The organism is Shewanella sp. SP1S2-4, assembly GCF_031932075.1.
Classification (GTDB): Bacteria; Pseudomonadota; Gammaproteobacteria; order Enterobacterales; family Shewanellaceae; genus Shewanella; species Shewanella baltica.
In genome coordinates this window covers 57,672-153,297 of the sequence record NZ_JAUOET010000009.1, presented here as the reverse complement: position 1 = coordinate 153,297, position 95,626 = coordinate 57,672, and the positions used below count along the sequence as shown (strand labels likewise).

Sequence of the window (95,626 nt, the reverse complement as noted above, 5' to 3'; positions counted from 1 at the left end):
CAAAATGAGCCTTTCACTTAGAAAGGCAAGGTGTAGCCTATTGTCGCAGTACGTCCCATACCTTTGAAATAACGATCATTTGTACCCATTGTTTGTGAGTAATAATTGAAATAATCATTATTAAACAGATTTTGCAGACCTAAGCTCAGGATGCCAGTGTAAAGCGGCATTGAGAAGGAAGCATCGACTGTCGTGTAACCATCAAACTCTGCATACTTATTGCCCGCAGCATTTTTAAAGTCGCGGTCCATGTAGTAGTTGGCTTGAACGCGGGTCGACATGTCATTATCGAAGTTATGGGTCCAGAACAGGTTGATACGGTTGGGCGAAATATTTGCGCCATCGAGATCGGTATCGACTTTGTTATCACCATTTGAATCGTATTCGCCCTGTTGAATGGCGATGTTCATGCCAAGATCATCATTGCTGGTGAGGTAGGCGGTAACATTGGCTTCGATACCCTCGATGACACTTTTTTCCCGCTTCACGTCGTAGAAACCATCGTCATTTAAGGCTAAACGTGAGCCAAAATCAGTGGCCGAACGATAATATGCAAACTTAGCGCTTAAGTATTTACCTTGATAATCGGCGCCGACTTCGACGTTATCTGTGACGATCGGCGTGAGTGCCAATGAGTCATCTATGCTGGGATTGTCGCCTGGGAAGCTCTTACCATCACGTAAAATACGGCCGATATCTGGCATACCAAAACCTTGGTTATAGCTGGTATAAACGCGAATGTCTGGGGTGATTTTGTAGGAGATACCGACGTTGAATAAGGTTTCATCGAAGGTGGCCGAACCGCCTGCAATTTGCTTGTTGCCCGCACCCCATAGGGTTTTGTAGTCATCGACACTTAATTCGGCATGTTCGTAACGAACACCGGTCGATAAGGTTAGATTTTCAATTAAATCATAATCTAACTGCAAGTATGGCGCGACGTTGTCATAGGTGCTTTCCGGAACCCACGAAAAGCCCGTTTGCACTAAATCTTGCTCTGTGGTATCGCGGAAAAGGTCGACACCGTAGGCCGCATCAATCCCTGAACCCGCAATATCTTTAGCAATCAATGAGCTTTTTAAACCCCATTTAACTGAAGCATTACGCGATTGCTCGTAGTACAAGCTTTCGCCTTTACTGCCGACACCGCACTGGATCACTTGGTCGCTACCTTCGAAGGATGGATCGTAGAAACTGTCGAAACAGCCGCCACCATAAACCGCTTTAAAATCTTGATTAAAGAGTTGCAGGTTAAGTTGTTGGCCACCAATGTTGGCGTGGGTGTAAGTCAAACTGGTGGTGGTCACTTGGTTGTTAGCCGCTTCCCATGGCTGGGTTTCTTTTACTGCGCCCGTGGGCACGCCATTGGGTTTGTCGCCTGCAACTGGCATCCAATCGCCATTATTGTCTGCGGTGTAATGGTTAACCATTAACTCAAGGCGCGACTCGTCGAAGTTGTGGCCAAGCTTAATGAAGAAGTCTTTGCTTTGGCTGTCCATCGACTCGCCTTGAGTCGTATCCACACCTACGACGTTATGGTTGGCATCATAATAGACGCCATTATTGCGGTAGCTAACCGAACCTATCATGTCGATAAATTCTGACTCGCCAGAAAACGCATAGCTGGCACCAAAGCTTAAGCCGTTGGATTTCATCGAATCAGGAACTGTCACATCGAAACTTGCAACCTGTTCGCTGTCGCCCGTCGGTTTTTTAGTTATGTAATTGATGATGCCGCCTTGGGCACCAAGACCGTGCATTGCATTGGCACCGTGAATGATTTCGATACGCTCAATCATGGCTGGATCTATGGTTTGACCCGAGCGACCCCCACTGCGAAGTGGGTTTGATTGCGGTACGCCGTCGATCATGATCAGCGGCGGACGACCACGCAGGGTTTCGCCTGTGTTACTCATCTTCTGGCGGCTTGGCGAAAAGCTTGGGGCCAAGTTACCGATAATGGTCGATAAATCTTTAGTGGTGCGGAACTGTTCTTCTAACTGGGCGCGGTCGATGATAGTGACGGTGTTGGGGATTGAGCTGGGGGATTTATCCATCCGACTCGCGGTGACTGTAATTTTTTCTATGTCTTTATTTTTGTTGTTTGAACTGCTGTCGGGGGCATCTTGGGCCGCTGCGGATTGGCTTAGCGCTGCAAATACGGCTAAAGCAACAAACGAGGTTTTGAATGTCATATAACTTCCTGCTAAGGGCGAATGAGTTTGCTACACCGGCTCCTTTGGCATAAGTCCATATTCCATTAAACGGCATTACAAATGATAACGATTTTTATTCTGTCGCGATTTTAGGGGAGGAATAACGGCTTGTCTAGTCGTGTCATACAGGAAATTGCACGATTTGGCGGCAGTATTGATAAATTGCGACACAGCACTCGGTATAGAGATTTAACCCCAAGGGTTACCTAGTGCGAGTTCATGTTGTTAAGGCAGTGCCTTATTTAGCGTTTAGCATGGCTTTCGCGATCTGATGGTTTGATCGCAGGCTTGATGACTTGGCTTGATAGCTTGGGGATTACTAACTGAGCTAGCATTAGTCGCGGGTTGGACGGTCTGACTTAGTGTTTTCGATTGTCTGGCGTGCAGGTGGAAGGCTATAATCGCGCCCCTTTATTCCGTATCTGCATTGGTGCTTTGATGAACCGCAAAAAGAAGATAAACCAAACCTTGAAGAGTAAGGCGAAAAAGGCCAATGCCAAACTGCAATCGAGCAATAAACCTAAATACATTGCGAAGGCGAATAGGGAAGCATTAGCTGCAGAGGCCGATACCGAGTCGCATGCTGCGGCAGTTAATTCTGTGACTCTTGATAGCGAGTCTGCAGAATCATGAGTCTCCGTTCATTTCTTCGTATAATGTGACGGCCATGCTGGCATTCAGTGAGCTTGCCTACATGGCGAGTTGCTGAACCCTAATTTGTAGTTGATATTGTCGCGAAGCCGCTATGTTACTCATCACCTAAGTCTTAGTGTGTTTCTAAGTAGCTGATGGGGTTTTGATAAAAGGCCTTTTTATATCCTTGGGTTGAAGTATCCATCAGCCAAGGTTTAGGCAATAAGCTCACAATGGAATAATGCAAATGTGGCGGTTTACCTTGAGCGTTACCCGTATCGCCGACAGTGCCCAGCGTTTCACCTTGGTAGGCAATTAATCCCGTGGCTGATTCAATTTGTGCTAAATGGGCAAAATAATGAATTTGCCATTTAGGACCTAGACCAACGACCACATTACCTCCTTTAAAGAAGTCGCCTCGATAGAAGATCAGCATCGGTGTTGGCGCAATCACGGCGGTGTTTTTGGCGGCGAAAATATCTATCCCCTTATGTACGCCCGACGGACCCCAAGGTTCATACCAAAAGGTTTGGCTGTTCCAATCTTTACTGCTGGCGCCTTTTACCGGGATCACAGGTGACTCAGGGATCAAGTAACCGCCAAGTAGTAGTAACGCCAGTGCTAATCCAACAGATGTTAACTTCATTTTTTATCCTGCATTAAGCCTTAGTGCTTCTTTCAAACCTTAATGGAAATCACTGAATTGCTGCCAATTTACTGGGTACTGTAAACGCTCAGCTGTTGAGAGTGATAACCAATAGGGTTGCCAAAAATAGTTGCACCAAAAATCGATATTACCTTGAAGACTGCCAAGGGAATCGGGATCGACATCGGGAAAGCTTTCCCAAGGGTGAGGTAAAGTCGATTTGAACGCAATCAGTTGTTCTAATAGTGCTTTGTCGTTGGTGACCAAGCTGACGCAGATCCCCGCAAAATCGGCATATTGATTAAGCTGCAAGCTGGTTGTTTGGCTCCTATGGATTATCAGGCCATTAAAGTTGGCGGCATGTTCGGGCAATATCCCAAAACCTGCATTGCCGATTAACGTATCTAAGGTTTGCTTGCCTTCAAAGGTCAGTAAGCAGTGAACTTGATAGGCGTAGATATCAGTCTGCACAATTGATGTCACTAGCGGATAGGCTTGGTTTGTCGGCAAGTCGATGTCTGGCATTTGCGCGGGATGAAAAATGGCGGTTAAGTTAGCCTGTTGCTCTAGTGGGCTGTTGCCATAAAAAGTGCGATGAAGTTGTTTCTTAAGCCAAGTGAGCACCGACATGAGCGCGACCTTTAGGGAAATGTTAAGTGATCATGGTGTATCCAAAGATTAAAATCACCAGTCTTGTTCCTGTGCCCGCTATTTTAATATGGTCAGTTAGAAGCATTAATACCATTAATTCAGTTGGGTATAAAAAATGACAAGGCAAGCGATCTTATGCCCAAAATCAAGCAGGCGTCTAGAATTTAGTGTTTGCAGGAGGAGGCTTAATACTGAAGTTGTAAGCTTTTGAGCGCCGACGAGTGAGACTCTGTTGAATGGTAATCCGCAGTGGCTCTCCTGTGTTGGAGAGCCAATGATTTAACGTTTTTTAGTGTATTAATAAAGCTCAGATAAGAGTTCTGACTAGAGCTTATCTGAACTCATGCGCGCCGGAATGATTTCAAACTCGGTTCTGTCTTTGGGTAAATAGGCTTTCCACCAAGCGTGATTCAAAGCTGGGCTATGGGCTAATTCACTCAGGTTGATCCCTTGACCAAATTCCGGCGTAAGCAGCGGCACGTCATAGGCCTTGGCGGCTACGGCTATGCGTTCCAATGGCTCGTACCAACTATGTAGCGCGAGATCGAAGCTGCTGTTATGTATCGGAATTAAGTGTCGTCCCCGCAGATCTAAATGCGCCCGCAGTGATTGCTCTGGCTGCATGTGGATATCTGCCCACATCTCATCGTAGGCACCTGTTTCGATTAAGGTTAAATCGAAAGGCCCAAGTCTGTCGCCAATCGTTTTGAAGCCGCTGAAGTAACCAGAATCACCGCTGAAAAACAGTTTGAGCTCAGGGGACTGAATAACCCAAGATGCCCACAGGGTTTGGTTTTTGTCCGAGATACCACGGCCTGAAAAGTGCTGTGCTGGCGTCGCAGTAAAACTCAGACCCGCATGTTGGGTTGCTTGCCACCAATCGAGCGCGACTATCTTGCTGGCAGGCACGCCCCACGCGAGCAAATGTTTATCTACGCCCAGTGGCACGATAAACTTTTGCGTGCGCTCGGCGAGGGCTAAAATGCTGTGTTTATCTAAATGATCATAATGATCGTGGGACAAAATAATTCCTGCAAGCGTTGGAATATTATCGAGTTCGATTGGTAACTCGTGGAATCGTTTTGGCCCAAACATTTGGCTTGGCGAGGCGCGTTTCGAAAAAACAGGATCGGTTAACCAATATTGACCGTTGAGTTGCAACAGCACTGTAGAATGACTGATTTTATACAGCATAGGTGTTGCATCCGCAGTGGGGTTTAGCTGCATTTTTTGGATTGGCAGTGCTTGGTTTGGACTCTTATCAGGAATGCTTTCGGTCATGTAACGCCATAGAATAGAAAGTAAATTACCTTCACCACTGTGGGTATTGGGAGCTTCATTGCTGAATGTGTCACCCTTAACATGGGCCGAAGTCTTAGTATTTGCGTCAGTTTCTGTTTGAGTGGCCATGATAAAGCTCCAGAGTCGTAGTAAGGTCAAGACAATCTTCAATCGCATTTATAATTGCATGTACAATATTAAAAAGTAAACTACACAGTGTAGTTTATATGTGGCGGTGTAAAAGTAAACTGGATAGTGTAAAATGTCGACAAATGATTTTTATGGCGTAGGAAAACATGGCAGACAACCCCATTAAATTGACAAACTCTCAGCAGAAACGTGTGGCGATTCTGCGTGCCTCGCGGGAAGAGTTTATGGTTAATGGTTTTGTGGGGGCCAGTATGGACAGGATCGCCCAGCGGGCTAATGTCTCTAAACGTACTGTGTATAACCATTTTCCGAGCAAGGAAGTGCTGTTTGATACCACAACCACAGAGTTGTGGGCGCGGACGAAAGAGGCGGCGACCTTAGTTTACAATCCTGCGCAGAGTCTTGAAGATCAGTTGCAGCAAATTGCGCATCGATGCTGGGCTTTGTATCAGCAGCCTGAGTTTCTCGATGTGGCGCGGGTGGTGATGGCAGAGTTTATTCGCTCGCCTATCCAAGCGACTGAAGCGATGGAGAAGCTTGCGAAGCAAGAAGGTGGACTCGAAGCTTGGCTTGCGGGAGCGGTAGAACACAAGGCGCTGAATATCGATGATATTGCAATGGCATCGACTCAGTTTTGGGGTATGTTTAAGGCGTTTGCATTCTGGCCTAAGCTGTTCCATATGAAAAATAATGATGATAATCAGCAAGCGATTATCGACGCCAATATCAAGATGTTTTTGACCATGTATCGGGCTTAAACCTAGCGTTTAATCCATTCAAAACAAAGGCCGCATCAGCGGCCTTTGTTATTTGTGAAATACAGCCTAGAGCAAGGCTGTCGCCAGCAGATAACCGACGATCGATGCGGTACCTACACCGATAAAGCCTGGAATAATAAAGCTGTGGTTAATAATGAACTTACCTATTTTAGTTGTGCCTGAACGGTCAAAGCCGATACAGGCCAGATCGCTTGGATAAGTAGGGAGCACAAAATAACCGTAGCTTGCAGGAAGGAAAGCAATCAAGAGTTTTGGATCGACCCCTAAGGCGAGGCCCATAGGCGCAATGGCAGTCAGCGCCGCCGCTTGGCTATTAACAAGCTTAGAGATAAGAAACAGCACTAAGGCATAGGTCCAAGGCTGGCTTTGCACCACGTGGGAGAGGTTTTCCTTAAGCACATCCATATGGCTGATAAAGTACGTATCGCTCATCCAAGCTACGCCAAATACGGAGAAAATCGCCACCATGCCGGCTTTAAAAACTGGACCATTAGCAATCTCAGTCGGTTTGACTTTGCAGGTTATCAGAATAAAAGCCCCCGCAATTAACATCATCATCTGGATGACTAAGTTCATCGATAATAAGGTTGTTTTCCCTTTAACTTCAAATGCAGGGCGCAGTTCACTAAAAGAACCTAGTAGCACCACAGCAGCAATAGCCGCAAAGAAAATCCCCGTTGCCCAGTAAGCTTCCTTAGGAAAACGTTGATTAAGCAGGGTTTCGCTCTTGTCATAGATAAAGGCTTTTTGCACAGGATCTTGAATTCGTTCTTGAAATTCTTCGTCTTTATCTAAATCTTTACCGCGACGTAGACTCCAAAGCGCTGCAGCCATGACACCGCATAGCGATGCCGGTACTGATACCATTAAAATCTCGAGCAGATTATAGGCACGGCTCACACCTTGTTGCGATGCGAGAATCGACACCATGGACACAACCGCGACTGATACAGGCGAAGCACAAATTGCCATTTGTGAGGCGACGGATGCCACCGCCATTGGGCGTTCTGGGCGAATATTTTTCTTCAACGCGATATCGGAAATAATCGGGAACATAGTGTAAACCACATGGCCTGTACCGCACAAAAAGGTGAGTGTCCAAGTGGTTAGCGGCGCTAGAATGGTGATGTATTGTGGATGGCGGCGCAGTAGGCGCTCGGCAAACTGCATCATCACATCTAATCCGCCCGCGGTTTGCAATACGGCCGCACAGCCGATCACCGCAAGAATCGTTAGCATAACTTGTACTGGCGGTTGTCCCGGCGCTAAACCGAAGACAAATATCAGTAAAAATAATCCAATACCACTTATCAGTCCGAGTCCCATACCACCGTAGCGGGTACCCAGCAGCAAGCAGCCGAGTACGACAATAAATTCCATTAAAATCATTTTGATTTACCCCTGCGGAACCTGCCGCGCTATTTGTATTAGGACTATCTGTATTTGGCGTTATTTTGCGAGGCGATTGATTTTGATAACTTGCGCTGGAGCAAGGTGTAAATAAAAAGTGGCATTAGAATTTTCATAAATTTGAGCTAGCGCTAGAAACGCATGGCGATAAGTTGCATTCTGGTTAACGAGTTTTACGGAAAGGGCTAAGAATTAGCGCTCGCTCCGTTTACAAGAACGATAACAATACTCAAGGATAAGCCCGTGAAACCTGCCACCTTTAATACCGAAGCCTTCGATGATTGGATCCGCAGTCGCTTTGTGGAACTCAACTCAGAGCTAGAACAGCTTTATTATCAACAAACGGACCGAGCCAATGTGCTCGATATCGGCGCAGAAGCTAAGTTGGCGCTAGAGAGCGAAGGCCAAGGATTGATTAAGGCCTTGCTCGATGAGGGGAATACCGATGAAGGGTTCGACAGTGCCTTCGATTTACTCGGTAACGTGGGCCTATACATGGCAGCTTGTCGACGCCATGAAATTACTGAGCCCTCACGGGAAACCACCTCACCATTAGCCGAAGCCTCCGCGCTAGCCATGCACATCGGTGCTTCAATAGGTGTCACGCCGCGCTTTGCCACCGCGCATTTAACTACCCATAATCGTGCCCACAATGGCATTTATAAGCGCTTTACCGATCTGAGCGCCGAAAAGCTGTTTGTGGATTACAACACTAAAGGCATTTTGGCCTATAAACGCGCTGCCGATGCGTTATTGAAAATCCAGCCTTTGGGCATTTCCCATCCTATCAGTCACGATTTACTGCGAGTCGCCAAACAGGCATTGCAGGATGTGATTGAGTCGAACACTCAATTATTCAATCGATTAGATACTGACCGTTTCTTTTACTGTGTTCGCCCTTACTACAAACCTTATCGGGTGGGCTCGGTTATTTATCGCGGCGCCAATGCGGGGGATTTCGCTGGGATTAATGTGATCGATTTAACACTAGGTCTTTGTTTCGCTAATGAAGCTTCCTATTCACAAATGCTGGTGGACAAGTTTTTGTACATGATGCCAGAGGATCAACAGATATTGCGTGAATGCATGCGTCGGCCGAATTTGATGGATGACTTCCTGCAGGCAAAAGACTGCTCAACCCAAGATTGGTATCAAGAAAACTTGCGACTCTTTATTGAAGTCTGCGAATTACATGGCGAGACTGCGATTCAGCACCATAATGAGTTAGTGACTAAATATATTGCCGAGCCTTCGACAACGATGGAGCAGCAGCATTTAGCTAAGGTCACCGCCAGTGGTCCGCCACTGCATGTGCTACTCGGTTCATTGGAGCGACTCAGAGATAGGCGTGCCGCCGCTCAGCGCAGCGACATCCGGACGCGTTATGATGAGATTAAGAAACTGAAAGAGAGTTTGAGATAACACTATGTTTGCAGACTATAAAAAGGACTTTTACCTCGCGGGTCCAGGATATCTATTGAACCATTCCGTCGGTCGACCGTTAAAATCGACCGAACAGGTCTTTAAAGAAGCCTTTTTTGCGCCTTGGCAGGAATCGGGGCGCGAGCCTTGGGGTCAGTGGCTGAGTGTGATTGATGATTTTACCTTTGCCTTATCCAAACTGTTTAACGGCCACCAAAAGGACTTTTGCCCTCAGGTAAATCTTTCCTGTGCACTGACTAAAATCGTTATGTCACTCGACCGATTAAATCGCGAACACGCCGTTGTGTTGATGAGTGAGATTGATTTCCCCAGCATGGGTTTCGCCCTTAAAAAAGCGCTGCCAGCTAGCTGCGAAGTGCGTTTTATTCCTAAGGGACTCGATGTCACTGACCCTAATGTGTGGGACGCGCATATCAGTCGCGATGTGGATCTGGTGTTTGTCAGCCATGCTTACTCGAATACGGGGCAGCAGGCGCCATTAGCCAATATTTTCACTATAGCCCGTGAGCGAGGTTGTTTGAGCTTAGTGGATGTAGCGCAATCGGCGGGGATTATTCCGCTGGATCTCGCGCGCCTACAACCTGACTTTTTAATCGGGTCGAGTGTGAAATGGCTCTGCGGCGGCCCTGGTGCCGCCTATCTTTGGGTTAATCCCGCCATATTGGAGAGTTGCCAGCCAAAGGATGTGGGGTGGTTTAGCCACGAGAATCCGTTCGAGTTCGATATCCATGATTTTCGTTACCAGCATTCCGCAATGCGCTTCTGGGGTGGAACGCCTTCAATCGCCCCCTATGCCATTGCCGCCCACAGCATTCATTATCTTGCGGGTTTAGGCATCCCCTTGCTGCGTAAATGTAATCAGCAGTTAATTGATGCCGTGGCGCAAGAGCTCGAACATGAGTTTGTGTCGCCACGGGATGTTGAAAAACGCAGCGGTACGCTGATTTTGCAGTTTGGTGAGCAACAACATCAAATCATGACGGCATTAGCGAACGCGAATATCAGCGTCGATGCCCGCAGCATGGGGATCCGGATTTCTCCGCATATTTATAACAATATGGCCGATATCAAGCTGTTACTGGACGTGATAAAAGCAAATCGCTAACTTAAATGATTTAAATTGGCTTGCTAGGCTAAGTTGTACTACGTAACTGCAACTAACGAGGCATAACTAACAAGACACAACACTCAGGGAGGCAAACCGCGACATGGTCGTTCCCGTATGTCGGCGTTAACTCACCGTCACATAGGCAACTTAAGGTTATTTATTGGGGGCGATCATGCTTAAATCTTATAGTCATAGCGGCAGACCATAGGTCGCGGGGTGTGGAGCTTGGGATCGCTGGGCGTGATCGCTAAATCTACGGGTAGCATAACAGTATCGACGATCAGCGCACTGCTCATATCAACGAGTGTCAGCGGGATGGTAAAGAGCAGCAAGGGTGGGGCTGCCAACGCTGAGATCATCGTACACTCCTCGCCATTATCAACAGCCGTTTGCACACTTGAGAAAGAGTGACCCCAAGTTGAATCTTCTCCTATCCTCGACGTTATCGTTGCACATCCCGTGAGAGAACAGCACACGACCAACCAAGTCAAGCAACGCATAACCACTCCATTGTTTATATGTGAAAAACTGCATTGCTTCGGTATGATCTACTCACTTGATCAACTGAGAGCGTTAGTGATGTGGAACCAGATCAGGTTTCATTTGACGCCAACCTGTTCTGTTTCAACAGCTTGGCATTCTAACTATATGATTATATCTGTCAATTATTCATCAACAGAAACGAGATACAACCAAGCTCAATAACCTAGTTGTTAACGGCGACTCTTGTTTTGGATAAGTATTAAATATTGAGGTTTGTATGCCGTGCTCTTGCAGAACTCAGATAAGTTTTGAACATACTCTTTAAAATCAGTCTCCACTTCCCTCGCTGGCCATCTAGCTACTTTTATTACTTTCCTTAAAACTGTTTCAGTAAATATTCGCTTGAGGGTAGGCCGAGAGCATATTATGTTGCTGATTTAAAATGGATGACTGGATTTACGCTTGGCGATGCCCACGCTACAAGTAGAGTCTACCGAGAGGTAACAGGATGAACAATAAAGCAGCGCCGCAGCAGTCGGCGTCGACAGAGCAAGAGACACAACCGTTGGACGACAGTCGGTATGAAGACCTGCCGCGCAGTGAGTTCCTGCAATTACCCCAAGAGGAGCAAGACCGGCTCAATAAGCTACGTCAGCAGCGGGTGCGTGAGGCGCCCACCCTATATGAGTGGGATATTAAGGTAGCGACCGTGTATGGCATAGGGTGGCTCGTTGTCATTATTCCCTGCGGGATAATGGTGCTGATTGGCTTGGTGGCGCACTGGTATGAGTCTGACCAATGGTATGGTTTTTTTTTCATGGCATTGATTTTTGCGCCATTTATCCGCTACCTCTGGTTGGCCGACAAACAGTACCATTATCGGCTCACCACCGAGGGGTTAGTTACCACCTATCATGATGCTATTCCGGATGCTGCCTACGCGGTAGTGCGGGGGCTGGCTTGGTTTGGGGTGGTGGTTTGTATTGTCGGGGTGGCTTTTTTAGGCCCTGCAGCGCTGGTTGGTGCAGGTGGAATGGCTCTGGGGGCATTTTTCTTTACTGGTTTTAAAAATGTTGAGACTACTTACGAGAGTCCTGTAAAAAATGGGCATCGTCATTTGATTAAGGTAACGCGGAATCGTCCATTTATTGCCTGCCAATCGGATGTACGAACAATGGGCTTACGCGCAAGTATTCGTCTTCATTGCCCATTGGATAAGATGCACACTATCTTGTCATTGCTGATGACGCAGTTACCTGATTCTGAAATCCGTGTATTTAAAAATGAGCGCGTGTTAGATGGCGTACCATTTGCGTCATTTGAGTCAGGCGAACCAGCCCAACTATCAGATTTTTCCCCTGAGAATACCCAGCCCAGTTAACATTTTTTCTCGCGCCGATTATTGGCGCGAGATTCGATGTTCATCAGTGGCTACTTTGCCACCAAGATACTGGCAGGTCTTTCGCGGCGAGGTCGTCAAGGGTGAAAAGACATTAAGTACAAGCCGTGTGGGTAGGTTAACGACGACCATGCAGTACCTTGGGTACAGCAAAGGAATAGTTATATGAATAAGAGAGCAGCGCCGCAGCAGTTGGCGTCGACAGAGCAAGACACACAACCGTTGAACGACAGCCGGTATGAAGATTTGCCACACAGTGAGTTCCTGCAATTACCCCAAGAGGATCAAGACCGGCTCAATAAGCTACGTCAGCAGCGGGTGCGTGAGGCGCCCACCCTCTATGAGTGGGATATTAAGGTAGCGACTGTGTATGGCATGGGGTGGCTCGTTGTCATTATTCCCTGCGGTATAATGGTGCTGATTGGCTTGGTGGCGCACTGGTATGAGTCTGACCAATGGTATGGTTTTATTTTCATGGCATTGATTTTTGTGCCATTTATCCGCTATCTCTGGTTGGCCGACAAACAGTACCATTATCGACTCACCACCGAGGGGTTAGTTATCACCTATCATGACGTTATTCCGGATGCCGCCTACGCGGTAGTGCGGGGGCTGGCTTGGTTTGGGGTAGTGGTTTGCATCGTCGGTGTGGCCTTTTTAGGCCCAGCCGCCTTGGTCGGTGCAGGAAGTTTTGCCGTGATGGCATTTTTCTTTACTGGTTTTAAAAATGTAGAAACCACCTCAATAAGTGCTATCAAGCGTGGACATCCCCACATGATAAAAGTGACCCACAAGAGGCCATATATATCCTGTGATACAGACAGGTTTTATTTCGGATATTATTCAAATCTCGACTGTTATTGTCATCCCGAAGATATGCATAAAGTGTTGTCGCTACTGATGAAGCAATTACCGGGGTCGGAACTCTTTTTATTGAAAAATGAACGAATAGTTGGCCTCTCTAAAGTTGGCACCCGTGATGGCGAACCAGTCCAATTGTCAGATTTTGCCCCTGAGAATCCCCTGCCCAGTTAACGTTTTTCCTCGCGCCTATTATTGGCGCGAGATTCGGTGTCATCAGTGGCAGCTTTGCCACCAAGATGCTAACAGTCCTTAAGCGGCAAGATCGTCAAGGGCGAGAAAACATTAAGTACGAGCTGTGTGGGTAGGTTAACGATGACCGTGCAGTCCGTAGGCACAGCAAAGGAATAGCTATATGAATAAGAGAGCAGCGCCGCAGCAGTTGGCGTCGACAGAGCAAGAGACAGAACTGTTGGACGACAGTCGATATGAAGACCTGCCGCGCAGTGAGTTCCTGCAATTACCCCAAGAGGAGCAAAGCCGGCTCAATAAGCTACGTCAGCAGCGGGTGCGTGAGGCGCCCACGCTTTATGAGTGGGATATTCGGGTGGCGACTGTCTATGGTCTATTTTGGTTAACCTTCCTGATCCCGTGTGGTTGCTTAGCACTTATAGGGTGCTATCTGCTATCTGGCGATACTAGCTTGGGTATCGGGTTAATCATCATGGCTTTAATTATGTGCTTATCTGCTCGTTACCTCTGGTTTGCAGACAAACAGTACCATTATCGGCTCACCACCGAGGGTTTAGTTACTACCTATCATGACGCGATTCCGGATGCAGCCTACGCGGTAGTGCGGGGGCTGGCTTGGTTTGGGGTGGTGGTTTGTATTGTCGGAGTGGCTTTTTTAGGCCCAGCAGCGCTGATTGGTGCAGGCGGAATGGCTCTGGGGGCATTTTTCTTCACCGGTTTTAAAAATGTAGAGACAACTTACGAGAGCCCTATAAAAAATGGGCATCGTCATTTGATTAAGGTAACGCGGAATCGTCCATTTATTGCCTGCCAATCGGATGTACGAACAATGGGCTTACGCGCAAGTATTCGTCTTCATTGCCCATTGGATAAGATGCACACTATCTTGTCATTGCTGATGACGCAGTTACCTGATTCTGAAATCCGTGTATTTAAAAATGAGCGCGTGTTAGATGGCGTACCATTTGCGTCATTTGAGTCAGGCGAACCTGCCCAACTGGCAGATTTTGCCCCTGACAATAACCTGCCTAGTTGAATAAAGCGTGGACACTTAACAATAATGGCGCGGTAGTTAACTTCCGACTATATAGGTGGTTTTTCTGCTGCATCCTCGTTTAGTTTAGATCGGTTTTTAACCATCTATCTCTACTATTGCTGTTGCCGCGGTGTCTGGGTGCCTTCTCTGAATGATAAAAGAGTGGTTGGCGATGATGCCTATTTAGAGAGCAACGCGATGATTGAATCAGAATAAAAGTTGTATATACCTTCAAAATACAAAAAGCCCCGATAGCGTTGCTATCGAGGCTTTTATATTTCTGTATCAATTACATAAAGCGAGCCGGTTGTATAGCGCTAGCCATTACAGGCTGTAGTACATTTCAAACTCAAGTGGGTGAGTTGTACGCGCTACACGCTCAGCTTCAGCTGTTTTCAGTACGATATAAGATTGGATGAAATCTTCACTGAACACGCCGCCTTTTGTCAGGAACTCATGGTCAGCTTGCAGATTTTCAAGGGCGTTTTCTAATGACGTTGCCACTTGTGGGATTTCAGCCGCTTCTTCTGGAGGCAGATCGTACAGATCTTTGTCCATCGCCTCACCTGGGTGGATCTTGTTTTGGATACCGTCAAGACCCGCCATCAGCAGCGCTGCGAAACCTAAGTATGGGTTGGCATGTGGATCAGGGAAACGTGCTTCGATACGACGGCCTTTAGGGCTTGGTACCACTGGAATACGGATTGATGCAGAGCGGTTACGGGCAGAGTAGGCCAACATAACAGGTGCTTCAAAGTGTGGCACTAAACGCTTGTAAGAGTTAGTGCTTGGGTTAGTGAAAGCGTTCAGCGCGCGAGCGTGCTTGATGATACCACCTATGTAGTACAGCGCCGTTTCACTTAAACCTGCGTATTTGTCGCCAGCGAACAAGTTAACACCGTCTTTCGCCAGAGATTGGTGAACGTGCATGCCGCTACCATTGTCACCAACGATAGGTTTAGGCATGAAAGTCGCCGTCTTGCCGTAAGCGTGAGCCATGTTGTGCACTACGTACTTCAGAATTTGGATTTCATCCGCTTTCTTAGTCAAGGTGTTGAAGCGAGTGGCTATTTCGTTTTGACCTGCAGTCGCCACTTCGTGGTGATGCGCTTCAACCACTTGACCCATTTCTTCAAGCACTAAACACATAGCGCTACGTAGATCTTGTGATGAGTCAACCGGTGCAACTGGGAAGTAACCGCCTTTAACAAATGGACGGTGACCTGTGTTGCCGCCTTCGTAGCTAGTGCCTGAGTTCCATGCCGCTTCTTTAGCGTCGATCTTAACGAAACAACCAGACATGTCAGTACCGAAACGGACATCGTCAAATAGGAAGAATTCTGGTTCTGGGCCAATCAAAACAGTATCAGCGATACCAGTAGAGATTAGGTAAGCTTCTGCTTTTTTAGCAATTGAACGTGGGTCACGATCGTACCCTGTCATTGTACCGGGTTCAAGAATGTCACAACGGATCAGCGCTGTGGTTTCTTCGGTGAAAGGATCCAGTACGAATGTCGTTGGATCTGGCATCAGTACCATGTCTGATTCGTTAATGCCCTTCCAACCTGCGATAGAAGAACCGTCAAACATTTTGCCGTCTTCGAAGAAATCAGCATCTACCTGATGAGAAGGAATAGATACGTGCTGTTCTTTACCTTTAGTGTCGGTAAAACGTAAATCAACGAACTTAACTTCTAATTCTTCAAGTTGCTTTAAAACTGATTCAACTGACATTCTCAAGCCTCCGGTAGGGTAAAGGGATGCCCCTTCTATAATCTTTTAACTCAAGTGATTTATCTTGAGCCAAACTTACGAGCTATAAAGCGATATCCATGCCAATAATTTAAACTACTGATTAACATGGTTTAAAATCTTTACTGCACTTAATTGGATTCACGTTTGCACCACTTTGGTGCTATTGACTGAGGCATTTTGGTGCATTCATCCATTTTGGTGCGCACTGAATTGATTCATGCAAAGCTAAGTTTCAAAGCATAAGGCTCAAAGCACTAGTATGCATCGCTTATGTGGCAGTGAGATGGCAATCGCGCCTTGGCTCACAGGGACTACATAAGGATAGCGGCACTGAATCCAGTAACTATTTCAGCACTATTCTGGACTTTTTCTCTGGGCGATTTCACTGCCGCATAGTTGTCATAAAACCACGCTAGTCTGTCCAACTATGCCATGCATTCTCAATTCAATAGTGGTTTATTATCATATTATTAGGAAAGGGTTCGTTCTCATGTACGAAATGTCTTTGCTGTTCACAGGCCAAATGAAATCAGTGATGCGTAATAAAGGTATAGCGTGACAATGAAGTGAGTCTTAAAGACATTCAGTTTTCGCGGTCATAAACGCCAATATGAATGCTCAGTTAAATGTACGCTAGAATTTATTGCTGTTTCTCGGTGAGATGATTTCATCGCGGTGACATCAATTTTAATTGATGTTTAAATCAGCAGAAATGGTTTGCGTCTAGAGTATGAAAAATAGCAAATTCAGCTGCTTAACTCGGATTTTTCCTACGAATATGGCAATTGAACAGTGCTTTAACTGTGGCGGTAGAGGATTTCACTCAATGGAATATTGGCAGGAATTACCCAAGGATTGGCGGATTGTTTTATAAGTGTTCAAAAATAATCCTGTGCGCCAAGGCCGCTCTGGAGTAGAATGGCACGCTTTTTATTGTGGCGGATCGAGCTAGATCGCCATAACGAATTACTGAAATATCCCTATTTTTGTTTGATGGTAAGAGGTTTATCCGTGCTAGAGAATTTACGTAACATCGCCATTATTGCACACGTTGACCATGGCAAAACGACCCTGGTAGACAAGTTGCTGTCACAGTCAGGCACCCTTGCAACCCGAGGAGAAGCCACTGAGCGGGTGATGGACTCCAACGATCTTGAAAAGGAACGTGGGATCACGATTCTGGCAAAGAATACTGCCATCAAGTGGAACGACTACCGTATTAACATCGTTGATACCCCAGGCCACGCCGATTTCGGTGGTGAGGTTGAGCGTGTTCTGTCTATGGTTGACTCAGTATTATTGCTAGTTGATGCCGTTGACGGTCCAATGCCACAAACTCGCTTCGTAACGAAGAAAGCGTTTGCTCAAGGCTTAAAGCCAATCGTTGTTATCAACAAAATTGACCGTCCAGGTGCACGCCCAGATTGGGTTATCGACCAAGTATTCGACCTGTTCGATAACTTAGGCGCTACTGACGAGCAGTTAGATTTCCCAATCGTTTACGCTTCAGCGTTAAACGGTTTTGCAACTTTAGATCCAGATGTTGCAAGTGAAGACATGACGCCGCTGTTCCAAACTATCGTTGAAAAAGTATCATTCCCTGATGCTGACTCAGAAGGTAGTTTCCAGATGCAAATTTCGCAGCTGGATTACAACTCATACGTGGGTGTTATCGGTATCGGCCGTATCAAGCGTGGTAGCATCAAAACTAACCAACAAGTCACTATTGTTGGTGCTGATGGCAAAACCCGTAACGGTAAAATGGGCCAAGTATTAGGTTACATGGGTCTAGAGCGTACTGAAGTTGAAGTTGCTAACGCAGGCGATATCGTTGCTATCACTGGTTTAGGTGAGTTGAAAATTTCTGACACTGTCTGTGCTGCTGGCGCTGTAGAAGCATTACCGCCATTATCAGTTGATGAACCAACTCTGACCATGACGTTCCAAGTCAACACTTCACCTTTTGCGGGTAAAGAAGGTAAGTATGTGACTTCACGTAATATTCTTGAGCGTTTACAACAAGAATTGGTCCACAACGTGGCACTGCGTGTTGAAGAAACTGAAAGTCCAGATCGCTTCCGCGTATCAGGCCGTGGTGAATTGCATTTATCAATCCTGATTGAAAACATGCGTCGTGAAGGTTATGAGTTAGCTGTATCACGTCCAGAAGTTATTCTGAAAACCATCGACGGTGAATTGTGTGAGCCATTCGAAACGTTAACTGTTGACGTTGAAGAAGAAGATCAAGGCACAGTGATCGAGAAGTTAGGTACCCGTAAAGCTGAAATGAAAGACATGCAGCTTGATGGTAAAGGTCGTGTACGTATCGACTTTATTATCCCAAGCCGCGGTTTAATCGGTTTCCAAACTGAATTCTTAACAGCGACTTCTGGTACAGGTCTAATTTACCACTCGTTCGACCATTACGGTCCACACAAAGGTGGCGATATCGGTCAACGCGCTAACGGCGTATTGATTTCTAACGCGACAGGTAAAGCTCTGACATTCGCACTGTTTGGTCTACAAGACCGCGGCCGTCTCTTTATTGGCCACGCTGCTGAAGTGTACGAAGGCCAAGTTGTTGGTATCCATGCTCGCTCAAACGATCTGACAGTTAACTGTCTGAAAGGTAAGCAGCTGACCAACATGCGTGCTTCAGGTACTGACGAAGCGCAAGTGCTGACTACGCCAATCACAATGACACTTGAGCAAGCGCTTGAGTTCATCGATGATGACGAATTGGTTGAAGTAACACCTAAGAGCATCCGTGTTCGTAAGAGACACTTGACTGAAAACGATCGTAAGCGCTTTAACCGCGGTTAATGCCAGCCTGTTGATTCAGGTGGCACACCCTTAAGGTGAGTCAATCGGTTTAAAAAGCCCTGCATAGGAAACTATGCGGGGCTTTTTGTTGGGGCTGATTTGGTCATGGGTATGCCGGCGATTAATTCAAACTGCTGAATCTTGAGATCTTGTATTACTCCTTATCGATTCTCCATACGCAATTGCGGCAAGATTTTGTAAGGAGAGATCTAACATTTAGTATGGTTCCGCTTAGGTCTTGTGCAAATTCATTGTCGAGTGAACAGCAGGCATTTTTCCCTGTCAGTAACTTCCTAGGTAGCAGATAAAGTTCTTACTAAAGCGACGGCTTAGCCTGCCATCACGGGAGGAATAAATTTTAATATATTCGTCAAAAAGTGAACGGATCAGTTGCTGTCGGTCTGGCTGTATAGGGTTAGCTATAAAACCATTTATCTGATATTCGCATAGGAATAGTATCAGCGATATGATTGAGTGATTTACTAACTGTAATCAATATTCTGGTGTATACATTAAAAGACTGCAGATAGTGATATAAACCATTATCTGCAGTGTGCTTCGTTAGATTGGCAGTGCTTTGATGCTATTTAACCCAAGTATTGTTCAAAACTGCTTGCTGTGAGAGTTGAAATTCAAGCTTTAGCTGTTCTGCATACTTAGGTGCCTGATTCTCAATAAAGTCTACACTTTCATTCTCAGATATGATTTTATCTCCAGCGATTAAAAAACTACCTGAGTTGGTAAATGCGCCAAGCAAGTCGCCTTTTACTACAATACTATAGGGTTTTCTTTCCCTATAAAGAGAGCGACCAACTGATGCAAACTCGTTATTAAATCCGAGCAAATCAAAAGCGGTAGGTAAAATATCTAATTGGCTTGCGAGTATTTTATGTCGTTTAGGGGGAATATTTTGCCCAGGACGATAAATCCATAACGGAATATGGAATGCGCTTTCTAAGCCCGGCGTTTTCGTTTTGAACAAAGTGTGATCTGCCAAAATCATAAAGGTTGTATTTTCGTACCAGTCCTGTTTTGATGCTTCCGCAAAAAATGCTTTAAGAGATTCATCTGTATATCTAACAGTATTCAAAAAATCGGTGAATGTATCTTGTCCATATGGATAAACCTGTAAATGCTTCGGTGTTTCTACATATGGCATATGGGTGGTACCTGTAAACGAAAAACTAATAAATGGCTTAGTTTTTTCGTTTGCTAATTCGAGTGTTTTCATCAACATCTCATAATCCCAACCAAACTGTGCGCCATCAGGATCGGGGTAGTCAGTTCGTGTTATTGGGATATCACTACGTCCAAGATATTGCTGAAAACCAGCATAGTTGGCTATCGAATCTAAACGAATCGAGTCACGTTTTGAGCTTTGCAGCATTTGGGTTTGGTAGCCATGAGCTTGAGCAATATTACCAATTTTTGTAAGGCGTGATAATTCCAGTCCTCCTCCGATATAACCAACACTCTCAAGGGGAGGTATGCCAAACAAGCTCGCTTGAACACCTAAGTTACTGCGTTGAGCAACAGCATAGAAATTATCATAAACCTCAGCTTTTTTTGACAGTTCATCTAAAAATGGCGTGACTTTATAGTCTGAACCCGATAATCCATCTATATAAGCATAGCTTAACGCTTCTACCAAAATGATAACTAAATTTCGGCCATTGGGTGTATTCTCTGAGAATTGGCTTACGTATGGATATTTATATGCTTCATCTTCTGTCTTATTTAGCTGTTGTTTAAGCTCTTCGGAATTAAAGAATTTATAATCAGTACGCTTGAAGTTTTGAGTAGTTCCTTTGCCACCTGTATAAATACCATTTAAAATTAAATTAGCTTGCTGCTCACTTTGGTTTTTATATGCATCGATAATGCCAAGTGGCTTTCCATGCAAGTTTAATCCTCGTAGAAATAATATCAAGATAGGGATCGCAATAACAAAAACGCCAATTTGTGATGCTAGAGTCTTATGGTTTTTATTGTGGTAGAAAAATAGTTGGTATTTTTTCACCAGCAAAATAATTATTATGGCTATAGTAGCAACGCTAAATATCGTTAACGCGAAATGATCGTTCATTAAAAATGGTAATACAAAAGATGTTTCAGTCATTAACAATGGTAGATCGCTAAATGTGTGTCTATTTACTACACCAAAATAAATAAAATCTCCAATAAGTGCGAGTGTAGATAGCAATAGCATTATTAAACCAAGCTTCAAACCCATATCTTTTATGAAACAAGTAATGCGGCCACTTCCTGGTACTAATATTAGCAATGTAGGTATGATCATGACATAAGCAGTAGTCATGATATCAAAGCGAAATGATGTAAATATCACCGTGAGTAAATCGAATGTTTCTTTATAATAATCGTGATACACAATGTAATTCGCAATGCGAGAACAATTTAATATGAATAGCATGGAAATATATAGAAACAACACGCTGCGAAATTTACTCTGTTTCATACGATAAATTTTTTCAATGACTGTTTAAGGAGGTGCATAATAACACACCAACTTAGACTAGTTCAAAAGCAAACCTATACTCAGTTAATGCCCCACTCTATCTATTACTTGGATCAGTTCCATGCGGATATTGTCGGGTGTTTGGCTGTGCCAGAAGCCAGCTAAGTAAGCGCCAAGCGGCAGCATAAATAAGGCGATGAGCACTAATGCGAGTAATCCCTTATGGCCGAGTCTGTGGCCAGATTTAAGACCTAGACCAAGGGCGGCTGATTTTGGACAAGCGGCGACGCAGCGCATACAGGCCTGGCATTCATCGCTGCGCACCGTAGTCTTAGTGTGCACTATGATGTTGGCCGGGCAGGCGCGGGTGCACTTATCGCATTTCATCCCTTTTGCCTCGATAAGGCAATGCTGAGTATCACGGCGGATTTTTAATGGGCTCGCAAAGCTTAAGATCCCGAGCATGGCACCATAAGGGCACAAGTAACGGCAGAATCCCTGACGGCGCCATGCGGCTAAGGCAAGGATCAGCGCAAACACAAACAGGGTAATCAGGCTCGGCGTCAGAAAGAACAGTGCCATTTTTAAGTCGGCAATCTTGTGATAATTACCTTCGAGATAATAAGGAATCGACTCACTTGGCATGCCAATCACTATGTAGCAAAGGCCAAGCAGCAATAAATACTTGAGCATTCGCAGTGGCCAATCGAGCCAAGCGGGTGGTGTTAGTTCTGATTTAATAAAGCGTTTTCTAACAGCATACAAATATTCCCCTGCCAAACCTAATGGGCAAGCCCAACCACAAAATGCCCGCTTACAAAGTAATCCTGTGAGCAATACCGCCGCTAACATCACCGCGGCTGCAGGATGGGTTTGATCCCACAAATTTAGACTGACAATGGCCTTCAGTTCAATGCCGCCGGCAATCGGCAGGAAAGCATCGACCACATCGGGGCGCATTAGCCAAGGTGTAATTCCTTGCTTAAGCAATACGGTATTGATTGTGTATTGCACGGCAACCAGTAAAAGCGATAGCGCTAAGACATGTTGAGTGCCTTCCCGCAGAGTATTGTTCTTAATCTCACCTTTGAAGGAGTCAGGTGCAAATTTATGTCCTACTAACGCTAAAGGTAGCGCAATAATCAGTCCGAGTGCTAAAGGCCAGTAAAGGCTGATCGCGACGGCGCTGACACTGAGTAACAGTGTTACGACAGCACCCCATTTCTGGCCGCTCCAATAGCTCAGTGAGGCGAGATACATGAGTGCCAACATCAGAGTAAGTGATTCGATAAAAGTCATAGTGATGAATACAGCAAATGAGTAACGAGTACAGTGTCTGAGTGATGAGCTGATGATAAGTTTTTGAGTACTAAATGAAATTGTGCGGCAGGTCTAAGATTGGTGCTATCAATCCACTAAAGCGCGCCATAGCTCACAAAGCCAAGTGTTTTGGGCTTGCACAAATAAAGTATGGCTTGCAGGGACAGCGGACGAGGTCACACAAAGCATAAAAAGCCCCAGCACTTTATTGTGCTAGGGCTTAGGAGTTAAGTAGCAGCTTTGGTTCAACTTTTTGATTTTTCGAGTGACTCGATAAACTTGTTCGACTCATTAATCGATTTGTTCATCTCTTTAATCAGGCCCGAAATATCGGTTTGCAGACTGGCAAATTCGCCTTTGATCGCACCAATGGCTTGGGCGTTCAAGTTATGCTTGAGATACAGCATATTGTCTTTCATGGCGGTGAGGATAGGCGGCATTTTTGATTCGGCGCGGTGCATGCTTTTGATCAATTGTTCGTAGGCGCGTCGCGTTTCTTTGAGCTTAGCTTCACTGTTACGGCGCAGGCTGGCTTTGCTGATCTCGCCAATTTCATCTTGCCACTCATCGAATAACGCTTCGGCCACATCTTCAACTTTCTTGATGCGGTTGCTGACGTTGTCTGCGGCGCTTTGGGCTGACTCGTATTCATCCTTGGCCTTGTTATAGGCTTTTTCTAGGCTGCCGCCATCGTGATTGAGCAGGGCTTGCATTTCTTCGAGGGCCGAGCTGAACTCTTTTTGGGCGTCCTCTTGGGATTCTTTCGCGTCTTTAACTCTGTCGACCATAATATCGCGTTTATGGTAACCGACCTTTTCCATCGCACCGTAATAGGCACTTTGGCAACCACTGAGCAGGAGGCTTGCGGCAATCAGGCCTGAAGTTATCAGTCTTTTCATTGGGTATTCCGTCACTGAGTGAATTGAAATTAATCGGCCTTAAATCGGGCCGCATCGATAATGCTCCACAGATGAAAGATAGCACCTATTACCGCCGGCACAATTAGCCACCAGAGGGCATAACCCACCACTGTGATAATGAAAAATAACAGTGCGGCCATAATGCGGCCTTGCAATAGTTGGCCTAACCCAGGGAAAAATAGGCTAGCAATAGCGGAAATAACGTTACCCGCAGATCCTTGTTGAGACATCAATTCACTCCTTAGACTTGTAAATTAAGTGTTTATTGTACGAAGATAACGAGTCTATACCAACAGAATCAAGAGAAACCCGTGACTAAGAAGATAGAACTGGCACAAATTCGCGTCTTATTCCTCGGGATCTGGCACTTCCTGCTGCATTTGCAGCGGCGTTTAGTGGAAGATCAGATCAATATCCGCGCCGGACATTTGGCCTATGTCACGCTATTGTCACTTGTGCCTATGGTGGCCGTGACTATGTCTATGCTGTCCGCTTTTCCTGTGTTTAAAGGCATTCGTGGGCAGATAGAAGGCTTTGTTTATCAGAACTTTTTACCCGCCGCCGGCGATACAGTGCAAGTGTATATCAATGAGTTTGTAGCTAATGCCTCTAAGGGCACAGCTGTCGGGATTGCCGCTTTAGTGGTGGTCGCTATTTTGCTGATTTCCGCCATCGACAAATCCCTTAATAACATTTGGCGTACTAAAGAGAAGCGTTCCGTGGTGGTCGCATTTTCTATGTATTGGATGGTCATCACTTTGGGTCCTGTTTTGGTGGGGGCCAGTTTGGTGGCGACTTCCTACGTAGTGTCATTGAAGGTTTTTGACGGTCAGTTGTCGGGTGTGGTGCCCGTGTTTCTTGAGCGTTTGCCCATGCTGTTTTCAGTTGCTGCATTCTTGCTGTTGTATATGGTGGTGCCTAATCAAAAGGTGAAGTTTCTACATGCATTATTAGGGGCGATTGTCGCCGCAATCTTGTTTGAGTTAGGTAAAAAAGCCTTTGCCTTGTATGTGACTCAGTTTCCGAGCTATGAAGCTATTTATGGGGCTTTAGCCGTGATCCCTATTATCTTTGTCTGGGTGTATTTATCGTGGATGATAGTATTACTCGGCGCGGAAATTACCGCGGCTATGCCAGAGTATTTAGATTATGAGTCGAGCTCCGATGAGGATGAAACGGATCTAGATGGTAAGCCTTTACAAGACTGCCAAGATAATCAGCCTGTAACCTTAACTTCGGCAGAAGTAGATGCACTCAAGGCCGTGGCGAAATCGGAATGACATCCCTAAACGGTTATGTAATAGCGATAACACTTAATGCCTGAATCAGTGCTTGAATCCTTTCCCCCTTTTATCCGCCGCGACTGGTTTAGCGTTGGCAATGGTCAGCAATTACATCTGGCGCAATACGGTAATCCTCAAGGTATTCCGCTGTTGTATTTGCACGGTGGTCCGGGAGCGGGTTGTGATATCGGTGATTTAGCCTTATTTAATGGCGAACAATATTGGATTTTGCTGTTAGATCAACGCGGTTCTGGGCAATCTTTGCCCTTTGGTGATTTAGCCCATAATCATCTTAATGGTCTGATCTGCGATATGGAGGCGATTCGCCTCGCGTTAGGTATTGAGCGCTGGTGTTTAGCGGGCGGCTCCTTTGGGGCCACATTAGGCTTAATTTACAGCGGATTGTTCCCAGAGCGGGTGATAGCACAAGTGCTGTGGGCGTTATTTATTCCGTCTAAAGAAGGTATCGATTGGCTCTATGGCGCGGATGGCGCGGCAAAATTGCAACCTGCGGCTTATCGACTCTTCAGTGGTAATGCGCCCGTTGCGCCATCGCTGGCTGAACTGCTGGATTCGTACCATCAAGGTTTGGCATCGGCCGATGAAAACCTGCGGCACCATTTTGCGCGGCGTTGGGTTCAGTGGGAGCTAAAGCTCGCGGGGGCGAGATTGGTGTTGCCAAGAAAGTTACCCGACCCAGTATTAGCGTTAGCGGATATCGAATTGCACTTTGCTCGGCATGATTACTTCAATGCCATGAGTGTGTTGCAGCGCGTGACGCCTAGGGTGAAGGCGCGTAGTGTGTTATTGCAAGGAATGCAGGATGCGATTTGCCCAGCGGCGCTATTGCGCGATTTTTTGGCTGGGTTAGAGCATGCTATTACGATTCAATCTGTTGCCGACGGCGGACATATGCTTAATAGCGAGTCGTTGTTTTTGGCGGTCACAGCAGAAATCCATGCTATGTGGTCGTGGATACATCAAAGGGAAATACAATGAAAACATTGCTCATCAGTGCCAGTTTACTCGGATTAACTGCCTGTGCCGCCACGGCGCCCTCGCAAACCCGCGCGATTGAACCAGTGGTGGCTCAGGAGGTCGTGGCACCCGTCGCGCCCAAAGTCGTTGAACTGGGTGGACTGACCAATGAAGCTGCCGCTGAGCGCTTGTATCAAGCGTTGATTAACGCTAACTACTTGGCCACCAAAGTTGCGCCAACTAAAGTCGCGGTGCAGTTTGGCGATAACCAGTTTTTGCTTGAGCCGAGTATTAATTCTGCGGGCATTGACCGTATTTTAATGAATCGTTTCTATGCCGTGCATCCGCAATTACAGGCTAGCCAAGAGCTGCCTGTGGTGATTGGCACTTTGAATCAGAAGCTTAATTTTGCCAAGTTCGTGTTGCTGGACCAAGGCGCTGTGATCCAAATACAAGGCACAGTCACCTTTGCCGACCGTGTTGAAATCGAAGAGTTACGTCGTTTTATGCTGTGGACCAATGGCGGTTTGGCACAAGTCGCGCAATCCCTGCCAGATGGCATCGATCAATATATTCGTCCTATCCCGCTCATGCAGCAAATGGTTCCCGTTAAGCCTTAATCTAAAAAGGAAAAGTTGTGATTGCGTTAATTCAAAGAGTGAGCCGCGCCAGTGTGGTTGTCGATAATCAAACCATAGGCGCAATCGATAAGGGCCTGTTGGTTCTGCTGGGCGTCGAGCAGGAAGATACCCGCGAGAAGATGGAAAAACTGGCAACTAAAGTGATGAGTTATCGCGTGTTTTCCGATGAGAATGGCAAGATGAATCTCAACCTAGAGCAAGTCGGTGGCTCTTTGTTAGTGGTGTCGCAATTTACCTTGGCTGCCGATACGGGCCGTGGCTTGAGGCCGAGTTTTTCGGGCGCCGGTACGCCGGATCAAGCCTTGGCACTCTATGAAGAGTTTGTCGTATTTTGCCGCGCTAAGGGCGTGACCACAGAAACCGGACAATTCGGCGCCGATATGCAAGTGTCCTTAGTCAATGATGGCCCTGTGACTTTTAATCTGCAGGTGTAGCTTCTTATCGCGCGAGTGATTGAGTTAGCTATTGTGCTAGCTATTACGTTAGCTATTACATTAGTCATCGCGTGGTTTTTCTAGGGGATAGAGTGTTGAACTTATTCGGTGTTAGCTGTGAAGAGGGTTGTATCGAGGTAAATGCACATGGATGAATTACTTACTCAACTACTCATTCAATTACGCCAGACGTGGCACAGTACTATTCCTGTTAGTGAATTTATGCAGATTGCGCCACTCGATTACTGTGAAGGTGAATTTCGAGTCACAGCGCCGATAGCGCCCAATATTAATCTGCATCAGACCATGTTTGCCGGCAGCATTTATACCTTGATGACCTTAACTGGCTGGGGCTCTGTGTGGCTGAACCAGCAGTTAGCTGGCGTTGCCGGTGACATAGTGCTCGCCGATGCCCATATTCGTTATCTCGCGCCAGTGACTTGTGACCCAGTAGTAACAGTGCAATGGCCAACTGTGGATCTCAGCCCGTTGCAAAGGGGGCGCAGAGTTAAAGTGAAGTTAGCTGTGCAATTGTATTGTGATGCTAAGCTTTGTGCGGTATTCGAAGGCCTGTATGTCAGTGCGCCGAAAGCGAGTTAATTTATAGCACGTTGCAACAACCTATAACCTTTCTAAAAAATCGAAGTGAATCTCAAATTTTATCCACTTTATTTCTTTTTTATGGGCGAATACACTAGCGTCATAGAGTTGAGATATTCCATCTGACTCTCAGTCATTTACCTATTTTCGGAGCAGATTATGTCTAAAGTCTTAATTTTAAAATCAAGCATTCTTGGCGGTTATTCACAATCTGCCGTGTTAATTGACCACTTAGCTAGCCACTGGGGAACCCAAGGCGCCGCTATTACAGTACGTGATTTAGGCGGTAAAGACGTGCTGCCTATGGTAGACGGTGAAATCGCTTCTGGTTTACGTGGTGGTGCAGAATTATCGGCACGTCAGCAAGAAATGCTCGCATTATCAGATACCTTAGTTGCTGAATTAAAAGCGAACGACACTATTGTTATCGCCGCGCCTATGTATAACTTCACTATTCCGGCTCAACTTAAAAACTGGATCGATTTCATTGCCCGCGCTGGTGTGACTTTTACTTACACTGAAATAGGTCCAAAAGGATTAGTGGAAGGTAAACGCGCTGTGTTAGTGACGACCCGTGGCGGCGCTCACAAAGATGGCCCAACGGATCACGTTGTACCTTACTTGAAAACGGTTTTAGGCTTTATTGGTATCACTAATGTTGAAGTGGTTTACGCCGAAGCGCTGAATATGGGGCCTGAAGCCCACGACAAAGGCATGAGCGAAGCGAAACACAGTATCGATCAGCTGAAGGCTTAATTGTCCCATTGATTAGCTGAGTCATTTGATTTAGCTGAATAAATAATGCCAGCCTTAATAGGCTGGCATTTTTGTATGTGCATTTTAGCTAGGTTGGCAGCAGACTAAATCTTTAAGCGAACCGCCATTTATCACGCAACTAAAACCATTGGCCTTGAGGATATCGCAGCCTTTTTGCGCTCGAATACCCGCGCCACAGTAGAGCACTAAGGGATGTTGTTTATTGTCGACTTGATGCAACCATTGGTCGAGCGTTGGCAATGGCACATTAATGGCTTGGGGCAAATGACCGGAGGCAAATTCCTCTGGTGAACGCACATCAATCACCCGTGCGCCTTGCTCAATCAATTGCCAACTCTTTTCGCCCGAGTGGCTGCCGGATAACTTAGCCAGTAAAGATTGAAACATAGCATTGCTCCTACTATTAGAAAATTTTCAATAAGTTTATTCTAATGAATTGGTGAGTGCAAGCGTTGCAGATTATCGGTAGCAATGGTTTGGTCTTTGGCTGTGCAGGAACTCAAACTCTGCATTATTGGCGTTAGATAAGCTGCTACAAGCTAGATTCATTGCTTCGTTGATAGTGAATTAAATCGTGGAAGACCACGGCTTGCTCGTTGAGATTTCGATAGCCATGGGGTTTGTCGGCCGCAAATCGTACCGCTTCACCTTGCTTGAGCGTTTGCCACTGTCCATCGACTAACACTTCCATCGTGCCGCTTAATACAATGACATGTTCAGTGACGCCAGCTTCATGGGGTTCAGAAAGCCGCCCATAGTTTGGCAGCAGGGTGAGTTCAAACATCTCAAAACCAAAGCGATCTTCAAAGGGAAACAGTGAGGCGACTAGCATGCCGTCGGTGGCGGGTTGTTGGCGTAATTCGTCGGGCTTACGGAATACAGCGCCTTGGCTCTGGGGCGTGGGTTCGAGAAAGGTCGAAAGAGAGATATTGAATCCACTGGCAATTTTCCACAGCGTCGCAATGGTTGGGCTAGATTCGCCGCGCTCGATTTGTCCTATCATGGCCTTACTCACGCCCGTCTCTTGGGCGGCTTTATCTAAACTCCATCCTTTTTGGTTGCGAAGTGCTTTAAGCGTGGTGGCGAGATAGCTGTTTATCGTCTGCACAATGGCCCCATCATTTTTATGAAAATTTAGTTTGTACGTTATAACGCACAGGTGCTATCTTGTCCATCTCGTACGTTATAGCGCACGAAGGTTGTTTTATTCATTTGATAAGTGATAGCGAACAAAGTCATGGCGGCAGCAATTGCAGAAAAAGGGAGTGGATATGTGGCGAGATGCAGGAAGTTTGTCAAAAATATCAGCGGGTTTTATTGCGGTATTAGTGGGTTATAGCAGCTCGGCTGTGATTATCTTTCAAGCGGCTGAGGCTGTGGGGGCGACACCTGCACAGATTAGTTCGTGGCTGTGGGCTTTAGGTGTGGGCATGGGCGTGACCAGCATAGGGCTATCGCTTTACTACAAGAATCCTATTCTAACGGCTTGGTCGACACCGGGCGCGGCGCTGATGGTGACCAGCCTAGCGGGATTGAGCGTCAACCAAGCCATAGGCGCGTTTCTGGTGAGTTCGATTTTAATCACCCTTTGCGGGGTGGCAGGCTGGATGGATAAACTGATCCGCATCATGCCGCAGTCTGTGGCTTCAGCCATGTTAGCGGGGATCCTGTTGCAGTTTGGCTTAGGGCTTTTTCAGGCGATGCAAACCCAGCTGAGCCTCATATTAATCATGCTGTTGGTGTTTGTCGTCGTTAAGCCTTTTGCGCCGCGCTACATCATCTTGCTGACCTTGCTGGTGGGCATTGGCATGAGCTTTCAATTCGATTTGCTCAAGCTAGATGCCTTAGAGTTGCAACTGGCGATGCCGGTGTGGACCATGCCTGAGTTTTCGCTGGCGAGTGTGATTGGCGTGGCGTTACCGCTGTTTGTGGTGACTATGGCCTCGCAAAATATGCCAGGCGTTGCTGCGCTACATGGTAATGGCTACAGGCCGCCTATTTCGCCTTTGATCACGACTACAGGATTCATCGGGGTTATCCTCGCGCCCTTTGGCGGTTTTGCTTTCAACTTATCCGCCATTACAGCCGCTATTTGCATGGGTAAAGAAGCAGACCCGAATCCCGCGACCCGCTACTGGGCGGCAGTGTGGGGCGGGGTGTTTTACTTTATCACTGGGTTACTCGGCGCCACTGTGGTCGGCCTGTTTTCCGCTTTCCCTAAGGAATTAGTACTGGCCATCGCCGGATTAGCGCTGCTTGGCACTATCGCCAATAGCCTGACTGCCGCATTAGCTAAAACCGAAGATCGCGAAGTAGCGGTGATCACTTTCTTGGTCACGGCATCAGGTTTTAGTGTGCTGGGTATCGGCAGCGCATTTTGGGGGCTGTTGCTTGGGTTTATTATCCATTGGTGGAACGGGCACAGAACTGCAGCTGTGGTGAAGCGAGCGAATACTAACTGCAGCAAAGCGCCTTAGAGATGAATTTCAAAGACTAAGGCGCATGTTTTTTAGATTTTCTTTGTCATAAACACGCTATTGGGGTCGAGTTGGTAGCCGTCGAAGGGGCCACAGATTTCAAAACCAAATTTGCAGTAGAGCAGGCGAGCTGGGTTGAAGAAGTCCATCGAACCTGTCTCTAGACTCAGACGTTTGACGCCAGCGCTTTTGGCATCGTTAATCAAGTGCTGCAATATTTTAGACGCTATGCCTTGCTGTTTATAGGGCGCGGCGGTGCGCATGGATTTGATCTCGGCGTGCTCAGCATCTAACCATTTTAGTGCACCACAGCCCGCTAAATTGTTGCCATCCCATAGGGTCCAAAAACGGATATTGGGCTGACGCAGGCCATCAAGATCTAATGCGTGAACGCTTTCAGGTGGTGAAGTTGCTCGCATATCGTCGAGGTGTTCTGTTAAAAGTGCTGCAATTTCAGGCCCTTTTAGATCATCTAGTATAATTTTCATCGTCTTTCTCAAGATTGAAACTCCCTCTGTTGTTGCTTATCCATCATAGTGTTTGGTCTTTTGGGGGTAAAAACACGGTGGTGGATAAGCAAATGCTAGGCCACCAACGCTTTGCTTTAGCTATAGCTAAAATCAAAGTCGTGGTGCTTCACCCCACACCCGACCAAGGAGGACTGCTCGTCCTATCAAAAACGTCCATGTTAAACTGCCAGCTCGATATCCCTATCTCGCGCTCAAAACGGCCGTTGGCCTTCGCCCTTGGATGCTCCAAGACGCCCCTAACGGAGTTGAAAGCCCCTTGTGCTCATTGACAAATTTGCTATCGCTTCCGAAGGATGCGCTTTACATCCATGTAAAGCACCCCAGTTCGGCAATCCTTGCCTCTCGCTCATAAACGCGAAAATCATCGATTTTTATTCGCCCCTGCACCTGCGAAAGCTAGTCGTTCATCCATGACCGAACTCACGCAATTTGTCTATTCGCCCTGCGGCAACTCCGAGGTGATGGTGTATTCCTTAGGCTCTGGCGTTATTGGTCAATTGTTAAGGAGTAAAAGTTATATCCGATCTTTTTATTATGAATCTCGTTAAAGCAATTTTAGCCAGTACAGATTGTAGATAAAGCAAAAGTGCATTATGTTGTTGATTTAAAATGAATAACCTGATTTACTCTTTCTATTGCCTACGCCTTGTATTGGAGCTTGTGTTTTTTAATGGTTGAAACTAAGAATTCTATAACCTCCATTCTTTCTGCGTATGAGCAACAGGAAAAACGGCGAGCACTTGGTGGGATATACGCTCTGGCAGGCTTTGACTACCAATTGCGTTTCTATCTGGCCGACTTTATAGAGTCTCTCGCTAACCAAGGTACAAATTTAGACGCTGCTGGTCGCGTATATCTGGAAGCGCTTTCAGATGTAGCTAAGCAGGATGCGAATAACCATTTAGTATGTATCCAAGTGAAGCGCACTTTAACAGTTGCGACACTAAAGGATGCCGCGTCCGAGGTTCTAGCCATAGACCGCTTCCTGAAAGACCAGTACCCCAGCATGCGTGATCAGGTGAAGTTTAATCTTGTTGCCTCGCAAGGCTGTCCAGAAATTCAATGGAGCCATATTCCAGAAACGCACGAAACCCACTCCATCATCAGCCAACTTCTAACAAGAGGGCAGCTTTTACCACCCCGTATAGAACCAGATCCTTGGTGGCGTGCAATTACGGCAACATGGCCGCATTTAAAGGATCCTTTCGGCTTCCTGCGCTTTGCACTGGAAAGAGCCTTAAGTCGGGGGCCAACAGCCGCGGATGCACAGCGTGTTCGTGACGAAATATGTGAGCGTTTTAAGCAAGACCAGTTAGCGAAAGAGCCACCGGGTCAACTCCTCACGCCAGCAGATTTCCAACTTAAAGAAGATCCAAGCACACATTTGGACGTTGGACGCGAAATCACACTTGCTCGACTTCGAGATCGTCAGTACATGGCGCTTACCCAACGCCTAAATGCCCTGTATGCCAATTTATTTGAATACAAGGATATCAGCCAGCGAGAACTCCGGAGTGAAGTGCAAGTATTCTGGCTTAGTGGCCGTTCTGGTGCAGGCAAGAGTGTGCTACTGCTGCAAACCCTTGAACGACTTGTGTGCGAAGGCTGGCGAGTGCTGTGGTTAAAGGGAGATGCTGAGTTACTTGAGCCAGCTTTACGCGCTATTAAAGAAACCCATGAGCAAGACCGCCCTGATTTTATTGCGATAGACGACTTATATGACCGTGATGCACGAAACCGTATTGATTTAAGCCGCTTAGGCGAATTTATTGACGAGAGTGATCATCAAAACTGGCCAATGATCCTGACCTGTGGCCCAACAGAGTTTGCGGATTCTTTCGAAGAAGATGCGACTTATCGCGGTTTCAATCTGAATTGCTACCAGATTACACCTATTGCGGCTCAAGAGGCTGAAGAAATAGAGGCTTGGTATCAACAACGTACTTGCAAGCCTGCACAAAGAGGTACTGCATTTACTCAGGCGGCAGAAGAAGATAATGGCCTGTTTATCTCATTAGCAGTAGAACTTGCACATGGTGATCTCAAAACCTTTGCGCAACGCTTTGCTCGGCGGGTTCAACTCAACGATTTAAACAAAGCGCTATTGCTACCCTTGGCGCTAAACAGGCTGTATCTGCGTGCGCCCTACGATTGGCTGGCGAGAGAGGATCGTGAAAAGCTTGCCACACTCAATCATGAAGGCGATTTTAATTTACTGGAAACTGCCGATGAAGGACAAATCGTTCGCCTTACGCATCCGCATCTGGCAAATGCCTTGTACCTTGCTCTTCGCAAACCAGCCAACAATGAAGCCTACAAAAACGATCTAGTCGATACCTTCCATCGCGCTTTAACTGAACAAAACGCTAACTTGGTGTCCCAACTACTGCGCTTGTTCTCAGGACGCGAACAGGGTATGGCGATAGATAGATTAAGCATCGTGAAACTTCCTGACTTAGCGCTGAAATGTGCCAAGCACTGGCACGAACTCCCACCCGTGGCATCTGATGCAGATAGTTTGGCTGATATGGCAACCAGCTGGGCCTGCTGGGCAACAACTGCACCGAACATTACAAGCACAATGGAAACAAAGGTGTTGTCTACTGCGCTCAATTCTTTGGAAGATGCTCATAAAGTATGGCCAATCTGTTGGCAGCATCTTGCAAAGCATTATCCTAAAAATGAAGAACTATTTTCCTGGGCCGTTACACACTTATCTAATCCTTTGTTCATAAGTCATCCCACTTGGTCTTTTGTATGGGAGCACTGTCTGCAACATGATCCCAATCACTCTGAGATTTGGCACAACATGGGACTGGAATGGTTGCAATGTTCCCTGCGTCGCCCTGATTGGCATATTGTTTGGCAAAAACTCTTGCCAAAAAATAGCGAGCCTGATTGGGAACAAGATCCAATTTTGATTTTGGGACGGCGCCGCTTGCGTGCAGAAAAGGATGGTCCCGTTTGGGCTTATGTGATGCAAGAACTTCTTCGGTTGGCTGCACCTAATAGTCTAACCTCAATTGAATTGGTCAACCTTGCACACACCTGGCTGGCAGGGCGTGAAGACCGCATCGAGTGGAATTATATCTGGCAAGCCTTATTGGCGCAGCGAGATGCCCTGCCAGAGAGCTTGCCGCTGAGCGAATTGCTTCAGCGTGGCGCAACATGGCTGACTGGGCGTGAAGACCGCGCCGACTGGGCGCATGTCTGGCAAGATCTAGTGGAGCTGCGGAACGCACTGCCAGAGAGCTTGCCGCTGAGCGAGTTGCTTCAGCGTGGGGCAGCATGGCTGAGTGGGCGTGAAGACCGCATGGAGTGGAATTATATCTGGAAAGCCTTATTAGCGCAGCGAGATGCCCTGCCAGAGAGCTTGCCGCTGAGCGAATTGCTTCAGCGTGGCGCAACCTGGCTGACAGGACGTGAAGACCGCGCCGAGTGGTCGCATGTCTGGCAAGCCTTATTAGCGCAGCGAGGTGCCCTGCCAGAGAGCTTGCCACTGAGCGAATTGCTTCAGCGTGGCGCAACATGGTTGACTGGACGTGAAGACCGCGCCGAGTGGTCGCATGTCTGGCAAGCCTTTTTAGCGCAGCGAGATGCCCTTCTAGAGAGCTTGCCACTGAGCGAATTGCTTCAGCGTGGGGCAACATGGCTGACGGGGCGTGAAGACCGCGCCGACTGGGCGCATGTCTGGCAAGATCTACTGGAGCAGCGAGATGCCCTGCCAGAGAGCTTGCCACTGAGCGAATTGCTTCATCGTGGCGCAACATGGTTGACTGGACGTGAAGACCGCGCCGACTGGGCGCATGTCTGGCAAGATCTAGTGGAGCTGCGGGGCGCACTGCCAGAGAGCTTGCCGCTGAGTGAATTGCTTCAGCGTGGCGTAATATGGCTGACTGAGCGTGAAGATCGCGCCGAAGAATGGGGCTTTGTTTGTGAGAGGTTGCTAGAGCAGCAGTATCAAGATAGGAATTTTTTTGAGATTGCAGCAAATTGGCTGACTCAGGCCAGTGAAAAACCAGAGTGGCCTATTCTCGCAGCAAAATTCATTGTGGCAGCACCTCACCATGTTGGATCAAAAAAGTTTGCAGTGGCTTTGGCTGAGCGAATCAAAATGAAACCGAACAATACGCATTGGTTTAAAACACAGAACTTGGTGGCTAACTTAATCACGTCGGAAACTTTGCCACCAGAGGTTAAAGACTGGTTGCAAGTATTATATGCGCGTAGAAATCTCCCTGCATGGGCTGAAGTACGCCGAAGCTTTAATGAAGGGCTTCCGATTAAAGGACGCGTAATTCGCCATCAAGGTTCAAACGCCCATAGCATTGAGTTAGAAAACGGCTTGCTTGCTCGCTATTTAATCTCTCGAAATGACCGTAGGCTCACTAAAAGTGACACCTGTGATTTTTTTGTGCAACAGATCAACCCTGATAAAGATTCTATTCAAGTGGGGCTTAATAAAACTCTTCAGCTTAAAATCGGAGCGAAATACGATGGACTTGTTCGTGAATACAAGGAGTACGGGGTTTTTGTAATGATAGACGGACAACCGGGATTGCTTCATCGAAGTCAGTACTCTAACTTGCTCGGCCTTGCTAAAAAATTCCCTACTGGCAGTCAGATTTGTGTTGAAATTGTGGCATTTTCCGATAAAGGACTACAGTTGCGATATGCAGGCCCGGAGATAGAGGCTGAGGTTAAGGCAGAAGCCATCACCATTGGTCAAGTCTATAAAGCTTGTATTAACGGAATACAAGAATACGGCCTATTTCTTCAGATTGGCGTACATAGTGGGCTGCTCCATCGTACTCGATTGCCACCCAATACAGATATCTTGCGTCAATATGCTAAAGGCCGACAACTGGATGTCCAAGTAGTCGAAATAAAGGACGATGGCAAGCTTGTGTTCAAACTAGCAGAGCAATAGCGTCTAAAAGAGCTTATACAAGGTTTGGTGCTGTAATATTCCTTTGAAGTTGAACTCGCTCTACTCCTTAAGAAATGTAATAGGCAGAAATTTAATTGGCCACCCACTGTTAATTATGTTGGTGTGCAGATATAACCATTTAATTTTCATAGTGTTACTATGGTTGTAACCATATAAACCAACAGATTACGCTGATGCTCGAAAGGTAAACCATGGTGATTGGCGAGACGACCGTCCGCTCCATGGACGGACTTGAACAACATCCGTGTTTAACTGCCAGTTCGCCATCCATGGCTCTCGTTCATAAGCTTAGAAACCCTAGATTTCTATTCACCGTATCGTCGAGCCAGCACCATGGCTGGCCTCACTCTGAACAATATCTATGTTTAACTGCCTCTTCGCCTTCCGTAACTCTCGTTTATCAACTTAGATTTCACATTGTCGTGAGTGATTACCATCGCAAGCCTGTATAGGCAATTTCAGCAAACGCTAAGGCCAACAGTAATTTAAAAAGTGATCCAAATGGATATAAAAATGGCCGAGGATAAGCTCGGCCATGATTTGTTCGATTAAGCGTAAAACGGGCTGGTTTAATAGAATTTCTTCAGGTAGCTAGCCGCGTATTTTTGCAGTTTTCGGTTCGAACTTGTGGTCGCAATATTCTCAATCACGTCGCGGTAATCTGCATTGCCTGAGCTTGCTAGGGCTTTTGCCATGTTGGCATAGGTATCGATGGCGAGTTTGTCATCGGCCATTAAGCGTGGCGTTTTCAATTCGTTACTGAGTACGGCTAGGATAAAGTCATCGTACTGACGATCATCCATAATGCGTTTAGCCGCCAGTCGCATTAACTCTAAATCATCGCTGCGTAGGGCATTGGCAAAGGCATTATTTTGCTGACTTTGGTCGGCAGCATATTGGCTTTTATCCCCAAGAATTGTATTCCACTTTTTATATTGCGCTAGGTTTTCATTGGCTTGAGATGCGTATTTTTTGAGTTTTTTGTGATAGTTACCATTCATAATGCTGTTGATGGTTTCGCTGTACTTGTCGTTACCCGAGTAGGCTAAGCCTTTGACTAACCAAGCACTATAGTCGATGGCATTTTTTTCAGTCGCTTGGGGTAAAGAGGCAAGCAGTTTAGCTTCGAGCACATCGTAAATTGCAGGATCGGATAAGCCTGCAAGGCTTAACGATTCGATGGCTTGTTTCTGCTTAAATTCGTTGTCGCCCTTAAAGACTTCTTGGTAGGTTTCTACCGTGTATTCTTTGGCAAACAGTGGCGCGGTTAATAAACTGATGCTCAGCAGCATCCCTGCAAACAGTGGTTTCATTGCTATGTCCTTATGTGGGTTGTAGGTGTTATCTGGTCCAGCGTTTAAAAATCAGCGAGGTATTAATGCCGCCAAAGGCGAAATTATTACTCATGACATAATCTGTGTCGATCGGGCGCAGTTCGTTACGGATATAGTCCAAATCGGCGCACTGTGGGTCGATATTCTCAAGATTGAGTGTTGGCGCAAACCAGCCCGCATTCATCATCTCAATACTCACCCAAGCTTCTAACGCACCGCATGCACCTAAGGTGTGGCCTGTGTAGCTTTTAAGGGATGAAATTGGCGTATCTGCGCCAAACACCGCTTGAGTCGCGTGACTCTCGGCAATGTCACCACGGTCGGTTGCTGTGCCGTGGGCGTTCACATAACCTATGGCGCTAGGCTCAAGCTGCGCATCTTTAAGCGCCAATCTGATGGCGATCTCCATGGTCTGGGCATTCGGTTGAGTGACGTGCTGACCGTCGGAATTTGTGCCAAAACCGACTAACTCAGCATAAATTTTTGCACCACGCGCTTTGGCGTGTTCTAGCTCTTCGAGCACCAGCGTACAAGCCCCTTCGCCAATGACGAGGCCATCGCGATCTGCATCAAAGGGGCGCGGCGTGAGTTCGGGCGTCGAGTTTTTAGTGCTGGTGGCAAACAGGGTATCGAACACCACAGCTTCGGTGGGGCAGAGTTCTTCGCCGCCGCCCGCCAACATTAAGGTTTGCTGACCGTATTTGATAGCTTCATAGGCATAACCTATGCCTTGGCTACCCGAAGTGCACGCGCTGCTGGTGGTGTGAATTCGGCCCTTTAAGCCGAAGAAGACGCCGACGTTCACCGCTGTGGTGTGTGCCATCATGCGGATATAACTCGTTGCGGTGACGCCCGACATATCGCCCGTTTTCAGCATATCGCCAAAGGCGGTAATAGGATCGGTACTGCCCGTGGATGAACCATAGGCAATGCCCATTTCACCTGAGGACACGATAGGGTCATCCAACAACCCCGCATCAATTAAAGCCAGTTCACTGGCGCAGGTCGCCATGATAGAAACCCGACCCATAGAACGAATTTTCTTGCGCGAATAATGGCTTGGCACTTCAAAGTCAGTAATGGGCGCGGCTAAACGGGTGTTGAGTCCGTCGTATCTATCCCAGTCACTCATAGTGACGACGCAGTTTTTCTGCGCCTTAAGGCTCGCCGCAATGGTCGGCCAATCATGGCCTAGGGCGGTAATACCACCAACACCTGTGATGACCACTCGTTTACCCAAGCGTGTTTGATTTGTCGCCTCGCTCATTTAGATCATGCCTCCATTGACCGATATCACTTGGCGAGTGATATAGGCGGCATCGTCAGACATTAAAAATGCGGCTAAGGCTGCGATTTCATTGGGTTTACCCATACGGCGCATTGGCACTAATTGCTCGACCATGTCCTTAGGAATATCGGCCACCATGTCGGTTTCTATCAAGCCGGGGGCGATACAGTTGACGGTGATTTTGCGTTTTGCCAGCTCTAATGACAATGCCTTAGTCGCACCGATAATACCCGCTTTTGAGGCGCTGTAATTGACTTGGCCACGGTTGCCCGCAATCCCAGAAACAGAGGCTAAGGTAATGATACGCCCGCCTTTGCGGCCTTGTACCATAGGCATCACGCAGGGGTGGATCACATTATAAAAGCCGTCTAAGTTAGTGTGGATCACGCTGTCCCATTCGCTTTCTGTCATAGCGGGAAAGGCGGTGTCGCGGTTGATGCCAGCATTGAGGATCACGCCGTAATAGGCGCCATTAGCCTCGATGTCGGCTTCGATGGCGGCTTTAACGGCCGCGCGTTCAGCAACATCAAATTTCAGCAGGCTCACATTGACGCCAAGCGCGCGGATTTGCGTGGCAGTGTCATCGGCCGCTGCTTGGTTGCTGTGGTAATGCAGTGCGATATCTAAGCCTGCAGCGGCAAGTTTTAGGGCGATGGCTTTGCCAATGCCGCGGCTCGAACCTGTGACTAATACTCTGTTATTCATCTGTTTTCTCCACCCCATTTTATCTTTAGGAGTCGGTATGGGGCTGCATGTATTTATGGTAAAAAGCTGTTTGCTACGGCGCTTAATCTAACGCTTTTATCGACAGGCTAATTCAGTTTGCTGTGATTACTTGGTCTCAGCATGGTCTCAGCATTGCCTCGATATTTGTGTCTAAGTTAGTGCCCAAGACTTCTATTGGCTAGGTCTTGGTTGCCAGCAAGGTAGGCTTGCGTGTCCTGAGGTTGGAACACGTTCACATTGGCTGTAGCCACTAAGATTTTTTCTTGATCGCTTCCGGCCTCGGGCAGCAGATAGATCTGGCAGTCAAATACTGCTAACCCCGACTCCTCTTGATAGAGGCGGCTGACTTGGGTGCGATAGGTGCGGCCGAGTTCATATTGCTTGGCATGGAGCGCTAATTTACGCGAGCCCAATAGAAAACCCACGCGGATTTTATCATTGCGTAGCTTAGCTTCTACTCCGGCCAGTGCAGCAATACTTTGGGCCATATATTCGATGCCGACATAATTGGGTACGGCTTGATGTTTATCATCAAAATAAGGGCTCTGGGTTGTGATAGTGACTTCGGTCTCTAGGTTATCACGGCGATAGCCAATGACTTTATCGAGCAAAATCATTGGTGCCCTATGGGGAATAAAGTCGGCAATATCTTGTTCGGCAAAGGGTTGGTTAATTTTAAGTAACTGCATGGTACTAGGCCTCGTTACGGCAAAAAATCAGGCTGGCATTGCTGCCGCCAAAGGCGAAGGAATTACTCATCACATAGTTAAGTGCGCCTTTGGCGGCGACTCGATGGCGTTCGACTAAGGCTATGGACGGATCCTGTGGATCGACTTGTCCGTCCCATTGATGGGGCGGCAGGGCTTGGTCGCGATTATGTGCCGAAAGCAATAAATAGCAGAAGGCAGCTTCAATCGCGCCAGCTGCACCTAAGGTATGGCCGACTAAGGGTTTGGTCGAGCTACAGGGCGGCGTGTTGGCGCCAAATACTTCAACCACAGCGCGGCTTTCCATCGCATCATTTTTGGGTGTGGCTGTGCCGTGCAAGTTAATGTAACTGATGTCTTGTGCTGCAATGTTTGCATCCTGCAACGCCGCTTGCATGGCGGTGATGGCGCCTGCACCTTCGGGATGTGGCGCCGAAATATGATGGGCGTCGCTCGACTCGCCAATACCCGCGAGCATCACATCGGACTCGCCCGCCGTTAGCACGAAAAGTGCTGCGCCTTCGCCGATATTGATGCCATCACGGTTGATGCTAAAAGGATTGCAGTGGCCTTTGGACACAGATTCCAAAGCATTAAAACCATTAACTGTGAGTTGGCACAAACTGTCGACACCGCCAACAATCACCATGTCGCAGAGGTTAGCGCTGAGTAAACGTTTGGCACTGGCAAAGACTTTGGCGCTGGAGGAGCAGGCGGTTGAAATCGTGTAGCAAGGGCCATCTAGCTCAAAATATTGGCGCAAAAAGTCGCTAGTGCTGCCGAGTTCCTGCTGGAAATAGTGGTAATCCGCCGGAAAGTGGCCGTGTTGATTGCGATAGCTTAGGGCCGCTTCACCTTTAGATATGCCAGAGGTGCTGGTGCCTAACACAACGCCAATGCGGGCATGACCCAAATCCCGTTTCGCTTGTTCAACTGTGGCGGCAATTTGCAGTGCGGCGCACAGCAGTAACTGGTTATTGCGGCAATCGAACTGGATGAGCTTTGCAGGAATGCTTGGTAGCGCAGCCGTCACGGGTGCAACTAAGGTTGGGTGCTCGAACAGGAGTGTGTCACTGCGCTGCATCGCGCTGGTATCGCCTGCGATCAGGCGGTCTAAAACCTGCTGGGGATCTTGCCCTAGCGGGGTACACAGTCCAATTTGTGTAATGGCGACTCTGTTCATCATAGCGTATCGTTTTTTTACCATGGCACAGTGAAGTGCGGGTGTTAAAAGGTTAAATAGGTTCGATTTCTAGCTCAAACTTGGCCTGCGGCATAGTTAAGCTGATGTGGGCTTGCCATAGGGCATCGCCGACATTTTGTTGATAACGGATTTGCACCACATGGGTTTGCAGGGCGCTTTTACTGATCAAGGTATCTTGGCTATAGATCTGGCGACAGGGGATTGTATTCATTCGGGTATCGACAAGCGTGTCGCTCTTATTTCCCTCAACCGTATCGCAAAGACCAGTCACTAAATGACCACCTTCCAAATGGGCGCGAATACTCTGCTCAGGCCAATAGATCAGTTGCATCATCGCCATTAAATACTCGGCTTTAAAATTGTCGCCCAGCAGCACACTTTGCTCACTGCTGAGTGTATTCCCATCATAAACCAAGGTAAACAACGCCTGTCCGAGTGGCGCTAAACCCACGAGCGTCATGCGCTCGCCCTCTAACTCCAATTGAGTGAGCAGTTCGTGGGACTCTTTCCCCACTTTAATACTGACTTTTTGGCTAAAGGACTGGGGAGAAGATACGCCTGTGTTGCTGTCGGTTTGCTGACTCGCCATGATGGCGGGCTTAGTTGTAGGCTCAGTCGTGGACTTTATCCTTGGCTGAGTCAACGGCTTATCGGTCGCGGGAGCAAAGTCATGGGGCAATGGTGCCAAACAATAACGCATATCCTTAGCGAGTCCGACACAGGTCTGCCTGAACAGCAGTTCACTACAGCCCGTTAGCCCAAGGCTTGCGAGCAATAGCGCGGGGATGATTAGCCATTTAGCGTTAAGGTTTAGCAGCATGCGATTAGACCTCTGCGAATGCTGGAGTGGCGGCTGGATTTCGGCACAGTTCGACTATCATATTCAGGCGGCGCTCCGAGTCTTTAACAAAGGGATTATTCGTATCCCAAGCATAGCCCGCCAGAATAGAACAAATCATCTGCTTGATACGCTCGTTCGGTTCTTCATAGAAGATCACATCCTGAAAGCGGCCATCATACCAAGCTTGCACATAGGTGCGGAAGGCATTCACGCCCTGCATCAAAGGCGTTGAGTAATCGGCTTGCCAGTCAACCGCTTCGCCATTGAGTTGTTTCGTTAGGCATTTTGCCGCCATAGACGCCGATTGCATGGCGATAGTCACACCGGAGGAAAACACCGGATCGAGGAACTCGCCCGCATTACCCAATAGCGCGAACTTGTCGGTCGCAAGGCGTGACACATTGGCAGAATAACCTTTGAGCGTGGCGCATTCCTGCACCACTTTCGCATTGGCCAGCAGGGCTTTTAGCCCTGGTTCTTCGTTGACTATGCTCATCAATTGTTGCTCAAGGGAACCTTGTAAACGCTCAAGTAATTGCGGCTCAGCCACCACGCCGAGTGAACAACGGCCATTGCTAAAGGGAATAAGCCAGTACCAAATGTCCTTATGTTCAGGGTGGACGCTGATCAAAATCTTATTACGATCAAAGTTAGCATCGCTGATGTTGTCTTCCACATGGGTAAAGATGGCGCTGCGCGGAGGCAGGCAAGACGGACTTTCTAAGTTGAGCAAGCGGGGTAACACGCGCCCAAACCCGCTGGCATCGAGCACATATTGGGCATTGATTTGATAAAGCTCGCCCTGTTCATTGCGCACTGTTAAGCGTGGGTTCTCGGTTAAATCTATCGCCTCGACTGTTTCGCCGTAGCGGATGTCGACCCCTTGGCTTTGGGCGGTATCGGCTAACAGTTTATCGAAACTGGCGCGCTGCACTTGAAACGTGGTGCCCGGCCCTGGGGTAAATTTATCGGTAAAATCGAAGGTGGTATAAGTGCCATTGCGACGAAAGGCTGCGCCATTTTTATGCTGGAATCCGGCAGCATTGAGCGCATCTAACATGCCCGCTTCTTCAATAAACTGCATGCAGCAGGGCAGTAAACTTTCGCCGATGGAGAAGCGAGGAAAATGCTGTTTCTCTAACACCAGCACGCGCTTGCCTTGCTGGTGCAGCAGGCTAGCGGCGATGGCGCCTGAAGGCCCTGCGCCGATAATGGCCACATCGATATCAAGTGAATTTGGCATAGTTGATAAATCGTGAACGGGTGTAGACATGTAAAGTACGTTCCTTGTAGTCATCAGGACTTTTTAGTCGTTAGAAGCGGATTGTTGGTTAAAGCCTGTGTTGTAGTCAAAATCAACGGCGAAAGTAAAAAGGTAAACCCTATGCCCAGCGACAGGGTTAAGCCAAAGTAGTGAATCGCTTGGGTCTGGCTAAAGGCGAGTAAACCAAAGGCCAATAGGGTCGAGCAGGCGGACATAAACACCGCCATCATCACTGCCTTGCCGTGGTTCTGGGCTGAGGCAAAAAACAAGCTGTAGTCTATGCCAATCCCGAAAACTAAAATGAGCGCCAGTGCATGGAACAGACTCAGTGGCGAGCCCGTTAAGCCTAAAGTTGCGAGCGTGAGCAAGGCCGCAAGGGCTGGCATGGCAACCACAACCGCCGCTTTTTTAATGCCGAAATTCAGGCTAAACAGCAAGAGTGCGATGCCAAGAGCAAGGGCTAACAGCTTTAGGGTTAACAGTCGGTAGTGGCCCATGACGGCGGAGATATCCGCGACTTTATCGATAAGTTGTACGCTTTCATCATGGGCAAAACGCGCCTTAAGGGCATCGATTTGTTGAATGCCGCCAAGGAGGACTATTGCACCATAATCAGCTCCATAATCGGCACCCTGATCTGCTCCATGTTCCGCGCTCACCCCACCATCATTTAGCGCGCCATTGCTGACTGGACTGTTAGCCTCATTCGGCGCGAGCCACAGCGGCGCGAGTTGCTTGCCTGCCCCTAGTGTAAAGAATGCTGCTGGCGTGATGTAAGCTGTTTTCGTGGCCAAATAGGCGGCTTGCAGTTCTGGCTTTAGATTTTCATCCAAACCAAGGCTTGTGAGCACAGTATCTATCTGAGTTTGATAGATTTCGCCCTGTAAGTGGTAAGCCGTGTCTTGTTTTCGATGGCTAGGCAGATAACGACTGAGGCTGACATAGTTGCCTAACTCTTGGTTAGCGATAGCGGCATTGAGCATGGGTGACACTCGCTCAAGCTGCTGCAGCAACGCTTCTTCGCTCGGTGCGCGTACCAATAAGAATTGATTGTCTGTGCCGCCACTGAGTAACTGGCGTAGCTGGTTTTCTGGCTCAGTTACGCTTGCAGGGCTTTGCTGTAAATGACGAATATCGTCATCGACGGTTAACTTTGTTACGCCGCCAAGACACCAGATTAGTATCACCAAAGCAAACATGCCCATGCCTAACGGCGTGGTAAATCGTTTCGATAACTGAATGAGACAGGCAAGGTAAGTCCCCGCGAATGCTAATGGGCGGGAGCCTTCAGGCAAGCGACTGCCCGCGAGCAGCGGGTAGGCGAGAATGAGGGTGAGATAGGCCCCAAGCAGCCCCGCGGCGCAGAAGATGGCGACTTGCTGCATGCCGGGAAACGGTGCTAAACCTATGCCGACATAAGCCAAAGCGCTAGTGATAAAGGCGAGTGTCACCGTTGGGAATATATGCGCCACTGTGGCCTTTGCGCTCCGCTCTGTATCGCTTAAGCGCTCGCAGTAAAAATGAAAACTGTAGTCGATGGCAATGCCAATCAAGCTAGTGCCAAACACTAAGGTGAGTAAATGCAGCTCGCCAAATACGGTTAAGGTAAAAGTCACGGCGAGCAACAGTCCGCTGGAAATGGTGACAATCGCCAACAGTAGCGGCATTACAGAACGAAACGCCAGCCAGACTAAAGCTATTACTCCAAGTAAGGATGCAAGACCAAGGATCGAGATTTCACTCTTAGCCGTTTGTGTTGCCGCAATCGCGTGAAACAGAGCGCCAGCCTTAAGCACATTGATATCGGGATAGCTTTGTTTAACCGCATCCAATCCTTGGGTTAATGCCGTCATCTGCGCTAATTGCGCATTGGGATTAAAAGCGCTTTCTCGCCCCTTTGCCATGACGACAGCGGCAACATTATCGCCTTGATTCGCGAGCAGTATCCCTTGGCTGGCTCTGACTTTTGAACTCGGCGCGAGGGCGAGTAAATTGGCTGGGAATAACAGCAGCGGATCTTGGGCGAGCAAGTTGCTATTGGCGTAACTAAATGCGTTGTAAAGCTGCGCCGTGGCTGCCTCAATCAGACTTTCAATATTTTGGCTGGCTAACGCTTCAGCTTGCGGCTCTGTCAGGAATTTAAATCTGTGGGGAAAATAGAATTGCCCTAGCGCTTCACCGAGCTGTATATCGGCGCTGCGGATATCCGTTAGCGCGCCTTGCTTACCCCTTGCAACAAGGTCGTCTTCAAGCGTTTGCATCAACAGTTTTGCCGCAGCGATTGCTGTGGTTTCGTTCTTGGCGACAAGTGCAATATAGACTTGGTCGGCGAGCGTCGCTTCTACTTGGTTAAGGGCGCGCTCTGTGAGTTTGTCTTGCTGTAAATGCGGCAGCATGGCGAGGATATTGCTCTGCACCCGTGCGCCGTTTTGCCAGAGTTGCAGCGTCCACAGACTTGCAGACAGCATCAATAGCAACCAAATGGCGAGGCGCCACTTGGGGGGGGATTGCATTAGCGCTTGACTGGCGCGCACGGCGAAGTTGGAGGCCATGGTTAAGGTTTATTCGCCTCGAGCGCTAACGCATACTGCGCTAATTCGGTTTCGCTGAGTGCTCCTTGGGAAAGCGCACTAAAGTCGATGCGGGTCATATCCTGTGGTGTCACATTCGGCGCGGCGCTCAGCAGCACTAGGGATTGCAAGGTATCGCCACCCTCTAACACCATATTGGTGATGGCTTTTTTCATTAAGGGATCTTTGGGCGTCAGGCCTAATTGCCATTGGCTGTTTGGACTCAAGTTCTCTGGGCTTAACTTCTCAGGGCTTAACTTTTCTGTGTTTAACTTGTCTGAGTTGAGGAAGTGCAGTTCGAAGTTTTCGCTTAAACCGGAAATATCCCCGCCGAGCATAGCGCGCACTAGGCTGGGCAATAAATCGCCCATAGCGGCGGCGCTCGCCGAGGCATCGGCCTTGCTGACTTGGACTCGACCTTGGCTATCGCGCTGAATAAGTTGCTTATCTTTTAAAATCAGCAGGGATTCAAAGGGTTTTATCTGTTGCCAGATCAGCCCTTGGGTTTGATCGAAGATAAACTGACCTTGGCTGATTAACGGCTTTTTGAGCACCTTTAACTGCCGAGATTGCACAAAGTGGCCTCGCACCGTTTCGCCCAAGTTAAGTTTTTTGCTCAGGGCGACAAGTTGCGTGGTATCTGCACTTTGGCTAAAGAGTGCTTGATAAGCGCCGGGCGTGGCAAGCTTGTCACTTAAGGCTTCGGCCTTGAGTGGCAGGCTGCTTATCAAAGCAAAAGCTAAGCAGAGAAATAATGCACACTTTGTTGGTACAGGGATCTTCGTCAGCAAGGGGTTCATTAGTCATCCACCTTAGCGAGCAGGGTGGCGATTTTGTCACGGAACACATCTGGGGTAACGAAGCACAATTCTTGGGTGCTCATATCGACCGCCGCTTGAATGGTATAACCCTTAGTGATGCGCGCACCGGTTTCGACATCGCGAATTTGATAATTGATCTTTAAGCGGTTTTCCCACTCGACTAACTCGGCGCGCACTGTGATTTTTTGCTCGAAGGTGCTGGCTTTGACGTACTTAATCTGCAAATCGATAATCGGCCACGCATAGTTAGATGCTTGCATCTGTCGATAGTTATAGCCCAGCTCATCGAGCAGTTTGCAGCGAGCAATCTCGAAATAACGCAGGTAATTGCCATGCCAAGTGATCCCCATGGAATCCACATCGTGGAAGGGAATTTGCATTTCCATATCGATAGTGAGCAATGATTTCATCGGCACACTTCCCATTCGCCCGCTTGGATTTTAGCTATGGTTTGGCGCAGCACGGCTTCAAGCGGCCTATCTTCAATTAAGGTCTCAAAATCACCGCGCACTTGGGCGAGGGTTTTCGCCAATGAAGGTGTGAGCGAGGCTTCGTCCAGTTCATTTTGGGCGATACGCAGGCCAATACCTTGGGTCATGGCGAGCAATGCAGCTGCGGCGACTTGTTCGGTCAATTGCAGCACGCGCATACAGTCGCGGGCGGCGATAGTGCCCATGCTGACTTTGTCTTGGTTGTGGCATTCGGTCGAGCGTGAGAACACACTGGCGGGCATAGTGTGCTTGAGCGCTTCTGCCGTCCAAGCCGACACGCCAATTTGCACCGCTTTAAAACCATGATTAATCGCGCGGCGCGGGCCGGTTGAACCGGATAAGTTAGCAGGTAAGCCATTGTTAAACTTAGGGTCCATCACTAGCGCCATTTGGCGGTCGATAAGATCGGCTAAGTTGGCCACAGTATTTTTCAGTGAATCCATCGCAAAGGCGATATGGCCGCCGTAGAAATGGCCACCGTGGAGAATATGCTCGCCTTCGCCGTCGACAATCGGGTTGTCGTTGGCGCTGTTGACTTCGGTTTCGATAAACTGACGCATAAACGGCAGCGCATCCTGCAACACGCCGATAATGTGCGGTGCGCAGCGGATGGAATATCTGTCCTGCAGACGATCCGAATTACGTGGATGTTCGTGGTGATTCAAATCTTCACGGATCCAAGTGGCGATTTGGTTTTGCCCTGGATGCGGTTTGGCGGCAAATAAGATTTCATCAAAATGGTTCGAGTTGCCTTTTAGGGTTAACGAAGCCATAGCGGTAATGCGACTACTCAAGCGAGCAAGATATTGCGCGCGATCAAAGGCTAAGCAGGCTAAAGCTGTCATCACAGCCGTGCCGTTCATCAGGGCTAAGCCTTCTTTTGGACGCAGAACATGTGGGATGATGTTGAGCTTAGCGTACACATCTTGAGTCGCTTGGCGCTCACCTTGGTAAATCACTTCGCGCTCACCGACTAACACGGCGGCTAAATACGACAAAGGCGTTAAATCACCACTGGCGCCGACCGAACCTTCCTCTGGGATCACTGGCACTATGTTGAGATTCAGCAAGGTTTCGATGCGCTTTAATAGCTCATAGGTCACGCCAGATTTGCCAATGGCTAAGGAGTTTAAACGGCAAGCCATCACAGCGCGGGCCTGCATTATGCTTAAGGTCTCGCCTAAACCGCAGCCGTGGAAGCGGGTTAAATGCAGTGGTAACTCGTGGACCAGATCTAAGCTCACATTGACTGTGCAAGAGTCGCCATAACCTGTGGTTACGCCATAGACCACGCCTTCTTCGTGCAGCAGGCTATCGATAAAGCGCGCACCTTTTTGGATATATTCTTGATAATCCGCATCATCACAGAGCTTGACTGGCGCGCCTTTGGCGACGGCAACCACTTGTTCTAATGTGAGATATTGACGGCCGAACTCAACAGTCTGTAGGTCTGATTGACTCTCGGAGTCGGCTGCTTTGGTGTGGCTCATGAATGCTGTGTCCTGTCTGTCTTATGATCCTGCTCTGGGATCGGCGATGATGCTGAAGTTGTCGGTAACGGATTAGGCTGTACTAAATGCGATGGGGTGCGTTGTAGCTCGCTGTCTTTGCGCCAAAAATCGAAGAAGTTAAACCATTGCAAAGGCTCGCGTCTGGCAAAGTATTCTAAACGTTCGCTGTAGCGGTTCACGGCCTGCTGTAATCTGTCCATTCTGCCCGATCTTGGGCCTTTCAGTGTTTCGGCGAAGCGTTCTAAATGCACCCGATAACGACCTTGTTCCCGCAGGCAAAACATTAAAAACACAGGGCAATCGAGTAAGCCCGCCAAAATAAACGGCCCTTGGGGAAACGCGGCATCTTGGCCCATAAACGGCGCATACATGACGCGGCCTTGGGTATTCGATGAGGTTCTATCACCCGCAATCACCACCAGTTCACCGTCTTCTATCTTTTGCTGCAACAGCATAGACGTAGCAGGATTCAGCTCGGTCACTTGAATAAGATTGAGCGTGCTATCTGGGTTTAACTGTTTGAGCACCTTATTGAAGTTTTCCGCATGGCTAGTTAGCACCATGACGTTCACTTTGACTTTGCGCTGGTGGATTGAAATGGCGCGGCAAAGTTCTAAATTACCAAGGTGCGACACTAATAACACCGCGCCTTTGCCGCTTTCGAGCTGATCGGCCAGCACTTGGCGGTCGGGGAAATCCACTTGGCTCAATTGGATACGATCGCACCAGGCATCGATTCTATCGAGTGCGGCATTGCCAAAGGCTAAAAAGTGATTCAGGCTATCGTGCCAACCTACGGGCTGATTGAGCTTAGGATGTTGCGGCTCAAGTATTTGCACGCGGCGCAGAAAATCTAATGAGGCTTCACGGGTGACTTTGCCTGTGAGGAAAAAATAGCAAATCACCGGATACATAATGGCGCGGCACAACCAATGGCCGCCAAAGCGATAGCTCTCGGCTAACAGTTTGATGCCCCAGTAACTGCCGCGCTCCTTCATGCCAGACCAATGGGTAGCTGAAGTTGATGATGTTGCTGACGAGCAATGGGGAGTTTGTGCGGCTTGTTGCTGCGATTTACGCTGTGATTTACGCTTCAATAGCCAAGGCAGGCGTTTGAGCATGCCGAAAAACAACTTAGTGTGCAGCTTAGTGATGCGCACATTATCGGCCACAGCTTGAAAGTGACTGACGCCGCCTTCGGGATAAATCACCTTAGTCGGTTGGAATAGAATCTCTACCCCTTGCCAGTAAAGTTTAACCAGGATTTCGATATCAAAATCCATTCGCTCCGTTAAGGCTTGCTGGCACAGTAATCGCTCGGTGGCGGCCAGCGGATAAACGCGAAAGCCACACATAGAATCTTGAATATCAAAGCTTAAGGTTTCGACCCATACCCAAAAATGGGTTAAGTAGCGGCCATAAAGCCTGCCCTTAGGTACAGATTCATCGTACTCAGGCTTACCCGAAATCAGCGCATCGGGTTTAGCTTGTGCCCTTGCTAACATAGCCGGAATATCGGCGAGATTATGTTGACCATCGGCATCGACCTGCAGCGCATGACTAAAGCCATCGCGGTAGGCACGGCGCAGCCCTGTCATCACAGCGGCGCCCTTACCACGATTGTACGGATGCAGCAGTAAAGTCACCCAAGGATAGGTTTGGGCTAAGGATTGCAGTAGATAACGGGTTTCGTCATTGCTGCCATCATCAATCAAATAACAGTGCAGATTAAATTGGGCGAGATCGGCCAAGGTCTGGGCAATCGCGGCGCTGTGATTGTAATTGGGGATCACTAAGGCGAGTTTGATTGGCGCCGACTCAACAAGGTCGCTGGGAGGCGTTAGCACGTACTTGCCTCATCGCCATTGTTGGCAGCAGATTTGCTGTTAACGGGCGTGCTATCAAAGGCGATACGGCCTGAAGCGTAACGGTTTTCACCATCATTATAGGCGAAGGTGAGTTTTGCCTTAGCTGCATTATTGCTAATGCTTAAGGTGACTTCTTGGCCCGGCAATATGAGTTGCTGAAACTTAAGCACTTCTAAGTTAGCGACCGCCTCTGAATAACCGAAATGTTGGCAGCCTAAACGCACCGCCCAATCTAATTGCGTCACGCCCGGCAACACGGCTTGTTCGGGGAAATGGCCGTTAAAATATTCAAGGTCGGCCGCCACTAACAGACGTAATTCAATGTTATCAATGCCGATATCGGAATGCAGGATCGGCGGTAAACTCGATTTAATCATGATCAAATAACTCGACTAACTGGGCAGTGACACGCTTACCCTGAGTGTTAAGCGGTAAAATATCCGGATAACGCCAGCGGCGTGGCAGCGTGACGCGCTCAAATTGGGTCAGTAAATGTGCTTTTAGGGCATTGTTAATACTGAGTTTACCTTGTTCTTGCAGTACGTTTTTACCGAGTTCAGACAGGGTTACAACCGCACCCAGTTGGGATTTAAACTGTGGTAGCACTACCAGAGCGGCTTGCTCAACGTAGGCGTGGCTGCACATGAGGGTTTCCATTTGCGCGAGCGACAGGCGCTTCTCTTCAATCTTAACGATGCGATCGAGTCGGCCTTTGAGCCTAAACTGGCCATTCTCGGTTGGTTCGATTTTATCTTCGCAGCGTAGCCATTCATCGTCGGCCAAATAGGGCGATTTCAGCAGCAGGGCGCCGTCGGTCGGATCTTGATCTATTGAGATGCGGTCAAACACTTGCCAAGGTTCATCGGCCTCATGCTGACGGCGATAGGCGATGCCGCCCGTTTCTGTGCTACCAAAGATTTCGATGGGCAGATGACCATAGCACTGGTTGACGCCCTTGGCTGCGGCAAAACTTAATGGCCCGCCAGAGCTAAATACTAAGCTCGGTGAGCGCAGTTGCCGCTCGTGCTCTAGCGCTTTAGGCAGGCGCGATAACTGGGCTGGGCTACTGATCAAACACAGGTTTGGCAGTAAGGCAGTGTAATAACTTAAGGTTTCAGGGTATTCAATCTGCTCGCTTAAAAACGGTCGACTGGCGGCGAGCGGCCACAAAATCTTGAATAACAGACCGTAAATATGCTGGTGGGAAACCGTGGATACTACGCTGCAATGGGGCAAATGCTCGGCAAAAGTATGTTCGAGCACAGACACTTCGACATCTAACTGTTCAAGTGTTTTACGGATCGCCTTAGGTTCGCCGCTGCTGCCAGAGGTAAAGAGCACTAACTCACCGATAGCCTCGCTCGCGGGCCAAGGTTTGTTGGGCAGGCTCAGTTCCTTTTTCAGCAACACAAAAGCTTGGCATTCGCACAAAGGCTTGTCTGACAAGATGCCATCAAACTGGTGCGTTAACTCGCTCAAGGTGCCGGTTTGGGTGTTGGGAGGCAGGATAATTTCTTTGCCCGCTAACAGCGCAGCACATAATCCGACGGCAAACAGATCGCTGGTATCACTCGCGAGCAGCCATTTTTTCTCGGGCGCGGCGAGCAGTTGCTCGTAAAAATACGCCACCTGATTGGTAAATAATGCACCTGTGACTATGTCGTGGTGATTAAAGCTGATCAGTTGTTGGGCAAAGGGCCCTTGGGTTAACCAGTTTTTGAGTAGCTGTGTCATGTTTTCTTCAACCAAAAGCTGCGATATAACCACTCCCCACCGAGGAGCAGTCCCATGAGTACGTATGCAATCAAACCGTTATACAAGGTCCAGGTTGCTAAGCTAGTAAAGCCAGCGGTATAAGCCGCCATCGAGCCATTTAAGATAAATAAGCCGCACCAAAGTAGGGTGACTTTTTTAAGATACGGAATGGCTTCATCCGGTAAATCGGGTTCTTTCAAGCGGGCTAAACGCTCGATCATGCATGGGCCAGTGTGCAGTGAATAACTGAACAGAGCCAGCATAGTCAGATTTATTACCACAGGGTAATACAAAAGCCAGTCGCTGCGCTTGGCAAGATAACTGCCTGCCGTAAGCGCAATCCCCACCAACAGGGGCAATACTAACGTCTTAACCTTTTGCTTTTGTAGCATTAACCGCACAATCAGCAATAAACACAGCACGAGCGCTATGGTGCCAGCAGGCAAATAATTCAGCCCGAAATACACGGCAACCGGATAGGCCAGCAATGTGAGGGCGGTTAAGACTTGTAGCAAGGCGCGCATCAGTCTTTAACTAAACCTTCGATGGCATTCACCACATCGTTGACTGTGCGAACGGATTTAAATTCATCGGGTTGGATCTTTTTACCTGTCATTTGTTGCAGCTTTATCACTAAGTCGACGGCATCAATACTGTCGAGATCGAGCTCTTCATACAGGTTGGCTTCAGGCGTAATTGCCTCAGCCTCAATTTCGAATTCGTCCACTAAAATAGTGGTCAGCATGGCGAGGATTTGTTCACGATTTTGCATATTCCTCTCCTATGGACGCTGGGATTCGATAAAGCTAGCTAAGCTGGCAACACTGTGGAAATGGGCCTTAGTGGCATCCGAGTTCGCTTCGATTTTAACATCAAATTTTTTCTTGATGGCTAAGCCGAGTTCGAGGGCGTCGATAGAATCTAAGCCTAGACCTTCGCCAAAGAGCGGCGCATCGGTTTCAATATCATCAATACTGACGTCTTCAAGATCGAGACAGTCGATGATTAACTGCTTTATTTCATTGTTTAAGTTCATAATTATTTTCGAGTTGTTGTTTATAGTAGTGTTCAAGATCCCGCGTCAGCTGCCGGGCCATTTTTGCATGCTCACCTAAAGCCGCTTGGTACTTTTGGTAAGAAACTGTTGCGCCGATTTCAACGGCCATCCCCATGGTTTGCCTTGGGATCTCATACCAAGGTTGCTCCTTTGTCAAACCACGGACATTGGTACGCAGCATCACAGGTAAAATATCTGCTTCGGCCCTTAAGGCAATGTTGGCGGCGCCGCGGGCAAAGTCGTTAATGGTCGCGCCGACAACCGTGCGTGTGCCCTCGGGGAAGATAATTAAATTGGTGCCCCTCGCGAGCACTTCGCGGCAATCCTCTAGCATAAGTTCGGCGCCGCGATTGGGAATATAACCCGCGCAGGACACGACACCACGCAAAAACGGATTACGCCATAAACCTTGTTTGACTATGCAGCCCGCATTGGGCATGAGGCTTATCAACACGACGACATCCACTAAGCTGGGATGATTGGCGATAACGATAACGCCTTTTGCGTCGTGTAATTGTTGTGCTCTGTGGGTGCTAACGTGGATCACGCCCGCCCAAGTGAGCATGGCGACAAAGCCTTTGAACATCAGATGCACGGCCTTTTGGACTCGAATAATCCGCGCCTCGGGTGTGCCTGGCCAAAAACGCAGCAAAGGCAAAATGGTCAAGGAGCTTAATAAGCCGCCTAAGCCAAAGGCGATATAACAACTCACGCCACCGAGCCAACGTGGCACATAATTCAGCCCTGCGCGGCGAGTTTCCGGCGGGGTATAAGCGGCATTGTGCATTGAATCTTCATGGCTATTGGTAGCGTCATGGCTGTGGGTTGTATCAAACATGCTCTAGCTTCCAATGCCATTGGGATAAGCAGCCTGAAATATTTTGCGTTGTCGCTAGGGCGTGGATAAAAGCGCCATAGGTCAAAGGGTTTAATGCTGTCGACTCACAGATGCGGCTGACAGTGAGCTTGACTGAAGCGGGCGCATCGAAGGGCGCGAGCTGTAAGCCGAGGGCCAAAGGCAATTCAAATTCTTGGGTAAACTCATCGTACACAGGTGGCACAGGATCATCACCGAACACTAACAGCAAGGGTTCTGGCGATTGGTGTAATTGGGCGAAGGCTTCAACCATAGCTTGTGATAGGGTTTCGGTACCTGCTGCAACTGAGGTCGATGGCGCGGTATTGGCTGCCACTATGCCAAAAATGCCACTAGCGGTATTGTGTACCGACTGACTAAAACCTAAGGGCGATAAGGGCTGTTTGGCGATAATGTCTTCGAGCAGTCCTATGGTGCGTTGCAACTCACCATGGCGCGAGGCAAAAATTGAGCGGCAGTTCGCCGGCATATCGCACTGAAAACTCACCTCTAACATCATCTTAGTTAAGCGACTAAAACGGCGGCGCTGCATGGCAGGAAGGTGTTTGAGTGCGGGAGCTGTACTATCAGACTGTGACGTACCGAGATTTAATTCAGCCGAATTCTTGCACCAAGTTTGCCAACTTTGCGGGTGCTGATATTGGGGAGACCAAGCGCCCCAAGAGAGAATGCTGAATGTTAGTTGCACTACTTTGCCTCGACACTAAATTTAAGCTGTCTTAGTTATCCCTAACTAAGTTAGAACATTGATGGATTGTCATACCATAGTGAGGTGTAAACGCGTTTGATGAATGACGCTGGAATGACCTCTACAGCGGGGTCATTCTACACTATGCCCCGCGTTTTTATGAAGCCATTTGCATTGTATGGGTTAATGCAATGGGATCAAGTGCTGCGATTTTCGGCAGTTAGATCGAATTTGTGTAACAAATATCGCAATGGCATTCTCATTCGACAGGCTTTTTTATCCTAGCGATTTACGGTCAAAATGAAAAAGGCGCACCGAGCGCCTTTTGTCTTCACCACGGCAAGGTTTTACTGCGCCAGTTGGTTCTCGAGTTTGCGTAGGGCTACTTTTAGCTTGCGGGTATTTTCTGGCCCCATACGGATCAGCAGTTTTTGCGCGCTGGGTAGTGCCTCTAAGTTAGGGTCAACAAATTGATAGTTAACGCTAATAGAGCTCAGCTCAATCGGATCTTCAATGATAGGCGCCGCGAGCAGTATTTTAATCGCTTGCAGCATTCTGTCGTTGAATTTAGCGTTGCTGTAGCCGAGTTCGGTAAAGGCTTCCTCTAGCATAGGCGTCATTTGCTTATAGGTGACCATTAACGTCTGTTCGTCCATTTTGGCAATCGAGTCAACATAGGCATCGTATCTGTGGAAACCCTCAGGATTTAAATACACTTTGTTGGTGATTTCAGAAACCGAGAAATGCTTCTCTGGGCCTTTGAGTGGACTCACTTTTCGGGTTAATTCGCCCTGAGCTAAGTTATCGACAAACACCACAAATTGGCGCGCGAGATCTTGCTGCACTAATGCAGAACCCAGCACATTGTTATCGATAATGGCGAGGGCTTTTTGTTGTACGAATGCATCACTTTCAGCCAGTGCAGGTACTGGTTCAGCAACCACTTCAGGCTCAGTTACCGCAGGGGCTTCTGTGCTGTTGGTGTTTGTTTCTGTAACGGCAGGCGTCGTCTCAGTGGTTTCTGGTTCTTGCGCACTTTCGAGCGTCATTGGCTCAGATGGCGGTGTTTCAGGCAATACAATTGGCGCGTTAGGGATGAGTTTAGGTGAATCTGAGTCACCGCTGTAGTAATAATATCCTCCGGCAGAAAGTAGCACGACGAGCACTATCGCAAAAAGCGCAAAGCGATTACTGCTAGAAGAAGTCTCTTGAGGTGTTATTCTATCATATTGATTAACTTGCATTTTACATCCTTCGCTTGAGTGTCAAGGTAACTTGGTGAATACATGCAGCTAACATTAAAGTGCAAGAGCGGACTATTGGAATACCGCTGGTTCATTTTGCAAGTTTCCATGCGCTTGTCTATAGCGCTTAGCTGAACATAAACAATTTATTTTGAGTATCGAGGCAGATGTCACTCCTCGGCCTTTACCCTTTACTGCCTAAGCCTGCACATAGTGCTGCTTGTGCCCGAGCCAACGTAAGATAATCGCATCGACTTTTTCGGGGGTCTGCGCCATCACATGATTTGCCAGTTTTTGAATATGCGGGATCAAGGCTTGATCGCGCACTAAGTCGGCAATTTTCAGCTCGGCCAGTCCCGTTTGCTTAGTGCCAAGCACTTCACCCGGGCCACGAATTTCTAAATCTTTCTGCGCTATGATGAAACCGTCATTACTTTGTCTGAGTACACTCAGTCTTTGAGTGGCGGTATGGCTCAATGGCGCCTTGTAGAGTAACACACAATGACTTGCGATGGCGCCTCGGCCGACTCGTCCGCGTAGTTGGTGTAATTGCGCTAAGCCTAAACGTTCAGGGTTTTCAATGATCATCAGGCTGGCATTAGGCACGTCTACGCCGACTTCAATCACTGTTGTCGCCACCAGAAGATGAATGATGCCCGCCTTAAAATCGGCCATGATTTGTTGTTTCTCAGCGCTCTTCAACCTGCCATGCACGAGGCCGATATTGAGCTCGGGTAGGGCGAGGCGCAGTTCTTCGGCCGTGTCTTCGGCGGCTTGGCATTCGAGCACTTCGGATTCTTCAATTAGAGTACACACCCAATAGGCCTGACGTTTATCTGTGATGACGGCGTTACGCACCCGTTCAAGCACTTCGTTGCGGCGTGAATCGGCAATCGCCACTGTGGTTACTGGAGTTCGTCCCGGCGGCAATTCATCGATAATAGAAGTGTCGAGATCCGCATAGGCTGTCATCGCTAGCGTGCGCGGGATCGGCGTTGCCGTCATGATCAATTGATGCGGATGGAAACCTTGGCTCACGCCCTTTTCCCGCAGACCTAAGCGTTGGTGTACGCCGAATCTGTGCTGCTCATCTATGATAATTAACGCGAGTTTATTAAAGACCACATGCTGCTGAAAGATGGCATGGGTGCCAATCACCATTTGGGCTGCGCCGGATTCAATATCCGCAAGGGATTGCGCTCTTGCCTTGCCTTTAAGTTTACCCGCTAGCCAACCGACTTTAAGCCCGAGTGGTTCAAACCAAGCGGCAAAGTTAGTTGCATGCTGTTCGGCCAATAGCTCTGTTGGCGCCATCATGGCAACTTGATAACCGTTTTCAATCGCTTGCAGCGCAGCCATCGCCGCGACTAAGGTTTTACCTGAGCCCACATCCCCTTGCACTAAGCGCATCATAGGGTGCGGCTTTTCTAAATCTTTGCCTATATCGGCCACCACTCTTTGCTGGGCGCCCGTGGGCTTAAAAGGTAAAGCGGCAAGGAAGGGATTGAGCAATTGCCCCGTGGCATGCATGGTGACAGCAGCGTCTAAATTACTGCGCTGCCTTAGGCGTAGCATGCTGAGATTATGGGCGAGTAATTCTTCCTGCACGAGTCGCTGCTGTGCTGGGTGTTGGCCTAACTCTAAATCGAACTGAGAGATCCCCGCAGGAGGTCGATGCAGCGTCTGCAGCGCTTGTTTAAGGCTGATGTTGTTTGGTTGCAACTGCGGTGGCAGCAGCTCAGTTAAGCCGCCATCTTCCAGTAATACCAAAGCTTGCTCGGTCAGCTTGAGCCAACTCGCCTGTTTTAAGCCCTCAGTTGTGGGATAAATCGGCGTTAGGGTATCGCTCAGGTGAACATCTTCACCGGGATAGACGACTTTGTATTCTGGATGCACTATCTCGGCTTGGTGACCACCACGGCGCACTTCACCGTAGGCTCGGATCATTAAACCATTTTGCATGGCATTACGCTGGGCGACGGAAAAGTTAAAGAAGCGCAGGCTCAAGCTACCCGTATCGTCCCGCACATTGCAGACCAGCATACGCTTGCGGCCTTGGATGATTTGCGTCGATTGGATTTCAGCTTCTATGGTGCCGTAACTGCCGGGCATAAGGGCGGCAATCGGATAGATTTGGGTTCTGTCTTCGTAGCGCAGGGGTAAGTGAAACAGCAGATCTTGTACTGTTGTGATGCCGAGCTTTGCGAGTTTCTCCGCGACCTTTTTGGCGACGCCTTTGAGGTCGGTGATCGGAACAAGATCCAATTGCTGCAAGTCGTTAGCACTCAATCACTGTGAATTTATACATATATTAACAGAGAATAAGCGTAAGGCAATCTCAAGCAGAATGAGGGACTTATTTGCCAGCCTAGTTAACGTCAGTTTGCGGCCCTTAGGTTTCGGCTAAGGCCGCAAAAATTGTCGATATGAACGAAAGAGTAGTTAACCGTGAGCGTGATTACAGCCAGCCCTTTTGTTTGGCGATGCGTGCTGCATCGATTCGGTTGCTAGCATTGAGTTTAGCTATGGCTTCGGAGAGGTAGTTACGCACTGTGCCTTCGGCGATAAAAAGAGTTTCGGCGATGTCGGCGGTGGATTTGCCTTCACTGGCGAGGCGTAGGGCACGGCGCTCTTTATCGTTGAGTGGGTCGACGTCACCAATTGCCATCATGGCCAGTTCAGGATCGATTACCCGTTTACCCGCCATAACTTGTTGAATCGCGTTGACTAAGGTTTCTGAGGGCGCATCTTTTAGTAGAAACCCGCCGACACCGGCTTCGATGGCGCGTTTGATATAGCCCGCGCGGCCGAAGGTAGTAATGACCACAACTTTAGTTTGGCTATGTTGCTCCTTTACCCAAGTTGCCAGCTCAAGGCCTGTGCGCCCGGGCATTTCGATATCTGTTAGCAAGAGATCAAAACTTTGCTGCTTGAGTAGGTTAAGGGCTTCGTCGCCGTCACTCGCTTGGGTGATATTAAAGCCTCCCGCAAGCGTGAGGAGTGCTGCGAGTGCGCCACGCACCATGGCTTGATCTTCCGCCAATAAAATCTTCATTAATCTGTTGCTCCCTGCAAAGGTAAACTGACGGTAAATGCATATCCTTGTTCGAGATTATAGCTCAAGCTGCCACCTAAAATGTCGAGACGTTCGCGTATGCCAGTGAGGCCATTGCCTTCGGCGATAGGTTTACTTGTGCCATTATCTTTGACTTCAAGGATTAGTCGATCTGGCTGTTGAATAAAGTCGATAATACATTGACTTGCGCCGCTATGGCGTAAAATATTATTCACCAGTTCAGTGACAATTAACCCTAGCTGACTCTCCATTCTGGCAGGTAATTTGGGGATACTGCCTGTTAGCTCGACACTGATCCCTTTTTCCCTCAATAGTTTACACAGTTGTGTCACGCTATCCGCGAGTCCTTTATGTTTGTAATCCGATACAGTATGGCGAATTTGGCTGAGGCTCTCGCGGGCGATTTGACCGAGTTCATTAAGCTGGGTAGTGGCCAGTTGGTATTCCTGTTTTTCCAGCAGTTTTTCGGCCAGTTCCGCCTTAAGCGCAATCGAAGATAAGCTGTGGCCCATAATGTCGTGTAGATCGCGCGCGATACGCTCACGCTCAAGCATAGTGGCCAAGGTGGTAATTTCTTGGGCACTTTGCTGTTCTTTTAATTTATGTTGATGACGCCTGCGTTCGGCTACGCCAAACATGCCTACACCGAGCACTAATCCTGAGCCATAAAGCGGAAAGTAGTAACTGTTAAAGTCGTAAATCTCATTGAGGGCAAACAACAGGCCGATTAAGGTGGCAATAGCCAACAGACAGGTTCTGAGAGGATAAAAAAAGCCAATGAAAAAAGCGGCAAAGGTGAATAACGAGATAGATCCCGGGTTGATTGGGGTGATTGCTGTGGCGATGGCCACCATCATCAGAATGGGGCGATAGGCGCTATTCTGATTGCACTTATAGGCCCAAAAATAACTGGCAATAAAAGGAATGAGCACGGCAAAGCTAAGTGCGATTTTCCATGCTGGATACGCATTGATGGCAAGCGGAATAAGATAAAACACTAAGTTTATCAAATACACCCAAGCGAGTTTTCGTTCGAGCTGAAGATGCGTGCTTATCATAATGCCTCTATGAAACTGTGTTGATTGTTAATCGTTAATCATTGAATGCCCGAAGGTGGCATCTGTGTTGATTTATTCTGTTTAGGGATTGGCGCTGGGGTCAGCGCCATCAGTCCCTGTTAACAATGGGATCTAGTTTGCACTTAATTGCTGATTTTGTTGAAGCAAAAATTTTGCCCAACCGTAATCTGCTTGCACTTTGATGGCTTGATGCCAATCTTCAATCGCGCCTTGGGTATCGCCTAATTCCTGTTTAGCGAGTCCGCGCCAGGTATAAGCTTCGGCTTCGCCCCAACAAATGTCGTCGCAAGGTTGGGCGAATCTTTCTATGGCGGTAGTGGCGAGCGTCTTAGCATTTTGCATGCTGCCGCCAAACATAGCTGGGGTGTTATAGGCGGCGATGGCTTTCACCAATGCGACCCGCGGATTGTGAGGTGCTAATTGTTCGGCGTTGGCAATGGCATTGGCTGATTTCATCCCGAGCGTTGCGCCTTTGCTATTGTCTAAAGCGATTTGCATGCCATAAACCGACGATAACAGCGCTAGGGATTCGGCGTCAGCTTGGCTGGTTTCTAAGGCTTCCAGAGCCGTTTGCGCATTGGTCAGAGCACTACTGGCGAGGGCTTTTTGTCCCATGACATTGGCGCTGATGGCTAAGCGATAGTTCGCATAGGCTTTATCGTAATCTTGGGTGCTGGCACTCAGTTGTTGCAACTGCGCTAGGTTCATCGAGTTTGAGGCCGTATCTATGCTGGTGATATTGGCATTAGAGGGCGACGCTGCAAACGCGTGGCTGCTGATAAGCGCTAAGCTTGAGACGATTAATAATGTTTTCATGGTATTTCCTTATTGAGTGAGTTTCCCAGTGCTTGGGTACGGACTCATTATCAGAAATTCGACAGGAGAAATGCAGACACAAAGGTCATGGCTTTCGCATGACAAATGTCATTAGTTGAAGGGTGTTAAACTTGTCTTTTTTTAAAAGTGCGAAACCCAGATAGCAAAACACCGGAGAGGCTCCGGTGTTTCAAGTGGATATTACCGCTGGGTGTTATACCAAAGCTTGAGCGCTCGCTTGGTTAATCAGGTAACCCATATAACCTAAATAGGTCAGTAGCAGCACAGAACCTTCGCGGCGGCCGATACGTAATCCCGTCCATGCAAAAGGCAGAATCACTATGGCTAAGGCTAACATCACCATAAAGTCGAAGGGTTGGAAACCGAGTGACGATACAGGATGCACTATGGCGGTAACGCCTAAAATACCCAAAATATTGAACAGGTTAGAGCCAACAACGTTACCGATAGCGATATCGCTTTGACCTTTTAGTGCCGCAATTACTGAGGTCACTAACTCTGGCATACTGGTGCCAATCGCCACGATCGTTAAGCCGATAATGACTTCACTCACGCCGAAGGTTTTTGCTAAATCGACTGCGCCGTTTACAAACAGAATACCGCCGCCAACTAACATGCTAATGCCGATTAGGATGAACAGGCCAGAAAGCAGTGGGTTATTGGGACCCGCTTCAATTTCTTCCTCATTATTGCTGTTTTTCGAGCTGATATAGCTAAAGGTTAAATATCCAACCAGTAGAGAAAGCAAAACCACACCGTCAATTAGGCTGAGTTCACCGTCTAACAAGAGTCCCCAGAACAGCATAGACGCCAAGATCATCAAAGGGATATCGCGCTTCACTACTTGAGATTGCACTTGGATAGGGCGGATTAAAGCCGTGATCGCTAAGATCAAACCTATGTTGGCAATGTTGGAGCCGATAACGTTACCTAAGGCGATACCACTGTTTCCTGCGAGGGCAGATTTGACACTCACAGCCAGTTCGGGTGCGCTAGTACCAAAGGCAACAATAGTTAAGCCTATGATAAGTGGCGTAATACCTAAGCGTAGGGCGATAGAACTCGCGCCACGGACTAGGGCTTCGGCGCCTAAGGTTAAAATAATAAAACCGCCAATAATCGAGAGTGTAATTAGCATCACGGGACTTTGTTAAACCTATATTGAATGGGAAAGTACAAGGGAATCATCCCTTAGCCGACAGACGCATATGATACGTGGTTTTATCGAAATTTGACAGAATATGTCATAAAAAAGCACGCCGAGGCGTGCTAGATTTGAGCCGATAACCACATTGGCTATCTCTATGTTTTGCCGAGTTATTTCTGCGTTAACTCATCTTCCCAGCGAACTTGAGCGCCACGAATACCATCAACGCGTTCGCTAAACGCTTTTTCAAGCACATGGCGTTTGATCTTCAGCGTCGGCGTTAGCACATCGTTTTCAATCGTCCAAGGATCGCTAACCACGATAATCGCATCCACATGTTCATGTGACTCTAAGTGCGGATTCACGCTATTGAGTGTCGCCTTGAGTGAAGCGCGGACTTCTTCGCGGGCCTGCAAACTAGCGCCTTCGGATAATTGCACTAATGCGATCGGATGCGGCAGGCCAGAGCCAATCACGCAGATCAGTTCAACATGCGGGTCCTGCGCCAATTTACGTTCGATAGGCACGGGCGCGACATATTTTCCCTTGGCGGTTTTGAAGTTGTCCTTCACTCGGCCAGTAATGGTCACGCAACCATCGGCATCAATAGAGCACAAATCGCCAGTGTGGAAGAAACCATCGGCGTCGAAGGCTGCTGCAGTGGCTTCGGGCTGTAGATAATAAGCCGTCATCAACCCTGGACTCTTAAGCAGTAGCTCACCATCTTCACCTTGGCGGATCTGACAATCCTCAACCGGGCGACCCACAGTGCCAATTTTACGGGCATCGAAGGGGTAGTTGATAATCGAGTAGGCGCAGTTTTCTGTCATACCCCAAGCTTCACAGATATTCAGACCAATGCTGTGATACCAGTGGATCAGCGACGGCGGGATCGGCGCAGAGCCAGAGCCGAGTAAACGACAATGGTTCAAACCTAAGCCTTTATGGATTTTGTGCTTCACTAAGCTGCTGATTAACGGGATCTTCAGCAATAGATTCAGTTTACTAACACCAATTTTGTCTATGATGTTTTTTTGGAACAGGCTCCACAAACGCGGCACTGAGAAGAATACCGTCGGTTTTGCCCTTTGCACGTCGGCGACGAAGGAGTCGAGACTCTCGACGAAGGCGACCACGCTGCCGGAATAGAAGGATGAACCTTCAATCGCGACGCGCTCTGTGATGTGCGCTAAAGGCAAATAGGATAACAGTCTGTCATTGCCGTCGGTGCGTAAATCACGCACTACCGCTTGGCAGGTCCAGCCATAGCTAGCGAAGGTTTGAATCGCGCCCTTAGGTTGACCCGTTGAGCCAGAGGTATAGATAAGTGTCATCACTTGTTCAGGCGTCGGTAGCGGGGCATCAACTAGGGGATAACCTAGTTTAAGTAATTGTTCCCATTGATATTGGGCTGGCATTGTATCGTAGGGCATAGCAAGACGTAGCAGCTCGCCGCCGACACCGGCTTCTTGGTCGGCCCAATGGTCGAGCTTGCCGAGGAAAATGGCTTTTGCACCGCTGTGTTGCAGCACATAGCGAATGGTATCTGTGTTGGCCGTTGGGTAAATCGGCACGCTAACATAGCCGCCGTGCATTAACGCGAGGTCGGTGATAAACCATTCGGCGCAGTTTTTAGAGAGTACGGCAATCTTATCACCGCGCTCTAGGCCTAGATGCTGTAAGGCACCGGCCAGTTGCTGCACTTTTTCTTGAACTTCGGCCCAAGTAAAATCAAGGAATTGACCCTTGATAGGTTGGCGTAAATAGACTTGATCCCCCTGAGTCTTAGCCCAGTGCGCCAGCATTTCAATTGGCGTCTTAATCGCTGTATCCATTGGCAATTCCCTGTTCTTTATTGTTATTTTGGCTGCACCCAGTATGGCGAGTTTTGTGAGCCCGCGCAAATAGTTTACAGGATTGTAAAATATGAGAATGGAGCACAAAGCCTACAAGCTGAGTATGAAAATAAGATGAAGAGAATGGCAAGCGGAAACGAGGAGGGGGGCGGCAACAAAAAAGGCGCCGCAGCGCCTCTTTGTTGGTTGAAGTGGAATACCAGAGCTTACAGCTCCATCACGCCATCCATTTCAACTTGAGAATCCTTCGGCAATTGCTTCACGCCGATAGCTGCACGGGCAGGGTAGGGCTGGCTGAAGTAACGGCTCATGATTTCATTCACTTTTGCAAAGTGGCTTAAATCAATCAGGAAGATGTTGAGCTTAACGATATCGTTGATTGAACCGCCAGCAGCAGTACAAACGGCTGTTAGGTTTTCAAATACTTGCACCACTTGCGCTTCAAAATCATCGCTGACAATTTGCATTGTGCTTGGCACAAGCGGAATTTGGCCGGATAAATACACTGTGCTGCCGACTTTGACGGCCTGTGAATAAGTGCCGATGGCCGCAGGGGCGTTTTCGGTCGCTATAATGATTTTTTCTGCCATGACGCTCTCTCTAATGTTGAGTTAATTAACGATTACGGGACGTACGCAGCACTTCGGGCAGTACCCTAATTCGGCGCATCACGTTGGCTAAATGGATCCTGTCTTTCACCGAAATCCGCAGGTTGATCAAATACACGCGGCCATCTCGTTCCTCTGTACTGAGGTTGTGAATGTTCGAGCCTTCGGCGGCAATGATCGAAGTGATCTTCGCCAGTGCGCCTTGGTGGTTAACGATTTCGACCCGCAGGTTGGCTTGGTAATCAACGCCTTCGACATTATCCCATTGCACAGGAATATACTTGTCAGGCTCGCCTTGATAACCACGAATGTTGGCGCAGTTTTCCATGTGCACCACTAAGCCCTTACCTTGGCTCACGTGGGCAATCACGGCATCACCAGGGATGGGGCGGCAACAGTTAGCGAAGGTAACGAGCATGCCTTCGGCGCCACGAATTGGCATCATGTGGCCGTCGCGGCTCTCTTGATTCTCAAGATTATCGCCAATCAAACGCTGGGCGATAACAATACTCATGGCATTGCCAAGACCGATATCGGCGAGCAGCGAATCGAGCGTGGTATGTTTAGTATCGCGGATCACTTTTTCAATCTGCTCAGGCGCAATGCTGTCGAGTTTAGTTTTGCCTAGCGCATGGTTGAGCAGGCGGCGACCGAGTGCAATCGCATCATCACCTTTAAGGCTTTTCAGCACTTGGCGAATTTTAGCGCGGGCCTTACCTGTTACCACAAAGTTCAGCCAAGCGGCATTAGGACGGGCGCCTTTAGCGGTAATGATTTCAACGGTTTGGCCTGAAATTAACGGTTGGCTAAGCGGATACGCTTGGCGGTTAACACGGGCTCCGACGCAAGTATTACCCACGTCCGTATGCACTTCGTAGGCAAAGTCTACCGCGGTGGCATTGACGGGTAATTCCAGAATGCGACCTTCAGGGGTGAACACATAAATCTCTTCAGGGAAGAGTTCAGTCTTCACGTTTTCAACGAATTCGAATGAGGTGCTAGCGCTTTGTTGTAGCTCCAACAAGCTTTGCATCCACTTACGGGCACGCACTTGAGTCGTCGTGCCTTGGCCTGTTTGCGCACCGCCTTTGTAGGCCCAGTGTGCGGCGACCCCTTTGTCGGCCATCTGATCCATATCTTCGGTACGAATTTGGATCTCAACGGGCACGCCGTGTGGACCAAATAAAGAGGTATGGAGTGACTGATAACCGTTGGCTTTAGGGATAGCGATATAATCTTTGAAACGACCGGGACGAGGCTTGTACAGTCCATGCATGGCGCCAAGTACGCGATAACAAGTGTCGATGGAATCGACTATCACCCTAAAGGCGTAAATATCCATCACTTCTTGGAATTGCAGCTCTTTACTCTGCATCTTGTTATAGATGGAGTAGAGGTTTTTCTCGCGGCCTTTAACTTTCCCAGGAATACCAGCATCGTTTAAGCGCGTATAAACAGCGGCTTCAATGCCTTGGATCAATTCTTTGCGATTGCCACGGGCGGCTTTAACGACTTCTTTAAGCACCCGATATCGCATGGGGTAATACGCTTGGAAACCTAAGTCTTCTAACTCTGTCTTGATGTTATGGATACCGAGACGGTTAGCGATGGGCGCGTAGATTTCTAAGGTTTCGCGGGCGATACGGCGACGTTTGTCGGGACGCAGGGCGCCTAAGGTACGCATATTGTGGGTTCTATCGGCAAGCTTGATGAGGATAACGCGGATATCCTGCGTCATCGCCATCATCATTTTACGGAAGTTTTCAGCCTGAGCTTCTTTCTTGTCGCGAAATTTAAGCTTATCGAGTTTTGACACGCCTTCGACGAGCTCGGCCACCGCGACACCGAATAGTTCGGCTAAATCGTCTTTGGTGACATGAGTATCTTCGATAGTGTCGTGGAGCAGTGCTGCCATCAGCGTCTCATGATCAAGACGCATGTCAGCAAGGATGCGGGCAACCGCAACCGGATGAGTAATATAAGGTTCGCCACTCGTGCGCATTTGCCCTTCGTGGGCATCGCGCGCAATCTGGTACGCCTGCTTGAGCAATTCTACCTGTTCGGGTTCTAAGTAACCGGAAGCAGACTCCTTTAGACCTTCAAACAGATACAAGTGGCAGCTCTCCTTTTACCTAAACAGGTGTTTACTCAACAACTCTTATAATGAACGGCCTTCAGCAATGGCTGAAACTGCTGCAATTTCAGCGGCTTCACGTTCACGTACCGTTTGACGCTCATCGGCATCTAAGGTGTGAGCGTTAACTAAACCTAGTTCGATTTCACGCAGGGCGATAACCGTTGGTTTGTCGTTCATCTCTTCAACCATAGGGTCTTTACCCTGCACGGCGATTTGGCGAGCACGACGCGCCGCAACCAAGATCATATCAAAACGGTTGCCGATTTGTTCTACGGCGTCTTCTACAGTTACGCGAGCCATGTGTTGAAACTCCAGTTTATCTAGGGAAAAAATGACGCAAAATTGTACACTATGACAGTTGGCCTGCCAACAGATCGTTAAGCATATCATTTTGCGCGTGGATCTGACTAGCACAGGTTAAGCGCTGACTGCGAATGATGGCACGCAAATCAGCTAACGCAGTGTCAAAATCGTCGTTGACGATAATAAAATCATATTCTTTATAGTGGGACATTTCCGATACGGCTTGTGCCATACGGCTGGCGATCACATCGCTACTGTCTTGTCCACGGCCAGTGAGGCGGTGTTCTAGCTCGGCTTTCGAGGGTGGCAGAATAAACACACCAACGGCATCGGGCATCACAGCTTTAACTTGCTCGGCACCTTGCCAGTCGATATCGAGGAAAACATCGATACCTTGGGTGAGCGTATGCTCAATCACATGGCGCGAGGTACCATAGTAATTGCCGAACACTTCTGCCCATTCAAAAAAGGCATTTTCAGCAATTAACGCTTTGAATTGTTCAACATTAACGAAGTGATAGTGTTGACCATCGACTTCACCTGGGCGTGGCGCGCGGGTGGTATGTGATACCGAAACCTGCATGTCAGCGGGCTTGTCTTTAAGCAAGGCCGAGATCAGCGAGGATTTACCTGCGCCACTTGGCGCCGACACAATAAATAAATTTCCGCGTGCGGTCATGAGCTAAATATCCAATTGGTTAACGCAAGAAGGGCCCAGAAAGCCGAGCATTATACCGATTTTGACCATAGAAATACTAGGGCTTGTAGGCCAGCAATTTAAGCCTATTTTAGATTTACTTCGATATTATGCGCATTTTTATCCGACTAGGGTCGTAGGCACTGACAATTGCGGGTAAATTGGTTACGCTCGTGCGAATAAGGCAATGAGTGTCTTTTTGTATCTCGTTTTTACAACAATAAAGGAAGGGTCGTGCTGTTAAAATCTCTTTTCTGCCTTCACGGGCGTGATTCTCGTCCCCGCTTTGTCGCAATCAGTGTTGGCGTTTACGTCTGTATTGCACTTGCCGCCGCTGCTTTTGGGGCTAATTTCCTGATGTATTTACTGGCATTGTTGGGCTTACCTTTATTAGGGCTCGCCAGTTTGCGTCGTTTGGCCGATGCCGATAAGTCAAAAGGCTTGATTGGCCTATTCCTATTACCCTTATTTATTTTCATCGGGCTGTTAACGGCCGATGTGCATATTGCCTTAATCGGCTTGAGTTTAGTGTTAGCCGCTGGACTGACATTTTGGGGCTGGCGTTTATCTGCGCCAACCATAGTCGATTATCGCTATGGTTATTTCGGCCCTGAGCTGGATGCGCCGACATCGCAAGCTATGCCTAGGCGCCGTGTGGAGCCGACTATCGTTCCAAAGGCGGCTAAAGAAATAGAAACTCCAGACGTTGCCGCAAGACAGGCAGCTAAATCGACCGCCCATATTCAAGCGCAGCCTCAAGTTGAGCGACATGAACCGCATGTTGAGCTGTCGCATGCGCAGGCCATTAGCGCCGCAACGGCCTCTGAGCCAGTGGTGGATTTATCTGCCCATGTTGAACCCATTGCCGCTAAACCAATAGTCGCTGAATCAACGGTCGTAGAATCTACAGTCGCTGAACCTATAGTCGCCTCGACGATAAGCGCAGCGGATGCCGAACTTGAAGCCCAGCGCCAAGATGAACTGCGCTTCGATGCCCTTACTCGGATGACGCAGAATCCTGCCGATTTTGTGGTGCCCGACAGTCATGCGGATTTTCGCCCAGCGAATGCTAGCCGTATTGAGCAGACCAATATTGATTTAGTCGACGTTGATGTCGCCAATGTTGATTTAAAACATGTCGACTTTAACGCCGCCCAATTAGATCCTGCCGAACGCAGTACAGAACCCGGTTGGCGTTTTGCCGCCGAAGAAGATGACGAGCCGGGCAGCTTTAACGATCGAGATCATGCCGAAGAAGTACGTCAACGCCGCGCCGAAGCGAAAGATTCAGGGTCGATGACCGAGCTGTTTCGCGGTTTGTTCGAGTTTTTAGCGCCGCTAAAGCGGTTCTTCGTACTACCTAAGATTAAGCTGCCTAAACTGGAACGCCGTTATTGGCGTCCTGCGGGGATTGGTTGTGGTGTTGTAGTCTTGTTCGCCTTGGTTTGGGGTCTTTGGCCAAATGGTGATGCTGAGACGGGTGATGGCGCTGAAGTGGTCACGGTTAACGCGATTGCGCCCTATGCAGGTGAGCGGGTGACGCTCGCGTTACCTGACGGCTTTTCTGTGGCGCTGGAGGATGACATCTTGATCATGCGTTGGCTCGGTGAGAAAGGTAAAGCGCAAAACCTGTGGTCCTTAGCGACGGCAAAGGGCGATAAAACCTGTAGCCTGTTGTCCTTTAACAATGGCACTGACTATCGCCCTGTGACTGTGGATTTGAAAGCCGACTCAGCTACCGAGGCGCGATTCACCCCACTTGATACCCAAGCCATCATAGTTGACCTTGCGCGCCGTGGCAGTATCAGCCTGTGTGGTTATAAGTTCAGCCTTAAGGGCAGCCAAGCGATATTGGAACAGAATCGCACTTTTGGTGATTACATAGCGCGTTGATTTAGACTGCAAGTTAGGTCGCAGCTTAGGCCTGCAACTTAAGTCGATAAAATTTCTGCTTAAATGCTAGTCACAATTAGAGGGGTAGATTACACTTTTGCTCCTCTTTTTCTCAAACCGCGTTTTAAATGCGCTATGCCTTGGTATTGGGCGCTGCGGTTTGGGGAAACATCTTTAAATTTGAACTGAATATATCAATCCAGCATGAATACAGAATTGACCTTAGTCATTATGGCTGCAGGGCTAGGTAGTCGTTTCGGCGGCGATAAGCAATTGGCAGCGCTCGGTCCCGCTGGCGAACCCATGTTGGTGTTATCTATCATGTCGGCCATTCGCAGTGGCTTTCAGCGTGCTGTGCTGGTGATCCGCCCAGAGTTAGAAACTGAGTTAACTGAGATACTGACACGGTTTTTACCCACCGATTTTGTTTATCATTTTTGCTATCAAGCCTTAACGGATTTACCCGAAGCGGCGCAGCTGGCTGATCTCAGTCACAGGCTAAAACCTTGGGGCACGGCCCATGCTCTTTGGAGTGCGCGCCATCTCGTTAAAGGGCCAATGGCCGTTATCAATGCCGATGATTTTTATGGTGATAGCGCTTTTGTCTCGTTAGCCAAAGGCTTAAGCATGAGACCGACAGAGTGGATGATGGTGGCTTATCCCATAGAACTCACATTGTCGGAGCACGGCGGTGTTAACCGGGGTCTGTGTCAGGTTGAAAATGGTCAGCTTAAATCGGTTGCCGAATGGCTCAATATCGCCGATCAAGGTGGGCAATTGGTGGGGGATGGCCCGCAGGGGCATGCGAGTTTGCCGCCAGCGTCCTTGGTATCTATGACATGCTGGGGCTTCTCCCCAAGCATATTTGATGTTATTAAACGTGAATTAACCGAATTTATTGGGCAACAGGGTCAACAACCTAAGTCTGAATGTTACTTGCCCGCGATAGTACAAGCGGGCATTGAGCAAGGTTTGCCTGTCTATGTCGATGTTGCCTGTGAGCCTTGGCTCGGCGTGACTTATCCGCAGGACACTGTCTGGGTAAAACAAAAATTAACGGAGTTATTGAGTGATTAAACTCATCAGGCAGTCAGTGTTGCCTCATTTTGGTATTGAAGCCGCCGAGGCAAAAATTTCTGCCCTCGGTAATGGCCACATCAATGACACCCTGTTGGTGCGCTGGCCAGCGGGCGAATTAGTATTGCAGCGAATTAATACTGAGGTATTTAAAACGCCCAACGCTTTGGTTAGCAATGCCGATAAAATTAGCCATCATTTATGCGCTAAATCGTTGCAGCAACAATACGGCCTGAAAGTCGTTAGCCCTTGTTTAACCCAAGAGGGTGAATTGGCTATCGATTTAGGCGAACAAGGATTTTGGCGCGCGATCAGTTACTTGCCCCATAGTCTCAGTATTGAAGTGGTTAAGTCGGAACAAGAAGCAGAGATGGCGGCTAAGGCCTTTGGTCACTTTGCTTCAGCCCTGAGTGACTTTGATGCAACTCAGCTCGAAGATGTGATCCCTCAATTTCACCATTTACCGGGACGCATGGCTTTGTTGCAACAGGCCGCCGAACTCGATAGCCAACACCGTTTAGATCTTTGCCGTCATTGGGTCGATTACGCGTTATCTCAGCAGGCATTGCTGGATGAACTCGCGGAAATATCGCCAAAGCTACCGCTGCGAATTTGTCATAACGACACTAAAATCAATAACATGCTTTTCGATAAACGCGACATGTCCAGTATGGCGATTATCGATTTAGATACCTGCATGAAAGGTCATCTGATGTATGACTTCGGCGACATGGTTCGCACTTTCTGCTCACCAGAGGAAGAAGACTCAACGGCCTTGGATAAAGTCGAAGTGCGCCAAGATATCTTCGCCGCGATTTGCCGTGGTTACTTGAGCGAGTTGGGTGATGTCTTAACGGAAGACGAAAAACGCAGTCTGTGGCTTGGCGCGCGGGTGATTTGTTTGATGATAGGCGTGCGTTTTTTAACGGATTATCTTAACGGTGATGTGTATTTCCACATCCACCGCGAAGGCCACAATCTGGACCGCGCCGCCAATCAGTTTACCCTGTACCAAAGCTTGCTCGACCAAGAAACGGTACTTAAAGCCCATTTCTAAGTCAGGATATGGATCTTGGTGATTGCGCCAGTTTATCGATCCAATGCCCTGATAAACAAAACGCCCAAGGCTTTGCTTTGGGCGTTTTGCTTTAATACGATTGCTTTAAGCCCTAGGCAGATGGCATTTCATCCGACATAATCGAGCAATATCCCTTAATATTCTATGGATTTTTGCTTGGTATGGATTCACCTGTGGCGCAGCCGTTAGTCACTTGTTCACGGCGCAGCGAACGTAACTCTTGGTTAAGATGTACCCTGCGTCGCTCGCAGCAGGAAGCGGTTGCCTCGTCTATGATGACGGCGACCAGCGATAACTTCTTCAATGCCTACGCTATTTTTCTCGGTGCTAGCCTAGCGCAGATGGGCTTTGTCACTGGGTTACCTCAGCTTTTTGGCGCTATCTCCCAGCTTTTATCTGTCTGGCTTGCCAGCCATTTCTCCCGCCGAACTTTTATCGTTTTTTGCGCCGCCTTTCAGGCCTGTGTTGTGCTGGCGATGGGCGCGTTAGCCGCTTTTGGCCCTGAACATGCGGTGTGGATCTTTATCGCTTTAGCCGTTGGTTACCATGGCTTTATCAATCTAATTCAACCCCATTGGCGGGCGTGGATGGGCTCTGTTGTTCCCGAACGGCGCCGTGGTACTTTCTTCGCCGCGCGCACTCGGCTCACTATGGGCGCATCTTTGAGTGTGTTCTTTATTGGCGGCGGCATACTCACCTTAACCGACTCGATGCAGATGGCGTGGCTGGGCTTTAGTTTGTTGTTTTCTATCGCGGCGATGGGGCGGTTTGTGTCGGCTTGGTTACTGCTGCAGATGCACGATCCCGATCCGCGCGAGCCCAAACAGCGCGGCGTATTTTTGCAGACCATAGGTCATTTTCGCGAGGCGTGGAAGGATAAAACTTTTCGTCAGTACAGTTTGTTTGTCGCCAGTATGCAGGGCATGGTGGCGATTTCGGCGCCATTTTTTGCCGTTTATATGTTGGAAGGCTTGAAGTTTACTTATCTCGAATTTGTGTTCGCCAGCGTGGCTTCGATAGCGACTCAATTTGTCACCCTGCGATTTTGGGGCCGCTTTAGCGACCAATTCGGCAATCGTTTAGTGATGATCATTACCAGTTGTATGATCCCAAGCTTACCGCTGATGTGGCTATTCTCGGATAACTATCTGTATATCTTAGCTATCCAAGCTTTCTCTGGCTTGGCGTGGAGCGGCTTCACCTTAAGCACGGCAAATTACCTTTATGATATCCGCCCCTTTCGCAGTGACTTTGCGACCTACGCTGCTTTGCAAGCAGCCTTGAGTGCGGCCTGTGTATTTGTTGGCGCGATATTGGGCGGCACGATTGCCTCCCATGCGGCGGAATTTTTAGTCTGGTCGGGTTGGAATAGCGTGTTATCTAGCCCTATCTTCGTGGTGTTTTTAGTCTCGACCGTACTGCGAGCCTTAGTGACACTCTGGTTTATTCCGCGTTCGGTCGAACCTAAAGTGCGTCCAAGGCCGCAGCTACTGCAACTTATTTTCCGTATCCGCGGCTTTAATGCCATTTCGGGCGTGAGCCTCGATTGGCTCACTGTGGTAAAACGCCGCAAGCAATAGGGCGTACAGCTAAAGCGTATAGTCGAAAAACTTACGGCTTTGCGGGCCAGCGCTATTACTGTTCACCTTATTAGGATGCTTATATTCATGCCAAGCCGCGACGTGTGTGCCAGCGTTTAATTTAGGAAAATCCAGTCCATGCTCGCTGGTGTTGACTGGCAGTGGTTGGACGGCTGCCTTTTCCTGACTCGTTCCTTCCTGAGATATCTGGTTCGATGCACTTTTTATTTGAGAGTCCGAGAATGCCCTATCTGTCACTTGGCCTAAGGTTGGGCAATCCGTGGTTAACCCCAAAAATTGCAATAAGCGACTCAAGCTCCCCGCATGGCTTATATCGAGCGAGATAAAATCTTCGCGGCCTTGAAAGTAAGCGAACACTTCGTTTTTATGCCTTTGATAACAATCAACAAGATGTGCCTTGTCTGCGGGATCCGCCACTTTATCGATAGCAAACGTGTGCCGAAAGCTGCGTTTCATAATCGGGTGAAATCGCCCCGATTTGGCTTCTAAATGCGGCAGCATTTTACCTAGCAGCATCTGCATTGAAGGCACCCACTTCACCATCTCACGCTCGAGGTAGACAAATTTGGCCTGCGGAAATAGACCATCAAGCTGCCGATAATCACTAAAACAGGGCACATCAGAAATCGCATCGGCCAACATAAACGCCTGTTTAGTAAAGGCCATGTGCGCCACTTTAAGCCCTTGCTCCAATAACGCCACACTCACACTCGTCGTACCCGTACGCGGTAGGCCTATGATAAAAACCTTCAACTTTTCCTCTCTTGCCTGTTCGCCATTGAGCGTACTCGACTTTGCAGGATTCATCTCAGCTGGCGTAGCAATCTGTGAATGACCAGTGTGCTGCGTATTGGCGGCATAATCTGCATTGCCAATATGTTGTGCATTAGCAGAACATTGTGCGTGAGTAGAGGCTGTTGAATTGTTGGCATTATCAGGCATAGATTGGGCTCAGAATGTGTGTGCAAGCGGTGCGGTGTAAGCAATGAGTTTTCACATCGGCGTTTCGCATTGGCGTGTCAAATCAGCGGCGGCAGTATATCTCAGCATGAAGGCTTTGTCGGTGGCTATACATAAAAGTCACGAACAACAGTAAAGGCACCACCGTATTGTATGACAGCTGTACGATAAAATGGATGACCACAAGGCTTAGAAACGAGATCCCAGATTACCAACAAGGCTCATTTCCCTGCATTGGATAGCCATGTTGGTATTAATGAGGCGATTATTAGCTCTATTCGACTCATAATGTGAGGCGAATATATTTGTTAATCGCCTCACTATGTGAGTAGAATAGACTTGTTATTTGACTCGTGGGGTAAGATATGTGGATTTGGCAGCAAGCTGATTGGCCTAAGTTTCATTGGAATACCAGCAGCATTGATGCCTTGCTGCGTCAGGTCTATTTCAATCAGGGCCAGCTGCTTGGCAAGCAAATGCTAAGTCACGACGACAGCCTGTTAACGTCAGACGCTGCACTCGACACCTTACTCGACACTTTACTCGCTAATATTATCCATTCCAGTGCCATCGAAGGTGAAAAGCTCAATGCTGCTTCAGTGCGCTCATCCTTAGCTAAAAAACTCGGCGTGACTGAGGAAAAACCGTATCCGACCACAGCGCAAACCGATGGTTTAGCTGACATTATGCTCGATGCTTTAAAAAATTTAGAGACTGAATTAACCCTCGAACGGATATTGGGCTGGCATCAGCAGTTATTTCCGCAGGGTTATACATTGTTTAACCCCGTTATTGGTGGAACGCTACGTGGCGATACGCCTATGCAAGTTGTCTCAGGCCGCATTGATAAACCAAGGGTGCATTTTGAGGCTCCCTCTCGAGCGACTTTGGACGCTGAACTCTCGCAGTTTATTGAATGGTTTAATGCTTCACGGCAAGCGCAGGGTTTAGATCCGCTTATCCGTGCGGCGATAACACATCTTTGGTTTGTGACTCTTCATCCACTTGATGATGGTAATGGGCGCATCACGCGTTTATTGACTGATTTAGCTTTGGCGCAAGCGGAGAAACGCTCGATTCGTTTTTACGCTATGTCGGTCAGTATTCTTGCCCGTCGCCAAGCCTACTATGACATTTTAGAGTCCACTCAACGGGGCGATGTAGATATTACTCCTTGGTTAGTCTGGTTTTTTGAAACCCTCAATGACTGCTTACTCAATGCGATGGCAGATGTGAGCAGAACGCTGTCGAAAACTCAGTATTGGCAAAGTGTCGACCAATCTTTATTGAGTCAGGAGCAAGCCAAAGTACTCAATCGGATGTTAGACGGCGATTTTGAACTAGGGATTAATAGTAGCCAGTACCAAAAAGTCGCGAAGGTGAGTCGCGCCACCGCCACCCGTCATCTTGCTCAAATGGTTGAACAGCGGTTTTTAGTAAAAGCCGACGCCGGCGGCCGAAGTACGAGGTACTTATTGCCGAGTGGGAAATAGCGGCAAGTTTACCTTGGTGTTGGATGCTCAATTATCATTAGCTTAAAGATTTTTGAAAGTGTTGCTGCTGAGTCAGTCATAGGTAATATGTTCCACTAAAGCCAAGCAGTATTAACTCCCTATCGAAAAAGACAAAACCATTCTACAAATCGCAATTTGAATCAAATTGTTATGTGATATATTCGCTACAACTTTGATTGTTAGTCTTGGGGCATATCTGGCTATGGAACAGGTCGGGATTTACGAAAAGCTTATTACTCAACTCGTTGAGAAGCGCTTAGATAAGGACATATTTTTTATTGGAGAAAGGAAGCTAGAGGTTGCTGAAGCAAGTTTTTGGCTCTCACGTTTTCTGACTAAAGTAATTGAATATGTGATTAATTCTGTTCCCGCAGATGAAGACCAAGTTATCAATCAAATCAGTTTGGCTAATCTGTTAGTGCTGTGGCTCAAAGAGCACATTAACGATGATGACTTTATTGATGAAAATCTCATCGATAGCCAAGGTCGGATACTCACGGCTCTTTTTAACAAACAAAATCCGATAGCGACTGATTTACCTAAATATACGGCCGCCATATTTCCATTAACGGGGCTCACTCAGAGTGAGCTTTTTTGCGGTAGTAATGCGGGATTATCACTTGAAAGTGAGCTTAAACGTGAGATCCGATCATCAGATAAAATCTATTGGCTGGTGTCATTTATCAAGTGGGCGGGGATTCGCATCTTCAAAAATGAACTTGAGGAATTTACGCGCAGTGGTAAAGGGTTACGCATCATCACTACATCTTATATGGGCGCGACTGATGCTAAAGCCGTCGAGTTTCTAGCTAGTTTACCCAATACCCAAGTTAAATTAAGTTACAACACTAAGCGTGAAAGGCTGCATGCAAAGTCCTATTTATTTCTACGAAATACGGGTTTTAATACCGGTTATATCGGTTCTTCAAATTTATCGCATTCTGCATTGACCAGCGGGCTTGAGTGGAACCTTAAGATCACCACCCAAGAAATTCCCCACATCATTGAGAAATCACTCAGTACCTTTGAAACTTACTGGGAATCGAACGAATTTGAGCTTTTTAGCGGTGATGCGAGCAGTAAAGAAAAGTTAAACAATGCGCTCAAAGAAGCGAAAGGCAGTGGCACTGAATCGAGCTCATTTCATTTTGACATTAAGCCGTTTGCGCATCAGCGAGAAATCCTCGAACAGCTTGCAGTAGAGCGAAGCGTTCATGGCCGTTTTAAAAATCTCATCGTCGCGGCAACAGGCACAGGTAAGACTATTATTTCCGCGTTCGATTTCGCGCGGTTTTATAAACTGCATCCAGAAGCCAATTTTCTATTTGTTGCCCACAGGCAAGAAATTTTACAGCAAGCCCTCAGTGCTTATCGCGGGGTGTTAAAGAATAATCAATTTGGCGATCTATGGGTGGCAGAGCATAAGCCTAATAGTTACAAACACTTATTTGCATCTGTCCAAAGCTTGAATCTGCAACTTGATAACCTGCCATTAGCGGCTGATTTTTATGATTATATTGTGATTGATGAAGTCCATCACGTTGCTGCGAATAGTTACCGTGGGCTATTAGCTCATTTTGAGCCGACTATTTTACTTGGGCTCACGGCAACCCCTGAACGGCATGATGGTGTGGATATTCTGGCTGACTTCTGCGGTGTTATTGCCGCTGAAATACGTTTACCCGAAGCTATTAATCAAAGGCATTTATGTCCATTTCAATATTTTGCGATCGACGATAACACCGACCTTAGCAAGTTAAATTGGCGCCGTGGTCGTTATGACGTCGCTGAGCTGAGCAATTTATACACTCACAATGAACAACGCGTGACGCGCATTATTCGCAGCCTAGCTGAAACCGTAACAGATATAAATAATATCAAGGCATTAGCCTTTTGTGTCACCAAGGAACACGCCGAGTATATGGCGAAGAAGTTCAATTTGGCGGGGATCAGCGCTGATGTGCTGACCAGTGATAATAGCGCTGAACGGCAACAAAAGCGGCAGAGCTTGGTCAGTGGCAAATTATCCATTTTGTGTGTGGTGGATATTTTTAACGAAGGTGTCGACATTCCAGAAGTGGACACTTTGTTGTTTTTACGGCCAACGGAAAGCTTGACCATATTCCTACAGCAACTTGGCCGTGGCTTGCGTCTCACCGATGATAAGCAGTGCTGTACAATATTAGATTTTGTCGGAAATTCACGTGATGAATATGATTTCTCGCAAAAATTTAGGGCATTAGTCGGTAAAACGAATCAGTCGATAAAAGATGAAATTCTCAATGACTTTCCGCATCTACCGCTAGGGTGTCGAATTGAGCTTGAGGAAAAAGCGCAGTCAATGATTTTGCGTAATATTAGCCGCGCAACGCTCAATGCCAATCGATTAACCAGTCTAATGGCAAACTTTAAACATCAAACTGACTTGCCGCTCACGCTAGGCAATTTTTTGCGCATGAACCCGCAAGTGACCTTGGAAGATGTTTATCGAATAAAGATTAATGGCCAATGTGGATGGACTTTATTAGTCGAGGCTGTTCAGGGTAATCAAATTGCTGAACCTACTGCGCAGTCCGATTTAGCCAAGGCTTATTATCGTGCGATAAACTTTCATTTACTCAGTTGTACTTCACTATCCTATTTAATCTTTATCAAACAGTTATGCCAAAATAATTTTGTATTTGACGGGCTAGATCCTATTCAAAATCAGTTTGCTTTGATGTGCCACTACAACTTTTGGGATAAATCAGGTACGGCTTTAAACGTTAAAAGTTTAACAGCTAGCTTGCTGATGCTACGCAACAAGCCATTACAGGAAGAGTTATTGGCTGTATTGGCGATACTGATCAACCGGATACACCATCAAGAAATGGATTTGGAATTGGCGCTGCCCAGCGCATTGAAAGTGCACTCTCGTTATACCCGTGAGCAAATTTTAGCGGCGATAGGAGCAAGTACATTTACAGCTAAATCGCCTTCTAGGGAGGGTGTGCTTGCGATTCATGAGCAAAATCTTGAATGTTTATTTGTGACGTTAAACAAATCAGAGAAGCAGTTTTCACCGACAACCATGTATCACGACTATGCCATTAGCGAGCATCTATTCCACTGGCAATCGCAAAATAGCGCACGGCCAGAACGAGGTAGGGGCCTTAGTTATATTGAGCAACAAAAGCTGGGGAAAACCGTGCTGTTGTTTGTTCGAGAGCAATCAAAAGATGAAAATGGCCGCACTATGGGATTCGTGAATTTTGGCAAAGTACATTATGTCAGTCATAACGGTTCACAACCTATGAGTATCACATGGCGATTAGAACAGCCAATCCCTGATGTAATGTGGCATGACGCGGCTAAACTGGCAGTGGGCTAAGTACTACTTCCCCAGTCTTTCTGCTAACTGCTCCATCAAAAATTCAATCAATACACTCACCTTAGTCGGCAAATGTTTTCGCTGTGGATAAACCGCATAAATGCCATGTTCGGGGAGGGGATGATCTGTGAGCAAGGCTTGTAGGCGGCCTGCTTGTAAGTCGGCGTCGACCATGAAGCGGGGCAGGTTGGCTATGCCTAAACCATCGAGTGTGGCTTGGTGGATGGCATCACTATTGTTGACTTGATAGTTACCGTTCGGCTGGATACGAGTGGGACCCTGCGGGCTTAAGAAGGTCCATTCAACACCATCACGAAAATATGAGTAGAACAAACAGTTATGTTGGCTGAGTTGCTGCGGCGTGTGTGGCACAGTGTGGCGAGCAAGATACTCGGGTGAGGCGCAAATGACACTTAAACAAGGGGCAATTTTACGGGCAATCAGGCTCGAATCTGGCAGTTCGCCGATGCGAATCGCTAGATCGAATCCGCCAGCAATTAAATCGGTGGTCTTATCATCCATCTGCATTTGCAGCTGTATTTTCGGGTAACGGCGCAGAAACTCGGGGATTAAAGGGGCGATATGCAAGCGGCCAAATACCATAGGGACAGCGATGCGCAGATTGCCCTGAGGCGCTTGCTGTAGCTCTGAAATAGCGTCCAATCCTTCCTCAGCGAGCTTAACTGCAGGGCGAACATAGTCGAAGTAGCGGGCGCCCGCTTCGGTAAGACTTAAGCTGCGAGTGGTACGGTGCAGGAGTTGAATACCCAGACTTTGTTCTAATAGGGTAATGCGTTTACTCACCGCCGATTTACTCAGCCCAAGCTTTTGACTTGCCAGTGAAAAGCTACCGCATTCCACTACAGTGACAAAGATAGGTAGTGCCGAAAAGTGCTCCATAGTGTCCTTAGATTATCGCGTTCCCCAGCCATTATTGTTGATGATACCTCAACAGTCAGTTTTTATTATCGTGGTTATCATTGCCCTTGATGCAAGGTAGACTAATGCACTTGCTGATTGCGGGTGTCGACTGTGGAGCCTAGTTATTTGCGCTCATCGTTCATGTTTATTGCTTATCTTGATTACTGCTAGGCAGCTAGCCACAGCATTGCCGCAATCGCTGATGTACCATTCTCGATGCCACTGAACGGCATGGGGATGGGTTTTAGCTATTTTGTCAGAAAGAGAGTTCCTATGTCCTTGCCTTACCAATGGATTTTGTTCGATGCCGATGAAACCCTATTTTATTTTGATGCCTTAAAAGGGCTTAAGTTGATGTTTAGTGAGTTTGGGGTCGATTTTACCCAAGCCGATTTTGATGAGTATCAGTTGGTTAACAAACCGCTTTGGGTCGATTATCAAGATGGCAAAATAACTGCCGCCGAGTTGCAGACCATACGTTTCGAACCTTGGGCAGCCAAATTATCAGTCACGGCCATGACGCTCAATAGTGCATTTTTATCAGCAATGGCCGAAATTTGTTCGCCGCTACCTGGTGCTCGCGAGTTATTAGCCGCGCTGCAAGGTAAAGCTAAACTAGGCATCATTACCAACGGTTTCACTGAACTACAAACCGTGCGATTAGAGCGTACAGGCTTGCGGCATCATTTTGATATTTTAGTGATTTCAGAAAAAGTCGGCATAGCCAAACCTGATGTGGGCATCTTCGATCACGCCTTCGAACTCATGGGCCATCCTGAGCGCGATACTGTGTTGATGGTCGGTGATAACCCGCATTCAGATATTCAAGGCGGTATCAACGCCGGTATTCATACTTGCTGGTATAACGTCCACGGCCACGACGTACCTGCCGGTATCACCCCGCACTATCAAGTGGGCTCGCACCAAGAGTTGTATAGTTTATTGTTCGGGTAAGTCAACAGGCACTCAGCTTATGCTGTGAAGTCACTTAGCGAGTCAGCACTTCACGGATCTTACTTGCTTTATTTTTACCTATACCACCCACTTGCATCAATGCCTCTTCAGATGCTGTTACGACTGCCTCGACACTGGCGAAATGGCATAAAAGTTTATTGGCGAGTTTAGGGCCTACCTCGGGTAGGCTTTGCAAGATGAATAATTGCTGATTTTTCTTGCGTTTGGGCTTACGTCCCGTGAGGGTTAATTCATGTTCTCTACGGTTTAACTGAGTGGCGCAAAAATACAGAATTTTGGCTGTTTCAGTTTGCGATAAACTGCGCAGTATTGGGATGTGGAAATTGATTGAAATCGAGCACAGCGCCCCGATTAACGCTTCTCTGCGTATCTGGTAACATGCGATATCTTGTTTATAACCTTCGATAAGCAGGGCGGTATGATTTGGGCTTTGGGCTAATCTGGCAACCTGTGAGAATAGGCGTCCATCGCATAATGATTGCACGAGATCGGGCAAAGTTTTACGTTCAATAATCCAATCTTTGAGTTGATAATCACCCAATTTTAGGCGTTTTTTGATGAATGAGAGATCTTCGTGCAGTGACAGCTCATAGATGATTTTTTCTGCATGTTCTCTATCGTCATAATAAAGAGAGGGATTTTAGCTGCTGCCAATTTTAGTGACCTCAATCGAGTGACATATTCAGGATTATTTATGAGTGTAGTCAGGCTGAACAACAAGCACAAAAGTTGTCTTCAGCTTTCTGAGTCGCCTAGTTAAAATTTAGTTATACCTATATCTGTTCGTTTGGCCAGCTGCATTAAGACTGCGCTAGAAAATCAATGTGAGTTAGCTATGAGTGAATATCAGTATTATCGATTCGAATGTGTTAACAGTAGCTTGTCGGTCCCGCAGCGGAATAGATTAAGGAATATTTCTAGCCGGGCAGAGATCACCAGCCACTCCTTTTGTGTTCAATATCATTACGGTGATTTAAGTGCCGATCCAGAAGCCTTAATGATGGATTTTTTTGATATTGGCTTTTATTACACCAATTGGGGGCAAGTGAATGCGTATCTTAAATTGCCAGCCGGTACAATCCCCAGTGATTTTAAGGCAATAAATGCTGACTTTTATGTGTCTTTTGTCGAGAATAAGCAGAACCAATTACTGATATTTACTTTAGAAGATGATTATCGCTACCGCGACGATGAGAGTGCCGAATCCTTTATGCTGCATTTGGTGGCACTAAGGACAGAACTATTAACTGGCGATTATCGTGCTTTGTATTTTCATTGGTTAAGCCAAGCCAACGATGATATGGCCTTAGAGCCCTTGCCGCTTATAGCCTTTGATTTTCACCAGTTAACCCAGGCGCAATTGGCATTTACCACACTCTTTGACATCCCTTTACCATCGATACGTGCTTTACAACTTTTGCTGCAGTCAATGCCTGCACATGTTCCTCAACCCACAGTATTAACGGCACAGCAGCAGGTGGCTAAGCTAACGGATGCCGAGAAGGACGCGTTGCTTTGTCGCTTATTTGATGAAGGGAAAATATTTGCGGCGGATGCGTATGCGCTCCTCAGAACGCAAGAAACACCAATAGAGTACTCCGACTGGGTAACAGTTGCATCGTTGCATCCCTTCTGGCATGTAGCAGAAAAAGAAGTGATGCAAGAAGAGCGCATGGCAGAGGCCGAGCGTCTTGCCCGTGAGACGTTATTGTGTAATGAACATCTTGAAGCGGTTTATAAAGCGCATCAAAGCCATTGGGATAGTGCTTTTGAGGAGGCTGCTCGTGGGTGTGCCAGTGGCTATGATAATGCCGGCCGTACCTTGCAAGTGTTGTTCGATGCTTATCAACTAAAACAATCTTCCAGCGAGTTTAAACAAAATTTTGATGTTTTTATTAGCAATAATAAACAGCGTAAAGCACTGATTAAGCGGTTAGAGCCACTACAGAAAATTGTGCTATCGCTTTGATTTAGTTTTTTCAATTCACATAGCTATGGCGCTGTGAACGAGTGATGTGTTTTGCTTTATTAAAAGTGAATTAGATTGAGTTACCCAAATAAAAACCCTGATAAATCAGGGTTTTTATTTATTAGATTGCAGTTAAACACGACAACACACTATTCAACGTTTTGGATCTGAATGTTGATTGATAATTTTATTTTATTTAAAATCAATAAGTTGATTCTATTTTTACGTTTGCTTTTTGGTTTTAGTAACCGACTTAGTAACCACTTGGTTGTCGTTAACATGCTTGATTCTAAATAATGCGGCTTAATATATAGGTTCTAATAAACAACCCCATATACGCCCGTAGCACAACTTTGGCAGGTATCATCATCGAACATATGCCCTGCATTCATAGACTCATTACAGTGCTTACACTTTCCACGGGCAATCTTACTCTCGTGGATAGCTTTTGCTGCAGACTTAACCTGTCGCGGTGTAGAACTAAGAGCCATTTTTCGTTGAATAACCCATTCAAAGCTCGGTTCATGCGGATGCGGCCAAGTGATTAAACCAATGGAGATGGCTATGTAATCGTTAAATATATCGATACTTATATCCTTATTATATAAGGAGCTTGTTACTTTATCAGATAGAACATCAAAGTGTTGTTCGACAAACCTGCCGCAAGCGCTGTAGGCACATGTGGCCGTTCCATCTTGAGACTTAAAATTGGCATCAATTAATTTATTGCACTTAGTGCAGATAAAGAATGCTGGTGACTGGTCTATTGCCCGCGTTACCGCTTTTAGACTGTGCGTTAACCTTTTAGGGTTCACGCCAATTTTTTTGTGGATTAGCTTATCAAAATAACCATTATTACACCGGACACGTGCTGTTACGGTGAAATCCGCATCAAGATGAACGGTATAAAGTGGTCTATTAGGTAACGTAATCGACTCATTTAGAGAAAGGTTATCGCAATCGAGCGTAGGGGACTCTCTCACTTTGCTGTTCTTCGTTTCAGAGCCGTAAATGTGATACGAATTCCACTCAAAAGATTTGAAAGGACTGCCTATCTCATCAAGCAGTGCCATTGTTTCTATTGGTATTATTAAATCCATTAAAACCAGATAACGGTTAATTAAATCCGGACGCCCAGTAAAGCAGATGGCGTTTTGATCTAGCAGTGATTCAATAGTTGGAATGCAATCGAGATCCATGTCGTCTTCCATGTGACAAAATAAAGCTGTTGATTAAACGCATTCTAACCAAAGCGCCGAAACAATGTTAGCGAGAGTTTTCAACTCGTACCAATAATGAGTGGGTTAACAACCTCTAAACTTAACTGGTGATTAAACTGTTTGTAAAAGATATGATTACATTGAAAATAATCGCGCTACGAGGGAATGATGGCATTAGACACACAAGGCCAGAGTACTGAAAAGGACTCTGCTAACTTTAGTTTTCTCAAACCATACGACCCTATTTTTATCGATTTGGCCAGCAGTGCTGAACGTGCGTTTACCAGCGATCCCAACACCACCTTAATTAAGCTGCGCCAGTTAGGTGAAGCGATGGCACAAGATATTGCGGCTCGGTGCGGCATAGAGTTTGATGACAAAACGACTCAAGCAGATTTACTCTTCAAAATTAATCGTGAGTTAACCTTAGAGCCTGTGGTCCGCCAGTTATTTCATGCCTTAAGGATTGAAGGCAATAAAGCAACTCACCAATTTAGAACCCAACATAAAGAAGCATTAGAAGGCTTAAAGCTTGCTCGTAGCCTAGCGATTTGGTTCCATCATACCTTTAGCGATCAAAAGACCGCATTCAAAGCTGGCCCGTTTGTCCCACCTGAAGATCCCAGTAAGCAACTGCAAGAGTTACAAACTCAAATTGAATTATTGCGTAGCGAACTTAACGATAACCACCAGCAATTAGCCGATAATCAGCAATTAACAACATTACTGGCCCGTGAGAAAGAAGAGTACGCGGTATTAGCTGAGCAAATGGATGCAGAGGCGCGAGCGTTGTCAAAGTTGGCCGCGCAGCATGAGCAAGCTCTCGTAGAGCAAAAGCATCAATTCGAATTACGCATTAAAGCGCTACAAGCTGAATTAGTACAGCTTGCTCAAGTCGATAACCAAGCGGCGACAAAAAACAAGAAACAACTTAGTCAGCAAGCGAGCAAAGCGGGTAATCACATTGAGTTAAGCGAAGAGTTAACTCGGGTACTGATTGATCAGCAATTAAATGAGGCCAAGTGGATAGCGGATACCCAAAGGCTAGATTACCGCAAAGGTGCTCGACCTGAAAAAGGTAAAAACCTCGCGATTGCAGAGTGGCCAACATGGCATAAAGGCCAGCAAGGCCGCGCTGATTATGTCCTATTTTGCGGCTTAGTCCCTGTTGCTGTGGTGGAAGCAAAAAAAGAAAACACCAACGTTGCCGGGAAAATTTCCCAAGCAGAGCGTTACTCCAAAGGCTATAAACTGATAGCGCCTCAACAAGGTGCATGGGAAATTGAGGGACGCACCGTTGCATGGGCCGATGACGCAGACGGCCATTACCATATACCCTTTGTCTACTCCTGTAATGGACGCGAGTTTAGTAAGCAACTGGCGGAGTTATCAGGCACTTGGTTTCGCGATACCCGTAAACCCAGTAACACCAAGCGGGCGCTACAACAGTTTCATTCGCCTGATGGCCTGCTTGATAAATTAAAGCGCAGCCGCGAAGCCGCCGAGCAAAAACTTCAACAGGAAGGCTTTGATTACCTCGGCCTGCGCGATTATCAGCAAAAAGCTATCGCAGCTGTTGAGTCGGCTTTAGCGCAAGATAACACTCAGTGTCTGCTGGCAATGGCCACCGGTACAGGCAAAACCCGCACTATTATTGGTTTGATGTATCGATTTTTAAAGGCCGAGCGTTTTAGGCGTATCTTGTTCCTTGTTGATAGAACCGCCTTGGGTGAGCAAGCGTGCGACTCCTTTGATGAAGCCAAGCTTGAACAAAACAAAGTGCTGTCGTCTATCTACAATATTGCCGAGCTTGGCGACATGAAAAGTGCAGCCGAAACTCGCATTCAAGTCGCGACAGTACAGGCCATGGTTAAACGGATTTTTATGTCGGATAACCCGCCCCCGCTGGACGAGTTTGACTGCATTATTGTCGATGAAGCGCACAGAGGTTATGCCTTAGATCAGCAAATGACCGAAGGTGAACTTGCCACTCGCGATGCCAGCCAATATCTGTCCAGTTACCGTCGGGTGCTCGATTACTTTGATGCGGTGCGTATTGGCTTAACCGCAACGCCTGCCAAGCATACAAGTGAGATTTTTGGTAAACCCGTTTACACCTACAGTTACCGTGAGGCCGTTGCCGATGACTGGCTTATCGACCATGAGCCACCGATCCGCTATGAAACGCTGTTAAACAAACACGGCATTAAGTTTGAAAAAGGCGAAACCGTCACCTCCATCAACACCCAAACCGGTGAAATTGAAACGGCCGATTTAGAAGACGAATTAAAGTTCGATGTTGAATCCTTTAATAAAAGAGTGATTACTGAGTCGTTTAATGAAGTCATCTGCCAAGAATTAATCAAAGAGTTAGACCCTTTTGGCGATGAGAAAACCATGATTTTTTGTGCAACCGATGTGCATGCAGACATGGTAAAACGCTTATTAGATAAAGCCTTTCTTGAGATGTATGGCGATGACTACAATCAAGCGGCTGTGGCTAAAATCACCGGTCAAAGTGATAAAGTCAGCCAGTTGATACGCCAATATAAAAACGAGCGTTACCCTAATATCGCCATTACTGTTGACCTATTATCAACCGGTATCGATGTGCCTAAGATTTGTCATTTAGTGTTTTTACGTCGGGTCAAATCACGCATTCTGTACGAACAAATGATGGGCCGTGCCACTCGCCGCTGTGATGACATAGGTAAAACGGCTTTTAAGATTTATGATCCGGTTGATATTTACAGCGCGCTTGAAGCCGTGAACACTATGAAGCCGATAGTGAAAGATCCCAACATTACCCTTGAGCAGCTGGTGGATGAGTTAAGTGACGATACCTTTTTAGAACGCGCACTTAATACCCCTGGTGAACAAGTCGGTTCAGGTTCAGGTGCTGATAGTCACACCAATAGCCATGCCCACGACGTGCTTAATCAACTTGGGCAGAAAGTGATGCGGGTGATGCGAAAAGCGACTAAAAAAGCCGAAAATAAGCCAGAGCTTAAAGCCAAGCTCGAGCAACTTGAAGAGTTATGGGGCGTAGCACCAGAGAAACTCCACCAGCATCTACATCAAATTGGCCCCAGAGAGGCGGCACAATTTTTTAAGCAGCACCAAAGTTTGATTAATCAGTTAGCCGAAGTCCGTTATCTGGTGGGTAGCGACAATATGCCGATCATCTATGAAGGGCGTGATGAGTTCATAGAGCGTCAGCAAAATTATGGTGTACACGAAAAGCCCGCTGATTACCTTGAAAGCTTCACTCACTTCATTAAGCAAAACATTAACCAATCAGCCGCCTTGTCCGTGGTGGTCAATCGACCTAAAGATCTCACCCGAGCTCAGCTAAAAGAGGTCAAATTACTGCTTGATGAGGCAGGCTATAGCGAAGCGCACCTGCAAAGTGCATGGCGTAAAAACACTAACCAAGATATCGCAGCCAGTATTATCGGTTATATTCGCCAAGCCGCATTGGATGAAGCCTTAGTCCCCTTTGCCCAGCGGGTGAATAACGCCATGCAACGCATTTACAGCGAACATGATTGGAACCCAAACCAGCGTAAGTGGCTAGACCGTCTAGCAAAACAATTGGTACATGAGGCTGTGATTGATAAAGCCTTTGTGAATAATCGTTTTGCCAGTGACGGTGGTGCCAAACGCTTTAACAGTGTACTCAATGACCAACTCGATACCATTTTAGACGAGCTCAATGCCTACCTGTGGCAAGTAGGTTAGTGGGCAAGTAGGCTATGGAGCAGTGTTAAGACAGTTGTCGTCTGCATGTGTATGGATATTGGTACTTTCTCTACATGTCACTGAACACAAAATGGCAACCCTAACGCTCCCTTGATGTTGATGCTATCGACATGAGTCCCAAAAACAACCAAAACATGTCGATTAAACTAAGTTTTGTAAACATGTTTTCTTTACATGTCGATTGAATCGACATAAGCTCACCGTAATCTCTATTTATGTCGATAAAAGAAGGTTTTTTAAACATGGAATGGCAAGCTGAACAAGCATACAACCATTTACCGCCACTACCGCTAGACAGCGCACTCGCGGAGTTGGCCGAAACCTTACCTATACTCAAAGCCTGCATTCCAGCCCGCGCCGCCCTTGCAGAGCTAAAACAAGCAGGTGAGCTGCTACCTAATCAGGGTCTGCTCATCAACTTACTGCCACTGCTTGAAGCCCAAGGCAGTAGCGAGATTGAAAATATCGTTACCACCACCGACAAACTGTTTCAGTATGCTCAAGAAGACAGTCAAGCCGATCCCATGACCAAAGAAGCGCTGCGTTATCGCACAGCGCTTTATCAAGGCTTTACTCAGCTAAGCAACCGCCCCCTGTGTGTCACTACTGCATTAGAAATTTGCAGCACTATTAAGTCCGTGCAAATGGACGTGCGTAAAGTGCCTGGTACTAGCTTAACGAATCAGGCCACAGGTGAGGTTATTTATACGCCACCAGCAGGCGAGAGTGTCATTCGTGACTTACTCAGTAACTGGGAAGCCTTTTTGCATAATAAAGATGATGTTGATCCACTGATTAAAATGGCCATGGCCCATTACCAGTTTGAAGCTATCCATCCTTTTATCGATGGTAATGGCCGTACAGGCCGTGTGCTCAATATTCTCTACCTTATCGACCAACAACTGCTTAGCGCACCTATCTTGTATCTTAGCCGCTATATCGTCGCAAATAAGCAAGACTATTACCGTTTATTGCTTAACGTGACGACTCAGCAAGAGTGGCAGTCGTGGATCATCTTTATCCTTAACGCTGTTGAGCAAACGGCTAAATGGACCACCCACAAAATTGCCGCAGCGCGTGAACTCATCGCCCATACCACAGAATATGTACGTCAGCAGCTACCCAAAATTTACAGCCATGAGTTGGTACAAGTGATTTTTGAGCAACCTTATTGCCGTATTCAAAACCTGGTTGAAAGTGGCTTAGCCAAGCGTCAAACCGCTTCTGTTTACTTAAAGCAGTTATGCGACATAGGCGTGCTTGAAGAGGTGCAATCGGGTAAAGAGAAGCTCTTTGTCCACCCTAAATTTGTCACTTTGATGACCAAAGACAGTAACCAGTTCAGCCGTTATGCGCTTTGAACAGGGCAATTAAAACAGGGTCATTAAACGCTAGGCCATGACAGCCAATAAGCTTGAACCTATCTATAAACCAAATACCTAAGCCTAATGCATCAATCATTAGCCAAATTAGAAAATTGAGAATCAAATGAGCATAACAAGCAGCAACAGCGAAATCGTCCAAAAACTGTGGAACCTGTGTGATGTACTGCGCGACGACGGCATTAACTATTCCGATTACGTTACCGAACTGGTGCTATTACTGTTTATCAAAATGGTGCACGAAAATACCGAGGCAGGGTTACTCAATAAACACACCTTGCCAACTGGCTGTCGCTGGACTGACTTAAACGATAAAGATGGCCTCAACCTACTCGATGATTACAAACGCATTTTACTCACTCTATCGACGGGCAAAGACAGCGAAGGCAATACCCTACACGCCGATCCGCTGATTTTAGCCATTTATGCCGATGCGCAAACCCGCCTGCGTGAGCCACGCCATTTAAAGCAGCTGATAAAATCACTGGATTCTATTGACTGGTTCAGCGCCCAAAAAGACGGTTTAGGTGACTTATACGAAGGCTTGTTAGAAAAAAACGCCAACGAGACCAAATCCGGCGCAGGCCAATACTTTACCCCGCGTGCCTTGATTGACTCTATGGTGCGGGTCATTAACCCGCAAGCGGGCGAAGTGATTCAAGATCCCGCCGCTGGCACCGCAGGCTTTTTAATTGCCGCCGACAGCTACATTAAAGCGCAAACCGATGATCTGTATGATTTAAGCGACAAACAAAAAGAGTTTCAAAAAAACCACGCCTTTGTCGGTGTCGAGCTAGTGCCATCCACCCGCCGTTTAGCGTTAATGAACTGTCTACTCCATGGTATGGAAGGTGACGACGAAGGCGTAGTGCATTTAGGCAACTCCTTGGGTCAAGTCGGTATGAGTTTACCCAAGGCCGATATTATCTTGGCTAACCCACCCTTTGGCACTAGCAAGGGCGGCGATGCTTCCATCACCCGTGACGACTTAACCTATCCCACCAGCAACAAACAGTTGGCGTTTTTACAGCACATCTACCGCAACCTAAAGCCAGGTGGCCGCGCCGCCGTGGTATTGCCCGATAACGTCTTATTTGAAGCGGGCGTAGGCACTGATGTGCGCCGCGACTTAATGCACAAGTGCAACCTGCACACTATTCTGCGTTTGCCGACAGGCATCTTCTACGCCGCAGGCGTGAAAACCAACGTCTTGTTTTTCAATAAAGGCAGTGCCAAAGACAAGTTACAAGAAGAAAACTGCACCACTGATACTTGGGTGTATGACCTGCGTACCAATATGCCTAATTTTGGTAAACGCACTCCCTTTGGTGAGCAACACTTAACCCCGTTTGAAGCTATGTATCATGTGCCACTCGCTGAGCGTAAAGAAGGTGAGTGGTCATTCGACGCGCAGGACGCGCAAGTGTCGCCAGAGGCAGGGATGCCGGAAGCGACCAATGCGGAAGTAGCTGAGCGGCCCTTAGAAAAGAGCCGCTGGCGAGTGTTTAGCCGTGAATTTATTCGTGACACCAAATCAGACTCACTGGATATCTCATGGCTTAAAGATGCCAACAGCGTCGATGCCGCCAACCTGGGCACACCAGAAGAACTGGCCGGTGAAGCCATGACAGAACTCAAAGGCGCATTGGCGGATCTTGAGGCATTGGTGGCGTCTTTGGCTGGTGGGGTGAAAGGATGACAAATTTGACAGGATCAAATTTGGGCGACGGCTCTGCCGTCGGTCGTCAGACCGAACATCAGGACGATGTGAGTCAATCAAGTGACTTGCCTGAAGGTTGGGTAAAAGTCGCTCTATCTGAGGTTGTTGCAGTCAATCCTAAGCATAAAGATTTAGAAGACCAAGTAGCAGGCTTTGTGCCTATGGCTCTTGCACCTACAGATTTTAACGGTCTCTTAAATTACGAAGAACGTCAGTGGGATGATATCAAAAATGGTTATACCCACTTTGCAACAGGTGATGTGATTTTTGCTAAAGTGACACCCTGTTTTGAAAATGGAAAGGCTGCGATAGTCAAAGATCTTCCAAATGATATTGGAGCTGGAAGCACCGAGTTCTATGTATTGCGCCCTGCAATAAAAGATATTTCTGTTAATTACATTTTCTCTGTAATCAAGAGTTATGAGTTTTTACAAACTGGTGCTGAAAACATGACTGGTGCTGTTGGTCTTCGCAGGGTTCCTAAAAAGTTTGTTGAAGATTTTAGAATTAATCTCCCCCCACTAGCGGAACAAAAGGTCATTGCCGACAAGCTGGATGAACTGCTGGCGCAGGTGGAAAGCACCAAAGCCCGCCTAGATGCCATCCCCGCCATCTTAAAATCCTTCCGCCAATCCGTCCTCGCCGCAGCCGTCAGCGGCAAACTGACAGAAGAATGGCGTGATACAGAGATAAGAAGCTGGCATTATCATGTACTTAAAGATTTATGCACAAGTATCTCTGATGGAGATCATCAGGCTCCTCCGAAGGCTGAAAAAGGAGTTCCATTTTTAGTTATTTCAAATGTGAATAATGGTGAAGTAAATTTTGATAAAGTTAGCCGCTGGGTTCCAGAGACCTATTACGACTCGCTTAAGGGAATTCGAAAACCACAATTAAATGATATTCTTTATACTGTTACAGGTTCCTTAGGCATTCCTGTTATTGTGAAAACAAATAAGCCATTTTGTTTTCAACGTCACATTGCAATTTTAAAACCAGATCACAGCAAGGTTAATTACCAATACCTAGAACTAGCTCTTAAAGCACCTGATACTTTTGAACATGCAACAAATGTTGCTACGGGCACTGCACAAAAAACAGTTTCTCTAACCAGTTTGAGAGAATTCAACTTTTACATGCCGCCTCTTGAGGAGCAAAATGAAATCGTCCGCCGTGCCGAAGAGTTGTTTGCCTTCGCCGATAAAGTCGAAGCGCAGGTTAATGTCGCGCAGCAACGGGTTAATAACCTTACTCAGTCTATACTCGCTAAAGCTTTTCGCGGCGAACTGACTGCCGATTGGCGTACTGCAAACCCTGAACTGATATCCGGTGACAATAGTGCTAGCGCCCTGCTTAAGCGCATCAAAGATGAACGTGAAGCCCTTGATAAAGCTATCAAAAGTGCTAAGAAAAAGTTTGTGAAAAAAGTTAGTACCAAGAAGGTTACAACTAAGAAAGCTCAAGATACCACTATCAATAAAAATCTGAGCCCTGTTGAATCTGTTATTGCTGATGGTATTGCAAATAAACCACAGGAAATTTTTGATAAGCTGACCCCTAGCCTATCTATGGCTGAAGTTTTTAATGAAATAAGTAAATTGCTTAATGATAATAAGATTGAAGAAAAAACAGTTGATGGAATAACAGGATTTTTCATTAAATAATGAAACTACAATATTTAAAAATTAATTCAGAGTTTAAAAACCTGAATGGTGTGGAGATACGGTTTTCTGATAATGAAAATCGTACCGTTATCATAGGCCAAAATGGCACTGGAAAATCAAATGTCATTGAGGCGATAGTACACATTTTTAAGCATTTAGATTTAGGAAATTCACCACCATTTTCTTATGAGATGAAGTATAAAATTGGTGATGCTAGTTTAGAAACTTGGCTGGATATCAATGCAGATTTATCGAAAGAAATTGTTTATGAAATCAAGACTCAAGAGCATTCAAGTGAAGCTACCTCAGAGTGGATTCATATTGATGTTAGCAAGGTAAAACGAGATAAAGATGGATTATCACATTACCTTCCTCGAAATATCTTTGCTTATTATTCAGGACCAAGTGATCGGTTAGAGTCACTATTTTTTGACTCACGAAGAGACTTTTATCTTCAAGTTATCAAAGAGGGAGCTAATATTCGAGACAATATTAGACCTTTCTTTTATGCCAAACCCTTCCACAGTCAATTTTCATTATTATCATTTTTTGTAGCACGCGGTGTACCACATGCAACAAAATTTTTGAAACAAGAGCTATCAATCGCCAACTTTGAATCAGCCACATTTTACTTAACAAAGCCAGTTAGTTGGGGGAGCAATGATGCAAATGATTTCTGGGGGGCCACAGGTGCAATACGAGATTTTCTAGAATTATTGAAGAAATACTCTATCGGGCCTATTGAGACACAAGAACCTCAATCAGATTTGCTATCTAAAAGGGTTAAGAAAAAGCAAGTGGTGAGTTTTTTCTTACCGAATAAAACCAAACTAGACGAGTTATCTAAAAACATGCGCCCCGAGGATCTGTTCAAAATCCTCGAAGCGACTTATCTCTCTGAAATTTTGGAGAGAGTAGAGATACAAGTGAAACAAACTAAATCTAACCAAAATGTAGCTTTTAGCGAGCTAAGCGAAGGCGAACAGCAGCTACTCACTATTTTTGGGTTACTTCAGTTTACGGCAAAACGAGATGCGCTATTTTTACTGGATGAACCTGACACTCACTTGAATCCTTATTGGGCTGCAAAATACCATAGATTTTTAGAGTTGTTTGTCCCAGAAGGGTTTGGTAGTCATATTATCATGACGACTCACCATCCTCTCTCTATTGCAGAGTTGAATAGGGAGCAAATACAAGTCGTATCAAGAAATGATACAAGTCAGAAGATTTCAGTCAAAACACCAACCAAAAGCCCTAAAGGCATGAGTGTAAACGGCATTTTAACCAGTGATATGTTCGGCCTTTTGACCACATTGGATAATGGTACTCAGGACTTAATTAGAGAGCGAAGGTGCTTGGTCGCAGAAGGCTCCAATCTTGAACGATTAGAAGAGCTGAATACTCAACTTGAACAACTTGGGTATGGCTATATTCATCCTGATGAAGATTATCGCCAGTTTTTGATTGCTCGAAGTAAATATCTTGAATACGGTAAAGAAGTTGCCTCGGTTGAAGCTAGAAAACAGATGATTAAGAATATTCTCAAAGACATGAGGATCTCTCCGAATGAGACATATTGATAAGTCTAAATTCGTAAATTGCAAGACTAAAACTTGGGATAAAAAGTCTAAGCAATGGTCAGATAGGGTCAAAGATGCAGCGGACCCAGGTGCAGAAATAAAGGCTATTGGTAATAAATGGAGCTCATTGAAGCGAGCTTTTGTAAGTGAGTTCGGGGCAAAGTGCTGGTATTCGGAATCACCTCAGATAGGTACTGATTTTGACGTTGATCACTATTGGCCAAAAGGTAGGGTTAAAGATGCTGATGGAGCTATTATAAAACAAGGTGATCAACAACACCCAGGATATTGGTGGAAAGCTTACGACATAAGTAATTATCGCTATTCATGTATCTTTGCAAACCGAGCAAGGGATGAGGGAGGTAAAGTGGATTACTTCCCCATCGTCGATGAGTCAATGCGTTGCTGGGGTATAGATGCACCTTGTGATTATACTCATCACTTAATTTTAGATCCTTGCTCTATAGAAGATGTAAAACTTTTATCCTTTGAGATTGAAACAGGTCAAACTTCATCGGCTGTAACCTATGATGAAAACCCTATTGGTTTTGAAAAGGTTAGACTCTCTAAGACCTTATTGAACCTAGATCATGAAACAATCACACCTCACCGATTACGAGCCATTAAAGCTGCACAATCCGCTATAAGATATCTAAAGTTAACATCCAGTCTTAATGATGACGATTTAGATGATGATG

78 protein-coding genes (1 of these 78 running past the window's edge) are annotated in these 95,626 nt (G+C 47.2%); 30 read left to right on the top strand and 48 right to left on the bottom strand.

Translation table 11 applies throughout. From position 1 onward, the window contains the following. Window positions 1-17: 17 nt before the first annotated feature. Window positions 18-2,195 carry a TonB-dependent receptor gene (locus tag Q4Q52_RS11100; protein ID WP_311990633.1) on the bottom strand — a complete coding sequence of 726 codons (2,178 nt, stop codon included), beginning with the start codon at window positions 2,193-2,195 and terminating at the stop codon, window positions 18-20. Between the two features lie 393 nt (window positions 2,196-2,588). Between Q4Q52_RS11100 and Q4Q52_RS11095 the strand changes: the two genes are divergently transcribed. After that, window positions 2,589-2,849, top strand: a complete 261-nt coding sequence (locus Q4Q52_RS11095) for a DUF2986 domain-containing protein (RefSeq protein ID WP_311906667.1) — start codon at window positions 2,589-2,591, stop codon at window positions 2,847-2,849. A 133-nt stretch (window positions 2,850-2,982) separates the two neighbouring features. On the opposite strand, the gene Q4Q52_RS11090 is transcribed toward Q4Q52_RS11095, so the two are convergent. From Q4Q52_RS11090 to Q4Q52_RS11080, 3 genes are all read right to left on the bottom strand, one after another. Further along, on the bottom strand, window positions 2,983-3,495 hold the full coding sequence (locus Q4Q52_RS11090) for a M23 family metallopeptidase (protein ID WP_311906668.1): 513 nt from the start codon (window positions 3,493-3,495) through the stop codon (window positions 2,983-2,985). 39 nt (window positions 3,496-3,534) lie between these two features. Further along, window positions 3,535-4,125: a hypothetical protein gene (locus tag Q4Q52_RS11085; protein ID WP_311906669.1), complete on the bottom strand. Its 591-nt coding sequence runs from the start codon at window positions 4,123-4,125 to the stop codon at window positions 3,535-3,537. A gap of 345 nt (window positions 4,126-4,470) precedes the next feature. Next, window positions 4,471-5,556, bottom strand: a complete 1,086-nt coding sequence (locus Q4Q52_RS11080) for an MBL fold metallo-hydrolase (protein ID WP_311906670.1) — start codon at window positions 5,554-5,556, stop codon at window positions 4,471-4,473. Between the two features lie 167 nt (window positions 5,557-5,723). Here Q4Q52_RS11080 and Q4Q52_RS11075 point away from each other — a divergent pair, with 167 nt between their 5' ends. Further along, a complete protein-coding gene (locus tag Q4Q52_RS11075; RefSeq protein ID WP_311906671.1) occupies window positions 5,724-6,335 on the top strand; it encodes a TetR/AcrR family transcriptional regulator in 612 nt (203 codons plus the stop codon). A gap of 66 nt (window positions 6,336-6,401) precedes the next feature. Here the strand turns inward: Q4Q52_RS11075 and Q4Q52_RS11070 are convergent, their stop codons facing one another. Continuing rightward, window positions 6,402-7,745, bottom strand: a complete 1,344-nt coding sequence (locus Q4Q52_RS11070; RefSeq protein ID WP_311906672.1) for an anaerobic C4-dicarboxylate transporter — start codon at window positions 7,743-7,745, stop codon at window positions 6,402-6,404. A 264-nt stretch (window positions 7,746-8,009) separates the two neighbouring features. Between Q4Q52_RS11070 and Q4Q52_RS11065 the strand changes: the two genes are divergently transcribed. After that, entirely contained in the window at window positions 8,010-9,188 is a 1,179-nt protein-coding gene (locus tag Q4Q52_RS11065) for a monodechloroaminopyrrolnitrin synthase PrnB family protein (protein WP_311906673.1), read from the top strand. A gap of 4 nt (window positions 9,189-9,192) precedes the next feature. Next, window positions 9,193-10,314, top strand: coding sequence for an aminotransferase class V-fold PLP-dependent enzyme (locus tag Q4Q52_RS11060; RefSeq protein WP_311990632.1), 1,122 nt, complete (start codon window positions 9,193-9,195; stop codon window positions 10,312-10,314). A 179-nt stretch (window positions 10,315-10,493) separates the two neighbouring features. Here Q4Q52_RS11060 and Q4Q52_RS11055 read toward each other — a convergent pair whose 3' ends face one another. Beyond that, on the bottom strand, window positions 10,494-10,817 hold the full coding sequence (locus tag Q4Q52_RS11055) for a YceK/YidQ family lipoprotein (protein ID WP_311990631.1): 324 nt from the start codon (window positions 10,815-10,817) through the stop codon (window positions 10,494-10,496). 491 nt (window positions 10,818-11,308) lie between these two features. Between Q4Q52_RS11055 and Q4Q52_RS11050 the strand changes: the two genes are divergently transcribed. The 3 genes from Q4Q52_RS11050 (at window position 11,309) to Q4Q52_RS11040 (ending at window position 14,288) form a co-directional block, all read left to right on the top strand. Continuing rightward, window positions 11,309-12,181: a hypothetical protein gene (locus Q4Q52_RS11050; RefSeq protein WP_311990630.1), complete on the top strand. Its 873-nt coding sequence runs from the start codon at window positions 11,309-11,311 to the stop codon at window positions 12,179-12,181. 183 nt (window positions 12,182-12,364) lie between these two features. Beyond that, complete coding sequence (locus Q4Q52_RS11045; protein ID WP_311990629.1) at window positions 12,365-13,234, top strand: hypothetical protein; 870 nt, start codon at window positions 12,365-12,367, stop codon at window positions 13,232-13,234. 181 nt (window positions 13,235-13,415) lie between these two features. Beyond that, on the top strand, window positions 13,416-14,288 hold the full coding sequence (locus Q4Q52_RS11040; protein WP_311990628.1) for a hypothetical protein: 873 nt from the start codon (window positions 13,416-13,418) through the stop codon (window positions 14,286-14,288). A gap of 324 nt (window positions 14,289-14,612) precedes the next feature. On the opposite strand, the gene glnA is transcribed toward Q4Q52_RS11040, so the two are convergent. Continuing rightward, entirely contained in the window at window positions 14,613-16,022 is a 1,410-nt protein-coding gene (glnA, locus tag Q4Q52_RS11035; RefSeq protein WP_113941334.1) for a glutamate--ammonia ligase, read from the bottom strand. A gap of 1,032 nt (window positions 16,023-17,054) precedes the next feature. Between glnA and typA the strand changes: the two genes are divergently transcribed. Beyond that, entirely contained in the window at window positions 17,055-18,866 is a 1,812-nt protein-coding gene (gene typA / locus Q4Q52_RS11030; RefSeq protein ID WP_106651716.1) for a translational GTPase TypA, read from the top strand. 583 nt (window positions 18,867-19,449) lie between these two features. Here the strand turns inward: typA and Q4Q52_RS11025 are convergent. The 4 genes from Q4Q52_RS11025 to Q4Q52_RS11010 form a co-directional block, all read right to left on the bottom strand. Then, complete coding sequence (locus tag Q4Q52_RS11025; protein ID WP_311990627.1) at window positions 19,450-21,342, bottom strand: LTA synthase family protein; 1,893 nt, start codon at window positions 21,340-21,342, stop codon at window positions 19,450-19,452. 84 nt (window positions 21,343-21,426) lie between these two features. Continuing rightward, window positions 21,427-22,641 carry a 4Fe-4S binding protein gene (locus tag Q4Q52_RS11020; protein ID WP_311988298.1) on the bottom strand — a complete coding sequence of 405 codons (1,215 nt, stop codon included), beginning with the start codon at window positions 22,639-22,641 and terminating at the stop codon, window positions 21,427-21,429. Between the two features lie 266 nt (window positions 22,642-22,907). Next, entirely contained in the window at window positions 22,908-23,561 is a 654-nt protein-coding gene (locus Q4Q52_RS11015; protein ID WP_311988297.1) for a DUF2959 domain-containing protein, read from the bottom strand. Between the two features lie 29 nt (window positions 23,562-23,590). Then, window positions 23,591-23,812, bottom strand: coding sequence for a hypothetical protein (locus Q4Q52_RS11010; RefSeq protein WP_006079786.1), 222 nt, complete (start codon window positions 23,810-23,812; stop codon window positions 23,591-23,593). Between the two features lie 81 nt (window positions 23,813-23,893). Between Q4Q52_RS11010 and Q4Q52_RS11005 the strand changes: the two genes are divergently transcribed. The 6 genes from Q4Q52_RS11005 to azoR all read left to right on the top strand — a co-directional run bounded on the left by Q4Q52_RS11005 (window position 23,894) and on the right by azoR (window position 28,274). Continuing rightward, entirely contained in the window at window positions 23,894-24,862 is a 969-nt protein-coding gene (locus Q4Q52_RS11005) for a virulence factor BrkB family protein (protein ID WP_063884972.1), read from the top strand. Window positions 24,863-24,898: 36 nt separating this feature from the next. Next, window positions 24,899-25,864 carry an alpha/beta fold hydrolase gene (locus Q4Q52_RS11000; protein WP_311990626.1) on the top strand — a complete coding sequence of 322 codons (966 nt, stop codon included), beginning with the start codon at window positions 24,899-24,901 and terminating at the stop codon, window positions 25,862-25,864. After that, window positions 25,861-26,463 carry a hypothetical protein gene (locus Q4Q52_RS10995; RefSeq protein WP_311990625.1) on the top strand — a complete coding sequence of 201 codons (603 nt, stop codon included), beginning with the start codon at window positions 25,861-25,863 and terminating at the stop codon, window positions 26,461-26,463. The genes Q4Q52_RS11000 and Q4Q52_RS10995 overlap by 4 nt, the downstream gene beginning before the upstream one ends. A 17-nt stretch (window positions 26,464-26,480) precedes the next feature. Continuing rightward, window positions 26,481-26,918: a D-aminoacyl-tRNA deacylase gene (dtd, locus tag Q4Q52_RS10990; protein ID WP_311990624.1), complete on the top strand. Its 438-nt coding sequence runs from the start codon at window positions 26,481-26,483 to the stop codon at window positions 26,916-26,918. Between the two features lie 147 nt (window positions 26,919-27,065). Beyond that, window positions 27,066-27,518, top strand: coding sequence for a thioesterase domain-containing protein (locus Q4Q52_RS10985; RefSeq protein ID WP_259511865.1), 453 nt, complete (start codon window positions 27,066-27,068; stop codon window positions 27,516-27,518). Between the two features lie 159 nt (window positions 27,519-27,677). Next, window positions 27,678-28,274: an FMN-dependent NADH-azoreductase gene (azoR, locus tag Q4Q52_RS10980; protein ID WP_311990623.1), complete on the top strand. Its 597-nt coding sequence runs from the start codon at window positions 27,678-27,680 to the stop codon at window positions 28,272-28,274. Window positions 28,275-28,358: 84 nt separating this feature from the next. On the opposite strand, the gene Q4Q52_RS10975 is transcribed toward azoR, so the two are convergent. Continuing rightward, window positions 28,359-28,682, bottom strand: a complete 324-nt coding sequence (locus Q4Q52_RS10975; RefSeq protein WP_311990622.1) for a rhodanese-like domain-containing protein — start codon at window positions 28,680-28,682, stop codon at window positions 28,359-28,361. Between the two features lie 145 nt (window positions 28,683-28,827). Next, the gene (locus Q4Q52_RS10970; RefSeq protein ID WP_311990621.1) at window positions 28,828-29,403 is read right to left on the bottom strand and encodes an XRE family transcriptional regulator; all 576 of its coding nucleotides are present in this window, start codon (window positions 29,401-29,403) and stop codon (window positions 28,828-28,830) included. A 163-nt stretch (window positions 29,404-29,566) separates the two neighbouring features. Here Q4Q52_RS10970 and Q4Q52_RS10965 point away from each other — a divergent pair, with 163 nt between their 5' ends. Beyond that, window positions 29,567-30,772, top strand: coding sequence for a benzoate/H(+) symporter BenE family transporter (locus tag Q4Q52_RS10965; RefSeq protein ID WP_311990620.1), 1,206 nt, complete (start codon window positions 29,567-29,569; stop codon window positions 30,770-30,772). Between the two features lie 32 nt (window positions 30,773-30,804). Here Q4Q52_RS10965 and Q4Q52_RS10960 read toward each other — a convergent pair whose 3' ends face one another. Then, window positions 30,805-31,260: a GNAT family N-acetyltransferase gene (locus tag Q4Q52_RS10960; RefSeq protein WP_311990619.1), complete on the bottom strand. Its 456-nt coding sequence runs from the start codon at window positions 31,258-31,260 to the stop codon at window positions 30,805-30,807. A 712-nt stretch (window positions 31,261-31,972) separates the two neighbouring features. Between Q4Q52_RS10960 and Q4Q52_RS10955 the strand changes: the two genes are divergently transcribed. Next, on the top strand, window positions 31,973-36,232 hold the full coding sequence (locus Q4Q52_RS10955; RefSeq protein ID WP_311990618.1) for a S1 RNA-binding domain-containing protein: 4,260 nt from the start codon (window positions 31,973-31,975) through the stop codon (window positions 36,230-36,232). Between the two features lie 590 nt (window positions 36,233-36,822). Here Q4Q52_RS10955 and Q4Q52_RS10950 read toward each other — a convergent pair. The 30 genes from Q4Q52_RS10950 to gmk form a co-directional block, all read right to left on the bottom strand. Continuing rightward, window positions 36,823-37,566, bottom strand: coding sequence for a hypothetical protein (locus Q4Q52_RS10950; RefSeq protein WP_006086602.1), 744 nt, complete (start codon window positions 37,564-37,566; stop codon window positions 36,823-36,825). A 28-nt stretch (window positions 37,567-37,594) separates the two neighbouring features. Continuing rightward, the gene (locus Q4Q52_RS10945) at window positions 37,595-38,854 is read right to left on the bottom strand and encodes a beta-ketoacyl-ACP synthase (protein WP_311990617.1); all 1,260 of its coding nucleotides are present in this window, start codon (window positions 38,852-38,854) and stop codon (window positions 37,595-37,597) included. Then, complete coding sequence (locus Q4Q52_RS10940; protein WP_311990616.1) at window positions 38,855-39,580, bottom strand: 3-ketoacyl-ACP reductase FabG2; 726 nt, start codon at window positions 39,578-39,580, stop codon at window positions 38,855-38,857. It abuts the gene before it with no gap. A 176-nt stretch (window positions 39,581-39,756) separates the two neighbouring features. Further along, window positions 39,757-40,290, bottom strand: coding sequence for a hotdog family protein (locus Q4Q52_RS10935; protein ID WP_012196546.1), 534 nt, complete (start codon window positions 40,288-40,290; stop codon window positions 39,757-39,759). Window positions 40,291-40,294: 4 nt separating this feature from the next. Beyond that, window positions 40,295-41,494, bottom strand: a complete 1,200-nt coding sequence (locus tag Q4Q52_RS10930; protein ID WP_261271697.1) for a beta-ketoacyl-[acyl-carrier-protein] synthase family protein — start codon at window positions 41,492-41,494, stop codon at window positions 40,295-40,297. A gap of 49 nt (window positions 41,495-41,543) precedes the next feature. Next, entirely contained in the window at window positions 41,544-42,332 is a 789-nt protein-coding gene (locus Q4Q52_RS10925) for a DUF3261 domain-containing protein (protein ID WP_311988286.1), read from the bottom strand. 4 nt (window positions 42,333-42,336) lie between these two features. Next, window positions 42,337-43,626, bottom strand: coding sequence for an NAD(P)/FAD-dependent oxidoreductase (locus Q4Q52_RS10920; RefSeq protein ID WP_311890463.1), 1,290 nt, complete (start codon window positions 43,624-43,626; stop codon window positions 42,337-42,339). Window positions 43,627-43,649: 23 nt separating this feature from the next. Then, complete coding sequence (locus tag Q4Q52_RS10915) at window positions 43,650-46,169, bottom strand: MMPL family transporter (RefSeq protein ID WP_311990615.1); 2,520 nt, start codon at window positions 46,167-46,169, stop codon at window positions 43,650-43,652. A 2-nt stretch (window positions 46,170-46,171) separates the two neighbouring features. Next, window positions 46,172-46,987, bottom strand: a complete 816-nt coding sequence (locus tag Q4Q52_RS10910) for an outer membrane lipoprotein carrier protein LolA (RefSeq protein WP_311988283.1) — start codon at window positions 46,985-46,987, stop codon at window positions 46,172-46,174. Next, window positions 46,987-47,418 carry an acyl-CoA thioesterase gene (locus Q4Q52_RS10905; protein WP_311988282.1) on the bottom strand — a complete coding sequence of 144 codons (432 nt, stop codon included), beginning with the start codon at window positions 47,416-47,418 and terminating at the stop codon, window positions 46,987-46,989. The genes Q4Q52_RS10910 and Q4Q52_RS10905 overlap by 1 nt, the downstream gene beginning before the upstream one ends. Beyond that, the gene (locus Q4Q52_RS10900) at window positions 47,415-48,989 is read right to left on the bottom strand and encodes an aromatic amino acid ammonia-lyase (RefSeq protein ID WP_311988281.1); all 1,575 of its coding nucleotides are present in this window, start codon (window positions 48,987-48,989) and stop codon (window positions 47,415-47,417) included. Before Q4Q52_RS10900 ends, Q4Q52_RS10905 begins: the two co-directional genes overlap by 4 nt. Further along, window positions 48,986-50,857, bottom strand: coding sequence for a glycosyltransferase (locus tag Q4Q52_RS10895; RefSeq protein WP_311990614.1), 1,872 nt, complete (start codon window positions 50,855-50,857; stop codon window positions 48,986-48,988). The genes Q4Q52_RS10900 and Q4Q52_RS10895 overlap by 4 nt, the downstream gene beginning before the upstream one ends. Further along, entirely contained in the window at window positions 50,851-51,255 is a 405-nt protein-coding gene (locus Q4Q52_RS10890; RefSeq protein ID WP_311990613.1) for a thioester dehydrase, read from the bottom strand. The genes Q4Q52_RS10895 and Q4Q52_RS10890 overlap by 7 nt, the downstream gene beginning before the upstream one ends. Next, complete coding sequence (locus Q4Q52_RS10885; RefSeq protein WP_107949591.1) at window positions 51,248-52,612, bottom strand: AMP-binding protein; 1,365 nt, start codon at window positions 52,610-52,612, stop codon at window positions 51,248-51,250. Before Q4Q52_RS10885 ends, Q4Q52_RS10890 begins: the two co-directional genes overlap by 8 nt. Next, the gene (locus Q4Q52_RS10880) at window positions 52,609-53,157 is read right to left on the bottom strand and encodes a hypothetical protein (RefSeq protein WP_115335698.1); all 549 of its coding nucleotides are present in this window, start codon (window positions 53,155-53,157) and stop codon (window positions 52,609-52,611) included. The genes Q4Q52_RS10885 and Q4Q52_RS10880 overlap by 4 nt, the downstream gene beginning before the upstream one ends. Next, window positions 53,157-53,405, bottom strand: a complete 249-nt coding sequence (locus tag Q4Q52_RS10875; protein WP_011982196.1) for an acyl carrier protein — start codon at window positions 53,403-53,405, stop codon at window positions 53,157-53,159. The genes Q4Q52_RS10880 and Q4Q52_RS10875 overlap by 1 nt, the downstream gene beginning before the upstream one ends. A 9-nt stretch (window positions 53,406-53,414) precedes the next feature. After that, a complete protein-coding gene (locus Q4Q52_RS10870; RefSeq protein ID WP_006079824.1) occupies window positions 53,415-53,669 on the bottom strand; it encodes a phosphopantetheine-binding protein in 255 nt (84 codons plus the stop codon). Then, complete coding sequence (locus Q4Q52_RS10865; protein ID WP_311990612.1) at window positions 53,653-54,528, bottom strand: lysophospholipid acyltransferase family protein; 876 nt, start codon at window positions 54,526-54,528, stop codon at window positions 53,653-53,655. Before Q4Q52_RS10865 ends, Q4Q52_RS10870 begins: the two co-directional genes overlap by 17 nt. Beyond that, window positions 54,521-55,255: a beta-ketoacyl synthase chain length factor gene (locus tag Q4Q52_RS10860; RefSeq protein ID WP_106648361.1), complete on the bottom strand. Its 735-nt coding sequence runs from the start codon at window positions 55,253-55,255 to the stop codon at window positions 54,521-54,523. Before Q4Q52_RS10860 ends, Q4Q52_RS10865 begins: the two co-directional genes overlap by 8 nt. A 347-nt stretch (window positions 55,256-55,602) precedes the next feature. Further along, the gene (locus tag Q4Q52_RS10855) at window positions 55,603-56,499 is read right to left on the bottom strand and encodes a DUF3014 domain-containing protein (RefSeq protein WP_311990611.1); all 897 of its coding nucleotides are present in this window, start codon (window positions 56,497-56,499) and stop codon (window positions 55,603-55,605) included. Window positions 56,500-56,697: 198 nt separating this feature from the next. Next, window positions 56,698-58,773, bottom strand: a complete 2,076-nt coding sequence (gene recG / locus Q4Q52_RS10850; RefSeq protein ID WP_311906444.1) for an ATP-dependent DNA helicase RecG — start codon at window positions 58,771-58,773, stop codon at window positions 56,698-56,700. Between the two features lie 184 nt (window positions 58,774-58,957). Then, window positions 58,958-59,554, bottom strand: coding sequence for a response regulator transcription factor (locus Q4Q52_RS10845; RefSeq protein ID WP_311906443.1), 597 nt, complete (start codon window positions 59,552-59,554; stop codon window positions 58,958-58,960). Next, the gene (locus tag Q4Q52_RS10840) at window positions 59,554-60,633 is read right to left on the bottom strand and encodes a sensor histidine kinase (RefSeq protein ID WP_311990610.1); all 1,080 of its coding nucleotides are present in this window, start codon (window positions 60,631-60,633) and stop codon (window positions 59,554-59,556) included. The genes Q4Q52_RS10845 and Q4Q52_RS10840 overlap by 1 nt, the downstream gene beginning before the upstream one ends. Before the next feature lie 132 nt (window positions 60,634-60,765). Then, a complete protein-coding gene (locus tag Q4Q52_RS10835; protein ID WP_311990609.1) occupies window positions 60,766-61,470 on the bottom strand; it encodes a hypothetical protein in 705 nt (234 codons plus the stop codon). A gap of 214 nt (window positions 61,471-61,684) precedes the next feature. Then, entirely contained in the window at window positions 61,685-62,629 is a 945-nt protein-coding gene (locus Q4Q52_RS10830) for a calcium/sodium antiporter (RefSeq protein ID WP_311990608.1), read from the bottom strand. A 179-nt stretch (window positions 62,630-62,808) separates the two neighbouring features. Further along, window positions 62,809-64,473: an AMP-binding protein gene (locus tag Q4Q52_RS10825; protein WP_311990607.1), complete on the bottom strand. Its 1,665-nt coding sequence runs from the start codon at window positions 64,471-64,473 to the stop codon at window positions 62,809-62,811. 227 nt (window positions 64,474-64,700) lie between these two features. After that, the gene (locus tag Q4Q52_RS10820) at window positions 64,701-65,084 is read right to left on the bottom strand and encodes a RidA family protein (protein WP_006079838.1); all 384 of its coding nucleotides are present in this window, start codon (window positions 65,082-65,084) and stop codon (window positions 64,701-64,703) included. Between the two features lie 25 nt (window positions 65,085-65,109). Beyond that, complete coding sequence (spoT, locus tag Q4Q52_RS10815; RefSeq protein ID WP_105251161.1) at window positions 65,110-67,215, bottom strand: bifunctional GTP diphosphokinase/guanosine-3',5'-bis pyrophosphate 3'-pyrophosphohydrolase; 2,106 nt, start codon at window positions 67,213-67,215, stop codon at window positions 65,110-65,112. A 45-nt stretch (window positions 67,216-67,260) separates the two neighbouring features. After that, window positions 67,261-67,539 (bottom strand): DNA-directed RNA polymerase subunit omega, encoded by a 279-nt coding sequence (rpoZ, locus tag Q4Q52_RS10810; RefSeq protein WP_006079841.1) that lies wholly within the window; start codon window positions 67,537-67,539, stop codon window positions 67,261-67,263. A gap of 49 nt (window positions 67,540-67,588) precedes the next feature. Beyond that, on the bottom strand, window positions 67,589-68,221 hold the full coding sequence (gene gmk / locus Q4Q52_RS10805; RefSeq protein ID WP_311900801.1) for a guanylate kinase: 633 nt from the start codon (window positions 68,219-68,221) through the stop codon (window positions 67,589-67,591). Between the two features lie 252 nt (window positions 68,222-68,473). Between gmk and Q4Q52_RS10800 the strand changes: the two genes are divergently transcribed. From Q4Q52_RS10800 to Q4Q52_RS10785, 4 genes are all read left to right on the top strand, one after another. Beyond that, the gene (locus Q4Q52_RS10800; RefSeq protein WP_311990606.1) at window positions 68,474-70,132 is read left to right on the top strand and encodes a hypothetical protein; all 1,659 of its coding nucleotides are present in this window, start codon (window positions 68,474-68,476) and stop codon (window positions 70,130-70,132) included. 204 nt (window positions 70,133-70,336) lie between these two features. Next, a complete protein-coding gene (locus tag Q4Q52_RS10795; protein WP_311990605.1) occupies window positions 70,337-71,209 on the top strand; it encodes an NTP transferase domain-containing protein in 873 nt (290 codons plus the stop codon). Beyond that, a complete protein-coding gene (locus Q4Q52_RS10790; protein WP_259506334.1) occupies window positions 71,202-72,266 on the top strand; it encodes a phosphotransferase enzyme family protein in 1,065 nt (354 codons plus the stop codon). The genes Q4Q52_RS10795 and Q4Q52_RS10790 overlap by 8 nt, the downstream gene beginning before the upstream one ends. 182 nt (window positions 72,267-72,448) lie before the next feature. Then, window positions 72,449-73,867 carry an MFS transporter gene (locus Q4Q52_RS10785; protein WP_012196567.1) on the top strand — a complete coding sequence of 473 codons (1,419 nt, stop codon included), beginning with the start codon at window positions 72,449-72,451 and terminating at the stop codon, window positions 73,865-73,867. 9 nt (window positions 73,868-73,876) lie between these two features. Here Q4Q52_RS10785 and Q4Q52_RS10780 read toward each other — a convergent pair whose 3' ends face one another. After that, window positions 73,877-74,830 (bottom strand): sulfotransferase, encoded by a 954-nt coding sequence (locus tag Q4Q52_RS10780; protein ID WP_311990604.1) that lies wholly within the window; start codon window positions 74,828-74,830, stop codon window positions 73,877-73,879. A 383-nt stretch (window positions 74,831-75,213) separates the two neighbouring features. Between Q4Q52_RS10780 and Q4Q52_RS10775 the strand changes: the two genes are divergently transcribed. Continuing rightward, a complete protein-coding gene (locus tag Q4Q52_RS10775) occupies window positions 75,214-76,341 on the top strand; it encodes a Fic family protein (protein ID WP_311990603.1) in 1,128 nt (375 codons plus the stop codon). A gap of 223 nt (window positions 76,342-76,564) precedes the next feature. Beyond that, window positions 76,565-79,732 carry a DUF3427 domain-containing protein gene (locus tag Q4Q52_RS10770; RefSeq protein WP_311990602.1) on the top strand — a complete coding sequence of 1,056 codons (3,168 nt, stop codon included), beginning with the start codon at window positions 76,565-76,567 and terminating at the stop codon, window positions 79,730-79,732. A 3-nt stretch (window positions 79,733-79,735) separates the two neighbouring features. On the opposite strand, the gene Q4Q52_RS10765 is transcribed toward Q4Q52_RS10770, so the two are convergent. Next, window positions 79,736-80,632 (bottom strand): LysR substrate-binding domain-containing protein, encoded by an 897-nt coding sequence (locus Q4Q52_RS10765; protein ID WP_311990601.1) that lies wholly within the window; start codon window positions 80,630-80,632, stop codon window positions 79,736-79,738. Between the two features lie 294 nt (window positions 80,633-80,926). Here Q4Q52_RS10765 and yjjG point away from each other — a divergent pair, with 294 nt between their 5' ends. Beyond that, the gene (yjjG, locus tag Q4Q52_RS10760) at window positions 80,927-81,607 is read left to right on the top strand and encodes a pyrimidine 5'-nucleotidase (protein WP_311990600.1); all 681 of its coding nucleotides are present in this window, start codon (window positions 80,927-80,929) and stop codon (window positions 81,605-81,607) included. Between the two features lie 34 nt (window positions 81,608-81,641). On the opposite strand, the gene Q4Q52_RS10755 is transcribed toward yjjG, so the two are convergent. After that, window positions 81,642-82,223 (bottom strand): ERCC4 domain-containing protein, encoded by a 582-nt coding sequence (locus tag Q4Q52_RS10755; RefSeq protein WP_311990636.1) that lies wholly within the window; start codon window positions 82,221-82,223, stop codon window positions 81,642-81,644. Between the two features lie 240 nt (window positions 82,224-82,463). Here Q4Q52_RS10755 and Q4Q52_RS10750 point away from each other — a divergent pair, with 240 nt between their 5' ends. After that, window positions 82,464-83,597 carry a hypothetical protein gene (locus Q4Q52_RS10750; protein ID WP_311990599.1) on the top strand — a complete coding sequence of 378 codons (1,134 nt, stop codon included), beginning with the start codon at window positions 82,464-82,466 and terminating at the stop codon, window positions 83,595-83,597. 317 nt (window positions 83,598-83,914) lie between these two features. On the opposite strand, the gene Q4Q52_RS10745 is transcribed toward Q4Q52_RS10750, so the two are convergent. Next, window positions 83,915-84,796: a hypothetical protein gene (locus tag Q4Q52_RS10745; RefSeq protein WP_311990598.1), complete on the bottom strand. Its 882-nt coding sequence runs from the start codon at window positions 84,794-84,796 to the stop codon at window positions 83,915-83,917. A gap of 189 nt (window positions 84,797-84,985) precedes the next feature. On the opposite strand from Q4Q52_RS10745, the gene hsdR reads away from it, so the two are divergent. The 6 genes from hsdR to Q4Q52_RS10715 all read left to right on the top strand — a co-directional run. Further along, on the top strand, window positions 84,986-88,558 hold the full coding sequence (gene hsdR, locus Q4Q52_RS10740) for a type I restriction-modification system endonuclease (RefSeq protein ID WP_311990597.1): 3,573 nt from the start codon (window positions 84,986-84,988) through the stop codon (window positions 88,556-88,558). Between the two features lie 263 nt (window positions 88,559-88,821). Next, window positions 88,822-89,940: a protein adenylyltransferase Fic gene (gene fic, locus Q4Q52_RS10735; protein ID WP_311990596.1), complete on the top strand. Its 1,119-nt coding sequence runs from the start codon at window positions 88,822-88,824 to the stop codon at window positions 89,938-89,940. Between the two features lie 127 nt (window positions 89,941-90,067). Further along, window positions 90,068-91,660, top strand: a complete 1,593-nt coding sequence (locus tag Q4Q52_RS10730; protein WP_311990595.1) for an N-6 DNA methylase — start codon at window positions 90,068-90,070, stop codon at window positions 91,658-91,660. After that, complete coding sequence (locus tag Q4Q52_RS10725; RefSeq protein ID WP_311990594.1) at window positions 91,657-93,345, top strand: restriction endonuclease subunit S; 1,689 nt, start codon at window positions 91,657-91,659, stop codon at window positions 93,343-93,345. Before Q4Q52_RS10730 ends, Q4Q52_RS10725 begins: the two co-directional genes overlap by 4 nt. Further along, window positions 93,345-94,928, top strand: a complete 1,584-nt coding sequence (locus Q4Q52_RS10720) for an AAA family ATPase (protein WP_311990593.1) — start codon at window positions 93,345-93,347, stop codon at window positions 94,926-94,928. Before Q4Q52_RS10725 ends, Q4Q52_RS10720 begins: the two co-directional genes overlap by 1 nt. After that, a protein-coding gene (locus Q4Q52_RS10715; RefSeq protein ID WP_311990592.1) for a hypothetical protein crosses the window boundary here: on the top strand, window positions 94,915-95,626 show its 5' portion. Its footprint extends 152 nt past the window's final position; the window shows 712 of its 864 coding nt (coding positions 1-712); its start codon is at window positions 94,915-94,917; its stop codon lies beyond the right edge, outside the window. The genes Q4Q52_RS10720 and Q4Q52_RS10715 overlap by 14 nt, the downstream gene beginning before the upstream one ends.

Excerpts from the sequence above, each read along its gene's own strand:
- Q4Q52_RS10845 (WP_311906443.1), bottom strand. The coding sequence starts at position 59,554 with ATGAAGATTTTATTGGCGGAAGATCAAGCCATGGTGCGTGGCGCACTC.
- Q4Q52_RS10945 (WP_311990617.1), bottom strand. The coding sequence starts at position 38,854 with ATGAGCGAGGCGACAAATCAAACACGCTTGGGTAAACGAGTGGTCATC.
- glnA (WP_113941334.1), bottom strand. The coding sequence starts at position 16,022 with ATGTCAGTTGAATCAGTTTTAAAGCAACTTGAAGAATTAGAAGTTAAG.
- Q4Q52_RS10820 (WP_006079838.1), bottom strand. The coding sequence starts at position 65,084 with ATGGCAGAAAAAATCATTATAGCGACCGAAAACGCCCCTGCGGCCATC.
- yjjG (WP_311990600.1), top strand. The coding sequence starts at position 80,927 with ATGTCCTTGCCTTACCAATGGATTTTGTTCGATGCCGATGAAACCCTA.
- Q4Q52_RS10885 (WP_107949591.1), bottom strand. The coding sequence starts at position 52,612 with ATGACACAGCTACTCAAAAACTGGTTAACCCAAGGGCCCTTTGCCCAA.
- azoR (WP_311990623.1), top strand. The coding sequence starts at position 27,678 with ATGTCTAAAGTCTTAATTTTAAAATCAAGCATTCTTGGCGGTTATTCA.
- rpoZ (WP_006079841.1), bottom strand. The coding sequence starts at position 67,539 with ATGGCTCGCGTAACTGTAGAAGACGCCGTAGAACAAATCGGCAACCGT.
- Q4Q52_RS10905 (WP_311988282.1), bottom strand. The coding sequence starts at position 47,418 with ATGAAATCATTGCTCACTATCGATATGGAAATGCAAATTCCCTTCCAC.
- Q4Q52_RS11080 (WP_311906670.1), bottom strand. The coding sequence starts at position 5,556 with ATGGCCACTCAAACAGAAACTGACGCAAATACTAAGACTTCGGCCCAT.
- Q4Q52_RS10955 (WP_311990618.1), top strand. The coding sequence starts at position 31,973 with ATGGTTGAAACTAAGAATTCTATAACCTCCATTCTTTCTGCGTATGAG.
- Q4Q52_RS10780 (WP_311990604.1), bottom strand. The coding sequence starts at position 74,830 with ATGCCTGATAATGCCAACAATTCAACAGCCTCTACTCACGCACAATGT.
- fic (WP_311990596.1), top strand. The coding sequence starts at position 88,822 with ATGGAATGGCAAGCTGAACAAGCATACAACCATTTACCGCCACTACCG.
- Q4Q52_RS10745 (WP_311990598.1), bottom strand. The coding sequence starts at position 84,796 with ATGGATCTCGATTGCATTCCAACTATTGAATCACTGCTAGATCAAAAC.
- Q4Q52_RS11055 (WP_311990631.1), bottom strand. The coding sequence starts at position 10,817 with ATGCGTTGCTTGACTTGGTTGGTCGTGTGCTGTTCTCTCACGGGATGT.
- Q4Q52_RS10835 (WP_311990609.1), bottom strand. The coding sequence starts at position 61,470 with ATGAAAACATTATTAATCGTCTCAAGCTTAGCGCTTATCAGCAGCCAC.
- Q4Q52_RS11015 (WP_311988297.1), bottom strand. The coding sequence starts at position 23,561 with ATGAAAAGACTGATAACTTCAGGCCTGATTGCCGCAAGCCTCCTGCTC.
- Q4Q52_RS11040 (WP_311990628.1), top strand. The coding sequence starts at position 13,416 with ATGAATAAGAGAGCAGCGCCGCAGCAGTTGGCGTCGACAGAGCAAGAG.
- Q4Q52_RS10750 (WP_311990599.1), top strand. The coding sequence starts at position 82,464 with ATGAGTGAATATCAGTATTATCGATTCGAATGTGTTAACAGTAGCTTG.
- Q4Q52_RS10940 (WP_311990616.1), bottom strand. The coding sequence starts at position 39,580 with ATGAATAACAGAGTATTAGTCACAGGTTCGAGCCGCGGCATTGGCAAA.
- Q4Q52_RS10930 (WP_261271697.1), bottom strand. The coding sequence starts at position 41,494 with ATGATGAACAGAGTCGCCATTACACAAATTGGACTGTGTACCCCGCTA.
- Q4Q52_RS10855 (WP_311990611.1), bottom strand. The coding sequence starts at position 56,499 with ATGCAAGTTAATCAATATGATAGAATAACACCTCAAGAGACTTCTTCT.
- Q4Q52_RS10870 (WP_006079824.1), bottom strand. The coding sequence starts at position 53,669 with ATGAACTTAAACAATGAAATAAAGCAGTTAATCATCGACTGTCTCGAT.
- Q4Q52_RS10725 (WP_311990594.1), top strand. The coding sequence starts at position 91,657 with ATGACAAATTTGACAGGATCAAATTTGGGCGACGGCTCTGCCGTCGGT.
- Q4Q52_RS11075 (WP_311906671.1), top strand. The coding sequence starts at position 5,724 with ATGGCAGACAACCCCATTAAATTGACAAACTCTCAGCAGAAACGTGTG.
- Q4Q52_RS10875 (WP_011982196.1), bottom strand. The coding sequence starts at position 53,405 with ATGCAAAATCGTGAACAAATCCTCGCCATGCTGACCACTATTTTAGTG.
- Q4Q52_RS10900 (WP_311988281.1), bottom strand. The coding sequence starts at position 48,989 with ATGAGCCACACCAAAGCAGCCGACTCCGAGAGTCAATCAGACCTACAG.
- Q4Q52_RS10985 (WP_259511865.1), top strand. The coding sequence starts at position 27,066 with ATGGATGAATTACTTACTCAACTACTCATTCAATTACGCCAGACGTGG.
- Q4Q52_RS10975 (WP_311990622.1), bottom strand. The coding sequence starts at position 28,682 with ATGTTTCAATCTTTACTGGCTAAGTTATCCGGCAGCCACTCGGGCGAA.
- Q4Q52_RS10865 (WP_311990612.1), bottom strand. The coding sequence starts at position 54,528 with ATGTTTGATACAACCCACAGCCATGACGCTACCAATAGCCATGAAGAT.
- Q4Q52_RS11060 (WP_311990632.1), top strand. The coding sequence starts at position 9,193 with ATGTTTGCAGACTATAAAAAGGACTTTTACCTCGCGGGTCCAGGATAT.
- Q4Q52_RS10965 (WP_311990620.1), top strand. The coding sequence starts at position 29,567 with ATGTGGCGAGATGCAGGAAGTTTGTCAAAAATATCAGCGGGTTTTATT.
- Q4Q52_RS11020 (WP_311988298.1), bottom strand. The coding sequence starts at position 22,641 with ATGACTTTTATCGAATCACTTACTCTGATGTTGGCACTCATGTATCTC.
- Q4Q52_RS10920 (WP_311890463.1), bottom strand. The coding sequence starts at position 43,626 with ATGTCTACACCCGTTCACGATTTATCAACTATGCCAAATTCACTTGAT.
- Q4Q52_RS11025 (WP_311990627.1), bottom strand. The coding sequence starts at position 21,342 with ATGAAACAGAGTAAATTTCGCAGCGTGTTGTTTCTATATATTTCCATG.
- Q4Q52_RS10770 (WP_311990602.1), top strand. The coding sequence starts at position 76,565 with ATGGAACAGGTCGGGATTTACGAAAAGCTTATTACTCAACTCGTTGAG.
- Q4Q52_RS10950 (WP_006086602.1), bottom strand. The coding sequence starts at position 37,566 with ATGAAACCACTGTTTGCAGGGATGCTGCTGAGCATCAGTTTATTAACC.
- Q4Q52_RS11045 (WP_311990629.1), top strand. The coding sequence starts at position 12,365 with ATGAATAAGAGAGCAGCGCCGCAGCAGTTGGCGTCGACAGAGCAAGAC.
- Q4Q52_RS10795 (WP_311990605.1), top strand. The coding sequence starts at position 70,337 with ATGAATACAGAATTGACCTTAGTCATTATGGCTGCAGGGCTAGGTAGT.
- Q4Q52_RS10730 (WP_311990595.1), top strand. The coding sequence starts at position 90,068 with ATGAGCATAACAAGCAGCAACAGCGAAATCGTCCAAAAACTGTGGAAC.
- gmk (WP_311900801.1), bottom strand. The coding sequence starts at position 68,221 with ATGACCGCACGCGGAAATTTATTTATTGTGTCGGCGCCAAGTGGCGCA.
- Q4Q52_RS10925 (WP_311988286.1), bottom strand. The coding sequence starts at position 42,332 with ATGCTGCTAAACCTTAACGCTAAATGGCTAATCATCCCCGCGCTATTG.
- Q4Q52_RS10765 (WP_311990601.1), bottom strand. The coding sequence starts at position 80,632 with ATGGAGCACTTTTCGGCACTACCTATCTTTGTCACTGTAGTGGAATGC.
- Q4Q52_RS10785 (WP_012196567.1), top strand. The coding sequence starts at position 72,449 with ATGGATTCACCTGTGGCGCAGCCGTTAGTCACTTGTTCACGGCGCAGC.
- Q4Q52_RS10915 (WP_311990615.1), bottom strand. The coding sequence starts at position 46,169 with ATGGCCTCCAACTTCGCCGTGCGCGCCAGTCAAGCGCTAATGCAATCC.
- Q4Q52_RS10935 (WP_012196546.1), bottom strand. The coding sequence starts at position 40,290 with ATGCAGTTACTTAAAATTAACCAACCCTTTGCCGAACAAGATATTGCC.
- Q4Q52_RS10960 (WP_311990619.1), bottom strand. The coding sequence starts at position 31,260 with ATGAAAATTATACTAGATGATCTAAAAGGGCCTGAAATTGCAGCACTT.
- hsdR (WP_311990597.1), top strand. The coding sequence starts at position 84,986 with ATGGCATTAGACACACAAGGCCAGAGTACTGAAAAGGACTCTGCTAAC.
- Q4Q52_RS11010 (WP_006079786.1), bottom strand. The coding sequence starts at position 23,812 with ATGTCTCAACAAGGATCTGCGGGTAACGTTATTTCCGCTATTGCTAGC.
- Q4Q52_RS11100 (WP_311990633.1), bottom strand. The coding sequence starts at position 2,195 with ATGACATTCAAAACCTCGTTTGTTGCTTTAGCCGTATTTGCAGCGCTA.
- Q4Q52_RS10840 (WP_311990610.1), bottom strand. The coding sequence starts at position 60,633 with ATGATAAGCACGCATCTTCAGCTCGAACGAAAACTCGCTTGGGTGTAT.
- Q4Q52_RS11050 (WP_311990630.1), top strand. The coding sequence starts at position 11,309 with ATGAACAATAAAGCAGCGCCGCAGCAGTCGGCGTCGACAGAGCAAGAG.
- Q4Q52_RS10890 (WP_311990613.1), bottom strand. The coding sequence starts at position 51,255 with ATGATTAAATCGAGTTTACCGCCGATCCTGCATTCCGATATCGGCATT.
- Q4Q52_RS10825 (WP_311990607.1), bottom strand. The coding sequence starts at position 64,473 with ATGGATACAGCGATTAAGACGCCAATTGAAATGCTGGCGCACTGGGCT.
- Q4Q52_RS10775 (WP_311990603.1), top strand. The coding sequence starts at position 75,214 with ATGTGGATTTGGCAGCAAGCTGATTGGCCTAAGTTTCATTGGAATACC.
- Q4Q52_RS10830 (WP_311990608.1), bottom strand. The coding sequence starts at position 62,629 with ATGCTAATTACACTCTCGATTATTGGCGGTTTTATTATTTTAACCTTA.
- Q4Q52_RS10880 (WP_115335698.1), bottom strand. The coding sequence starts at position 53,157 with ATGCGCGCCTTGCTACAAGTCTTAACCGCCCTCACATTGCTGGCCTAT.
- Q4Q52_RS10910 (WP_311988283.1), bottom strand. The coding sequence starts at position 46,987 with ATGAACCCCTTGCTGACGAAGATCCCTGTACCAACAAAGTGTGCATTA.
- Q4Q52_RS10995 (WP_311990625.1), top strand. The coding sequence starts at position 25,861 with ATGAAAACATTGCTCATCAGTGCCAGTTTACTCGGATTAACTGCCTGT.
- Q4Q52_RS11090 (WP_311906668.1), bottom strand. The coding sequence starts at position 3,495 with ATGAAGTTAACATCTGTTGGATTAGCACTGGCGTTACTACTACTTGGC.
- Q4Q52_RS11000 (WP_311990626.1), top strand. The coding sequence starts at position 24,899 with ATGCCTGAATCAGTGCTTGAATCCTTTCCCCCTTTTATCCGCCGCGAC.
- Q4Q52_RS10720 (WP_311990593.1), top strand. The coding sequence starts at position 93,345 with ATGAAACTACAATATTTAAAAATTAATTCAGAGTTTAAAAACCTGAAT.
- Q4Q52_RS11070 (WP_311906672.1), bottom strand. The coding sequence starts at position 7,745 with ATGATTTTAATGGAATTTATTGTCGTACTCGGCTGCTTGCTGCTGGGT.
- Q4Q52_RS11085 (WP_311906669.1), bottom strand. The coding sequence starts at position 4,125 with ATGTCGGTGCTCACTTGGCTTAAGAAACAACTTCATCGCACTTTTTAT.